Raw genomic sequence first — 110118 nt, 5'->3', positions numbered from 1 at the left:
CGCCAAATGAGCCTCAGGGCTTGGCTGCGACGTTGATCGTCGACACCCGCGGCCTTCCGCGCAGCAAGGCCAGCCCCGCCACCACCAGCAGCACGATTCCCGCCGTCGCCAGGCCATTGGGCACGTCGCCCCACACCAGGTAGCCGAGCACCAGCGCTGCCAGCAGGCCGGCATAGCGGAAAGGCGCGATCACGCTCATCTCGCCGCTGCGCATCGCCAGCGTGATCAGGTAGTAGCCCACGCTCAGCACCACTGAAGCGCCGGCCAGCAGCCCCAGTTGCTGCCCTGACACCGGCTGCCACGCCTGCGCGAGGAGGGCCCATCCCCCCGACATCGCCGTCACCGTCAACGCGGTGCTGAGCGTGATCACCAGCACCGGCACGCCGGTGGCGATGGTGCGCGTCACCACGTCGCGGCTCGCGTTGAGCCAGGCGGCGAACAGGCACAACAGCGCCCAGGCGTTGAAGGCATCGCTGCGTGGCTGCACCACCAGCAGCACGCCGATGAATCCGGCCACGATCGCGACCCAGCGGCCGGCCGCGACGCGCTCGCCGAAGAAGGCGATGGCATAGAGCGTCACGAACAGCGGCGCCGCCATGTTGATGGCCGTGGTGTTGGCCAGCGGCAGGTGGAACAGCGAGACCAGGTAGGCCAGCGTGGCGATGCCATCGAGGAAGGCGCGCAGCATCACGCGCCGGTCCAGCAGCCGCGGCAGGTGCCGCATCGCGCCGCTCGCCTGGATCAGCCCCAGCAGCAGCACGATGGAAAAGATGCCGCGCAGGAAGATCAGTTGCGGCGCCGGCAGCGACTGGCTGACGAACTTGACGAATGTGTCGTTGACGGCGAAGGCGGCCATGCCGGCCGCCATGGCGAGCACGCCGCGCCGGTTGGCGGCGTGCTGGGGGGAAGGGGAGTGCATCGGCACCGGATCATACGGTGCCGGTGCTGGCCGCCTTTCGCTTGGCATAGAGCGCGAGGCGCAGCGCCGCGACGCTGCCCGAAGCCGCCGCGGGCGCGGCGGCCTCCCAGGGCGCGAGCTCGTTCTTGCGATGGCAGGCCGCCATGTGGCCCGCTTCGGTGGGCTCCAGCACCGGCTCTTCCACCCGGCAGCGGTCGATGGCGAACGGGCAGCGCGGATGGAAGCGGCAACCGGCCGGCGCGCTGGCGGGGCTGGCCACTTCGCCCGCGGCCTGCGCCTGGTGCCGCGACGGTTCGCCCGGCTGCGGCCGCGGGATCGCGTCCAGCAGCATGCGCGTGTAGGGATGGCGCGGGTTGGCGAACAGCGAATGCTTGGGCGCGATCTCGACCAGCTGGCCCAGGTACATCACCGCCACGCGGTCGGCCATGTGCTTCACCACCGCCAGGTCGTGCGCGATGAACAGGTAGGTCAGGCGCAGCCGCGCCTGCAGGTCCTTCAGCAGGTTCACCACCTGCGCCTGGATCGACACGTCCAGCGCCGACACGGGCTCGTCGCACACCACCAGGTCCGGATGCAGCATCAGCGCGCGGGCGATGCCCACCCGCTGCCGCTGGCCGCCCGAGAACTCGTGCGTGTAGCGGTCCGCATGGTGCTGCGACAGGCCCACCAGGCCCAGCAACTCGTCGACGCGTGCGCGGCGCTCGGCGGCGTTGCCCATGCCGTGCACGATGAGCGGCTCTTCCAGCGTCTGGCGCACCTTCAGGCGCGGGTCCAGCGAGGCGAAGGGGTCCTGGAACACCATCTGCATGCGCTGGCGCAGCGGCCGCAAGGCGCGCTGCGACAGGTCCGTGATGTCCTGGCCGTCGAAGCGGATGCGGCCGGCGCTGGAATCGATCAGGCGCAGCACCAGGCGCGCGGTGGTCGACTTGCCGGAGCCGCTCTCGCCCACCAGGGCCAGCGTTTCGCCGCGCATGACGGCGAAGCTCACGCCGTCGACGGCGCGCACCGGCGCGCGGGCCGGCTTGAACAGGCCGCCGGCCGAACCGAAGTGGCGCACCAGGCCTTCCACTTCCAGCAGCGGCTTGCTGCGGCCATCCGCATCGAACATGGGGCGGGCACTCATTCGAAGCTCCCGGCGCTGGCAGGCATCGCGGCGAACTGTTCCACCGGCGCGTGGATGCAGGCAACACCGTGCGCCGGGCCCAGTGCCCGCAGCGGCGGGTCCTGCAAGGTGCATTCCGGCGTGCCGAACACGCAGCGGGGATGGAAGCGGCAGCCCTTGGGCGCCTGGCCCGGCGCGGGCAGGCTGCCCTCGATGACCAGCAGGCGCTCGCGCTCTTCCTCGATGCGCGGCATGCTTCCCAGCAGGCCCAGCGTGTAAGGGTGCTGTGGATCGTTGAAGATGTCCGCGACCGGGGCGCGCTCCACCACGCGGCCCGCGTACATCACCGCCACTTCGTCGGCCATGCCGGCGACGACGCCGAGGTCGTGCGTGATCAGGATGATGGCCATCTGCGTTTCGCGCTGGATCTCGCGCAGCAGGTCCAGCACCTGCGCCTGCACCGTCACGTCCAGCGCCGTGGTCGGCTCGTCGGCGATCAGCAGGTCGGGCGAGCAGGCCAGTGCCATGGCGATCATCACGCGCTGGCGCATGCCGCCGGAAAGCTGGTGCGGATAGTCGTCGAAGCGCTGCGCCGCCGCCGTGATGCGCACCCGCGCCAGCGCCGCGATGGCGCGGGCCTTCAGTTCGGGCAGCGGCGTATCCGGCTCGTGCGCCCGCATCGCCTCGACGATCTGGAAGCCGATGGTGTAGACCGGGTTCAGGCTGGTCATGGGCTCCTGGAACACCATGGCGATGCGCTTGCCGCGCAGCGTGCGCAGGCGCTCCGGGGCAGCGGCGGCCAGGTCCTCGCCGTCGAAGACGATGCGGCCGGCGGCGACGCGCCCCGGCGCCGGCACCAGGCCCATGATGGACAGCGACAGCATCGACTTGCCGCAGCCGCTTTCGCCGACGATGCCCAGGGTCTGGCCGCGCTGCACGGTGAGGTCGACGCCGTCGACGGCCGCGAACTCGCCCGCGTCCGTGCGGAACACGGTGCGCAGGCCTTCGATGGTCAGCAAAGCGGGGCTCATGCGCGTCCTCGCGATTTCGGGTCCAGCACCACCTGCAGGCCGTCCTGGAACAGGTTGAGGCCGAACACCAGCAGCAGGATGGCCACGCCCGGGAACAGCGCCATGTGCGGCGCGATCAGCAGCGCGGTGCGGCTGTTGGCCAGCATCGCGCCCCATTCGGGCAGCGGCGCCTGCGCGCCCAGGCCCAGGAAGCTGAGGCTGGCGCAGGTGAGGATGTTGATGCCCACCCGCAAGGTCGCCAGTGCCAGCACCGTCGCGGCGATGTTGGGCAGCACGTGGCGCGCCAGCAGGCGCAGGTTGCTCATGCCCATGGCGCGGCAGGCCTCGATGTAGGGCTCCTCCTTGACGGAGAGCGTCTGGCCGCGGGCGAAGCGGGCGAAGATGGGGATGGTGTAGATCGCCACCGCGAGGATGGCATTGGCCAGGCTCGGGCCCAGGATGCTGATGATGACGATGGCCAGCAGCACGCCCGGGAAGGCCAGCAGCACGTCGATCAGACGCATGATCACCGTGTCCACCTTGCCGCCCGCGTAGGCAGAGAGCATGCCGATCGGCACGCCGATGGCCGCCGCCAGCGCCGCCGACAGCACGCCTTCCACCAGCGAGATGCGGGCGCCGAACAGGATGCGCGACAGGATGTCGCGCCCCAGTTCGTCGGTGCCGAACCAGTGCTGCGCCGACGGCGTGGACATGACGTTGGCCAGGTCGCCCTGCAGCGGATCGTGCGGCGCGATCAGCGGGGCCAGCAGGCCGGCCAGCACGAAGGCGGCGAACAGCACCAGCCCGGGCAGGGCCAGGCGCGAGCGCTTGAACTGCTTCCACTTGCTCATGACGCGGAGATCCTAGGGTCCAGCAGCCCGTACAGCAGGTCGGTCACGATGTTCACCGCGATGAAGGTCACGGCCACCACCAGCACGGCGGCCTGCACCACGGGGAAGTCGCGCGCCAGGATGGACTGCACCAGCAGCCGGCCGAGGCCGGGCCAGGCGAACACGGTTTCGGTGACGACGGCGGAACCGAGCAGGTAGCCCAGTTGCAGGCCGGCCACCGTCACCACCGGGATGATCGCGTTGCGCACGCCGTGCCGCCAGATCACCAGGTGTTCGCGCAGGCCCTTGGCGCGCGCGGTGCGCACGTACTGGTTGTCCAGCACTTCCACCAGGCTGCTGCGCATGATGCGGCAGATGACGGCCATGCTGGCCGCCGACAGCGTGAGCGCCGGCATGATGATGGCCGGCCAGGAGTCGAAGCCCGTCATCGGCAGCAGGTTGACCCACACGGCGAAGGCCAGGATCAACAGCAGGCCTAGCGAGAACGCCGGCGTGGAGATGGCGAGGATGGACAGCACCAGTGCCAGGTTGTCGATCCAGGTGAAGCGCTTCACCGCCGACACGATGCCCGCCAGCCCACCGACCACCGCGGCGATCAACAGCGCGACGGCACCCAGCAGCAGCGTGTTGCCGTAGCGGCCCAGGATCTCCTCGCTGACCGGCCGGCCCGTGCGGAACGAGGTGCCGAAGTCGCCAGTGAGCGCGCGGCCGGCGAAGTGCAGGTACTGCTGCGCGAGCGGCTGGTCCAGGCCCAGCGCACGCCGCACGTTCTCCACGTCCTCGCGGGTGGCCATCTGGCCGGCCACGATCTCGGCCGGGTCCCCGGGGATCAGGTGGATCATCAGGAACACGGCGACCGACACGCCGACCAGCACGGGGACCGCCTGCAGCAGGCGCCGGATCAGGAAGCGAAGCACGGGTCCCTCAGGCCTTCCAGGCCTTGCTGAAGTCGATGAATTCGTTCACATACACCTTGACGTCGTGCACGTTCGAGCGCGTGGCGGACACCTGGTCCTCGTAGTAGAGGGTGACGTGCGGTTCCTGCTGGTAGACCTTGGCCTGCAGTTCGGCGAGCAGGCGGTGGCGCTCCTTGGGATCGACCGCCGTGCGCTGCTGCAGCACCAGCTTGTCCACCTCGGGGTCCTTGATGCCCCAGTAGTTCATCTTGCCGGCGCTGTGGCTCATCAGGGTCTGGGTGAAGTCCATGTCGCCGGTCGGGCTGCCCTTGCCGCTCATGAACATGGGCACCTTGCCCTTGTTCAGCGCCGCGAGGTAGGCGCCGAATTCGGGCGACTGGATGTTGGCCTTGATGCCCACCGCGGCGAGCTGGCCCTGGATGGCCTCGCCCACCTGCCGGTCCATGTTGTAGCGCCCGGTCGGCACCATGAAGTCGGTGCTGAAGCCGTTGGGGAAGCCGGCCTCGGCCAGCAGCTTCTTCGCCTTGACCGGGTCGTAGGGATAGGGCTGCAGCTCCTTGGCGGAGCCCTCGATCGAGGCGGCCTCCAGCGAGCCGCCCAGCGAGCCGATGCCGCTCAGCACGCCCTGCACCAGCGCGGGCTTGTTGATGGCGTAGCCGACCGCCTGGCGCACGCGCAGGTCGTTGAAGGGCGCCACGTTCATGTTCATGCCCAGGTAGATGGTGCGGTAGCCGGGCTTGCGCACCACGCGCACGGCGTCCAGCGCGCCCAGCTTCTTGACCATCACGTAGGGCAGCTCGGAGATCACGTCGGCCTGGCCGCTCAGGAGCAGCAGGGTGCGGGCCGAGTCCTCGGGCACGACGCTGAACACGACGGCGTCGAGCCTGGCCTTCTCGCCCCAGTACTTGTCGTTGCGCACCACCGTGAGCTTCTCGCCCGGCTGCCAGCTTTGCAGCTTGAAGGGACCGGTGCCCGACGCGGCCTTGCTGAAATTGGCGCCCTGCTTCTGCACGAAGGAGGGGCTCAGGATGTAGACGTTGTAGGCGCTCAGCTGCGACAGCAGCGGCGCGAACGGCTCCTTGGTCGTCAGGCGGAAGGTGAGGTCGTCCACCACCGCGGTGGACTCCACCATCTCCAGCGTGCTGCGGCGCGGCGAACCGGTGGCCGGGTTCAGCAGGCGGTCGTAGCTGAACTTGACGGCCTGCGCGTCGAAGGGTGAACCATCGTGGAATGTCACGCCCGGGCGCAGCTTGAAGGTCCAGGTGCGCTTGTCGGGCGACAGCGTCCACGAAAGCGCAAGGCCGGGGACGATCCGGCCTTCCTCGTCCTGCCGGGTCAGCGCCTCGTACATGCTGCCGACGGCGCGGAAGGTGGTGACGTCGGTGATGAACTGCGGGTCCAGCGTCTGCGTGGCGGAGCCGGCGGCGTAGACGAGGGTGCCGCCGTTGCGCGGCTTGGGCTGGGCGAGCACCGGGCCGCCCATGGCTGCCGCGGCGCCGGCGAGCATCGTGCGGTGGAAGGCTCTTCTGCTGGTCATGTCTGGTCTCCTTGTGCGTATTGTCGGCCGCAGGCGGCGGCGATCTTCCCGAGCAGGGCGTCGCAGTGCGGCTTGTCGGTCCAGCGCGTGACGGCCACGAGGTCCAGCGAAGGCGCGACCCACACCATGTGCTGGCCGCCGCCCAGCGCGAACACGCCGTCTTCCGGCACCGAGGGAAAGAGCTGGCGGCCGGTGTTGAGCCACCACATGAAGCCGTATTGCGCGTTGGCCGGCGCGGGCTGCGTCATCTCCGCCAGGTAGCGGCGCGAGATGAGTTGCCGGCCGCCCCAGTTGCCGCCGCGCGCCACCAGCAGCGCGACGCGCGCGTGGTCCTGGGCGGAGATGAACAGGCCGCCGCCCCAGTGGCCGCCGCCGGACACCGACTCCACCTCGCGGCCGTCGCAGGCGATGCGCGCGTTGTCGTAGCCGCGCCATTCCCAGCCGGACGAGGCGCCGATCGGGTCCATCACGCACTCGCGCAGCACGTCCGCCAGCGAGCGGCGGAACAGCTGCGTGAGGCACAGAGCCGTGCGGTTCACGCGCACGTCGTTGTATTCCCAGCGGCTGCCGGGCGGCTCCAGCTGGCGCAGCGTGCCCTTGTTGCTGTTGTCGGCGGCGTGCGAGCCGGCCTGGCGGTTGTGGTCCACGCTGTCCGGCTTGCCCCACACGCTGCCCTGCCACTCGCTGGTCTGCTGCAGCAGGTGGCGCCAGGTGATGGCGCTGTTGTGCGAGTCGTCGAAGGCGCCGTCCAGCCGGTAGTCGGCCACGCGGTCGTCCAGCGAGCGGATCAGGCCTTCGTCGAAGGCGATGCCGGCGGCCAGCGCCACGTAGCTCTTGGCGGCGGAGTAGGTGGTATCGGCGCGCGCTATATCGCCCCACTGCGCCACCATGCGGCCGCCGCGGATCACCACGCCGGCCGGGCCGCCGCGCGGCTTGACCACGCCGATCGGCTGGTCGTGCGGCGGCTTGTCGCCGACGTAGGCGGTGCCGATGTAGCGGCCGTCCGGCAGGTACAGGCTGTAGGGCCAGGTCGAATCGTGTTCCAGCGCGCAGCTGGCGGCGCCGTCGAGCGCCGCGGCCGACATGCCGGCTTCGGCGGGCGCCACCTGCGCCCACTCGCCGCGGGGCGGGAAGTACAGCTTCATCGCGCGCCGCCCCCGGCCAGCGCCGCCGTCACGCCCTGCAGCAGCACGTTGACCTTGTCCTTGGCCGTCTCCCAGCCGCGCGTATGGCCCATGCGCACGACCACGAGGTCCATCGAAGGCACGACCAGCACGTACTGGCCGCCGCCGCCGGCGAAATAGTAGGTGTCGGCAGGCAGCGCGATCTCGCCCATGCTGTTCAGCCAGATCTGCGCGCCGTATTCGCGGTTCTTCCAGGCCGGGGCCGGCGCCGTCGCGAACTGCACCCAGCCTTCGGGCAGGATGCGCCGGCCGTTCCACACGCCGTCGTTCAGGTACAGCAGGCCCAGGCGCGCCCAGTCGCGTGCGGTGCCGTAGTCGAAGCCACTGATGATGAAGTGGCCCCAGCGGTCCGTCTCCAGCACGAAGCCCTGCATGCCGATGCGGTCGAACAAGTGCGTCTGCGGCCAGGTGAGCGGGTCACCCCCGAGCTTCAGCACGGTTTCGCGGAAGATCTTCGCCAGGCTCAGGGGATCGCAGTTGCGGTAGCGGCCCACGGTGTCGGGCGCGTGTTCCAGCGGCCTTTCGATGGCCCACTCGGCGGCGTTGAGCGATTCCGCATAGGGCAGGAAGTGCTCCGGCAGGCCGTAGCGCCAGGTCTCGCGCGTGTCGTCCTGGCCGGTGCAGCGCAGGCCGCTGGACATGTTCAGCAGGTGGCGCAGCGTGATCTCGCGGCGCGGGTCGCCGGGGTGGTGCCATTCCGTGATCGGCGCGCGCTCGTCGAGGCGCAGCGCGCCCTGGCCGATGAGCATGCCGATCAGCGTGCCCATGGTGCTCTTGCCCATGGACCAGCTTTCCAGCGGGCTGTCGGGGCCGACGCCGGCCCGATAGCGCTCGCCGACGATCTGGCCCTTGTGCACCACCAGCACCGCCGCGTGGTAGGCGTCGGGGTCGGCGAAGGGCGCTTCCAGCGCCTGCGCCACCGCGGCGCGCACGGAAGCCGGAGCTTCACCCGGCACCGGCCAGCCGGCGCTGGAGGCGGGGCCGTGCGGCACGTTCTCGGGGTCGAAGTGCAGGCGCAGCTCGCCGTCGCGCGGCAGGATCAGGCTGCCCTGGCCGCCGGTGAACTGCGCGCTGCGCTTGACGCTGCGCAGGCCGACGAGGCGCGCCTTCTCCTTGGCCCAGTCGGCCTCGAAGCCCGAGTGGACCGCGCGATGCGCGGCCAGCAGGTCGTCGGCCACCGTGGGCGTGAGTTCGATGGCGATGTCGACGCGACGGGCATCGCGGTCCACGTGCCAGCGCGCGTGCTGCGCCAGCGCGTCCGGCAGCAGCTGCGCCTTCAGCGACCACAGGCAGCTGGCGCCGATCGCCTCCTGCGGGTCGCGGCCGGACACGAACACGGCGGAACAGAGGGTCTTGGCCACCGTGGCCAGCATCATCTCGATGGGCACGACGGCCTCGTGCAGCACGGGCAGCGTCTTTTCGTCTTGCTTGTTCATCTCGGGTGCTCCAGGATTCATTGGCCGGCTTGCAGCGCGCAGCGGCGCGCCAGCAGTTCGCGGATCTCCGCCTCGGTGAAGCCGAACTCCGCCAGCACCTCGCCGGTGTGCTGGCCCAGGCGCGGGGCGGGCGTCGTGGCCGGCGCATTGCGGCCGCTGAAGTGCATGGGCAGGCCGATCATGGGCCGGCTGCCGCCGTCGACGGTCTGGGCGTCGACCACGATGTCCATCGCGCGCGCCTGCGGATGCGACAGCGCTTCGGCCACCGACTGCACCGGCCCGGCCGGCACGCCGGCGGCGCTGAGCGTGGCTTCCCAGTGGGCGCGGGTCTGGCCGGCCAGCGCCGCGTCGATGCATTCCTTCAGCGCCTCGCGGTGGTCCAGGCGGTCCCTGCCCGAAGCGAAGCGCGGATCCGTGCGCCATTCGGGGTGGCCCAGCACTTCGCAAAGGCGCAGCCAGTTCGATTCGTTGGCGCCGCCGATGGCGATCTCGCCGTCGGCGCAGCGGAAGGTCTGGTAGGGCGCGGTCACCGGGTGGGCGGTGCCCAGGCGCTCCGGCACCGTGCCGCCGGAGAAGAACAGGGCCGCATACCAGTAAAGCTGCTGCATGGAGGCCTGCAGCAGCGAGGTCTCCACGTGCTGGCCCTGCCCGGTGCGCAGCACGTGCACGTAGGCGCCCAGCACGCCCATTGCGGCCAGGATGCCGGCGTTGACGTCGGCGATGGAGACGCCCGGCTTCACCGGCGGCCGGCCGGGCTCGCCGGTCACGCTGATCAGGCCGCAGAAGGCCTGCAGGATCAGGTCGAAGCCGCCGCGTTCGGCCAGCGGGCCGCGGCTGCCGTAGCCGCTGACGCTGCAGTAGATGAGGCGCGGATTGATCTCGAGCAGCTGCTTCACGCCCAGGCCCAGGCCTTCCAGCGTGCCGGGCCGGAAGTTCTCGGTCAGCACGTCGGCCTGCGCCACCATGCGGCGCAGCGACTCGCGGCCTTCGTCCGTCTTCAGGTTGATGGCGACGGAGCGCTTGCCGCGATTGAGGACCTCGAAGTTGGGCGGCATGTCGTGGGCGCCCTTGCTGTTGAAGCCGCGGGCGTCGTCGCCGCCGGGGAACTTCTCCACCTTCACCACGTCGGCGCCGAGGTCCGCGAGCATCAGGCCCGCCACCGGGCCCGCCATGATCTGCGCGAGTTCCAGCACCCGCACGCCCTTCAGGGGCTGCCAGCCCGGGACCGTCGCTTCGTTCGTCATCGCGCTGCATCGTAGTGAAGCCGAGCTGCCCGGGAAAATACGCGTTTGCTTTAGCCCTATCGCGGATTACGATAGCCACTGCTATCTGGTTCGGGGCTCATGGATTCGCGCCGCTTGAGGAATTTCGTGACGGTCGTCGAGACCGGCAGCATCGCGCGCGCCGCGGCGGTGCTGCACATCGCCCAACCGGCGTTGAGCGTGCAGGTCCGGCAGATGGAAGACCTGGTCGGCTGCCAGCTCCTGAGCCGCAGCTCGCGCGGCGTGGTGCCCACGGCCACCGGCCTGGAGTTCTGCCGGCGCGCCAAGGAAACCCTGAAGATGATGGACGCGCTGCGCGCCATCGGCCAGGAGGACCTGTCTTCGCCGTCGGGGCACGTGGTGCTCGGCACGGCTGCCAGCGCCGCCAACATGCTGGCCGTGCCGCTGGTGAACGCGGTGCGCGAGCGCTATCCCGGCATCACGCTGGAACTGCTGGAAAGCCCCGGCGCCCACCTGGGCGAGATGCTGCTGCGCGGCCGCGTGGACATCTGCGTGATGCTGGGCGAGTACGAGTCCTCCGGCATGCAGGTGCTGCCGGTGCTGGAGGAAGACCTGTTCGTCGTCGGCCTGCGCGGCGAGGCGGGCGGCGAAGTCGACCTGGATCGCCTGGATGGCGCGCGCATGGTGATGCCGGCGCGGCCCAACAGCCTGCGCACGCTGTTCGACCGCGAATGCGCCGCGCGCGGCGTCACGCCGCAGGTGGTGACGGAAGCGTCCTCGCCCTGGACGATGGTGCAGCTGGTGCGCGCGGGCATAGGCGCAACGGTGCTGCCCATGTCGATGCTCGGTGGCACGCAGCCGGCGGACCTGCCGGTGGCGCGGCTGGTGAATCCCGCGCTCTCGCGGCCGGTTTCGGTGGCCACCGCCATCGCCGCGCCGCAGTCGCCCCACCTGCTGGCCGTGAAGGCGCTGCTGCTGGAGACGCTGGAGCAGCAGGCGCACGGCAGCAGCTGGCAGGGCGTGCGGGCCTGGCCGGCGCCCGCGGCTATGCTCGCGGCATGACCGAAGCCATCCTCGTAGAGCGCAGCGGCCCCATCGCCACGGTGGTGCTCAATCGTCCCGACAAGCTGAACGCGATGAACAAGTCCATGTGGCAGGCGCTCGCCGCCGCCGTGGACACGCTCTCGGCCGACGACGGCGTGCGCTGCATCGTCGTGCGCGGCGCCGGCGAAAAGGCCTTCTGCCCCGGCGCCGACATCAGCGAGTTCGAGCGCGAGCGCTCCAACGCCGCGCAGGCCGCCGACTACGGCCGCCTGGTGCGCGCGGTGGTCGCGAGCATGGAGAACTGCCGGCATCCGCTGCTCGCGCAGATCCACGGCCTGTGCGTCGGCGGCGGGCTGCTGATCGCGTCGCTGTGCGACATCCGCATCTGCGGCGAGTCCGGCCGCTTCGGCGTGCCGGTGAAGAACCTGGGGCTGGTGGAAGCCTATGCCGAGATGGCGCCGCTGGTGCGCCTGGCCGGCGCCGACGCGGCGCTGGAGATCCTGCTGGAAGGCCGCGTGTTCGGCGCGGCGGAGGCGAAGGACAAGCGCCTGGTGACGCGCGTCGTGCCCGATGCCGAGGTCGCGGCGGAGGCGGCGGCCGCGGCGCAGCGCATCGCCGAAGGCGCGCCGCTGGTGGCGCGCTGGCACAAGAAGTTCGCGCGGCGCCTGGCCGACCCGCGGCCCATCAGCGAAGCCGAGGAGCGCGAGTGCTACGCCTGCTTCGACACCGAGGACTTCCGCATCGGCTGGGCGGCCTTCCTGGCGAAGCGCAAGCCCGACTTCGTGGGTCGCTGAACGAGCAAACCTTGACTTGCGTCAGCCGGCGCGGCGGCCCGCGCGCCAATACTTCTTGCGAAGGAGACTTCGCATGGCACAACCCCAACCCATCCCGGGCACGACCATCTTCGACGGCATCCAGGCCGCCAAAGGCTATGCCCTGAACAAGATGTGCTTCTCGTTCAACGACGCGGGCAACCGCGCGGCCTTCAAGGCGGACGAGGAGGGCTACATGGCGCGCTTCCAGCTCACCGCGCCGCAGGCCGAAGCCATCCGCAAGCGTGACGTGCTGGGCCTGCTGGCCGCGGGTGGCAACGTCTACTACCTCGCCAAGTTCGCCGGCATCCTGGGCCTGGACGTGCAGGACCTCGGCGCCGCGCAGACCGGCATGAGCAAGCAGGACTTCAAGGCGATGCTGGTGCGCGCCAACGAACAAGTGATCCACTGACAGGAGAAGAGACATGGCCCGAATCGTCGGTGGACTCACCACCTCCCACGTGCCCGCCATCGGCGGCGCCATCGCCAAGGGCTTGCAGGGCGAGCCCTATTGGAAGCCCTTCTTCGACGGCTTCCTGCCGGTGCGCGAGTGGCTCGCGGACGTGAAGCCGGATGTCGCGGTCGTCTTCTACAACGACCACGGCCTGAACTTTTTCCTCGACAAGATGCCCACTTTCGCCGTGGGCGCCGCACCGGAGTACCGCAACGCCGACGAGGGCTGGGGCATCCCCACGCTGCCCCCCTTCACCGGCCAGGTGGACCTGTCGTGGCACGTCATCGAACATCTCATCGCGCGCGAGTTCGACATCACCACCTGCCAGGAGATGCTGGTGGACCACGCCTTCACCTTGCCGCTGAAGCTGTTCTGGCCGGAAGCGTGCCCGGTGACGGTGGTGCCGGTGTGCATCAACACCGTGCAGTTCCCCTTGCCGAGCGCGCGCCGCTGCTATGCGCTAGGCCAGGCCGTGGGCGAGGCCATCGCTTCCTGGAACAGCGACAAGAAGGTTGTGGTGATCGGCACCGGCGGCCTGTCGCACCAGCTCGATGGCGAGCGGGCGGGCTTCATCAACAAGCCCTTCGACCTGAAGTTCATGGACAGCCTGGTGCACGACCCCGAATGGGCCACGCAGTTCAGCATCCATGAGCTGGTGGAGAAGACCGGCACCCAGGGCGTGGAACTGCTGATGTGGCTGGCCACGCGCGGCGCGGTGCCGGGCGCGGTGCGCAAGGTGCATACGAACTATCACATTCCCATCTCCAACACCGCGGCCGGCATGATGGCGCTGGAGTCGTTAGCGTAGGTAAAGCCGTCTTGAAGCAGGCCGGGGCCGGGCGCATACTGGTTCGCATGGAACCGGGTGACGACGAAGCCGGCCTGGCGGTCAGCATCTTCGAGAAATCCTGCCTCTACTGCGGCGCGCGCTTCCGCGTGCTGGCGCCGCACGGCCAGCAAGGCGACCACCGCGAGGAATACGCCTGCCCCGAATGCGGCAAGGAGTACCAGGTGGATGCGTCGGTGGAGCCGGAGGTGCAGCTGCTGCAGCCGCGGCGGGATGGCAAGAACGACAGGTACCAGGAGACGATGTTCTAGCTGCGCTTCACATCGGCCCGAGGCGCTGTCCGCTCTCCGCGTCGAACAGGTGCACGGCCTCCAGCCGGGGCCGCAGGTGGAGCGTGTCCCCGGGCTGCACGGCGAGCCGTTCGTGGAAGAGCGCCACCACGTCCGCGCCGGCCAGGCGCAGGTTGAGCTGCGTGTCCGAGCCGAGAGGCTCCACGCCTTGGACTTGCGCGGCCACGCCTTCACCCGGCGCGCAGCGCTCGAAATGCTCGGGACGGATGCCATAGCTGGCGGCCTGGCCGGGCAAGCCATCCATCACGGGCAGCGGCAGCAGCACGCCATCGGCCTCGAAGCCGTGCGCGGTGCAGCGGCCCTCGATGAAATTCATGGCGGGCGAGCCGATGAAGCCGGCGACGAAGCGGTTGGCCGGCCGGTCGAACAGTTCCAGCGGCGTGCCCACCTGCTCGATGCGGCCGCCATGCAGCACGACGATGCGGTCGGCCATGGTCATGGCCTCCACCTGGTCGTGCGTGACGTAGACCATCGTCGTGCCCAGCTTGCGGTGCAGCGCCTTGATCTCGCCGCGCATCACGATGCGCAGCTTGGCGTCCAGGTTGGACAGCGGCTCGTCGAACAGGAAGACCTGCGGGTTGCGCACGATGGCGCGCCCCATGGCCACGCGCTGGCGCTGCCCGCCCGAGAGCTGGCGCGGATAACGTTCCAGCAACGCGGACAGGCCGAGAATCTGCGCCGCCCAGCCCACGCGCTCGGCGATCTCCGCGCGTGGCCGGCCGCGGTGTTCCAGCGAGAAGGCCATGTTGGCCGCCACCGTCATGTGCGGATACAGCGCGTAGTTCTGGAACACCATCGCGATGTCGCGGTCCTTGGGGTCCAGCTCGGTGACGTCCCGCGCGCCGATGGCGATGCGCCCGCTGCTCACGGTTTCCAGGCCGGCCAGCAGGCGCAGCAGCGTCGACTTGCCGCAGCCCGAAGGGCCCACCAGCGCGATGAACTCGCCATCGCGGATGGCGAGGTCGATGCCGTGGATCACGGGGGTGCTGGCAAAACGCTTCTGGACCTGGGAGAAAACGACTGCGGCCATGGAGGATGAATCAGGAGATGGAGGTCAGCCCTTGAGCCCGGTATGGGCTAGGCCTTCGATGAACTGCTTCTGCGCGACCACGAACACCAGCAGCACCGGCAATGCCGTCAGCGTGGCGGCGGCCAGCTGGATGTTCCACATGGGGCCGCCATAAGCGTCGGTGAACTGCGTCAGCGCCTGCGGCAGCGTGAACAGCGTGGGCGTGGACAGGAACACGATCGGTTCCAGGTACAGGTTCCAGCTGTGCAGGAAAGTGAAGATCGCCACGGAGGCCAGCGCCGGGCGCGCCAGCGGCAAGGCGATGGTGCGGAAGATCTTGAAGCGGCCCAGGCCGTCCACCCGCGCCGCCTCTTCCAGTTCGGCCGGCAGCGTGATGTAGAACTGCCGCATGATGAAAGTGGCGAACACGCAGGGCGCGCCGAAGATCGGGATCAGCACCAGCGGCCAGTGCGTGTTGACGAGGCCGAGCGCGCGGAACATCTGGAACAGCGGCACGATGGTCACTTCCGAGGGGATCAGCAGCCCAGTCAGCACCACCACGAACAGCGCGTTGGCGCCCGGGAAGCGGATGCGCGCGAAGGCATAGCCCGCCATGGACGCGACGCCCAAGGTGCCCAGCGTCACCACCGCGGCGATCCAGGCCGAGTTCCAGTACTGGCGCGCGAAGGGCTGCAGCTTGAACACCTGCTGGTAGCTGCTGAAGTCCGCGTGCGCCGGCCACAGCTGCGGCGGGAAGGCGAAGATCTCGCTGATCGGCTTGACCGAGGACGTCACCATCCACCAGGTCGGGAACACGAAAGGCACCAGCAGCAGGCACATGAGCCCGTACAGGGCCGCCTGGGTGCGCGGGGAAAGGCGGCCTTGCATCAGGACTGCTCGTGGAAGACGAAGCGCTTGCGCAACTGCCACTGCGCCAGCGTGAGCAGCGCCACGATGGCGAACAGCACGATGGCCAAGGTGGAACCGTAGCCGAAGCGGTGGAACTGGAAGGTCTGCTGATAGAGGTAGTACACCAGCACCGTGGTCGAATGGCCGGGTCCGCCCTGCGTCAGCACCGCGATCTGCGCGAACACCTGCAGCGCGCCCACCACCGTGATGACCGAGGTGAGCAGGATGGTGGGGCTGATCATCGGCAAGGTGATGCGGCGGAACTGCCGCCACGCGCTGGCGCCGTCGATGCGCGCCGCCTCATAGAGTTCGCGCGGCACGCCTTGCAAGGCGGCCAGCAACAGGATCATGTTCAGGCCCACGTTCTTGAACACCTGCACCACGATCACCGAAGCCATCGCGGTGGCCGGCATGCGCAACCAGTTGGGCCCTTCGATGCCGGCCAGCTTCAGCACGCCGTTGATGCCGCCGTTGGCCTGCAGCAGGAAGCCCCAGACGATGGTCCACGCCACCAGTGAAACGACCACCGGCGAGAAGAAGAGGGTGCGGAAGGCGGTGATGCCCACCAGCTTCTGGTTCAACAGCACCGCCAGCAGCAGCGCCAGGCTCAGGTTGAAAACGACCAGGCCGGCGGCAAACACGGCCGAGGCCGCCAGCACCGGCGGCAAGGTCGCGTCCTGCAGCAGGTCCTGGTAGTTCTGCGCGCCGGTGAACTCGAAAGTGTTGGCCAGCACGTTCCACTCGTGCAGCGAATACCAGAACACCAGCGCCAGCGGCGCCAGCACGAAGACCAGCACGCCGGCGAGCTGCGGCGCCACGAACAGGCCGCCGGCCAGGGCCTCGCGCCGCGCCAGGGTCCAGAAAGGCCGGGCCTCCTGCATCGCTTACTTCGCCAGCAGCGGGCCGATCTGCGCGCAGATCGATTTCATCGCCGCCGGAATGTCCGCCTTGGGCTGCCAGACCGGGTCGAGGCCGGCGCGCACCATCTGCTGCAGGCGGGCGAAGTCGGTGTGCCCCGGCATCAGCTTGCCGGTGGAGATGCCGCTGACCACCACCTTGTCCAACTGCGCCGGCGACAGGCGCGCGTTGGTCTTGCCCAGCGTGTCGGCGTTGAGCAGCGAGCGGCGTGCCGAGGGGAAGAACTGCGCGAGCTTCGCCGAGTTCTCCGGGTTGGTCATGTAGGCCACGAACTTCGCCGCCATCTCGGCGTTCTTGCTTTGCTTCAACACGCCCACGCCGGCCTGGCCGACGATCGCGTAGTCGCCCATCGGGCCGCGCGGCAGCGGCACCAGGTCCCAGTCGAAGGATTTCTCCTTGGGCAGCAGCGAGGCGCGGCTGATCTGCGTGATGGTCATCGCGGCGTCGCCGGCGAAGAAGTCGACGTTCTGGCCGGGGCCGGGCATGGCCTTCTTGTCGAACACGGCGTCGTGCACGAAGTTCAGTGCGTCGACCATCGGCTTGTCGGCGAAGGTGCAGCGCTTGCCGTCCGCGCTCCACGGCGAGGCGCCCCAGCCGTAGTAGACGGAGGACAGGAACTGCCAGGCCTGGTAGTTGAAGTCGCGCACCACGATCCCGCCCTTGCCGCTCTTGGCGGCCACGGCCTGCGCGGTGGCGATGGCGTTGGGCCAGGTCCACTGGTTGGCGGCGATCAGCTCCGCCGGCGTCTTGGCGCCGGCCTGCTTGATCAGGTCGTTGTTGACGAAGACGCCGAAGGGCGAGGTGGAGAAAGGATAGGCGTAGAGCGTGCCGTCCTTGGTCCAGCGCTCGGTGGCGCTGGGCGCCACGTCGGCCAGCGCGTAGCCGGGCGTGGCCGCGAGCGTCTTGCCCACCGGGTAGAGCGCGCCAGAATTGACGAAGTCATGGGCCGAGGTCTCGAAGATCCAGGCCATGTCCGGCGCGTTGCCGCCGGCGATCTGCGTGGTCAGCGCGGTGGTGTAGTTGTCGAAGGGCAGCGGCTCGAAGGTGACGCTGACGTTCGGCTGCTGCGCCTTGAAGCCTTCCGCGATGCTGTTGAACAGCTTCAGGTGCGCTTCGTTGGCGCTCCAGATCGTCATGCGCAGCTTCACTTCCTGTGCTGCGGCCTGGCTTGCGAAGGCGAGGCAAAGGGCGAGGCTGCCCGCCAGGCCGAGGGCCTTGGGCAGGAGGCGGAGGGATCGTTGGCTCATGCTGGTCTCCTTCTTTGTTGGCGTGTGTCAGTAAGCGTGGATGGACGGCCAGCGCGTCTCCACGCCTTCGCGTGCGAGCAGCGCCTGGAATTCGGCCAGTTGCGCGTCGCCGCCCTGCACCTGGTGCGGCGTGCGGCCGGTGGCCAGGCAATGCGCGGCCAGCAGGCCGGCCACTTCGCCCACGTTCCACTCCACCGGGTGCAGCCGGTAGCAGCCGTTGGTGATGTGGGTGGTGGCCATGTTCTTGCCGCCGGCCAGCAGGTTGGTCATGCGCCGGGGCAGCAGCGCGCCCAGCGGGATCTGGAAGGGGCAGGACGGCACGTCGATGTAGTTGTCGCCGCCGGTGGACGGATGCAGGTCGATGCGGTACATGCCCACGCCCACGCTGTCGCGATAGTTGACCGCGCCCAGGTCGCCGCGCACGGCATACGACAGGTCCTGTTCCAGCACGCGCGTCACGCCCAGCAGGCGCCGGCCTTCGCGGATGTAGGGCGCCATGGCCAGGCCGTGGCTGGTGCCGGTGATGTCGCCGCGCAGGCGCAGGCCGCGGAAGCCCTGGCCGCCGTCGGCGCGCGGCGCCTCGGTCTGCAGCCAGTAGAACATCGAGTGCGAGAGTTCGGCTGCGGCCTGCAGGTGGCGCGCCTTCTCTTCCTCGCTGACGTCGAGGATGGAGCCCTCGAGGTAGTCGATCATCGGCCAGTTCACCAGGCAGATGTCCGAGGCATAGGCGCCGGGCACGAAGTTGCGCCGCGCGGCGATGCGCCGGAAGGTCCACAGGTTCATGTCGCCGCCACCCTTGCGCTGGTCGGCGTCCACCAGCAGCGGGTCGTCGTCGGGGTTGGGCGTGAAGCCGCGCTCCACGACCTCCAGCGTGCGCGGATGCGGCGCCTTGAAGCTCAGCATGGGCGCGCCCCAGAAGGCGGGCTGGTAGCGGCGCCAGGTGTCGTAGTTGCGCGGCTTGTCGCCGACCTGGTCGCCGTCCACGTGGTCCACCGCGAAGCAGATCGACAGCGCCTGCACGTTGTGCGGCTGCGCCTGCGCGGGCGCGCTGGGCTCGCCGGTGTCGCCCTGGCTCTCGAAGCCGACGGCGTATTCGGTGCCGGTGAGCGGCAGCAGCTCGCCGGTCTCGGTGGCATCGATCACGTAGGCGGCCTGCACCGTCACGGTCTCGCCGGTGTCACGCTGCTTCAGGGTGACGGCGCGTACGCGATCGCCTTCGGTTTCGGCGCCCACCGGCCGGTACGGTTGCAGGATCGTGAGGCGCCCGCCGCCGATGTAGGGGAGCAGCATGGCTTGCAGCACCGCCAGGCCCACGCGCGGCTCGGCGCAGAGGCGGCTGACCCAGCCGGCGCCCGGGTTCAGGTCGCCCCAGGCGCGGCTGGCCTCGGTGAGCGGGTAGTGGTCGCGATAGAACTGGCGGATGCCGGTGCGCAGCGCGCGGTAACGGCGCGTGACGCCGAACTGCTCGACCCAGGTGTGTTCGTCCGGCGGCACCGCCTGCGAAGTGAGCTGGCCGCCGATCCAGTCGTATTCCTCGCTCATCACCACCGAGCGGCCGCCGGCCAGCGCGCCCAATGCGGCAGCCACGCCGCCGAGGCCGCCGCCTACCACCAGGATGTCCGTCTTGAGTTCTTGCATGCGTATGTCGTGGGGTGAATTCAGGCGGGCGCGGGGCCCAGGGTCTCGCCGCGAACGGGCTGGCAGGGCAGCAGCAGTTGCCGCACCGGCGCGTCGCCGCCATGCTCGATGCGATGCACCAGGTTCGCCGTGGCCTGCCGCGCCATCTGCTCGCGCGGGATGACGAAGGAAGCGAAGCGGGTGGGATGCGCCTCGACGCGCACGTGCGAGCCGAGTGCCATCAGGGAGAAGTCCGCCGGCAGCGACAGGCCGCGCGCGTGGGCCGCGGCCTCCAGGCGCAGGGCGTCGACCAGTTCCACGCAGAAGACGGCGGTGGCGCCGCGTTCCAGCAGCGTGTCCAGCAGCTGGTTTTCCGGCGTGCCCATGTCCTGTTCGGCCATCACGAGCTGCAGGTCATCGCCGAGCGCGGATCGAAAGCCGGTCCAGCGGTCGGACGTGGATTCGGCCGGACCGGTGGCGCCGAGATAGGCGAGCTTGCGGTGGCCCAGCGCACGGGCCTGCCGCACCAGTTCGGCGGTGGCCGCCGCGTAATCCGCGCCCACGTAGGGCACGGGTCCGCCCGCATCGTCGCGCCGGCCGATGGCCACGAAGGGGAAGCTGCCGGCCACGAGCCGCGCGAGTTCGTCGTGGTCGAAACTCTTGCCCAGCACGATGCAGCCGTCGGCGAGGCGCAGCCGGTTCTCTTCCGAGAAGATCTTGCGCGCGCCCGGCGCGCCGGCGCCGCCCGTGAGCAGGAGCAGGTCGTAGTGGTGCGCCTGCGCCTCCTCCTCGATGCCGAACAGGAAGGGCAGGAAGAAGTCGGCATGCGCGCTGGGGAAGGCCGGCTCGTAGGTGAACACGCCCAGGATGCGGTTGCTGCCCTTGACCATGCGCCGGGCGATCGGGTCGGGCACGTAGCCGGTCTCGCGGATGATCTTCTGCACCCGCTCGCGCGTCTCCTGCGGGATGCGGGCCTGCGCCGCGGCATTGCCATTGAGGACCAGCGACACCGTGGCCTGGCTCACGCCGGCCAGGCGGGCGATGTGCTGCTGCGTGAGTCGGCTGGAAGCAGGCATGTCAGGCGGCACGCGCTTGGATGCGCTGCGCCAGCGCGCGGACGGCGGCGAGCGCGGGCGGATGCGCGCCAGCCGTCTGGCAGGCGGCGCTTCCGGCTGCGACGGCGAAGGCCAGGTGGACGGCGTCTTCGGCTTCCGGCTGCTGCATGCGGCTGGCCACCAGGCCGGCGATGCTGGCGTCGCCGGCGCCCACCGTGTCGACGACGGCGATGCGCGGCGCGTCTGCGCGCCAGCTCCCGCGCGGCGTGATGAGGGTCGCACCCGCGGCGCCTTCCGTGAACAGCAGCCACGCGCGCGGGTTCACAGCGCGGATGCCGGCCAGGGCGGACGCGGCGTCGAGTTCCGGCATCAGCCCGCGCAAATCCTCGTCGGACACCTTGATCGCAGCGGCGATGCGGCACATGCGCTCGAAGGTGGGCGCATAGCGGACGGGGTCCATGGTGCGGCGGAAGTTCGGGTCGTAGCTGACGTGCACGCCCGCGGCATGCAGGCTTTCGGCCAGTTGCACCAGGCGCGTGGCCAGCGGCTCGCGCGCCAGGCTGATGCCGCCGAAGTGCACCCAGGCCGCGGACTGCTGCCAGGCTGCGGGCAGGGCGGACGGATCGAAGTCCAGGTCCGCGCTGGCATCGCCGACGAAGAAGTACTGCGGTGGGGACGCTTGCGGCACGATGGCCAGCAGCGGCGAACGATCGACGCGTTGCAGGAAGCGCAGGTCCAGCCCCGCCGACTCGCTGGCGGACCACAGCGCATCGCCGAAGCAGCAGCGGCTGATGGCGCCGGCGAAGGCGCTGTGCAGCCCGAGGGCCGCGGCGGCGCGGGCGACGTTCCAGGTCGAGCCGCCGCACTTGGCGACCCATTGCTCGCCATCGACGCGGATCATGTCCGTCAGCGCCTCGCCGGCGGCGACGAATTCCGGCAGCGTGGCACTCATGGCTTCAGCGCGCGATGATTTCGTAGCACGCACCGGTCGTGTGGTAGTCCACCTTGCCGGCCGGGCTCTTCTCGTCGGTCGTGTTGACGTTCTCGCGCGTGAGCAGGCGGAACCAGGCGCCGTGTTCATGGTCGACCCAGTGGCGCCAGCAGTAGGCCCACAGGCGCTCTTCCCAGTCCCAGTACACCGTCTTGCCGGTGCGGCGGAACAGCACCACCGCCGTGGCCATGCTCTCGCACTGCACCCAGTGGTACTTGCGGTCGTCGCAGATGGTGAAGTCGGGCGCGAAGCCGTAGTAGAGGCCTTCGTACTCCGGATCCCAGGCCTTGGCGAACGCGCGTTCGAACAAGGCTTCGGCGCGCGGCAGCAGCCAGGGCTGCGGGCGATGGCGCTCGAGGATCAGCAACAGCTTCGCCCACTCGGTGAAGTGTCCCGGCTGGTAGCCCCAGGGCCGGAAGATGTTGCTCATGTCGTTCTTGTTGTAGTCCCAGTCGACCGACCAGTCGGGGCGGTAGTGTTCCCAGATCATCAGGCCGTCGGTCAGCGCGGTTTGCCGCACGCAGATGTTCTCGGCCACCAGCGCGGCGCGATCCAGGAAGCGCTCGTCGTTCGTCGCTTCGTAGGCGGCCAGGCAGGCTTCGACCGAATGCATGTTCGCGTTCTGGCCGCGGTAGTCCTTCAACTGCCAGTCGGGCGTCGCCTCGTCCGCGTACAGGCCGTGGTCGGCCTGCCAGAAGCGGCGCTCCATGAGATCGAAGGTCTCGTACAGCCAGTCGCGCGCTTCCGGGATGCCGGCCATCACGGCATGCGCGTAGGCGAGCAGTACGAAGGCCAGGCCGTAGCAGTGGTTGGTGCCATCGATCACCGTGGCGCGGCCCTGGTCCCAATGCAGTTGCCAGGCATAGCCGCCCGTGGCGGGGTTGCGGTGCACGTCGCGCAGAAAGGCGACGGCCCGCCGCGTGTTGTCCATATACGCCGGTGTGTCCGGGAAGTGCCGCGCCGCCATCGCCCAGACGAAGACATAGCGCGTGCTGCTCACCAGGTGGCGCGTGTGGGCGTCGAAGACGCTGCCGTCGTCCTTCAGGAAATGGAAGAAGCCGCCGCTCGGGTCGGTGGCCCGCGGGTGGTAGAAGGCCAGCGTGTGGCGTACATGGGCCAGGATGGCCTGGCGGTCATGGATGTCCGGCAGGGGTGGGAGGGCGGGGCTCGGCATGGTTGCTTATGCGTATGAGCGGAATGGTAATTCGTATAAGCAACTCTGCCAAGCCGACTCGACCTGGGGTTTTCCATGGGAAGCGGGCAAAAGAAAAGCGGCCCGCAGGCCGCTTTCGTGAATGCCCTGGGTCCCCGCCTGCGCGGGGATGACGAGGGAGTTACAGCGTGTCGATGAACGACCGCAGCTTGTCCGACCGGCTCGGATGCTTCAGCTTGCGCAGCGCCTTCGCCTCGATCTGGCGGATGCGCTCGCGGGTGACGTCGAACTGCTTGCCGACTTCTTCCAGCGTGTGGTCCGTGCTCATCTCGATGCCGAAGCGCATGCGCAGCACCTTGGCTTCGCGCGGGGTCAGCGAGTCGAGGATGTCCTTCACCACGTCGCGCAGGCCTGCCTGCATGGCGGCTTCGATCGGCGCGGTGTTGGTGCTGTCCTCGATGAAATCGCCCAGGTGGGAATCGTCGTCGTCCCCGATCGGCGTTTCCATGGAGATCGGCTCCTTGGCGATCTTCATGATCTTGCGGATCTTGTCTTCCGGGATCTCCATCTTGGCCGCCAGGATGCCGGCGTCCGGCTCGAAGCCGAATTCCTGCAGGTGCTGGCGCGAGATGCGGTTCATCTTGTTGATGGTCTCGATCATGTGCACCGGGATGCGGATCGTGCGGGCCTGGTCCGCGATCGAGCGCGTGATGGCCTGCCGGATCCACCAGGTGGCGTAGGTCGAGAACTTGTAGCCGCGGCGGTATTCGAACTTGTCCACCGCCTTCATCAGGCCGATGTTGCCTTCCTGGATCAGGTCCAGGAACTGCAGGCCGCGGTTGGTGTACTTCTTGGCGATCGAGATCACGAGGCGCAGGTTGGCCTCGATCATCTCCTTCTTCGCGTCGCGCGACGAAGACTCGCCTTCGTTCATGCGGCGGTTGATTTCCTTCAGCTCGCCCAGGGGCACCACCACCTTCGACTGCAGGTCGGCCAGCTTCTGCTGCAGTTCCTGGATGGCCGGGATGTTGCGCTGGATCACGACGCTCCAGGGCTTGCCGGCGGCGGCCTGCTTTTCCACCCACTGGCGGTTCAGCAGGTTGGGCGGGAATTCCTTGATGAAGGTTTCCTGCGGCATGCCGCACTTGTCGACGATGATGCGGCGCAGCTCGCGCTCCTTCTTGCGCACGTCGTCGACCTGGCCGCGCACCATGTCGCACAGCTTCTCGATGGTCTTCGCCGTGAAGCGGATGGTCATCAGCTCGTCGGACAGGGCGTGCTGGGCCTTCTGGTAGGCGGGCGAACCCCAGCCTTCCTTGTCGTAGACCTTGTGCACCTTCTCGAACAGGCCGGCGATGCGGTCGAAGCGCTCCAGCGCCTGCGCCTTCAGCTCTTCGAGCTTCTTGGTCAGCGCCTTGCTGCCGCCGGAGCCGTCGTCGTCGTCATCGGCGTCGAACTCGTCGAAGTCTTCCTCGGCCACGTAGTCGTCGGCTTCGTTCGGGTTGGAGAAGCCGTCGACGATGGTGGAGATGACGATCTTGCCTTCGCGGATGTCCGCGGCCATGCGCAGGATCTCGGCGATGGTGGCGGGCGAAGCGGAGATGGCCTCCATCATCGCCATCAGGCCGCCTTCGATGCGCTTGGCGATTTCGATTTCGCCTTCGCGCGTCAGCAGTTCCACGGTGCCCATTTCGCGCATGTACATGCGCACGGGGTCGGTGGTGCGGCCGAATTCGCTGTCCACGGTGGACAGGGCGGCTTCGGCTTCCTCTTCGGCTTCTTCTTCCGTCGCGGCGGTGGGGCCGGTGTTCGTCAGCAGCAGCGTCTCGGCATCGGGCGTCTGCTCGTACACGGCCACGCCCATGTCGTTCAGCATGGACACCACGACTTCCAGCGTCTCGGCGTCGACCAGCTTGTCCGGCAGGTGGTCGGAGATCTCGGCGTGCGTCAGGTAGCCGCGCGTCTTGCCCAGCTTGATCAGCATCTTCAAGCGCTGGCGGCGCTTGAGCATTTCCTCTTCGGTGAGGACGGTCTCGTCCAGGCCGAATTCCTTCATCAAGGCGCGTTCCTTCGCCTTGCTGATCTTCATGCGCAGGGGCTTGACCTTCTCGGCCACCGCCTCGACCACGGGTTCGCTGTCGGCGAATTCGGCCTCGATGTCACCCAGGTCCGCGTCGTCTTCCGGCTTGCCGGCTTCCGCGGTGGTGGCCGCCTTGGGCTTGCGGCCGCGCTTGGCGCCGCCCGTGGCCTTGGCCGTCGAGTCGGACTCGGCGGCCGCGTTCTTGGGCGGGCGGCCGGGTTTCTTCTTCACCACCTCTTCGGTGGCGGCAGCGGTCTTCGCGGTCTTCTTCGGTTCTTCCTTGGCGGCGGCCTTGTCGGCCTTGGCTATGGACTTGGTGGGCACGGGCTTCGTTACTTTCGTCGGGGCGGATACTTTGGGGGAAGCGGCGTCACTCTTCACGACCTTCAGCGACGCCTTGGCGGCAGGGGCTGTGGCTTTGACCGGTTTGCTGGCAACAGGTTTCGCGGCGGCGGCTTTCGCGGACTTCTGGGCGGGCATAGGACCTCGTAAAAACGGCAGGAACACAAAAGCGCCACGGACCCGGCGCGGGTAGTGAAGAGGCTCGTCACGAGGACGCGCCTTTTAGGGGCAAGATGGGTGGGCGATCATTTGGGGTGCAGCCCTTGCGGTAGTTTGGCCTGGCCCGCTATCTGGGGCGCCGCGCAGGGTGCGCGGCTGGCCGGTCCGGAGGTGCTGCTGTCGCTCTTGCCGCCAGCAAACCCTACATTATAGGATCAGCCGCCGATTTCAAGGCTTGGGGCCGGGTTTTTGCTGTTCCAGCAAGGCCTTGTAGCGGGCGAAAGCAGCCGGATCGGTGGTGGCGGCGGCCGCCAGGCGCTTCATTTCGTCCTCGCGGCGGCTCTGCTTTTCCTTGGCGAGGATGTCCGCCAGTTCGGCGGGGTCGCTGTCCACGCCGGCCGGCACCTTGGCGAGCTCTTGCCGGACGACCTGCTCGAAGCCGTGGCCCTGCAGGGCTTCCTGCAGCACTTCCCAGGGCTGGGGGCCGTGGTCGTGGTGCTGGCTGTCGAGCCAGGTGAAAAGCGGCCCGTGCGGCTCGGGCAGCTCGCACAGCAGGTGGTGCTCGTCGTTGCTGAGGCGGTCCCAGGCGGCCGGCTCCGCGAACAGGATCTGCAGCGCCCGGGTGGCGCGGTTGACGGGCACGCCGCGGCCCTGCATGCGCGGCGGCGGCGCTTCGTCCCGGCGGCCTTTCCAGCGGCGCTTGCCGCCACCGCCGCCTTGGCGGCGCTGCGGGCTGGGTTCGTGCCAGGAGCCGCCGCCGGCGTCGCTCTCGACGTGGTAGCTGGCGTCGGGCCAGTCGCCATCGCCGTAAGCGTCGTCGGACCGGTGGCTGCCGTCCGGGCGCGCGGACCGGCCCTTGCCGCTGCCGCGTTCCTGCCAGAGCTCGCCCAGTTCCGCGGCTGGAAGCTGGGCCAGTTCCGCGATCTCGGTCAGCAGCTGGCGCTTGAGCGCGCCATCGGGCAGCTGGGTCCACAGCGGCTTGGCATTGGCGGCCATGTGGGCCCGGCCTTCGGCGGTGGACAGGTCGCAGCCATCGCGCGAGGACTCCACCAGGAAGCGCGAGAGCGGTGTCGCGTCGCCCACGTAGCGGGCGAAGGCGTCGCCGCCGTGTTCGCGGATGAAGCTGTCCGGGTCGTGCTCGGACGGCAGGAACAGGAACTTCACGTTGCGCACGTCGGTGGCATAGGGCAGGGCGCCGTCCAGCGCCTTGCGGGCCGCGCGGCGGCCGGCGGCGTCGCCGTCGAAGCTGAACACCACGTTGTCGGTGAAGCGGAACAGCTTCTGGATGTGCTCGCCGGTGCAGGCGGTGCCCAGCGTGGCCACGGCCTGGGGGAAGCCCAGCTGCGCCAGCGCCACCACGTCCATGTAGCCCTCGGTCACCAGCACGTAGCCGGCGTCGCGGATGGCGTTGCGGGCTTCGAACAGGCCATAGAGCTCGCGGCCCTTGCTGAAGACCGGCGTCTCCGGCGAGTTCAGGTACTTGGGCTTGTCGTCGCCGAGCACGCGGCCGCCGAAGCCGATGCACTCGCCCTTGACGTTGCGGATGGGGAACATCACGCGGTCGCGGAAGCGGTCGTAGCGCTTGCCATCTTCCTCGTTGACGATCACCAGGCCGCTCTCGGCCAGCAGCGGGTCGTCGTAGGCCGGGAAGACGCTGGCCAGCGAGCGCCAGCCTTCCGGCGCGTAGCCGAGGCCGAAGGCCTTGGCGACCTCGCCGGATACGCCGCGCTTCTTGAAATAGGCGACGGCCTTGGGCGAGCTGCGCAGGTGCTTGCGATAGGCGGTGCCGGCCTTTTCGAGCACGTCGGTCAGCGTGGCCTGCTTCTTCTTCTGCTCCTGCTGGCGGACGCGCTCCGCCGGCGAGACGTCCTCGTCGGGCACCTGCATGCCGTACTGGCCGGCGAGGTCCTTCACCGCTTCCGGGAAGCCCATGCCGGCGTGTTCCATCAGGAAGCGGATGGCATTGCCGTTCTGGCCGCAGCCGAAGCAGTGATAGAACTGCTTGGTGGGGCTCACGGTGAAGGACGGCGACTTCTCCGCGTGGAACGGGCACAGGCCCTGGAAATTGGCCCCGGTCTTTTTCAGCTGGACGTAGCGGCCGACGATCTCGACGACGTCGGCGCGCGCGATGAGTTCATCGATGAAGGACTGGGGGATGGCCATGCTTGTGGTGTCTGCCCCGATTCTGCACCGGGCGGAATGCGGCTAACCTGCGCTTCCACCCCGGACCGGAGACCAGGCAATGGCCAGCATTTTCGACCAGGACCTCCCGCGCACCGAAGCGAACTTCACGCCGCTGTCGCCATTGTCCTTCCTGGAGCGGGCCGCCGAGGTTTACCCGCAACGTACCGCAGTGGTCCATGGGGCCATCCGGCGCAGCTGGCGAGAGACTTATTCCCGCTGCCGGCGGCTGGCCAGCGCCCTGCAGCGGGCTGGCCTGGCCAAGAACGACACCGTGGCCGTGATGCTGCCCAACGTACCGCCCATGGTGGAGGCGCACTTCGGCGTGCCGATGGCCGGCGCGGTGCTGAACGCGCTGAACACCCGGCTCGACCCGGAGGCCATCGCCTTCATGCTGGAACACGGCGAGGCGAAGGCGGTGATCGTCGATCCGGAGTTCGCGCCGGTGATGCAGAAGGCGATCGCGCTGCGCAAGGAGGCGAAGCCGCTGCTGGTGATCGACGCGGAGGACGCGCTTTTTCCCGGTCCGCGGATCGGCACGACGACCTACGAGGAATTCCTGGCCGGCGGCGATCCGGACTTCGCCTGGCAGCTGCCGGCCGACGAATGGGACGCCATCGCCCTGAACTACACCAGCGGCACCACCGGCAATCCCAAGGGCGTGGTCTACCACCACCGCGGCGCGGCCAGCAACGCCATCTCCAACATCCTCGAGTGGGACCTGCCCAAGCACGCGGTCTACCTGTGGACCTTGCCGATGTTCCATTGCAACGGCTGGTGCTTCCCGTGGACGGTGGCGGCGCGGGCCGGCGTCAACGTCTGCCTGCGCAAGGTGGAGGCGAGGGCGATGGCCGAGGCGATCCGCGAGCACGGCGTCACACACTACTGCGGCGCGCCCATCGTGCACGGCATGCTGGTGAACGCGCCCGAAGACGTGAAGCAGGGCCTGCCGCGCGGCGTCAAGGCCATGGTGGCGGGTGCGGCGCCGCCAGCCTCGCTGATCGAGGGCATGGAGAAGCTGGGCTTCGACCTCACGCACGTCTACGGCCTGACCGAGGTGTACGGCCCGGCCACCGCCTGCGCCAGGCACGAGGAATGGGACGGCCTGGACATCGGCGAGCGGGCGCGCCTGAACGCGCGCCAGGGCGTGCGCTACCACCTGCAGCGCAGCGCGCGCGTGCTGGACCCGCAGACGATGCGGCCCGTGCCCTGGGACGGCGAGACCATGGGCGAGATCATGTTCCAGGGCAACATCACCATGAAGGGCTACCTGAAGAACGCCAAGGCGACCGCGGAAGCTTTCGCTGGCGGCTGGTACCACACGGGCGACCTGGCGGTGCAGTACCCGGACGGCTACATCAAGATCAAGGACCGCAGCAAGGACATCATCATCTCCGGCGGCGAGAACATCTCCTCGATCGAGGTGGAGGACGTGCTGTACCGGCATCCGGCCGTGCTGGCTGCGGCCGTGGTCGCGCGCCCAGACCCCAAGTGGGGCGAGACGCCTTGCGCCTTCCTGGAACTGAAGGCCGGCGCGACGTTGACGGCCGAAGAGGTGGTGGCGCATTGCAGGAAGCACCTGGCCGGATTCAAGGTGCCGAAGGCCGTGGTGTTCGGCGAACTGCCCAAGACCTCCACCGGCAAGATCCAGAAATTCGAACTGCGCAAGAAGGCCGGTTCGGCCAGCGCCATCGACGTATGAGGAGACGATGCGCCGCACGCCGATGGCGTCCTTCGGCTACGGCGGCCCGAGCGCGCGGCGCGGCTGTGACCCGTACAGCCCCATGTCGCACCTGGGCTTTCGTTGCGTGAAGAGCGCATGACAACCTGAAACGCGCGGCCTTCGGCATACTCGCCGCCATGCGAATGCTGAGTCCGTCGGGGGCCTATGTGCTGGCCCATCCCGCCGAGTTCGTGCTCCGGGTGCTGAAAGGCTTCAAGAACAACCAGGGCCTGCTGCTGGCCGGCGCGGTAGCGTACTACGCGCTGCTGTCCGTGGTGCCGCTGCTGATCCTGACTGTCATCGTGCTGTCCAACTGGATGGACCAGGAGGAACTGCTGTCCACGCTGGGCCGCTACCTCGAATGGCTGGTGCCGGGCCAGTCCACCGCGGTAGTCAACGAGCTGGCGAACTTCGTGCACAACCAGAGCGTCGTCGGCTGGGTGCTGCTGGGCACGATGCTGTTCTTCAGCTCGCTGGCCTTTTCGGTGCTGGAGAAGGCGATGGCGGTGATCTTCCTGCACCGCTTCGCCGTGCGGCACCGCCGCTTCCTGGTCTCGGCGCTGCTGCCCTACTGCTACATCTTCGCGCTGGGCTTCGGCCTGATGATCGTGACCTTCGTGTCCGGCGGCATCCAGGCGATGGCGCAGGACTCCATCCATTTCCTCGGCTGGGAATGGTCGCTGAGCGGCGTATCGGGCGTGCTGCTGTACCTGCTGGGATTCGCCGGCGAGATCGTGCTGATCACCTCGATCTACATGGTGATGCCGGTGGGCCGCCTGTGGTGGCGCCATGCGCTGGTCGGCGGCGTGACGGCCGCGGTGCTGTGGGAGATCACGCGGCGGGTGCTGGTGTGGTACTTCAGCACCCTGTCGAAGGTGAGCGAGGTGTATGGCTCGCTCACCACCGCGATCGTCGTCCTGTTCAGCCTGGAGATCGGCGCCACCTTGCTGCTGTTCGGGGCGCAGGTGATCTCCGACTACGAGCAGGTCGGGCGCCTCACTTCGGAGCCATCCGGATCGCGCCGTCGAGACGGATCACTTCGCCATTGAGCATGTCGTTCTCGAAGATGTGCTTCGCGAGCTTGGCGTAGTCCTGCGGCGTGCCCAGCCGCGAAGGGAAGGGCACGCTGGCGGCCAGGGCGTCCTGCACTTCCTGCGGCATGCCGAACAGCATGGGCGTGCCGAAGATGCCGGGGGCGATGGTCATGTTGCGGATGCCGTTGCGCGCCAGGTCGCGCGCGATGGGCAGGGTCATGCCGACCACGCCGCCCTTGGACGCGCTGTACGCGGCCTGGCCGATCTGGCCGTCGTAGGCCGCGACCGAGGCGGTGGAGATCATGCAGCCGCGTTCGCCGGTGGATTCCGGCTCGTTCTTCGCCATCGCGTCGGAGGCCAGGCGGATCATGTTGAAGCTGCCCACCAGGTTGACCATGACCGTCTTCGAGAACACGCCCAGGTTGTGCGGGCCGTTCTTGCCGACGGTCTTTTCGGCCGGCGCGATGCCGGCGCAGTTGACCAGGCCCATCAGCTTGCCCAGGGACACGGCCTTGGCGACCACGGCCTTGCCGTCCTCTTCCTGGCTGACGTCGCACTTCACGAAGGCGCCGCCGATCTCCTTGGCGACCGCCTCGCCTTTCTCGACCTGCATGTCCGCGACCACGACCTTGCCGCCGGCGGCGGCGAGCATGCGCGCCGTGCCTTCGCCGAGGCCGGACGCGCCACCCGTCACAATGAACACCTTGCCCTGGATTTCCATTCGCGCTCCTGGTTGACGTTTACGTAAACGTCATTATCACGACCTTTCCCATGCTTTCCCGATTTCCCCTGCGCGGCCTGGGTGCCGCAGTTCTCCTGGCGTGCCTGGCCGCCTGTTCCACGCCGCCGCGCGTGCCCGAAACCCCCGCCGCCCCCACGCCCCCGGTCGCCGTGGCCAAGTTGCCGCCGAAGATCGGCCTGGCGCTGGGTGGCGGCGCCGCCCGCGGCTTTGCCCACGTCGGCGTGATCCAGGTGCTGGAAGAAAACGGCATCAAGCCCGACCTGGTGGTCGGCACCTCGGCCGGCAGCCTGGTCGCGGCCATGTACGCCAGCGGACGCAACGGCCAGCAGTTGCAGGTCGCGGCCATGCAGATGGACGAGGCGGCCTTCGCCGACTGGACGCTGCCGCTCTTCAATCGCGGGGTGTTGCGCGGCGAGGCGCTGGCACGTTACGTCGACAACCAGGTCGGCCACAAGCTGATGGAGAACATGGCCATGCCGCTGGGCGTGGTCGCCACCGACCTGGCCAGCGGGCAGGGCGTGCTGTTCCAGCGCGGCGACACCGGCACGGCGGTGCGCGCGTCCAGCGCGGTGCCGGCGGTGTTCCTGCCGGTGCGCATCGGCCAGCACGAGTACGTCGATGGCGGCCTGGTGTCGCCGGTGCCGGTGCGCTATGCGCGGCAGATGGGCGCGGAGGTGGTGATCGGCGTCGACATCTCCAGCGCGCCCGAAGGCAACCCCTCGGGCGACACGCTGCAGGTGCTGCTGCAGACCTTCGCCATCATGGGCAAGAGCATCAACGGCTGGGAGCTGAAGGACGCCGACGTCGTCGTGCGGCCGGCGCTGCGCGGCATGAGCAGCGCGGACTTCACCAGCAAGAAGCGCGCGATCGAGGCGGGCCGGGCGGCGATGCAAGCCGCGCTGCCGCAGCTGAAGGCGGCCCTCGAAGCGAAGGCCCATACCGCCGCGCCGTAAATCGCCCACGCAAGAAAAAAGCCTCCAACGTTGCCGCTGGAGGCCGGAATGGATCCCTGTACCCGAGGTATCGAAAGGACCCGAGGAGACAACCTTTCGGTCCCCACTCAGGTGGGGACTCGCATGTTCAGTTCAAGGCTCAGGCGGCGCGCTTGGCCTTGGTCGTGCCCGTCTTGGCGGCGTTCACGGCGGTGCTGGCCACGGCGTTGAAGTTGGCTTCAGCGACGTCGCTGGCCTGCTTCACGGCCTTCTGCACGGATTCCAGGGCGTTGTTGCCGGCGGCAACGGCGCTCTTGAACACGGCGACGGCGGTCTCGGAGCCGGCCGGGGCGTTCTTGGCGGCGTTGTCCACGACGGCCAGGAACTTCTTCTGGGCGTCGGCCAGCTGGCCTTCGAAGGTCTTGGTGAACTCGGCGCCGGTGGCGGTGGCGATGTCGTACAGGTGGCGGCTGTAGGCGGCGGTCTTCTCGGACAGCGGCTGGAACAGGGCGGCTTGCACGGCCAGCAGTTCCTGGGCGTCCTTGACGCTCAGCACGGTCTGGGCGGCTTCGGCGCCTTCGGTCAGGGCGGCGCGGGAGGCGGTGATGTTCAGCTCGACGAGCTTCTCGACGCCTTCGAAGGCCTTTTGGGTCAGGCCGAACAGGGTTTCGACGTTTGCCTTTTGGGCGGCCAGCAGTTGCTCAGCGGTCAGCATGGTTTTCTCCAGAGTGGAATCAGTTGAGGGGACTTCGTTGTCTGCCTGAACGCCATGTTGCAGTGCAGCATGGATAGAAGTATAGGGGCGCGGCAGCCCAACGCAAGCCTCTTTTGTTGCGGAGCAGCATATTTAGGTGGTCCTACCTAAATCCGCCGTCGGCCTATGCTCCCGGCCCATGCGTGTCTTTTACGCCGACCAGTTCGTCCTGCCCCTGCCGCCGGGGCACCGCTTCCCGATGGAAAAGTACCGCCTGCTGCGCGACCGGCTGGCCGCGGAAGTGCCCGACATCCAGCTCATGCGGGCCGAACCCGCCACGGACGGGGAACTGGCCCTGGTCCACAGGCCGGGCTACATCCAGGGCATCAGCGAGGGCACGGTGGATCCTTCCATCATGCGGGAAATCGGCTTCCCGTGGAGCCAGGCCATGGCGGACCGGGCCCGGCGCTCGGTCGGCGCGACCATCGCCGCCTGCCGGGCCGCTTTCCAGGACGGCATCGCGGCCAACATCGCCGGCGGCACCCACCACGCCTATGCCGAGAAGGGCGGCGGCTTCTGCGTCTTCAACGATGCGGCCGTCGCCATCCGGCTGATGCAGGCCGAGCACGGGCGGCACAGCCGGAGGCCGCTGAAGGTGGCGATCGTCGACCTCGACGTCCACCAGGGCAACGGCACGGCCCGGATCTTCCGCGACGACACGAGCGTGTTCACGCTGTCCTTGCATGGCGCGAAGAACTTCCCCTTCCGCAAGGAGCCGGGCGACCTCGATGTGGACCTGCCGGATGGCACGGGCGACGAGGCCTACCTGCACGCCCTGGAGCACGCGCTGGAGGAACTGGGGCAGCGCTTCGACCCGGCGCTGGTGATCTACCTGGCTGGCGCCGACCCGCACGAGGGCGACCGCCTCGGCCGCCTGAAACTCACCTGGGACGGCCTCGAAGCGCGCGACCGCCGGGTGTTCGACTGGGCCTGGCAGCGCGGGCTGCCGCTGGCCTTCGCGATGGCAGGTGGCTACGGACATCGCATCGAGGACACGGTGCAGGTGCAGGTGAACACCTTTGCCGCGGCCGCGAGCTATGCGCGGCGCTGGCACAATCGGCCGCGATGACCGACAAGCCGCAGCCCGAAGGGCGCGAAGGCTACCGCGCCTTCCGCGCCATCCCCACCCGCTGGATGGACAACGACGCCTACGGCCACGTCAACAACGTCGTCTACTACAGCTGGTTCGACACCGCCGTCAACGCGCACCTGATCGAGCAGGGCGCCCTGGACATCCACGGTGGCGAGACCATCGGCCTGGTCATCGAGACCCAGTGCAATTACTTCGCGCCTGTGGAGTTCCCGCAGGTCGTGGAGGCCGGCCTGCGGGTGGCGCGCCTGGGCACGTCCAGCGTGCGCTACGAAGTGGGCCTGTTCCTGCAAGGCGGCGCGAGCACGGTGGCCAAGGGCCACTTCATCCACGTCTATGTCGACAAGGCGACGCGCCGGCCGGTGCCGCTGCCCGCCAACCTGAAGAAAGTCCTGGAGGCCCTGACTTGATTCCCGCTACCCCCCAGGTCACCACCGTGGTGACCGATTCCGATAGCGTCGATGCCGCGATCGCCAGCCGCTTTTCCTGCCGCGCCTTCCACCGCGAGCAGGAGGTGCCGCGCTCCACGATCGAGGAGATCCTGGCGGTGGCCAGCCGCGCGCCCTCGGGTACCAACATCCAGCCCTGGAACGTCTATGTGCTGCAGGGCGCCAGCCGCGATGCTCTGGTGGCCAAGACCTGCGAGGCGCACGACGCCGTGTATCGCGACCCGGAGCTGGCGGCGCGCTACCGCAGCGACCTGGACTACTACCCGACGAAGTGGTCCTCGCCCTTCATCGAGCGCCGGCGCGAGAACGGCTGGGGCCTCTACGGCCTGCTGGGCATCGCCCGCGGCGAGAAGGACAAGATGCATGGGCAGCACCAGCGCAACTACCAGTTCTTCGACGCCCCGGTGGGCCTGATGTTCACCATCGACAAGGTGCTGGGGCGCGGCTCGCTGATGGACTGCGCGATGTTCATGCAGAACGTGATGGTGGCCGCGCGGGCGCGCGGGCTGCACACCTGCCCGCAGGCGGCCTGGCTGGAATATGCGGCGGTGGTGCTGCCGCACATCGGTGCCGGCGACAACGAGATGCTGGTGGCGGGGATGTCGCTGGGGTATGCGGACGTGGGGGCGACGGTGAATCGCTTTCACACACCGCGCGAGGCGGTGGGGAATTTCACGCGCTGGCTTTGAAGGGTCAGAGCTTCCCGAAGCGCCGCCGAACGTCCATCAGGCAATTGTCCCTGCCATCTCCCGGCAGCATCTCGCAGCGCTCGCGCGCCGCATTGAACTGCGCCTGTGCGATCTTCTGCTCGCGCTCGGTCCGCTCGCGCACGATGCCGTCGGACTTCATCTGCTGCGCGACCACTTCCTTCTGCAGCCTGGCATCGGCCTTGGCGTCGGCCAGCACCGACTTGGCGTCCTTGCGGCAGACCTCGCGGGCCGCGCCATCGAGCGGCCGGCAGCGCTGCAGCGACACGCCGTAGGCCGCTTCGGCCCGGGCGACGCGCACCTTTTCGTCGTTGTCCGCCGTGGGCTTGAACTGCATCGCCAGCTGTGCCTGCGCGATGTCGCGCTCGCCGCGCACCTGCTCCTGGCAGACGTCGCGCGCGTTGCCGTCCAGCCGCTTGCAGCGGCCCTTGGCCGCGGAGTATTCGGCCTCGATGCGCATGTCCTGCGCCTTGTAGGCTTCCTTGGTCATGGTCTGGGCCGAGGCGCCGACCATGCAGAGCAGGGCAGCGGCGGCCCATCCGGCGATGCGGTACTTCATGCGAACGCTCCTGCGCTTTACTGGCTGCGTTCGCGCCGCCGCTGCGGCGCGCCGTCCAGGCGGAATTCGGGGTTGCGGCCTTCCCAGTTCTTCACCTGGCGCTCGGCCTCGTCCTTGGCCAGCCCGTGGCGCTGCTGGATGCGCCCGAGCAACTGGTCGCGCCGGCCGGCGATGACGTCGAGGTCGTCGTCGGTCAGCTTGCCCCACTGTTCCCGCACCTTGCCTTTCAGCTGCTTCCAGCGGCCCTGGATGCGATCCTGGTTCATGCTTTCTCCCTGCGCCTTGCCGCGCATCGCCCCCGCATGCTGGCCGGCTGGCCTGGCTCAGCGGGTAGGAAGGCGGCCGCAGCCGCGGTAGGCAGCGGCCTACCGCGGTCGATTGGGTATGCTTCGCCTGAAGAGAACAATGCCCCGGAGTGCCGGGGACCGAGGAGACCCCCGAAGATGCGATTGATCCGGCCCGCCCGGCTGGCGGCCTTCCTGTTGCTGCTGCCGCAATTCGTTTCCGCCGCCGAAGTCGACGGCAGCCAGCTGTCCGCGGCCTGGGGCATCCCCTTCGCCGGCCTGCTGCTGTCGATCGCGCTGTGCCCGCTGCTCGCCACGAGGTTCTGGCACCACCACTATGGCAAGGCGACAGCGGCCTGGGCGCTGGCCTTCCTGCTGCCATTCGCGGCCCTGTTCGGGTTGCCGGCCGCCGGGACGGCGGTGGTGCATACGGTCGTCGGCGAGTACCTGCCATTCGTGATCCTGCTGGCCGCGCTGTTCGCGGTGTCCGGCGGCATCTACATCCGCGGCAACCTGCATGGCAGCCCGGCGCTGAACACGGGCATCCTGGCCATCGGCGCCGTGCTGGCCAGCTTCATGGGCACCACCGGCGCGTCGATGCTGCTGGTGCGCCCGCTGATCCGCGCCAACGACAACCGCCGGCACAGCGCGCACGTGTTCGTGTTCTTCATCTTCATCGTGTCCAATGCCGGCGGCTCGCTGACGCCGCTGGGCGACCCGCCTCTGTTCCTGGGCTTCCTGCAGGGCGTGGACTTCTTCTGGACCCTGCGCCACCTGCTTCCCATGACGGCCTTCCTGGTCGGGGCGCTGCTCGTGCTGTTCTACGCCCTGGACAGCTGGTACTACCGGCGGCGCGAGGAGGTCCGGCCGCGCGACCCGACGCCGGACACCCGCGGCATCGGCTTCGAGGGCGCGCGCAACTTCTGGCTGCTGGCCGCCATCGTGGCCCTGGTGCTGGCGAGCGGTGTGTGGAAGTCGCCGGTACGCTTCGACGTCTTCGGCGCCGAAATCGGCTTGCCGGACCTCGTGCGCGACCTGGGCCTGGTCCTGGTGGCCGTCGTGTCGATGGCGATCACGCCGCGCCAGGTGCACGAGGCCAACCAGTTCTCCTGGGGCCCGATGCTCGAAGTGGCCAAGTTGTTCGCGGGCATCTTCCTGACCATCATCCCGGTGATCGCGATGCTGCGCGCCGGCATGCACGGCGCCTTCGCGCCCGTCGTGGCCGCCGTCACGCGGCCGGACGGCACGCCCGACCCCGCCATGTATTTCTGGGCCAGCGGGGTGCTCAGCTCCTTCCTGGACAACGCGCCGACCTACCTGGTGTTCTTCAACACCGCGGGCGGCGACGCGCACCATCTCATGACGGAGCTGGCGCCGGTGCTGGCTGCCATCTCCGCCGGTTCGGTGTTCATGGGGGCCAACTCCTACATCGGCAACGCCCCCAACCTGATGGTCAAGGCGGTCGTGGAGGATCGAGGTGTCACAATGCCGGGTTTCTTCGGCTACATGGCGTGGTCGGTCGCCGTGCTGATCCCGCTGTTCCTGATCATCACCTTCGCGTGGTTCCGATGACCCAAGCCTCCATCCTCGTCGCCCGGGCCGTGTTCCCGGAGACCCTTGATTTCCTGCGGCGGCATTTCGAAGTCGAAAACAACCAGGCGGACGCCATCTGGTCCCCGGCCGAACTGCGGCAGAAGCTGCAAGGCAAGGCCGGCGTCCTCACCACCGGCAGCGAGCGCATCGACGCCGCGCTGCTGGACGCCTGCCCGCAGCTGAAGATCTGCGCCAACATGGCCGTGGGCTTCAACAACTTCGACGTCGCCGCCATGACGGCGCGCGGCGTGCTGGGCACCAACACGCCCGACGTGCTGACCGAGACCACCGCCGATTTCGGCTTCGCGCTGCTGATGGCGACCGCGCGCCGCATGACCGAGAGCGAGCATTTCCTGCGCGCCGGCCAGTGGAACAAGTGGGCGATCGACATGTTCGCCGGCGCCGACGTGCACGGCAGCACCCTCGGCATCCTGGGCATGGGCCGCATCGGCCAGGGCATCGCCAGGCGCGGCGCCCACGGCTTCGGCATGAACGTGATCTACCACAACCGCTCGCGGCTCTCGCCCGAGCTGGAAGCCGAGTGCAAGGCGCGCTACGTCTCCAAGGACGAACTGCTGCAAACCGCCGACCACCTGGTGCTGGTGCTGCCTTACGCGGCGGAATCGCACCATGCGATCGGCGCGGCCGAACTGGCGCAGATGAAGCCGACCGCCACGCTGGTCAACATCGCCCGCGGTGGCATCGTCGACGACGCCGCGCTGGCGCAGGCCCTGCGCGACAAGCGCATCGCGGCCGCCGGCCTGGACGTGTTCGAAGGCGAGCCGAAGGTCCACCCGGACCTGCTGGCGCTGTCCAACGTGGTGCTGACGCCCCACATCGCCAGCGCCACCATCCCCACGCGCCGCAAGATGGCGCAGCTCGCGGCCGACAACCTGGTGGGCTTCCTGGCCCAGGGCCAGCCCGTCACGCCGCTCAACCCCGAAGTGCTGAAGAAGAAGTCGTAGTGGAAATCTGGATCCTCATGGCGCTGGCGCTGGCCAGCGTCGTCCTGCTGGTGGCCTTGCTGCTGCGCAAGCCGCCCGTGCCCGAAACCGGCAAGGCCGAACTGCTGGCTGCCAGCGAACGCCTGGAGCGCGAGCTGCGGCGCGAGATCAGCGAATCGGGCCGCGGCCTGCGCGCCGAAGTCACGCAGACCCTGTCCACCTTCCAGCTGACGGTGACGCAGCAGGGCCAGGAGGCCAGCCGCACGCAGAACGCCCACGCGGACGCCTTCGCCCAGCAGCTGATGCAGACCCTGTCCGCCTTCCAGCAGACGCTGGTGCAGCAGGCGCAGGAAACCACCCGCACGCAGAACGCGCAGATCGACGCCTTCGCGCAGCAGCTGGCGCTGATGCAGAAGAGCCTGACCGACACGCTCAACACGCAGCTGCAGGGCCTGAGCGAAGCCAACGCGCGGCGCATCGCCGAAGTGCGGCAGACGCTGGAGACGCAGCTCAATGCGATGCAGCAGACCAACGCCGCCAAGCTCGACGAGATGCGCAAGACGGTGGACGAGAAGCTGCAGACCACGCTGGAAGCGCGCCTGGGCGAGAGCTTCAAGCAGGTGGCCGAACGCCTGGAGCAGGTGCACCACGGCCTGGGCCAGATGCAGTCCCTGGCGCAGGGCGTGGGCGACCTGCAGCGCGTGCTGACCAACGTCAAGACCCGCGGCATGTTCGGCGAAGTGCAGCTGGAAGCGCTGCTGGAGCAGGTGCTGACGCCGGAGCAGTACAGCCGCCAGGTGGAGACCAAGCCGCGCAGCAACCAGCGGGTGGACTTCGCCATCCGATTCCCGGGCCGCAGCACCGACGGCTCGCCGGTCTGGCTGCCGATCGACGCCAAGTTCCCGCGCGAGGACTACGAGCGCCTGCTCGATGCGCACGAGCATGCCGACGCCGCCGGCGTGGAAAGCGCCGGCCGCGCGCTGGAAGTGCGCATCCGCGAAGAGGCCAAGTCGATCTGCGAGTCCTACCTGAGCCCGCCGTACACGACCGACTTCGCCATCCTGTTCCTGCCGATCGAGAGCCTGTACGCCGAGGTGCTGCGCCGCCCGGGCCTGATGGACAAGATCCAGCGCGACTACCGCGTCACGCTGGCCGGCCCGACCACCTTGCTGGCCATGTTGAACAGCCTGCACATGGGCTTCCGCACGCTGGCGCTGGAGCAGCAGGCCTCGGAAGTGTGGAAGGTGCTGGGCGCGGTGAAGACCGAGTTCGAGCGCTATGGCGAATGGGTGGCCCGCATCAAGGAGCAGGTGCAGAAGGCGTCCGACACCCTGGAAAAGGCCGACACCCGCACCAAGCAGATGCGCCGCGCGCTGAAGGTGGTGGAGGCATTGCCCGAGGCCGACGCCCAGGCGCTGCTGCCGCAGGCCGACGAGAGCAGTGACGACGGCCAGTCCTGACAGCGCGGCCAGTCCGCGCGAGCTGTTCCGGCTGATCACCGGCCACGTCTTCCTGCACGCCACGATGGCCGGCATGCGCCTGGCCTCGCCGCTGCTGGCGCTGCGCCAGGGCTACAGCGAGCTGGCGGTGGGCGTGCTGCTGTCGCTTTACGCGCTGACGCAGGTCTTCCTGTCGCTGCCGGCCGGCCGCTATGCGGACAAGCACGGGCTGAAGCGGCCGTTCGCGCTGAGCGTCGTTGCCGCGGCCACCGGCGGCTTGCTGGCGGTGGCCTTTCCGATTTTTCCGGTGCTGTGCCTGGCCGCCTTGCTCACTGGTGGGGCGACCGGCACCGCCGTCATCGCGCTGCAGCGGCATGTGGGCCGCGCGGCCGGCGGCGGCATGGAGCTGAAGCGGGCCTTTTCCTGGCTTGCGATCGGTCCCGCCTTCTCCAACTTCCTGGGGCCCTTCGTCGCCGGCTTCGTGATCGACCACGCCGGTTTCCGCACCGCCTTCGCGGTGATGGGCCTGCTGCCGCTGGCGACCTGGTATTTCGTGCGCACGGCGCGCGAAAGCCCCGCGCCCGAAGCGCGCCGCAACCGGACCAGCGGCGGGGCCTGGGACCTGTGGCTGGACCCGATGTTCCGCCGGCTGATCCTGGTGAACTGGTTCCTGTCCTCGGCCTGGGACGTGCATACCTTCGTGGTGCCGGTGCTGGGCAACGCGCGCGGTTTGTCCGCTTCGGTCATCGGCACCATCCTCGGCCTGTTCGCCGCGGCGGCGGCGGTCGTGCGGGTGTTCCTGCCGCTGCTGGCCGCGCGCTTCCACGAGTGGGTGCTGATCGTGGCGGCGATGGTCGCCACCACGCTGATCTACGCGGTGTATCCCTTCATGCACGTCGCGCTGACCATGGGCGCCTGCTCGATCCTGCTGGGCGCGGCGCTGGGCATGGTGCAGCCGATGGTGATGAGCATGCTGCACCACATCACCCCGGAGCACCGGCACGGCGAGGCGGTGGGCATGCGCATGCTGGTGATCAACGCGTCCAGCGTCGCCATGCCATTGCTCTTCGGCACCGCGGGCGCGGCCATCGGCATCAGCGGCGTGTTCTGGACGGTCTCCGCGACGGTGGGCGCCGGGGTGAAGGTGGCGCTGGGCCTCAGAGCCGATAAAACGTCTTGATGATGTCCCAGGCCGCCTGGGGCTCGTCGGCGAACTGGAACAGGTCCAGGTCGGCCGCCGAGATCACGCCTTCGTCGACCAGCATCTCGAAGTTGATCAGCCGCTTCCAGTAGTCGGAGCCGAACAGCACGATCGGCACCTGGCGCGCCTTGTGCGTCTGCACCAGCGTGATCACCTCGAACAGCTCGTCGAGCGTGCCGAAGCCGCCGGGGAAGGCCACCAGCGCCTTCGCCCGCATCATGAAGTGCATCTTGCGCAGCGCGAAGTAGTGGAACTTGAAGCTCAGCGCCGGCGTCACGTAGGGGTTGGCGCCTTCTTCCATGGGCAGCGCGATCGACAGGCCGACGCTGATGCCGCCCGCCTCGTGCGCGCCGCGGTTGGCCGCTTCCATGATGCCGGGGCCGCCGCCCGTGCACACGAACAGCATGTCGCGCGGCTCCTTGTCCGCGCTGTACTCGGCCACCAGCCGGCCGAAGGCACGGGCCTGCTCGTAGTAGTGGGCGTTGCGGGCCAGCGCCCGGGCGCGGCGTGCGTCCATCCGGGCAGGGCCGGACTCGCCGCCCGCATCCGCGGCTTGCGGCTGGGGCGCGGCCTCGGCTTGCTTGACCAGGGCATCGGCGTCCGACTGGTCGCGAAAGCGCGCGCTGCCGAACACGACGATGGTGTTCTCGATGCCATGCTCCTGCTGCTCCAGGTCCGGTTTCAGCAGCTCCAGCTGGAAGCGGATGCCGCGGGTTTCGCGGCGCAGCAGGAACTCGGGGTCGACGAAGGCCAGCCGGCTGGCGTCGGGGTCCAGCGGCAGGCCGCGGTCGGAATGCGCCTTCAGGGTGGCCCAGGCGTCCGCCAGGCGCCGGTCGTGGATGTTGCGGGTGGAAGACATAGGACCCATTGTGGCCGCTTTCAAAGTCCGGTCCGGGCCGCCTTCCCGCTATCCTTGCGTCGGACGAGAGGGGAGCGAGTCTTGGAGAACCCGCTTTATCACGTGCTGCTGCAGGGCCGTCGGGTCGGCCCGTATGACCGCCGCACGATCGTCGGCATGCGCATCAAGAAAGCCCTGGCGAGCGCGGACGTGGTGGTGGCCGGCAACGGCCGCCAGCTGACCGTGGCCGACCTGGTCAAGATGCGGCCGGACGATCCATTCGAACCCAGCCGCAGCGGCAGCTATTCCGTGATCCAGGCCGTGTACACCGCGGCGCTGGCGGACAGCGCCGGGCCGGGGATGACCTTGCCCGTCTTCAAGGGCGAGATCGAGGTGCGCGTGCAGACGAAGGCGCTACGCCTGGCCGGGCGCTTCCGCGAGCGGCTGCGCTGGAAGGAAGACCGCGTCAAGATTGCGCTGGAGGAACTGGTGTACGCGCGCGTGCGCGGCAGCCTGGTCGATATCGGCATGCGCAGCCGCGCCGCGGGTCCCCTGCAGCGGGTCACCCTGGAGCTGTTCACGGCGGAGAGCGCCGCGGAATTCATCACGGCGCTGCCGCCATTGCCCAACGCGCCGGAGCTGGTGCAGTCGAAAGTCCGCCGCGGGCCGAATCCCATGGCCTGGATGGCCGTGGCCGGGTCGCTCGTGGCCGTGGGTGGCGTGTTGGTGTGGGTCCTGACGCGCTGAGTCACAGGCGCAGCGCGCGGCCGCTTCCAGGACTTCAGGCGCCCCGGCGGGCCAGCCAGGCCAGCAGGCGTTCGCGCGCCGGCGCCAGGCCCTTGTAGGCAAGCACGGCGTCGCTCATGGTCGACAGGGCCGCGTGCAGGCGCCGGGCCTGCGCGGGCGTCGCCACCGCCTCGGCCAGTGGCTGCAGCATCACGTGGATGGTGAACACGGCGTGGCCGGGCCTCAGCGGGAAGAAGGTCTGCCGCTCCGCCCGCAGGAAGCACTGCGCCGCGAAGGCCTCCGGGTCGGGCGTGTTCGGCCAGGGCGCGCGCGGGTGCCGGCGCGGGTGCTGGTCGTAGCGGCCGCTGGGGCTGAGGGTCCAGACGTGGCGCTCCCATTCGCCGCCGCCGGTGACCAGCTGCGTCAGCTGGCGCGCGCCGGCCATCAGCAGGGCGTTGTCGGCCACCGGGGCATGGACCGCGGTGAAAGGCAGGCCCAGCTTGTCTTCCGGCGCCCAGTGCGATGGCACGCAGACGCACAGCCAGGGCAGGGCGGTGCTGGCGCCGTCGAGCACCGCGAAATCCTGCTCGAAGGCGAGCTCGATGGGCTCGCTGGCTGCAATACCTTCGGCCCGCGCGCGGCGCAGGATCGCGTCGATCGCGGGGGCGGAGTCGTAGCCCGGCACGCACAGGCGGCTGGCGCCGGCAGCCAGCACCTGCTGCTTCTCCCGCCACAACGCGCTGCCTTCGGCGAGCGGCGTCAGGTGCGGCGCGCCGGCTTCCAGCCGCTGCAGGCCGGGCTGCATCCGGAAGGGGGCGGCGATGGCGAGCAGGTCCATGAAAAAAGGCTCCTTGCGGAGCCTTGATTCTGCTGGGGAGCGCTTAGACGCGACGGCGGTATTCGCCGGTGCGGGTGTCGATTTCGACCTTGTCGCCCTGGGCCACGAAGATCGGCACGCCGATTTCGAAGCCGGTGGCGATCTTGGCGGGCTTCAGCACCTTGCCGGAGGTGTCGCCCTTGACGGCGGGCTCGGTCCAGGTGATTTCGCGCTCGACGCTGGTGGGCAGTTCGACGGAGATGGCCTTGCCTTCGTAGAACACCACTTCGGCGGGCAGGCCGTCTTGCAGGTAGTTCAGCGCGTCGCCCATGTTGTCGGCTTCGACTTCGTACTGGTTGTAGTCGGCGTCCATCCAGACGTACATCGGGTCGGCGAAGTAGGAATAGGTGCAGTCCTTCTTGTCGAGGATGACCTGGTCCATCTTGTCGTCGGCCTTGAAGACGGTTTCCGTGCCCTGGTTGTTCAGCAGGGACTTGAGCTTCATGCGCACGGTGGCCGAGTTGCGGCCGCCGCGGGAGTATTCGGTCTTCAGCACGACCCACGGCTGGCCGTTCTGCATGATCACGTTGCCGGCGCGGATTTCTTGAGCGATTTTCATGACGGGTGTCTACGGTGAGAGCCGCGGCGCGCAAGACGGTTGGTTGCGGTGGGCGGCGGTAACGGGGCGCGCAAAGAGCGGCGGTGCCGGCTCGCGCAAAGCTCTATATTCTACCTCGCCCGGCCGCGAAGCGCTCCAGCTCGCTGGCCAGCTCCGGCAAGGCCTCGATCCGCGTCAAGGTTTCCGCGGCCGGCGCCTGCCAGCCGGCGAAATCCGGTGCCGGCAAGCCTTCTTCCAGCCCGTTCCATACCCGGAAGAAGCGGGCCAGGTCCGCCGGCGGCTGCAGCCAGCGCAGGAAGGCCTCCAGCTTGGCGTGGTGGGCAAAGTCGTCCTGCGGGTAGATGTGCCAGACGCAGGGCCTGCCGGCCAGCAGGCCGCGCACCAGCGAATCTTCGCCACGCACGAAGTTCAGGTCGCAGGACCACAGCAGCTGGTCGTACTCGCGCTGGCTCAGCAGGGGCAGCCAGTGCGGGCGCAGCAGGCCGCGGGCGTTCCAGCCGGCGTGTTCCGCTGCCAGCCGGGCCAGCGCCGCGTGCATGGCGGCCGTGGGTCGGCCGGCGGTGACCAGCAATTCGGTCGGTTCCTGTGCCAGGTGGCGCAGCAGTTCGGGCAGGGCTGGCGGCTCGTAGCAGAACAGGCTCACCACCCGCGCCGCGCCTGGCTGGACGCCATGGCCACGCAGCCAGGCCGCGCGGTCGAACTGCGCGTGCCGTTGCGGCAGGTCCTGTTCGCGCAGCAGCCCGCCGGTGCGCTCGCTGAAGCCCGGGTAGAAGAAGTGCTTGGCCAGCCCGGCGCCCGGGCCGGAATGGACCGGCGAGAGCAGGCCGTGGCTGCGCTCGACGTAGCTTTCAGCCGACAGGTATTCGAGATTGATCCAGGCCGGTGGCCGCGGCGCCGCGCGCATCCGGGCGACGAATTCCGGCGGCGGATCGCAGCCGAAGGCTTCGACGACGACGTCGCCCGGCGCGTGCGCCGGCACCTGCGCGGTCCAGTGCACCACCTCCACGCCGGGATGGCCCGGCGCCATCCAGGCCAGCGGGGCCGGGTCGTCCATCCACAGCCGCACCAGGGCGCCGCGGCGCGCGAGTTCGCTGGCCAGGCGCCAGCAGACGCCGGCGTCGCCGTGGTTGTCGATGACCTTGCAGAAAATGTCCCAGCGCATGCGGCTTGGATAATAGAGGGCCTATGGTGCAGGACCACTCCGAAGAATTGCTGGCGCAGGTCGCCGCGCTGCCCGCGCTGCCCGGCGTCTACCGCTACTACGACGCCGAGGGCGGCGTGCTGTACGTCGGCAAGGCGCGCAACCTGAAGAAGCGCGTCTCCAGCTACTTCACCAAGAACCACGGCGGCACGCGCATCGGCCACATGGTCGGCAAGATCGTGCGGCTGGAAACGACGGTGGTGCGCTCGGAAGCCGAGGCGCTGCTGCTCGAGAACAACCTGATCAAGACGCTGGCGCCGCGCTACAACATCCTGTTCCGCGACGACAAGAGCTACCCCTACCTCAAGATCACCGGCGTCGGTGTGCCCGCCAGCCAGCGTGGCAGCGCCGCGGCGGCCGTCGTGTTCCCGCGCGTGGCCTACTACCGTGGCGCAGTGGATCGCAAGCATCGCTACTTCGGCCCGTACCCCAGCGCCTGGGCGGTGAAGGAGTCGATCCAGCTGCTGCAGAAGGTGTTTCGGCTGCGCACCTGCGAGGACACGGTGTTCGCCAACCGCACCCGGCCTTGCCTGCTGTACCAGATCAAGCGCTGCACCGGCCCCTGCGTGGGCTTCGTGACGGCCGACGACTACCAGCGCGACGTGACCAACGCGGAGGCCTTCCTGCGCGGCGACACGCAGAAGGTGCTGAAGGGCCTGGAAGACCGCATGATGGAGCACGCGGAAAAGCTGGAGTTCGAGCAGGCGGCCGAACTGCGCAACCAGATGAGCGCGCTGTCCAAGGTGCTGCACCAGCAGTCGGTGGACACCGCTTCGGACAAGGACGTCGACATCCTGGCCGTGCAGGTGCAGGGCGGCAAGGCCTGTGTCAACCTGGCCATGGTGCGCGGCGGCCGCCACCTGGGCGACCGCGCCTACTTCCCCAGCCACGTGGAGGACGCGGCGGCGCTGCAGGACCTGGGCGACAGCGAGGACGCCGTCGCCGCGCAGCCGGTCGAAGTGCAGGTGCTGGAAGCCTTCATCGCGCAGCACTACCTGGGCGTGCCGGTGCCCTCGGCCCTGATCACCAGCCACCCGGTCGACCCGGAACTGATTGGCGCGCTGTCGCAGCAGGCCGGCGTGCGCATCGGCGCCGCGCACAACCCGCGCGGCCAGCGCCGGCTGTGGCTGGAGATGGCGGAGAAGAACGCGCAGCTGCAGCTGGCGCGGCTGCTGGCGGAAGAGGGCTCGCAGCAGGCCCGGACGCGGGCGCTGGTCGATTCGCTGGACCTGGCGCCGGACGAACTGGACACCTTCCGCGTCGAATGCTTCGACATCTCGCATACGGCGGGCGAGGCGACCCAGGCTTCCTGCGTGGTGTTCCACCACCATGCGATGCAGAACCGCGAGTACCGCCGCTACAACATCGATGGCATCACGCCTGGCGACGACTATGCGGCCATGCGCCAGGTGCTGGCGCGCCGCTATGCGCGCCTGGCCCAGGCTGGGCGCGACACGCCCGATGCGAATCCGCCGCCAGGCGAGGAAGAGGTCGCCTTCGATGCCGCCGAAGCGCAGGAAGCCGCGGTCGACGCGCAGGAGGCTGTGGCCCTCGTGCCGCTGGACGCGGTGCAGGAAGCGCCGGCCGGCGAGCTGCCCCCGGTGCAGGAAGCACCGGCGGCGGGGGAGTTGGCGGCCCCGGCGAAGAAGGTCAAGGTCGGCGGCGGCGGCAGCGCCCAGCGCCTGCCGGACCTGGTGCTGGTCGACGGCGGCCGCGGCCAGGTCAGCATGGCGCGCGAGGTCTTCGCCGAGCTCGGCCTCGATCTCTCCGTGATCGTCGGCGTGGAAAAAGGCGAGGGCCGCAAGGTCGGCCTGGAGGAACTGGTGTTCGCCGACGGCCGCGAAAAGGTCTACCTGGGCCGCGACTCGGCGGCGCTGATGCTGATCGCGCAGATCCGCGACGAGGCGCACCGCTTCGCCATCACCGGCATGCGGGCGCGCCGCGCGCGGGTGCGCGTGGGCGGCAGCCAGCTGGAGGAAATCCCCGGCGTGGGCGCCAAGAAGCGCGCCCGCCTGCTGCAGCGCTTCGGCGGCGTACGGGGCGTCGCGGCGGCCAGCGTGGAGGACATCGCCACGGTGGAAGGCATCTCGCGCGAGCTCGCGGAAGAGATCTACCGGGCGTTGCACTAGCGGGCCTGTCCGCTCAGGCACAATAGCGCTGCCCATGTTCTTCACGGTCCCGACGCTACTCACCTGGACGCGCATCGTAGCCATCCCGCTGCTGGTGGGGGTGTTCTATCTGGGACTGGAGCCGCACACCCAGAACCTGGTGGCCACGGTGATGTTCGTCGTGTTCGCCTTGACCGACTGGCTGGACGGCTACTTGGCGCGCAAGCTCGATCAGACGTCGTCCTTCGGCGCCTTCCTCGACCCGGTCGCCGACAAGTTCCTGGTCTGTGCCTCGCTGCTGGTGCTGGTGCACCTGAAACGGGCCGACGTCTTCGTGGCGCTGATCATCATCGGCCGCGAAATCGCGATCTCGGCCCTGCGCGAATGGATGGCGCAGATCGGCGCCTCCAAGAGCGTGGCCGTGCACATGCTGGGCAAGGTCAAGACCACCGTGCAGATGGTCGCCATCCCCTTCCTGCTTTACAACGGCCTGCTGTTCGGCGTGGTCGACACGCACCTGTGGGGTACCGGCTTGATCTGGATCGCCGCCATCCTGACCGTCTGGTCGATGATCTACTACCTGCAGAAGGCGCTGCCCGAGATCCGGCGCCGCGTGAAGCACTAGATGTCCGCCGTGCCGCAGGCCGCGCAGCCGGCCGGTCCGCTGGTGCGGGCCATGCCGGCCGTCTTCGTCCTGATCTGGTCCACCGGCTTCATCGTCGCGCGCTACGGCATGCCGCATGCGCCGCCGATGAAATTCCTGGCCTTCCGCTACCTGTTCTCGGTCGCCTGTTTCCTCGTGTGGGCGCTGGCCGTGCGCGCCAGCTGGCCGCGCGACCGCCGCCAGGCTGGCCACCTCGCGGTCACCGGCATCTTCATGCACGCGGGCTACCTGGGCGGCGTCTGGGCCGCGGTGAAGCTGGGCATGGGCGCGGGCCTCGCGGCCTTGCTGGTGGGCCTGCAGCCGGTGCTGACGGCGATCTGGGTGTCGATGCGCGGCGGCCAGGTGGCGCGCCGCCAATGGGGCGGCCTGGCGCTGGGCCTCGCCGGCCTGCTGCTGGTGGTCTGGCAGAAGCTGGGGCATGGCGAGGTCAACCCGCTGAACCTCACCTATGCGTTGATCGCGCTGGCTTCCATCACGGCCGGCACGCTGTACCAGAAGCGTTTCGTGCAGCCCTGCGACGTGCGCACGGCCAACCTGGTGCAACTGGCGGCCGCTTTCGTCGCGACCCTGCCGCTTGCGTTGATGGAAACCGAATCCATCCGCTGGACCCTGGCCGACAGCAGCCTCAACGGCCAGCTGGCCGGCGCGCTGGCCTGGTCGGTGCTGGGCCTGACCCTGGGCGGCAGCTCGCTGCTCTACCTGTTGATCCAGCGCGGCGCAGCCACCACCGTCAGCAGCCTCATGTACCTGGTGCCGCCCACCACGGCCATCATGGCCTGGCTTCTGTTCGGCGAGCCGATCACGGCGCTGATCGTGCTGGGCATGGCGCTCACCGCCGTGGGCGTGAGCCTGGTCGTGCGGCCGCCGAAGCGGGCTTGAGCTTCCACGGCTCGGCGCGGAAGCGCTCGGCCAGGAAATCCACCAGCAGCCGGATGCGCCGTGGCGTCGTCGGCGTGTGCGGCGCCAGCCAGTGGATGTCCGCGTCGACCATCGCGTAGCCGGGTAGCACGCGCACCAGTTCACCGCTGGCCAGCGGGGCGGCGATGTCCCACAGGCTGCGCAGCATGATTCCGTGCCCGGCCAGGCACCAGTCGCGCACGAGTTCCCCGGAGTTGCTGGAAAGCGGGCTGCCCACGCGCACCCGCATCTCCGTGCGGTCGCGTTCGCGCTGCAGCCGCCAGACTTCGAATTGCTCGTTCTCGCGCACGACCAGGCAGGCGTGCTGCGCCAGCTCCTCCACGCCCTGCGGCGTGCCGTGCCGGCGCAGGTAGTCGGGCGAAGCCACCAGCACGCGTTGATTGCGCGCGAGGCGGCGGCCGGTCCATTCGCTGGCGCGCTGGCCGCGCACCGACCACAGCCAGACGGCGCCGTCGTAGCCTTCCAACGCCAGGTCCGGCAACTGTTCCACCAGTTGCAACTGCAGCTCCAGCTGCGGATGCCGCGCCTGAAAATCGGCCAGCGCCGGCCCGAGCCACAGGCGGCCGAAGCCGAAAGTGGCGGCGAGGCGGATGCGGCCCACCGGCTCCTTCTGCCGCTCCTGCAGTTCCGCTTCCATCGCAGCGAAGCCTTCCAGCAGGGCTACGGCGCGCTGGCACAGCACTTCGCCTTCCGGCGTGGGCACCACGCGCCGCGTGGTGCGCTGGAACAGCTTGAGGCCCAGCCGGGCTTCGAGCGCGGCGAGCCGCTTGGTGATGACCGAGGGCACCACGCCGGCGGCGGTGGCGGCGCCGGCCAGGCTGCCTTGTTGCTTGATCGCGAGCAGCAGCTGGAGGTCGCCGCGGTCGAGGGGAGGGGAACTGGATTGCTGCACGAATGGAAAGAATCGCTTGCCGGATTATTGCTTGTGGGCCACGGGCTCCGGCCCGAGAATCGGCGCCATGTTCGAAAGCTTCGAATCGCTGCGCCTCGAACGCGAAGGCGTCGCGCTGCAGGTGCGCCGTGCGGGGCAGGGCGCGCCGCTGCTGCTGCTGCACGGTCATCCGCAGAGCCAGGCCATGTGGCACCGGGTTGCGCCGGAGCTCGCGCAGACCTTTCATGTCGTGATGCTGGACCTGCGCGGCTACGGCGACTCCGGCCGGCCGGCCGCGGGCGAGCGCAATGCCAGCTACAGCAAGCGCGAGATGGCGCGCGACGCGCTGCACGCGATGCGCACGCTGGGCCACGAGCGCTTCCAGGTGCTGGCCCACGACCGCGGCGCGCGCGTCGCGCATAGGCTGGCGCTGGATCATCCGCAGGCCGTGGAGCGCATGCTGCTGCTGGACATCGCGCCCACCTTGGCCATGTACCGCAATACGACGGAAGCATTCGCCCGCGCCTACTGGCACTGGTTCTTCCTGATCCAGCCGCCGCCGCTGCCGGAAGCGCTGATCGCCTCCGACCCGGTGCGCTACGTGCGCGCCGTCATGGGCGCGCGCCACGCCGGCCTGGCCGCGTTCGCGCCGGAGGCGCTGGCGGAATACGAGCGCTGCGCCGCCATCGCCGGCACGGCCGAAGCGGTGTGCGCCGACTACCGTGCCAGCGCCGGCATCGACCTGGAACATGACCAGGCGGACCAGGACGCCGGCCGCCGCCTCACGCAGCCGCTGCGCGTGCTGTGGGGCGAGCACGGCGCGGTGGGCCGCTGTTTCGACGTGCAGTCGCTGTGGCGCGCGGCGGCCGGCAGTTTCACCGGCCGCAGCCTGCCCTGCGGCCACTACATCGCGGAAGAAGCCCCGGCGCTGCTTCTGCAGGAATCCCTTTCGTTTTTCAGGAGCACACAGTGAGCAAGAAGCGCATCGCAGTCATCGCCGGCGACGGCATCGGCAAGGAAGTCATGCCCGAGGGCATGCGCGTGGTGGACGCCGCCGCCCGCAAGTACGGCGTCGACCTGCAGTTCGACGTGTTCGAGTGGGGCAACTGGGAATACTGCGAGAAGACCGGCAAGTACCTGCCGGAGAACTGGAAGGACCTGATCGGCGGCCACGACGCCATCTTCTACGGCGCGGTGGGCTGGCCCGAGAAGATCGCCGACCACGTGTCGCTGTGGCAGTCGCTGCTGCTGTTCCGCCGCGAGTTCGACCAGTACATCAACCTGCGCCCGGCCCGCCTGATGCCCGGCATCGTCGCCCCGGTGGTGCGCAAGGACGGCAGCAAGCGCGAGCCCGGCGAGATCGACATGTACATCGTGCGCGAGAACACCGAGGGCGAATACAGCTCCATCGGCGGCCGCATGTACCCCGGCACCGAGCGCGAGATCGTGATGCAGGAGACGGTGATGTCCCGCATCGGCGTGGACCGCGTGCTGAAGTTTGCCTTCGAGCTGGCCCAGTCGCGGCCCAAGAAGCACCTGACCAGCGCCACCAAGTCCAACGGCATCGCGATCACCATGCCCTATTGGGATGAGCGCGTGGCCGAAATGGCGAAGAAGTACCCCGGCGTGAAGACCGACAAGTTCCACATCGACATCCTGACCGCGCACTTCGTGCAGCGGCCGGACTTCTTCGACGTGGTGGTGGCCAGCAACCTGTTCGGCGACATCCTGTCCGACCTGGGCCCGGCCTGCACCGGCACCATCGGCATCGCGCCCAGCGCCAACCTGAACCCGGACCGCAAGTTCCCCTCGCTGTTCGAACCGGTGCACGGCTCGGCGCCGGACATCTACGGCAAGAACATCGCCAACCCGATCGGCCAGATCTGGTGCGGCGCGATGATGCTGGAGTTCCTGGGCCACAAGGACGCGCACGACGGCATCCTGAAGGCGATCGAGGGCGTGCTGGACCCGAAGTCGGGCGCGCCGCGCACGCCGGACATCGGCGGCAAGGCGAGCACCTCCGACCTTGGCAAGGCCATCGCCGCCGCGCTGTAACTGTTTGCTGGACGCGCCGCGGTGCAACATGGTGCGCCGCGGCGGAAAACTGATTTCCGCCTGGTGCAGCGCCACTACAATGCGCGTCCGCGTGTTGTATTGCCGCAGGCCGTATTGACACGGTTTGCGGTGCTGGCTCTAATCGACGCCAGTGGCCGCCATGCCGGCCGACACCGTCTCCCCTTCCTCGCATCGCCGTGCAGCGGCCAGCGCGGGAACGGGAGACGAATTTTTGACAAAAGACCGTCCAGAACCACATACCCGAGGGGCCCCCGTGAACAAGACCGAACTGATCGAGCACATCGCGAAGCATGCCGATATCTCCAAGGCCGCCGCCACGCGCGCGCTGGAGTCCATGATCGGCGCGGTGAAGACCACGCTGAAAAAAGGCGGCTCGGTTTCGCTCGTGGGTTTCGGCACTTTCGCGGTGGGTAAACGGGCCGCGCGCAGCGGCCGGAATCCCCGCACCGGCGCTCAGATTAAAATCAAGGCTGCCAAGGTACCCAAGTTCCGTCCCGGCAAGGCGCTCAAGGATGCGCTGAACTGATGGTCGGCTCCCGGTGGGGTGCTTAGCTCAGCTGGTAGAGCGGCGCCCTTACAAGGCGTAGGTCGGCGGTTCGATCCCGTCAGCACCCACCAACAACAAAGGCGAACCGAGGTCGGTTCGCCTTTTTGGTATTCCCCACGAGACTCCTGATCCCATGTTCGATTTCGTCCGCAAGCACAACAAGGTGATGCAGTGGCTGCTGTTCCTGCTCATCTTCCCCTCGTTCGTACTGTTCGGCCTGGAAGGCTACAACCGGTACCGCGAGCGGGGCGAGACGGTCGCCAAGGTCGACGGCCGCGACATCACGCAGCAGGACTGGGACAACGCGCACAAGCAGCAGGTGGATCGCATCCGCCAGCAGGCGCCCAACGTCGACCCCAAGCTGCTCGACTCGCCCGCCGCCAAGTATTCGACGCTGGAGCGCATGGTGCGCGACCAGGTGCTCGCTGCGGCGGTGGAACACAACAACCTGACCGTGGGTGACCAGCGGCTGGCGCGCGAGTTGCAGAAGAACGAGCTGATCGCCATGCTGCGCAAGCCCGATGGCAGCCTGGACGTGGAGCGCTATCGCCAGCTGCTGGCCGCGCAGGGCATGACCCCGGAGATGTTCGAGAACTCGATGCGCGGCGAACTCGCCACGCGCCAGGTCCTGGGCGGAGTCACCGACACCGCGCTGGCCGGCGCTGCGCAGGCAGGAGTCTCCCTGAACAGCTACTTCGAGCGCCGCGAAGTGCAGGTGGCGCGCTTCACCCCGGCCGATTTCCAGGCCAAGGTGCAGCCCACCGACGCGGAGCTGGAGGCCTTCTACCAGGCCAACCCGAAGCTGTTCCAGGCCCCGGAGCAGGCGAGCATCGAATGGGTGATGCTGGACCTGCCCGCCGTCGCCCGCGGCCTGGCGGTCAACGAGCAGGACCTGAAGAACTACTACGACCAGAACGCCATGCGCCTGGGCGGCCAGGAGGAGCGCCGCGCGAGCCACATCCTGGTCGCCGTGCCCAAGGGCGCGAGCGCCGACGACAAGGCCAAGGCCAGGGCGAAGGCCGAAGCGCTGCTGGCGCAGGTGAAGAAGAACCCGGAAAGCTTCGCCGAGGTGGCGAAGAAGAATTCGCAGGACCCGGGCTCGGCGGCCAACGGCGGCGACCTCGACTACTTCGGCCGCGGCGCGATGACCAAGCCTTTCGAGGACGCGGCCTTCGCGCTGAAGAAGGGCGAGATCAGCGGCCTGGTGGAATCCGACTTCGGCTTCCACATCATCAAGCTCACCGACATCCGCGGCGAAAAGCCGAAGTCCTTCGCGGAGTTGAAGCCCCAGCTGGAAGCCGAAGTGCAGAAGCAGCAGGCGCAGAAGAAGTTCGCCGAGGCCGCCGAGACCTTCAGCAACACGGTCTACGAGCAGTCCGACAGCCTGAAGCCGGTGGCCGACAAGCTGAAGCTGGAAATCCACAAGGCGGACAACGTCACGCGCCTGCCCGCGCCCGGCGCCACCGGCCCGCTGGCCAACCCGAAGTTCCTGCAGGCGCTGTTCGGCCCGGATGCGGTGGACAAGAAGCGCAACACCGAGGCGCTGGAGATCGGCGGCAACCAGATGGTGTCCGGCCGCATCGTGTCGCACCAGCCGGCGCGCACCAAGCCCTTCGCCGAGGTGAAGCAGCAGGTGCGCGACCTGGTCGTGCAGCAGCAGGCGGCCGAACTGGCCCGCAAGGACGGCCAGGAGAAGCTGGCGGCCTGGAAGGCCAAGCCCGATGCCGCCACGCTGCCCGCCGCGCAGACGGTCTCGCGCCAGGACGCCGGCAAGCTTCCGGGCAAGGTGATCGAAGCCGCCCTGCGCGCCGACGCCAGCGCGCTGCCCGCCTGGGTGGGCGTGGACCTGGGTCCCGAGGGTTTCGCCGTCGTCAAGGTGAACAAGGTGCTGCCGCGCGAGACGCCGGCCGAGGCGCAGGCCAAGGCCGAAATGCAGCAGTACACGCGCGCCTGGACGGCCGCCGAGGCGCAGGCCTACTACGACATGCTGAAGGCCCGCTTCAAGGTCCAGATCAACGTCGCCAAGCCGAAGGACGACGCGCAATAAGCGCTCGTTCGCGCCGCTCGCAAGCCGGGTTCCGCGTCCGCGGACCCCGGCTGTCTCCCCCTCCTATTGCCCCAAAGTCCCAGCGCCGCCACCGGCGCTGCGGCTTATGCTGCGCCGAACGCCGAAACCAAGGAGGGCGGTGCATGGGCTCCTTCGCGTTGTCGGACGCCGAACGGGCTGCCTGGCAGGCAGGCCTGCTCGATTCGGCCATGGACGCGATCGTCACGGTGGATGAAGGACAGCGCATCGTGCTGTTCAACCGCGCGGCCGAGCGCATCTTCGGCTGGACGGCGCCGCAGGCGCTGGGCCGGCACGTGGAGATGCTGCTGCCGCCCCGCCTGCGCAGCGAGACAGCCGGCGCGCGGCAGCTGGCCGCGGCCGGGCGTGGCCTGCGCGCCGCCGGCGAGGAGTTTCCGCTGGAGGCTTCGCTGTCGCGCGTGCAGACCCACGAAGGCGAGCTCGCCACGCTGGTGGTGCGGGACGTCAGCGATCGCGTGCAGGCGCAGCAGGAGCTGGCCGCCTTCGCCGCCGAGGCGAGCAGCGCGCGCGAGCAGGAAAAGGCGCGCATCGCCCGCGAACTGCACGACGAACTGGCGCAGATGCTCACGGCCCTGAAGATGGACGTGAACTGGCTGCGCGACCACCTGGAGGAGCACGGCGCCGGCGCCAAGCTGGCGCAGATGCTCGGGCTGCTCGATCAGGCGGTCGGGGCCACCCGGCGCATCGCCGCCGACCTGCGGCCGCTGGTGCTGGACGACCTGGGCCTGGTGCCCGCCATCGAGTGGCTGGCCGCCGGCTTCACGCAGCGGCATGGTGTCGCCTGCGAACTGCGGGTGGACGAAAGCCTGCAACTGCAGGAGCCGCACGCCACCGCCATCTTCCGCATCGTGCAGGAGTCGCTGGCCAACGTCGGCAAGCATGCGCACGCGCACCAGGTGGCGGTGTGCCTGGGGCGGGACGAAAGCGAGGTGCTGCTGCGCGTGCAGGACGACGGCGCCGGCTTCTGGCTGGCCGAACCGCGCAAGGCTTCGTCGCTCGGGCTCGCGGGCCTACGCGAACGCGCGCGGCTGCTGCGCGGCACCCTGGCCATCGCCACGGCGCCGGGGGAGGGCACCTGCATCGAGGTGCGCATCCCGCTGGAGCGGCAGGCCGGCGCCCGCGTTGCGGAGGCCCGGCCGCAGCGCTAAGCTGGGCTCGAAGGAGGGAGCCATGCAAACCTTGCAAAATCGCTGGCTGGCCCGCCTGCTCGCGCTCTGCATGCTGCTGGCCGCGCTGCCGGCGCTGGCGGCCCCGCTCGGCGCGGCAGGCCTCAAGGCCAGGTACGACAGCCTGGGCCCGCAGCTGGCCAGCAACCAGTTCGGCGGCCCGCTGGTGCTGCAGTCCGAAGAGGCGCAGCGCCGCATCGACGGCAGCGTCTACGCGGTGCTGGACCATCCGTTCGCGGTGGTGACCGGCGCGCTCGTCGATCCCGCGCAATGGTGCGACATCCTCATCCTGCATCTCAACACCAAGTACTGCCGGCGCACCGAGGCGAACGGCGAGACGGTGCTGGAGCTGCGCGTGGGGCGGAAAGTCGAGCAGGACGTGGATTCGGCTTCGCTGCTGCGCTTCGGCTGGCGGCCGCCGACGAAGACGGCGGACTATTTCGGCATCCAGATGACCGCGCCCGAAGGCCCTTACGGCACGCGCGACTACACGCTGCTGGTGGAGGCCGTGCCGCTGCCCGGCAACCGCACCTTCCTGCGCATGGGCTACGGCCTGGCCTACGGCACGGCCAGCTCGATAGCCTTGCAGCTCTACCTGGGCACCGCCGGCCGCGACAAGGTGGGCTTCACCCGCCAGGAGCCCGGGGCGCAGGGCGGCGAGGACGGCTTCGTCGGCGGCATGCGCGGCGTGGTCGAGCGCAACACGATGCGCTACTACCTCGCCATCGACTCCTACCTGCGTTCGCTGGCCGCGCCGCCGTCCGAGCGGCTGGAGAAGCGGCTGGCCTCGTGGTTCGACGGCACCGAGAAATTCCCGCGCCAGCTGCACGAGGTGGAACGCGACGAGTACCTGCAGATGAAGCGCAACGAGGTCCGGCGGCAGGCGGCCGCGCGCTGAGCTGCGCCTCTCCCCTCATTGGACGAAGGTGCCATATGGGCGCGGGCCGTCGCGGCCTTAAGCTGGCCGGCTGCAAGGAGGGCGCGTCATGCAGGTCTTGCGTCCCTGGCCGGCCTTGGGGCTGGCCCTGGTCCTGGTTCTCGCCGCCGGCCAGGCCGCGGCCTCCGGTGTGCTGGGGGCCGAAGGCCTGCGCGCGCAGCATGCGAGCCTCGCGCCGCAACTGGCGTCCAGCCCGCTGAAGGCGCCGCTGGTGATGAAGTCGGAAGAGGCCAGCCGCCGCATCGAAGGCGAGATGTACGCGGTGCTGGACCAGCCCTTCGCCACCGTCAGCAGCGCGCTGGCGGACCCGGCGCACTGGTGCGACATCCTGATCCTGCACCTCAATAACAAGCAGTGCCAGACCACCAGGGCCGGCGCCGACACCGTGCTGGAGCTGAAGGTGGGCAACACCTACAAGCAGCCGGCGGCGCAGGCGTCGACGCTGCGCTTCACCTGGAAAACACCGGAAGTCCAGCCCGATTACCTCGGCGTGCAGATGTCGGCGGCGCAGGGCCCGTACAGCACGCAGGACTACCAGCTGGTCGCCGAAGCGGTGCCGCTGGAGGGCGACCGCACCTTCCTGCACATGACCTACGCGTTCGGCTACGGCGCGGCCGGCTCGATCGCCTTCAACGTGTACTTCGGAACCGCGGGCAAGGACAAGGTGGGCTTCTCGCCGGCCAACGGCAACCCACCCTTCGTGGGCGGCGCGCGCGGGCTGATGGAGCGCAACACGATGCGCTACTTCCTCTGCATCCAGGCCTACCTCGATACGCTGGCCGCTGCGTCCGACGATCGCCTGGAGCGGCGCATGGAAGCCTGGTTCGACGGCACCGAGAAGTATCCGCGCCAGCTGCACGAGATGGAGCGGGCGGAGTACTTGAAGATGAAGCGGGTGGAGGCGCAGCGGTAGCGAGCAGGAAAGAAGAAAGGCCCCGAAGGGCCTTTGCGTTCAACGTTCGCTGGGGTGGCTGATGGGACTCGAACCCACGACAACAGGAATCACAATCCTGGACTCTACCAACTGAGCTACAGCCACCGCAAGAGCGAGATTATAGCCACAACTGCAGCCCTGTTCAGTTGACCATCACGAGCTTGCCTTTGACTTCGCGGGAACCCATGCGCGCATAGGCTGCCTTGAGCTCTGCCATCGGCATCGTGCGATCGATCACCGGCTTCACTTTTCCTTGCGCGTACCACTGCGCCAGTTCCGCCATCATGGCCGCATTGGCCTTGGGCTCGCGCCGCGAGAAGTCGCCCCAGAACACGCCGACGATGGACGCGCCCTTTAGCAGCGCCAGGTTCAGCGGCAGGCTGGGGATGGGGCCGGCGGCGAAGCCCACCACCAGGTAGCGGCCGCGCCAGGCGATCGAGCGGAAGGCCGGCTCGGCGAAATCGCCGCCCACCGGGTCGTAGATGACGTCCGGGCCCTTGCCGTCGGTGGCGGCCTTGATCGCTTCGCGCAGCGCATTCGGCGCGGGATGCTGGCTGTAGTCGATGGTCGCGTCGGCGCCGATCGATTTGCACAGCTCGCATTTCTCCGGCGAGGAGGCGGCCGCGATGACGCGTGCGCCCATCGCCTTCGCGATCTGGATCGCCGCCGTGCCGACGCCGCCCGCGGCGCCGAGCACCAGCACGGTCTCGCCGGCCTTGAGCTGGGCGCGATCGACCAGCGCGTGGTGCGAGGTCGCGTAGATCATGATGAAGGCCGCCGCGTCGACGAAGGGAAAGCCGGGCGGCAGCGGCATGCACAGCGCCGCCGGCGCGAGCGTGTGGGTCGCGAAGCCGCCGGTGCCGGACAGGCAGGCCACATGCTGGCCGACCTGCAGATGCTTCACGCCTTCACCCACCGCCTCGACGACGCCCGCATACTCCGAGCCCGGCACGAAGGGCAGCGGCGGCTTCATCTGGTACTTGTTCTGCACGATCAGCAGGTCGGGGAAGTTGAGGCTGGCCGCCTCGATGCGCACCAGCACCTCGCCGGCTTTCGGCTGGGGCGTGGGCAGTTCCTTCCATTGCAGCGCATCGACGCCGACGGGGTTTTCGCAAAGCCAGGCATGCATGGGAAAGCTCTCGATCTCGTGGTCGCCGCATCATAGGCAAACGGCTGGGCGAGTGCTTGTCCCGGCCGTGACGGGCGAACCCTACAATCGGCGCAGCCATGAAGATCCTCCTCTCGAACGACGACGGCTACCAGGCGCCCGGTATCGTGGCGCTGTACGAAGCGATCCGCGACCTCGGCGACGTGGAAGTGGTCGCGCCCGAGCACAACAACAGCGCCAAGTCGAATGCACTGACCCTGCACGCGCCCCTGTACGTGAACGAGGCCCCCAACGGCTTCCGCTACGTCAATGGGACGCCGGCGGACTGCGTGCACATCGCGCTGACCGGCCTGCTCGGATACAAGCCCGACCTGGTGGTGAGCGGCATCAACAACGGCGCCAACATGGGCGACGACACCATCTATTCCGGCACTGTGGGCGCCGCGATGGAGGGCTACCTGTTCGGCATCCCCGCGATCGCCTTCTCGCAGGTGGAGAAGGGCTGGGCCCACCTCGACGCCGCGGTGAAGCGCGCGCGTGAACTGGTGCAGTACCTTGTGGAGCACCACCGCGCCAGCGAAGCCATGTGGCTGCTGAACGTGAACATCCCCAACCTGCCTTACGAGCAGCTGAAGCCTTTCAAGGTCTGCCGCCTCGGCCGCCGCCACGCGGCGGAGAAGGTGATCTCGCAGACCAGCCCGCGCGGCGACACGATGTACTGGATCGGCGGCGCCGGCAAGGCCAAGGACGACGCCGAGGGCACGGACTTCCATGCCTCGCTGCAGGGCCATCCGACGATCACGCCGCTGAAGGTGGACCTCACGGACCACGACGCGTTGCGCTACTGGGGCCAGGCCGCGCAGCAGATGGCCCAGCGCAAGGAGGGCGGGTGAGCCGCCGCCCGAGTTTTCCGGCGCGCCTGCCCGAAGACGGCACGCGCCCGCCGCAGCCGCGCGGCAGCGCGAGTGTGCCCCTGCCGCCGCAGCGCGTCGCGCCGGCCGGCGTGGGCCTGGACTCGCAGGCCATTCGCACGCGCATGGTGCAGAAGCTCGCCGCGCAAGGCGTCGGCGATCCGCGCGTGCTGGGCGCGATGGGCGCGGTGGAACGCCACCGTTTCGTCGACAGCGCGCTGGTGAACCAGGCCTACGAAGACACCAGCCTGCCGATCGGCCTGGGCCAGACCATCTCCAAGCCCAGCGTGGTGGCGCGCATGATCGAGCTCCTGCTCGCCGGCCGCACCGATGCCCAGGGCCGCCTCGGGCGCGTGCTCGAAGTGGGCACCGGTTGCGGCTACCAGGCCGCGGTGCTGGGGCTCGTGGCCAGCGAGGTCTACAGCGTCGAGCGCCTGCGCGGCCTGCATGACAAGGCGCGCGACAATCTGCGGCCCTTCCGCCTGCCCAACGTGCACCTGCTGTTTGGCGATGGCATGGCGGGCTACGCCAAAGGCGCGCCGTACGCGGGCATCATTGCGGCTGCGGGTGGCGAAGCCATTCCGCAGACGTGGACCGATCAGCTTGCGGTGGGCGGCCGCATCGTCGCGCCGATGGTGCTCGCCACGGGGCAGCAGGCCCTCGTCGTCGTCGAGAAAACCGCTGGTCAACTCAAACAGACCGTGCTGGAATCGGTTCACTTTGTCCCCCTAAAATCTGGCGTTGCATGAGGAAGAAAACGATGTGGTCGGTGCACGGACGCACTTGGAAGTTTTTGTGCATCGGGGTGGCGTGCGCCTTGCTGGCAGCCTGCGCGTCGTCGCGGCACGCGCCTGCGCCGGTCGAAGACCGCACCACGGCGCGCCATGCGCCGGCTCCCGCGGCCATGGCCACGGCTGAAGCACCGAAGGTGCTGCCCGGCGCCGAGAACGCCGGCAAGCCCGGCTACTACACGGTGAAGCCCGGCGACACGCTGATCCGCATCGCGCTGGAGACCGGCCAGAACTGGCGCGACATCGCGCGCTGGAACGGGCTGGACAACCCGAACGTGATCGAGGTGGGCCAGGTGCTGCGCGTCGCGCAGCCCGGCACGCAGGTCGCTGCCGCGAACAACGAAGCGATGTCGTCGCGGCCGCTGCCGCCCGCGAGCGGCAGCTCGGCGCCGCAGCCTTCGGCGAGTGCAGCGCGGCCCGCAACCAGTGCGCCTGCCGCCGCGGCGGCGCAGCCGGCCGCGAGTGGCGAAGACGAAGTCGCCTGGGGCTGGCCCATCTCGGGCGCCGGCGCCGTGCTGGCCGGCTTCGACGAGCAGAAGAACAAGGGCCTGGACATCGGCGGGCGCGCGGGCGAGCCCGTGCTGGCCGCCGCCGATGGCCGCGTGGTCTATGCGGGCGCGGGCCTGCGCGGCTACGGCAACCTGATCATCCTGAAGCACAACAACACCTACCTCACCGCGTATGCGCACAACCAGTCGCTGCTGGTGAAGGAAGACCAGAGCGTGCGCAAGGGCCAGAAGATCGCCGAGATGGGCTCCACCGATACCGACCGCGTGAAGCTGCACTTCGAGATCCGCCGCCAGGGCAAGCCCGTCGATCCCAGCCGGTACCTGCCACCGAGATAGCCATGAAACGCCGCAACGGCCACGCTCCTGCGACACCCGAGGGTGCCCGGCAGGATGCGGACAAGGCCGGAGCGGATGAGTTGGAGGCGGCCGCGCCGGAGCCGGCCGCCACCGAAGCGCCGGCGCGCGAGGGCAACGGCGAGTTCTCCGGCGAATCGAGCGACACGCTCACGCTGTACCTGCGCGACGTGCGCCGCACCTCGCTGTTCACCGCCGAAGAAGAGTTCGACACGGCCAGCCGCGCGCGCGCCGGCGACTTCCTGGCGCGCCAGTCGATGATCGAGCACAACCTGCGGCTGGTGGTGAGCATCGCCAAGGGCTACCTCGGACGCGGTGTGCCGCTGTCGGACCTGATCGAGGAGGGCAACCTCGGCCTGATGCACGCCATCGACAAGTTCGAGCCGGAGCGCGGCTTCCGCTTCTCCACCTATGCCACGTGGTGGATCCGGCAGGCCGTGGAACGCGCCGTGATGAACCAGGGCCGCGTCATCCGCCTGCCGGTGCACGTGGTGCGCGAACTGCAGCAGGTGCTGCGCGCGCGCCGCACGCTGGAGAACGATCCCGCCTTCATCTCGACGCGCAACGGCGTCGAGGGCGACGGCGTGCGGGTGGAGGACGTCGCCGCGCTGCTGGGGCGCGATGTGCAGGAGGTCTCGCAGTTGCTGGCAATGGCGGAAGCGCCCAAGTCGCTGGACGCGGTGGTGGAGCGCTCGGACGACGAGCACACGCTGGGCGACTTCATGGCCGACGAACTGGCGGTCGATCCCACCGGCGTCACGCAGAACCGCGAGGTGGAGCGCCTGCTGGCCAGCTGGATCGACGCGCTGTCCTATCGGGAGAAGGAAGTGCTGGAAGGCCGTTTCGGCCTGCATGACCGCGAGCCGGAGACGCTGGAGGTGCTGAGCGACCGCCTGGGCCTCACGCGCGAGCGGGTGCGGCAGATCCAGAACGAGGCGCTGATGAAGCTGAAGCGCCACATGGTGCGCAGCGGGATCGACAAGGAAGCCCTGCTGTAATCCGGTACATTGCCGGGCATGGCCTGGCCCGTACTTGTCTTCGACATCGAATCCATTCCTGACGTCCAGGGGCTGCGCTTGCTGCGCGGTTCGCCCCCGGAGCTGACTGACGCGGAGGTCTACGAACAGTGGGCCAAGGAGCGCAAGGACAACGGCCAGAGCGACTTCATGCCGTTGCACCTGCAGCGCATCCTCGTCATCAGCTGCGTGTTCCGCAACGCCGAGGGCCTGCGGGTGCATTCCTTCGTGGACAAGGACGATGCCAGCGAAGGCCGCATCGTGCAGCAGTTCTTCCGCACCATCGAGCAGAAGACGCCGCAGCTGGTCAGCTGGAACGGCGGTGGCTTCGACCTGCCCGTGCTGCACTATCGCGGCCTGCGCCACGGCGTCACCGCCGGCAAGTATTGGGACCTCGGCGAGGACGACCGCGAGTTCAAGTGGAACAACTACATCAGCCGTTACCACATGCGGCACCTGGACCTGATGGACCTGCTGGCCATGTACCAGCCGCGCGCCAACGCGCCGCTGGACGCGATGGCCAAGCTGTGCGGCTTCCCCGGCAAGCTGGGCATGGATGGCTCGCAGGTCTTCAACGCCTACCGTGACGGCAAGCTGGACGAGATCCGCCGCTATTGCGAGACGGACGTCATGAACACCTACCTGCTGTATTGCCGCTTCCAGAAGATGCGCGGCGGCTTCACCGAAGCGGAATACGACCAGGAGATCGCCTTCGTCAAGGAGACGCTGGCCGGCCTGGCGCCCGCCGAGGCGCACTGGCAGGAGTACCTGGCCGCCTGGGTGTGATGTCCGGCGCAGCGTGCGCAAGCCCTCGGCCTGCGCACCAGCGACAATCGGGGGATGAGTGAACTGAAAGAGCCGGAGCCCCTGCCCGAGGGCTGGCTGGAGATCGAATCGCTGGACATCGAGGCCCAGGGCGTCGCCCGGCGCCCGGACGGCAAGGTGGTGTTCGTCGACGGCGCGCTGCCTGGCGAACGGGTGACGGTCAAGGTCAACCGCAGGAAGAACAACTGGGAGCAGGCCACCCTGGTCGCGCTGCACCGCGAGTCGGCGCAGCGGGTGCGCCCGGGCTGCCCGCATTTCGGCCTGCACGAGGGCGCCTGCGGCGGCTGCAAGATGCAGCACCTGCACCCCGCCGCCCAGGTCGCCATCAAGCAGCGGGTGCTGGAGGACAACCTCTGGCACCTGAGCAAGGTGAAGCCGGACAGCATGCTGCCCGCCATCGAAGGGCCGGCCTGGGGCTACCGCTGGCGCGCCCGCTTCAGTGTGCGGCACGTGCGGAAGAAGGAGACGGTGCTGGTCGGCTTCCACGAGCGCAAGAGCCGCTACGTGGCCGACATCAGGGAATGCCACGTGGTGCCGCAGCACGTCAGCGACCAGCTGCTGCCGCTGCGCGCGCTGATCGGCTCCATGGACGCCATCGAGACCTGCCCGCAGATCGAGCTGGCCTGTGGCGACAGCGTGACCGCGCTGGTGCTGCGGCACCTGGAGCCGCTGTCGGCGGGCGACCTGGCGAAGCTGCGCGCTTTCGCGCAGGAGCATCCCGGCGTGCAGTGGTGGCTGCAGCCCAAGGGGCCGGATACCGTGAAGCTGCTCGATGAGGGCGGCGAGGAACTGGCCTACGCGCTGCCGGAGTTCGGCATCACGATGCCGTTCCGGCCGACTGACTTCACCCAGGTCAACCCGCACATCAACCGCGTGCTGGTGGACCGCGCGCTGCGCCTGCTGCAGCCACAGCGCAAGGAGCGGGTCATCGACTGGTTCTGCGGCCTGGGCAATTTCACGCTGCCGCTGGCGACGCTGGCCGGCGAGGTGCTGGGCATCGAGGGCAGCGAAGCGCTGGTGGCGCGTTCGCGCGAAAACTTTGCGCGCAACCAGCAGGGCCGCGCCACGCCGCTGGCGACTACGCGCTTCGAAGCGCGCAACCTGTTCGAAATGACGCCGCAGCAGCTGGTGGCCGACGGCGCCGCCGACCGCTGGCTGGTGGACCCGCCGCGCGAAGGCGCCTTCGCGCTGGCCAAGGCGCTGGCCGACCTGCACCAGGACAAGTCGCTGCGGGCGGGCTGGCATCCGCCCAGGCGCATCGTCTACGTCAGCTGCAACCCGGCGACCCTGGCGCGCGACGCCGGCCTGCTGGTGCATCAGGCGGGCTACACCTGCTCGCTGGCGGGCGTGGTGAACATGTTCCCGCATACGGCGCACGTGGAGTCCATTGCGGTCTTCGACCTGCAATGAAAAACGGGGCCCGCGGGCCCCGTTTTTTTCGAGCGTGAAGGCTCAGTCGTCGCCGGCCGTCAACCCCAGGATCGCCAGCAGGCTCTGGAAGATGTTGAACAGGTCCAGGTACAGCGCCAGGGTGGCGTTGATGTAATTGGTCTCGCCGCCGTCGACGATCTGCTTCAGGTCGTACAGCATGTACAGGCTGAAGATGCCGATGGCCAGCGTGCTGATCATCATCATGCCGGCGGTGGAGCCGACGAACACGTTGACCGCCGCGCCGATCATCAGCACCAGCGCGCCGGCGAACAGCCACTTGGACATGCCGGAGAGGTCGCGCTTGATCACCGTGGCCAGGGTGGCCATCACCAGGAACACGCCCGCCGTGCCGCCGAAGGCGGTCATCACCAGCGCGGGGCCGTTCTTGAAATGCAGCACCGCGATGAGCATGCGCGAGAGCATCAGCCCCATGAAGAAGGTGAAGCCAAGCAGCACGGCGACGCCGGCCGCCGAATCCTTGGTCTTCTGGATGGCGTACATGAAGGCGAAGGCGCCGCCCAGGAACACCACCAGGCCGAGGCCGCCGTTCAGGCTGCGGGTGATGCCGGTGGCCACGCCCAGCCAGGCGCCGAGCACCGTGGGCACGAGGCTGAGGGCGAGCAGCCAGTAGGTGTTGCGCAGCACCTTGTTGCGCTGCTCCACCGAGGTCAGCGCGTCGCCGTAGCCGACGGACTGGAGGGTCTGGTAACGGTCGTTCATCGATTCTCTCCTGAGGCCTTGCACGGCATTAGATGCGAGCATTCTAGGTTGGTTCAAGCTGAGTAGACCAGGGGAACACTACTGCCTTCGCTATGCTCTCGTTTTTCCTGAATTACAGCCATGAAGACCAAATCCTTTCTCGAAGCCGCCGACGTCAAGGCGATCCTCGCCGCCGCCGAAGCCGAAGCCGTCGCCAACAAGTGGGCCGTGACCATAGCCGTCGTCGATGACGGCGGCCATCTCCTGGGCCTGCTGCGCCTGGATGGCGCCGCCGCGGTCTCGTCGCACATCGCGCCGGCCAAGGCCCATACCGCGGCCCTGGGACGCCGCGAAAGCCGCGTGTACGAGGAGATCATCAACGGTGGCCGCGTGTCCTTCCTGAGCGCTCCCGGGATCGAGGGCATGCTGGAAGGCGGCGTGCCGGTCGTGAAGGACGGCCAGTGCATCGGCGCCGTCGGCGTGAGCGGCGTGAAGTCGACCGAGGATGCGCAGGTTGCGCGCGCGGGGATTGCGGCGCTGGGGCTCTAAGACCGTGGCGCGGTGCGCGGCGGAGCTGCGCACCCTACATGCGGCCTCGTAGGGTGCGCAGCTCCGCTGCGCACCGCACGATTCACTTGGTGAGTATGAGCTTCCCAAGCCGCGTGGCCTGCAGCCGGTAGACCTCGCCGTTGTGGGCGATCTCCACCAGCCGCTGGCCGCGCAGCAGCACTTCGCTGGGCACGGGCGCCGGTCTCTGCGCCGGCGCCGCCGGCTGTTCCGCGACCGGGACGGGACGTTGCGGCGGCAGTCCGTTCATGGTTTCTGCGGGTCCGTGACGAAGCCGATCTTGTGCAGCCCGGCGCGCTGCGCCGCCGCCAGGGCCTGCGCCACCTTCTCGTAGCGCGCGTCCTTGTCGCCGCGCAGGTGCAGTTCCGGCTGCGGGTTCGCGGCGGCGGCCGCGGCGAGCCTGGGTTCCAGGTCGGCGTCGGCCAGCTGCTGCTCGTTCCAGAAGTAGTGCCCCTGCGGGTCCACCGACAGCCGGATCGTTTCCGGCTTCACCTCCACCGGCGTGCTCGTCGCATGCGGCAGGTTGATGTTGACGGCGTCCTTCATCACCGGCACGGTGATCATGAACACGATCAGCAGCACCAGCATGACGTCGACCAGCGGCGTCATGTTGATCTCGTTCATGACGTCGTCGGTGTCGTCCTGGGTCCCGAAGGCCATCTCAGGCTCCCTTCTTCATCGCCACCACCTTGGTCAGGTCGCCGTGGGCGGAGACGCGGGCGCCGGTGACGAAGTAGGCGTGCAGGTCGTGGGCGAAGCGGTTCAGCTTGGCCAGGATGGACTTGTTGCCGCGGACCAGGGCGTTGTAGCCCAGCACCGCGGGGATGGCGACCGCCAGGCCCAGCGCCGTCATCACCAGCGCCTCGCCGATCGGGCCCGCCACCTTGTCGATGGTGGCCTGGCCGACGGAGCTCATGGACAGCAGCGCGTGGTAGATGCCCCAGACGGTGCCGAACAGGCCGACGAAGGGCGCCGTGGAACCTACCGAGGCCAGGACCGCCAGACCAGCCTGCAGGCGCGCCGTGGCTTCGTCGATGGAGTTGCGCATGGAACGCGTGATCCACTCGCTGGCGCCCAGGGAGTCGTGCAGCTGCGGCTGCGCGTTGTGGTGGGCGGCTGCCTCGCGGCCTTCGAGCGCCAGGGCACGAAAAGGATTGGCGGGGTCGGTCCCGAGCTTGTCCAGGCCGTCGGCGAAATCGGCGGCATGCCAGAAGCTCTCGATGCGGCGCGACTGGCCGGCGTAGCGGCGCAGGTCCAGCGCCTTCACCACGATCACCATCCACGAGGCGAGGGACATCACCAGCAGCAACAGCGCCACCAGCTTGGTGACGAGGTCGCCCTGGTTCCACAGGTGCATCAGGCCGAATTCGGTGTTCATCGTTGTTCCTTGTTTCTTCAGTTCTTGCGCAGTTCCCAGTTCACCGGGACGTTGACCCACATCTGCTCGGGCACGCCGCCGCGCTTGCCGGGCACGTAGCGCCAGCTGCGGGCGGCCTTCACGGCGGCCTGGTCCAGGCGGTCGAAGCCGCTGGACTTCTGCACCTGCGCGTCCTGCGCGGTGCCGTCCGTGCCGATCAGCACCCGCACGACCACCAGGCCTTCCTCGCCGAGGCGGAAGCTCATGGGCGGATAAGGCGGCGGCGGGTTGTGCAGGTAGTCCGCGTCCTTGGTCGGCAGTTCGACCTTGGCGACCGGGGCGGGAGCGGGTGAGGGCGCCGCCGGCGCGGGAGCAGCTGCAACGGGCGCGGCCACTGGCGGCGCCGGGGGCTGCGGCTCGGTGGCGCCCGTGGGGGCCTGCGGCGCCGGCGTCGTGTCGCGGATCGCCAGCGGCTTGGGCGCGGGCGGCAGCGGAGCCGGCGTCGGCTTGTGCTGGACGACGGGGCGCACGGGCTCCGGCTTGGGCGGGATCACGGGCGCGGGCGGCGTCTCGACCTTCGGCGCGGGCGGCGTCAGCACCTCGCTGACCATGGCGATCGGGACGATGATTTCGACCGCGCGCTGCAGCAAGCCCTGTTGCAGGGCCCAGAGGGCGGCGATATGGAGGGTGACCACGCCGGCTGCGATGCCGGCGTGGCGGCGCAGGGGATGCGGGGCGGAGGGGTACGGCAAGGCCATGCTCATGATGCGGCCCGGGAATGCAGCGGCTGCGGGCGGGTGGACGCGAGGCGGATCAGGCGGCGGGGCCCGCCGGCCAGGCGCTGCTTTGCTGGATGGCCGGCGCGAGCTGCACGACCGCGGTTTCGCAGTGCAGGGCCGCCGTGGGATGGCTGGCCTGGCATTGCGCCACGACGTCGCGGGCACAGCCCTCGCAGTTGCCGCATTGCGTGGCCACGCCCAGCTCGAACTGGATGTCGTCGAAGCTCATGCCGGCCCGCGCATGGCGGGCGATTTCGCGGTCGGAGACGCGGCGGCAGACACAGACGATCATGATGGAATGAGCCTTCGAGGATTGCGGTGTGATGCGAAGTATAAATGCGAATTCTTCGCATTTGCAATGCCCTTTGGATTTAGAGGATTCCGGCTGCGGGCGCGTGGCCCAGCAGTTCGCGCCCGGCCTCGGCCGGACTGCGCAGGCCGCACTGGGCCAGCGCAATGGTGAGCTCGTCGCGCAGCAGGCGCAAGGCATGGGCCGCGCCGGCGGCGCCGGCGGTGGCCAGCGCATGCAGCAGCGGGCGGCCGACGAGCACGGCACGGGCGCCCAGCGCCAGCGCCTTCAGCACGTCGGTCCCGCGGTGGATGCCGCCATCGACCAGCAGCGGTAAAGCGTCGCCGACGGCGTCGGCGATGCGGGGCAGGGCGACGGCGGTGGGCGGCAGGCCGTCCAGCGTGCGGCCGCCATGGTTGGAGACCACCAGGCCGGCCAGCCCCAAGCGGGCCGCGTCGCGGGCATCCAGGGGGTTCAGCACGCCTTTCAGCAGCAGCGGCAGCTTCGTTTCGCCTTGCAGCCAGGCGACGTCGTCCCAGGTTGGCGCGCGGGCCAGCAGGTCCGGCAGGCTGGCTGGTGCCGGGCCGGGGTCGGCCGGGACCGCCTGGACGGCGGGATGCGGCGCGCGGACGCTCGCGTCGACGGTGAGGACCAGGGCCTCGAAGCCGGCCGCCTCGGCCCGCCGGACGCGTTCCAGCGTGGCCTGGCGGCTTTCCAGGAGGTACAGCTGGTACCACAGCGGTCCCCGGCCGGATTCGCTCACCACGGCCCGCGCCACGACTTCCATGGGCAGGCTGGACTGCATGCTCAGCACCAGGCCGGCGCCTTGCACGGCCGCGGCCAGGCCCAGCGCGAGTTCAGCGTCGGAATGCGCCAGCTGCTGCAGTGCCATGGGCGCGGCCAGCAGCGGCGTGGGCCAGCGCCGGCCCAGCAGTTCGATTTCGGTGGACAGCCCGGCCAGGGGTCGCAGTACCCGCGGCCAGAGCTGCAGGGCGTCCCAGGCGGCGCGGTTGGCGCGGGCGCTGAGGCCGTCGCCGGCCGCCGCCATGAAGTAGTCCCAGGCGGCAGGCGCGAGCTTCTCGCGCGCATGCGGCTCGTAATCCGCCAGGCAGCGGATGCCTTCGGGAATCGCCTGCAGAGGGGTCATTCGGAACCTCCGTGCCGCGCACTGCGGTATTCGCCCTTGGGGCGGCCCGGCGGGCTCATGTCTCAGCCCACATCCGCAGCAGGTTGTGATACGTGCCCGTCAGGGCGACCGCCGCCGGCGTCTCGCCGTGCTCGCTGCGCAGCTGCGTGATGGCGTCGTCCAGTTGCAGCAGCAGGGCGCGCTGCTCGTTGCTGCGCACCATGCTCTCGATCCAGAAGAAGGAAGCGAGGCGGGCTCCGCGCGTCACCGGCGTCACTTCGTGCACGCTGGTGCCGGGGTAGAGCAACGCCTCGCCGGCGCGCAGCTTCATGCGCTGCGGCAATGCGCCGCCGTGGATCACGAGCTCGCCGCCCTCGTATTCGTGCGGCTCGCTCAGGAAGACGGTGCAGGACAAGTCGGTGCGCACGCGTGTCGCGCCCTGGTCGGCGAAGCGGATCGCGTTGTCGACATGGGCGCCGTACAGATTGCTCTCGCCTGCATAGCGGTTGAACTGCGGCGGGAACAGCTTGCGCGGCAGCGCCGCCGCCAGGAAGCGCGGCGAGCGCTCCAGCGCGCGCGTGACGAGTGCCTGCAGCTCGCGCGCCGCTTCGCTGTCCGGCGCGAGCTGCTCGTTGCGCTTGGCCTGCGCGGCTTGCGGGCCGGCGGTGGCCCGGCCATCGGTCCACTCCGCCCTGGCCAGCCAGGCGCGAGCTTGGCGCAGCTGGTCGGCGTCGAGCAAGGGCAGGGTGAGGAGCATGGATCGGGCCTTTCCGGCGTCAGAGGAAGCGCGCCGTCAGCGTCAGCTGCACCAGCCGGCCGGCACCGGGCACATAGTGTCCCCGGTACAGCGAGTCGGCGTAGTACTTGTTGCCCACGTTGGTCACATTGCCGCGGATGCTGTAGCGGTCGTTGATGGTGTACTCCGCCAGCAGGTCCACCGTGCCGAAGCCCGGCGCATTCCATGCCGGCGGCGTGGTGTCGGCCGGCGACTGCTTGCTGCGGAAGTTGACGCCGCCGCCCACGCGCCACTGCGGCGTGAGCTGGTAGGTGGTCCACACCGTGCCGCTGTGGCGCGGGCTCAGGCCCGGGCGGTCGCCCACCCGGTTGCCCGCACTGGTGGCGGTGGAGGCGGCCTCGTCGACGACGGCGATCGGCATCCACATGTACGACAGGTACATCTCCCACTGGCGCGTGATGCGGCCGACGGCGTCGAGCTCGACGCCCGCCGTGTGGCGCTTGCCGGTCAGCAGCAGGCGCGTGGCGGCGGTGTCGGGGTCGGTGTTGCGCTCGTTCGTCTTGGTCGAGCGGAACAGGGCGAAGCGGGTCGAGAAGCGCTTGTCGGCGCTGTCGATGCGGCCGCCCAGCTCCAGGTTCTCGCTCTGCTCCGGCGGGGTGTTGGCGCTTTGCGCGTTGTACGAGTAGGTGTCGCCCGAGGTGTTGAAGGACGTGCCCCAGGAGAAGTGGAACGAGTGCTGCGCGGTCGGCTGGTACAGCACGCCGACGCGCTTGCTCCAGTCGGAGATCTTCTGCTGGTAGCTCTGCGCGGTGCCCGGCGTGGGGTAGTTGTCGTAGTCGCCGTCCATCCAGTCGTAGCGCAGGCCGCCCAGCACCTTCCAGTGCGGCGCCAGGGTCACCATGTCCTGGGCGTAGGCGCCCATGGACTTGTTCACGAACTGGTTGCCCACGCGCAGCGTGCGCAGGTCCTCGTTGACCCAGGCGCCGTCATCGGGCGTGCCGACCAGCGTGTTGGGCTTCACGGGGACGATGCCGCCCTGTGCCGCGGTGAGCGGCTGGAACACCGTCTTCTGCTCGCGCGCGAGGTCGATGCCGGTCAGCACCTGGTTCTCGTAGCCGGCGACCTTGAAGGCGCCGCTGAAGTCGCTTTGCAGGTAGGTGGTGTCGAGGTTCTGGATCTTGACGTTGAGGCCGCGCGTGAGCACGGTGTTCGGCCCGAGGTTTTCCAGCGAGGTCCCGGCCGTGTTGGCGAAGCGGATAGCGCTGGCGCGCTGGTCGCGCTCGAACCAGCCCTTGCGCACCTGCGTGCGCCACTCGCTGCCGCCGGCGAAGCGGTGCGTGTAGGCCAGGCCGGCCCACTTCGCCATGCCGTCGTTGCGGTCGCTGGCCATGCCGTAGTAGTTGGTCGGGTCGACGCCGCGCCAGATCGTGCTGTCCGCCTGGCTGGACGAGGGCGAGGGCTTGATCCACGGCAGGCCGTAGTTCACGCCGTTGTTGTTGTTCAGGTAGTAGAGCTGGGCCGCGAACTCGTTGCTGCTGTCGATGCCGGTGCGGTAGCCCAGCGCCAGGCCTTCCTTGTCGATGCTGCTGCCGCTGCCGTTGTTGTCGGCCTTGGTGCGCATCACGTTCAGCCGCAGGCCAGCTTCCTCACCGGTCTGGATGTTGAAGTCGCCGGTGATGCGGCCGTAGTCGTGGCTGCCGATCGTGGTGATCACTTCGTGCTGCGTGCTCGCCATCGGCAGCTTGCTGGCCTGGTTGACGACGCCGCCGGTGGAGCCGTGGCCGAACAGCATCGACGCGGAGCCGCGCAGCACTTCGATGCGGTCGAGGTTGAAGGTGTCGCGGTCGTAGAACGCCGGGTCGCGCATGCCGTCGAGGTAGATGTCACCCGTGGCGGCCAGCGAGAAGCCGCGCAGGCGGATGTCCTCCTCGCCGCCTTCGGCCGCCTGGAAGGTGACGCCGGCGGTGTTGCGCAGCACGTCCTTGACGGTGTCGAGGTTGCGGTCGTCGATCAGCTTTTCGGTGACCACCGTCAGCGACTGCGGGATGTCGCGCAGTTCCTGCTTGCCCTTGCCGATGTTCGTGGTGTCGGTCTTGAGCGTGTCCTTGCCCTGCGGCACCGTCTCGGTCACCGTCACGGTCTTCAGGGTGGGCGTGGGGTCGGCTGCCTGCGACCAGGCGCTGGCGGATGCAGCGAGCAGCATGGCGCCCAGCGGCAGCAGGGCAGGTTCGGAAGAGGAACGTCGTTCTTGTTGTGCCATAAGGCCTCCATCGGCCCGCGGCGGCGGGCGGTTGCGAAAGAGGCTGGCTGGACGTGGATCTTGCTGGCCGAATTTTTATTGCTGCGATTGTAACGCGCAAATGAGAATCTCTCGCATTTGCAATACAATGGGGGCAGAAACCAAGCACAACGCCAGGACCGCCATGAACACGCGAACGCTGCCGCCTACCGGTTTGTCCGTTTCTTCCGCCCCGTCCGGCCGCGAGCCGGCCGTGCAGCGGCTCGACCAGGCGCCCAAGGGCCATGTCTGCACCGTCCGCCACGTGCAGGCGGATCCGCAGGTGCCCGAACGCGCCCGCCAGCTCGAAGAGATCGGCTTCTACCCGGGCGAGCGCGTGACGGTGATGACCCGCGGTTTCCCGGGCGGCGATCCCATCGTGGTTCGCATCGGGCAGTCCACCTTCGCGCTGCGTGGCGCCGAAGCGGCCTGCGTGCACGTAGAGCCAGCCCTCCAGGCGCAGTGAACGAAGCAGTCATCCACCTCCATCCCGCCGGCCGCCTCGCGGCCCTGGTGGGGAATCCGAACGCCGGCAAGACGGCGCTGTTCAACCGCCTGACCGGCAGCAACCAGAAGGTCGCCAACTACGCCGGCGTCACCATCGAGCGCAAGGAAGGCCGGCTGAGCCTGGCCAACGGCAAGTCCGTGCGCGTGCTGGACCTGCCTGGCACCTACAGCCTGCATCCACGCTCGCCGGACGAGCGCGTCACGGTCGATGTCCTGCACGGCACTGCCAAGGGCGAGAAGCGCCCGGACCTGGTGGTGTGCGTCGTCGATGCCACCAACCTGCGGCGCAGCCTGCGGCTGGTGCTGGGCGTCAAGCGCATGGGCCTGCCTTGCGTGGTGGCCCTCAACATGGCGGACCTGGCGGCCAGCCGCGGCATCCGCCTCGACCCGGACGCGCTCGCGAGCGAGCTGGGCGTGCCGGTGGTGAGCACGGTGGCCGTGCAGGGCGAAGGTGATGCGGACCTGCGCGCGCTGCTGGAGCGCCAGGAGATCTGGCAGCCCACGACAACGCTGATGCCCGTGCCCACGCCGCCGGGCGACGAACTCCCCGACCACGAGCGCGTGCGCCAGATCCTCGAGCGGCTTGGCCTCGACGTCGTGGCGCCGCACCTGGTCAGCGACCGGATCGACCGCTTCGTGCTGCACCCGGTCATCGGACCGATCCTGCTGGCAGTGCTGCTGTTCCTGGTGTTCCAGGCGGTGTTCGCCTGGGCCGAAGCGCCCAAGGCCGCCATCGAGGCGGCGACCGAGTGGCTCAGCAAGCTGGTGGGCGGCTGGCTGCCGGACGGCTACCTGCGCAGCTTCGTCACCGACGGCCTGATCGCGGGGCTGGGCGGCGTCATCGTGTTCCTGCCGCAGATCCTGATCCTGTTCTTCTTCATCCTGGTGCTGGAGGAGTCGGGCTACCTGCCGCGGGCGGCCTTCCTGCTCGATCGCATCATGGGGGGCGTGGGCCTGTCGGGCCGCTCCTTCATCCCGCTGCTTTCCAGCTTCGCCTGCGCCATCCCCGGCATCATGGCGACGCGCACCATCGCCAACCCGCGCGACCGGCTGGTCACGATCATGATCGCGCCGATGATGACGTGCTCGGCGCGGCTGCCGGTGTACGCGCTGCTGATCGGCGCCTTCATCCCGCACCGCTCGATCGGTCTCGGCCTCGAACTGCAAGGCCTGGTGCTGTTCCTGCTGTATGTCGCCGGCATCCTCGGCTCGCTGCTGGTCGCGTGGATCCTCAAGCGCACCACCAGCCGCGGCCAGGTGCGGGCGCTGATGATGGAACTGCCCACCTACCACTGGCCGCACTGGCGAAGCGTGGCGCTGGGCCTGTGGCAGCGCACCGAGATCTTCATGCGGCGTGTCGGCACCATCATTCTCGTGCTGACCGTGGCGTTGTGGTTCCTGGCCAGCTTCCCCGGCGCGCCGGAAGGCGCGACGCGGCCGGCCATCGAGTACAGCATCGCCGGCATGCTGGGGCATTGGCTGTCGCTGGTGCTGGCGCCGATCGGCTTCAACTGGCAGATCAGCATTGCGCTGGTGCCGGGCCTGGCGGCGCGCGAGGTGGCGGTGAGTGCGCTCGGGACGGTGTATGCGCTGTCGGGCGAGGACACCGCTGGTGCCCTGGCGCCCATCATCGCCCAGAGCTGGAGCCTGGCGACGGCGCTGTCCCTGCTGGCTTGGTATGTGTTCGCGCCGCAATGCATGGCGACGCTGGCCACGGTGAAGCGCGAAACCGGCGGCTGGAAGTGGGCCATCGTGATGGCCCTCTACCTGTTCGCGCTGGCCTACCTGGCGTCGTTCGTCACCTACCGGGTGGCCGTCGCTTTGGGCTGGGGCTGAGCTACTCCGCCGATTCCATATGGGACTGCAGGTAGTTCTGCAGCCCTACCTTGGCGATCAGGTCGATCTGGGTCTCGAGGTAGTCGATGTGCTCCTCGGTGTCCTCGAGGATGCGGGCCAGGATGTCGCGCGAGATGTAGTCCTGCACGCTCTCGCAGTGCGCGATGCCGGCCTTGACGGTGGCCTGCGCGCCGCGCTCGCTGCGCAGGTCGCAGTCCAGGATCTCGGGCACGTCTTCGCCCACCATCAGCTTGCCCAGGTCCTGCAGGTTGGGCAGGGCGTCCAGGAACAGGATGCGCTCCATCAGCTTGTCGGCGTGCTTCATCTCGCCGATGGACTCTTCGTATTCCTTCTTGGCGAGCTTGCTGAAGCCCCAGTGCTTGAGGATGCGGTAGTGCAGGAAGTACTGGTTGGTGGCGGTCAGCTCGTTCTTCAGCTGGGCCTGGAGGTGCTGGATGACTTGGGGGTCGCCTTGCATGACGGGTGCTCTCCGCTTTGTGTTTATGCCGGCGATTGTGGCGCAGAAGAGGGGGCATTGCGCCCCCTCTGCCATTCCACTCGTCAGCTGCGGATCAGGTGGTCGAAGGCGCCCAGCGCGGCCTTCGCGCCATCGCCGGCGGCGATGATGATCTGCTTGAACGGGACCGTCGTCGCGTCACCGGCGGCGAACACGCCCGGCACCGAGGTCTGGCCCTTGGCGTCGACGACGATCTCGCCGTACTTGCTCAGGTCCACCGAGCCCTTCAGCCACTCGGTGTTGGGCACCAGGCCGATCTGCACGAAGACGCCTTCGAGCTCCACGTGGCGCGTGTCGCCGGTCGCGCGGTCCTGGTAGTCCAGGCCGTTGACCGTGTGGTCGCCGGTGATGGCCGTGGTCTGCGCGTTCAGGATCACGTTGACGTTGGGCAGGCTGCGCAGCTTGCGTTGCAGCACTTCGTCGGCACGCAGCTTGGAGTCGAACTCGACCAGGGTCACGTGCTTCACGATGCCCGCGAGGTCGATGGCCGCTTCCACGCCGGAGTTGCCGCCGCCGATGACCGCCACGCGCTTGCCCTTGAACAGCGGGCCGTCGCAGTGCGGGCAGTAGGCCACGCCCTTGTTCTTGAACTCCTTCTCGCCGGGCACGTTGATGTTGCGCCAGCGCGCGCCGGTGGAGATGACCACGGACTTCGCCTTCAGGGTGGCGCCGCTCTCCAGCTCCACCTCGATCAGGCCGGTGCCGCGCTTCAGCGCCTTGGCGCGCTGCAGGTTCATGATGTCCACGTCGTAGTTGCGCACGTGCTCCTCGAGCGCCAGCGCGAACTTCGGGCCTTCGGTTTCCTTCACCGAGATGAAGTTCTCGATCCCCAGCGTGTCCAGCACCTGGCCGCCGAAGCGCTCGCTGGCGATGCCGGTGCGGATGCCCTTGCGCGCCGCGTACACCGCGGCCGCGGCGCCGGCCGGGCCGCCACCGACGATCAGCACGTCGAACGGGTCCTTGGCGGCGATCTTCTTCGCCTCACGCTCGGCGCCCGAGGTGTCGATCTTGGCGACGATCTCTTCCAGGCTCATGCGGCCGTTGCCGAACATGGTGCCGTTCAGGAAGACCGTGGGCACGCCCATGATCTCGCGCTCCTTGATCTCGTCCTGGAACAGGCCGCCTTCGATCATGGTCGCCTTGATGCGCGGGTTCTGCACCGCCATCAGGTTCAGCGCCTGCACGACGTCCGGGCAGTTGTGGCAGGTCAGCGAGACGTAGACCTCGAACTCGAAATCGCCATCGAGCGCGCGCACCTGCTCCAGCAGCGCCTGTTCCACCTTGGGCGGATAGCCACCCACCTGCAGCAGCGCCAGCACCAGCGAGGTGAACTCGTGCCCCATGGGCAGGCCGGCGAAGCGCGGGCCGTGGTTCTCGCCCGGGCGGGTGATCTGGAAAGAGGGCGTGCGATGCGGACCGCCGCGCGTTTCCGTGACCGTGACGCGCGCAGATGCTTCCGCGATGTCCTTCAGCAGCGCCTGCATCTCGGCCGACGCGGGCGAGTCGTCGAGCGAGGCGACGATCTCCACCGGTTGCGTCATCCGCTCCAGGTAGGCGGCGAGCTGCGCTTTCATGTTGGTGTCGAGCATGGGCGGTTCCCTTTCGAGTTCTTGAATGAAAAAGGCCCGGTCGCGGACGCGCCGGGCCTTCTTGGGGCGAGGTGAAGCGCGTGGGCTTAGATCTTGCCGACCAGGTCCAGCGAGGGCTTCAGCGTCTCGGCGCCTTGCTCCCACTTGGCGGGGCAGACTTCACCGGGGTGCGCGGCGACGTACTGGGCAGCCTTCAGGCGGCGCAGGGTTTCCTTGGCGTCGCGGCCGATGCCGTTGTCGTGCACTTCGATGGTCTTGATGCGGCCTTCGGGATCGATCACGAAGGTGCCGCGCAGCGCCAGGCCGGCGTCCTCACCCTCGGTGATCAGCACCTGGAAGAACGTGGCCAGCTGGTGGTTGGGGTCGCCGACCAGCGGGTACTGCACCTTCTTGATGGTGTCGGAGGTGTCGTGCCAGGCCTTGTGCGTGAAGTGGGTGTCGGTGGACACGCCATACACTTCGGCGCCCAGCTTCTTGAACTCGGCGTAGTTGTCGGCCAGGTCGCCCAACTCCGTGGGGCAGACGAACGTGAAGTCGGCCGGGTAGAACACGACCACGGACCACTTGCCCTTGAAGCTCTGCTCCGTGACCGGCACGAACTTGCCGTTGTGATAAGCGGTGGCGGAGAAGGCGGGGATTTCGGTATTGATCAGGGACATTCTTTTCCTCTATGGCTCAGTAGACGTCGATGAATTGCGTCTATGGAGAATTATGGGGGAAGAAACCCTGCTTCCCCATTGAAAGGCGGCATCGGGCTCTTAGAAGCTGCCTATGGCGATGCTTCCTGTGGGCCCGCGCCTACTGCCCCTAGAAGCGATAGGTCGCACTGGCGATCACGTTGCGCTTGGCGCCGAACCAGCAGTCACCGCGGTTCAGGCAGGTGCTGACGTATTCGCGGTCCGTCGCATTGTTGATGTTCACGGCGTAGCGCCAGTTGCCGGTCTCGTAGGCCAGCATCAGGTCCAGCAAGGTCACCGAAGGCGTCTCCGGCGCCACGCCATCCTGGAACGCACTCATGTAGCGCACGCCGGCGCCCGCCGAAAAGCCGTTGATGCCGCCCAGCGCGAAGCGGTACTTGCCCCACACCGCTGCCTGGTGCTCGGGCAGTTGTTCCAGCGCCGCGTCGACGTTGGTGTAGTTGTAGTGCGCGGCGAGCTCGAAGGCGCTGGTGACGTTGCCCTTGAACTCCAGCTCCAGGCCGTCGGTTCTGGTCTGGCCCGCCTGCGTGAGGCTGGTGCCGGTGTTCACGACCTGGTTCTTCTCCTTCAGCTTGTACGCGGCCAGCGACGCGCTGTAGCGGCCGCCCGGCGGCTCGTACTTCAGGCCCGCCTCGATCTGTTCGCCGCGCAGCGGCGCCAGCGGGATCACCGTGCCGAAGGCGCTGGCCGGCGCCTGCGGCGTGAAGGACTCGCTGTAGCTGATGTACGGCGAGACGCCGCTGGGGAAGGCGTACAGCAGGCCGAGGCGCCTGGTCGTGGCGTTGGTCTTGCTGTCTTCCGAGCCTTCCAGCTGCGTGCTGGAGCGGTCGTAGCGCAGGCCGGCCACCACGATCCAGTTGTCGTAGCGCGCCTGGTCCTGCAGGTAGACGCCGGCCTGCCGCACGCCGGACCGCGGCTGCACGGCCAGCGGCCCCGCCAGCGTGTAGCCGGTGTAGGTGGGCGTGTAGACGTCGATGTTCGGCGAGGTGCCGCCCAGGTAGTCCGGGTAGTCGAAGAAGGACGACGTGTCCTTCGTGTAGCGCGCCAGGTCGAGGCCGGCGACCAGCTTGTGCTTGACGGCGCCGGTGGCAAGGTCGGCCTGCAGGTGCTGGTCGGCCTGCAGCATCTTGGCCTTCGTCACGCTGACGTCGACGAAGCGGCCCAGGACGCGCTGGTTGATCGGGTCGGCGGCCCAGCCCCCCGGCAGCGTGAACGAGTCGCCGTACAGCGAGAAGTAGTCGACGTCGTTGCGCGAATAGCGGAAGTTCTGCCGTACGACGTAGCGGTCGTCGAAGCGATGCTCGAACTGCCAGCCGATCGAGCGGCGCTCCGAGTCGTACTTGTCGAAGCCCGGCTCGCCGATGAAGTGGTTCAGCGGGATCTTGCCGTTAGGGTTGGGCAGCAGCACGCCTTGCCAGGGGAAGAACTGCGACGACGAGCCGCTCTTGTCCTTCTGCCACAGGCCCAGGATGGTCAGCGAGGTGGCGCCACTGGGCCGCCAGGTCAGGGTGGGGGCGATGCCGGCGCGGTCATCGGGCACGTAGTCGACCTGCGTATCGGAGTCGCGGCCCAGCGCGACCAGCCGGTACAGCCATTCGCCGTTCGCGGTCAGCGGGCCGGTGATGTCGGCCTGTAGCTGCTTGCGGCCGTAGTTGCCCAACTGCACGCCCACTTCGCCCTGGAAGCGGTCCTGCGGCAGCTTGCTGACGCTGTTGATCAGGCCGCCGGTGGAACTCTGGCCGAACAGCATGGACGACGGGCCGCGCAGCACTTCGATGCGCTCCAGCGTGTAGGGCTCGACCCGAGTGTTGCTGGTGTACCAGTCGAACATGCGGCGCAGGCCGTCCTGGTATTCGTCGGGGAAGGCGCCGCGGATGCGCGTGCCGTCGCTGCGCGTGTCCAGGCCGTAGGCATTGGAGCGCACGCCGGCCGCGTAATTGAGCGCGTCCTGCATGTTGGTGGCGCCCTGGTCGACCATCTGGTCGCGGGTGATCACCGTGACGGCCTGCGGCGTCTCCATCAGGGGCGTGTCGGTCTTGGTGCCGGTGATCGCGTTCTTCGCCTTGTAGCCGTTGACTGGCGAGGCCGCCGTCTCGCGCTCCGCTGGCGCGATCACGCGCACTTCCGGCAAGGTCTGCACCTGTGCCTGCGCGCCCATGGCCACGCAGGCCGCGGCAAAGGGGATGGCCAGCCGGCGGTTGTGGCTGGCGCGTACTCGTTCTCGTCCCATGGGGCTCTTCTCCTCGATGTGCAACTGGTCGACTGCTGGCTGCACCGGAGGCCCGGTGGGGCTTGCTGGGAATGCGGGGATGCCTAGGCGGCGCGGGTCACGGCGCTCCTTCCAGCGCGACGCCGGCTTCCTTGAGCAGGGGCTGCGGCGCACGCCGCCGCAACCACAAGTACAGGCCGCTGCCCAGGACCACGAGGGTCGCGAGGTCCAGCAGCGCCCACAGGATCTTCATCGGCAGGCCGGCGTAGTCGCCGAAGTGCAGCGGCTGCGAGACGAGCAGCGCCGTCAGGTACCAGGGCAGTTCGGGCGCGGCGGAAACCTGCGCCGTCCGCGCGTCCACGAGCACCGGGCGCGGCAGCTTCGAAGTGAGCGGCGTGTCGCCCTTCAGGAAGAAGGCCGTGTGGTGCGGGCTCGAATAGGCCGTGCCGGGAAAGGCCACGAAGGACAGCTTCGTGCCGGGCACGTGCGCGAGGGCGGCTTCGTAGGACTTCTGCACTGAGGCGCGCTGCGCCGCCGGCACGAGCGGCTGCCCCTTGTACGGTTCGAGCAGGTGGGTGAGCTGGTCGTGCTGCCAGTACTTGATCAGCAGGTCGGCCCAGGTGTTGATCATGCCGGTGGCGCCGACGACGAAGGCCCACGCCAGCGTCACGACACCGAGCAGGTTGTGCAGGTCCAGCCACTTCACGCGGGTGGAGCGGTCACGGCGGACCTCGCCGAAGGCCAGCCGGCGCATGAAGGGCGAATAGAGCACGACGCCGGAGACGATCGCCACCAGCAACAGCAGGCCCATGAAGCCCAGGAACAGCTTGCCCGCCAGGCCCGCGAACAGGTCGACGTGCAACTTGAACAAGATCCACATGAAGCCTTCGTCGAAGCGCGGGCTGGCCAGCACTTCGCCGGTGCGCGCGTCGACGGCCACCGAGCGGAAATCGTCCGTCGGCTCCGGCGTAGGCGTCAGGGTGATGAACCAGATGTCCGGGTTGTCCTCGTCCGGCGAGGCGAACTGCACCACGCGGTCGGGGAACCTGGACTTTGCGACGTCCAGGATGCGGTCGACGCTCACATGCGGCGTCCCGGCCGCCATTTCTGGGGCTTCGACTTCCGTGCCGGTCAGGTGCCCGATCTCGTGGTGGAAGATCAGCGGCAGGCCCGTCAGGCACAGCAGCAGCATGAAAACAGTGCAGACCAGGCTGCTCCACTTGTGCAGCCAGGCCCAGGTCCGGACAGTGCGCGCGCTCATCATGGCGCGCAACTCTATCAGGAAATGAGAGTGATTCGCATTTGTATGTGAAGCAGGCTCAGTATTCCAGGCGTTCGGGCCGGATTTCCTGCAGGATCGTCGTCGCGATTTCCTCGATCGACTTGGTGGTCGTCGAGAGCCAGCGGATGCCCTCGCGCCGCATCATCGCCTCGGCCTCCGCCACCTCGTGGCGGCAGCTTTCCAGCGCGGCGTATTTCGAATTGGGCCGGCGCTCGTTGCGGATCTCGCTCAGGCGTTCCGGCTGGATGGTCAGGCCGAAGATCTTCTTGCGGTGCGCCGTCAGCGCGGGCGGCAGCTGGCGGCGGTCGAAGTCCTCCGGGATCAACGGGTAGTTGGCCGCCTTCAGGCCATGCTGCATGGCCAGGTACAGCGAAGTCGGCGTCTTGCCGCTGCGGCTGACGCCGACCAGGATCACGTCCGCTTCCTCCAGGTCGCGGTTGGACTGGCCGTCGTCGTGCGCCAGGCTGAAGTTGATCGCCTCGATGCGGTCGTGGTACTCCTTGCTCTTGCTGACGTCGGCAAAGCGGCCCACCCGGTGGCTGGACTTCATGCCAAGCTCGATCTCCAGCGGCCGGACGAAGGTGCCGAACATGTCCAGCACCATGGCCTTGCAGCCTTCCTCGATGACTTGGAGCACCTCCACGTTGACCAGCGTGGTGAAGACCACCGGCCGCCGGCCTTCGACCTCCGCCGTGTGGTTCACCTGGCGGACGACCTGGTGCGCCTTGTCCACGGTGTCCACGAAGGGCAGGCGGACGTGGCGGGGCTTGAATTCGAACTGGGCCAGGATGGCATTGCCGAAGGTTTCGGCGGTGATGCCGGTCCCGTCGGAGACGAAGAAGACGGTGCGGGTGTGCATGCTGGGGTCGGGATGGAAGAGGACTGCCGGGCCGGCTCAGGCCGCCTACAATTCCCGCCAATTATCCGAATTCCCGCGCCATGCCTGCCCGCCGCCCCTTCGAACAACTACAAAGCCCAAGGGTGGGGCATGTCGCGTTGCGCTCGCGCGCAGACCCGGTTTCAACTTCTGGAGTATCCGTCCCATGTCTGCACGCTTCTCTCCGACCGCCCTGGTCGTACCGTTTGAGAACCTGAGGATGTCCGATGTCGAGGTCGTTGGCGGGAAGAACGCCAGCCTCGGCGAAATGATCTCGCAGCTGCCCAACGGCGTGCGCGTGCCCACGGGTTTCGCCACGACGGCGCACGCCTTCCGCGAGTTCCTGAAGCACGGCGGCCTGGCCGACCGCATCCGCCAGCGCCTGGAAACGCTGGACACCGAGGACGTGCGCGCACTGGCCGCGGCCGGCGCCGAAATCCGCGGCTGGGTCGAACAGCAGCCTTTTCCGCCGGAGCTTGAAACGGAAATCCGGTCCGCCTTCGAAAAGCTCAGCGGCGGCAACGCCCAGGCCAGCTTCGCCGTGCGCTCCTCCGCCACCGCCGAAGACCTGCCCGACGCTTCCTTCGCCGGCCAGCAGGAGACCTTCCTCAACGTGCAGGGCATCGCCGACGTCCTGCACAAGATGAAGGAGGTCTTTGCCTCCCTGTACAACGACCGCGCCATCAGCTACCGCGTGCACAAGGGCTTCGCGCATGAAGGCGTGGCGCTGTCGGCCGGCGTGCAGCGCATGGTGCGCTCCGACCTGGGCGCGGCCGGCGTGATGTTCACGATCGACACCGAGTCGGGCTTCCAGGAGGTGGTGTTCATCACCTCCAGCTACGGCCTGGGCGAGACGGTGGTGCAGGGCGCCGTCAACCCCGACGAGTTCTACGTCCACAAGCCGATGCTGAAGGCCGGCAAGCGCGCGGTGATCCGCCGCAACCTCGGCTCCAAGCTGATCCAGATGGTCTTTGCCTCCGAGCAGGAAAAGGCGAAACACGGGAAACTGGTGCAGACCACTGACGTGCCGCTGGAGCAGCGCAACCGCTATTCCCTGACCGACGACGACGTCGAGGATCTCGCCAGGTACGCGCTCATCATCGAGCAGCACTACGGCCGCCCGATGGACATCGAGTGGGGCAAGGACGGCACCGACGGCCACCTCTACATCCTGCAGGCGCGGCCGGAGACGGTGAAGAGCCAGCAGCAGGGCAAGAGCGAGACCCGCTACAAGTTGAAGGGCAAGGGCTCGGTGCTGGCCGAGGGCCGCGCCATCGGCCAGAAGGTCGGCACGGGCCCGGTGCGGCTGGTGCACAGCACCGCCGAAATGGACAAGGTGCAGGCCGGCGACGTGCTGGTCACCGACATGACCGACCCGAACTGGGAGCCGGTGATGAAGCGTGCCAGCGCCATCGTCACCAACCGCGGCGGCCGCACCTGCCACGCCGCCATCATCGCGCGCGAGCTGGGCATCCCCGCGGTGGTCGGTTGCGGCGACGCCACCGAGCTGCTGAAGGACGGCACGCTGGTGACGGTGAGCTGCGCCGAGGGCGACACCGGCTTCATCTACGACGGCCTGCTGGAAACCGAGATCACCGAGGTGCAGCGCGGCGAGATGCCCGAGATCGCCACCAAGATCATGATGAACGTGGGCAACCCGCAGCTCGCCTTCGACTTCGCCCAGCTGCCCAATGAAGGCGTGGGCCTGGCGCGGCTCGAGTTCATCATCAACAACAACATCGGCGTGCACCCCAAGGCGATCCTCGACTACCCGAACGTCGACCAGGACCTGAAGAAAGCCGTGGAATCGGTGGCCCGCGGCCACGCGTCGCCGCGCGCCTTCTACGTCGACAAGGTCGCCGAAGGCGTGGCGACCATCGCCGCCGCCTTCTGGCCCAAGCCGGTGATCGTGCGCCTGTCGGACTTCAAGTCCAACGAGTACCGCAAGCTCATTGGCGGCAGCCGCTACGAGCCGGAGGAAGAAAACCCGATGCTGGGCTTCCGCGGCGCGGCGCGCTACATCAGCGCCGACTTCCGCGAAGCCTTCGCGATGGAATGCGAAGCGCTGCTGCGGGTTCGACGTGACATGGGCCTGACCAACGTGCAGGTGATGGTGCCCTTCGTGCGCACGCTGGGCCAGGCCGAGCGCGTGACCAAGCTGCTGGCCGACCAGGGCCTGAAGCGCGGCCAGGACGACCTGAAGGTCATCATGATGTGCGAGATCCCCAGCAACGCCATCCTGGCCGAGGAGTTCCTGCAGTTCTTCGACGGCTTCTCGATCGGCTCCAACGACCTCACGCAGCTGACGCTGGGCCTGGACCGCGACTCCGGCCTCGAGCTGCTGGCGGCGGACTTCGACGAGCGCGACCCCGCCGTCAAGGCGATGCTGTCGCGCGCCATCCAGGCCTGCAAGAAGACCGGCAAGTACGTGGGCATCTGCGGCCAGGGGCCCAGCGACCACCCGGATTTCGCGCAGTGGCTGGCTGACGAGGGCATCGCGTCGATCTCGCTCAACCCGGACAGCGTCATCGCGACCTGGCAGCAGCTGGCGAAGTAGCTTCCGCTGGCGTGGTGGTCACGCCGATATGGCGGCGACCACTTCGCTGAGGAACTGCGCCGCCAGTTCCGGCCCCACCACGGCTCGCAGCACGGCTTCCGTGCGCCGCACGGCGGCGCGGAATTCCTGCGGCGAGGCGGCGGCCTCCAGCCGTACGCACAGGTCGTCGGCCTCCGGCCCCAACAGGTCCTTCAGCCTGGCCACGGCGGCACTCTTCGCCTGGTCCAGGGAGACGGCACGCGCAGCGGGAGTCACCAGTGCGCCGGGTGCCGAATCGAGCGGTGGCATGGAATCCAGGGGCACCGGCCCGGACTCGAGCGGCGCCGGGCCGGAGAGGTAGCCCCAGGTGGCGTCGAGCGCATCGGAATCGAACAAGGGCGCCGGCGCGGTGGGCGGGCCGGCGCGCGGCGAGCCGGCCTCGATGTAGCCCTCGGCGGCCAGCTGGGCCAGCAGTTGCTCGGGATCGCCCAGCACCCGCGCGAGGCGCGCCAGTTCGGCGTAGCTGCGCCGGCCGTCGACCAGGATCAGCATGGAGCGCTGCCTGGGCGTCAGCCCGCTTTGCTGGCGCGTGGCTATCGCCTCCGCGCCTTTCGCCGACTTGTGGTAGGTGGCACTCTTGTCCAGCATGGCACCCTTGCACCGTCTTGGTTGCCGGTTGTTACCGTTGGAGAGTATGCGACACGGCCTGCGGCCGCGTTGTCGCAAACACCTAGGCGCGAGCTCTGGAGGGGGTGCGATCATCGCCCGAATGGATGATGGGGGACCCACCGAACGGCACGACAAGCGCGTGCTGGCGCTGAAGGCCGGCCTGCTGGCTGCCTGGGCGCTGGTGGCCTTCGGCGTGCCCTGGTTCGCGCGCGACCTGCAGTTCAGCGTCCTCGGCTGGCCCTTCAGCTACTGGTTCGTGGCCCAGGGCGCGCTGCTGGCCTTCATCGCCATCGTCGTCGTCCATGCCTGGGCCATGGGGCGGCTGGCGCCGGAGGATGCGGTGGTCGATGACGGCGCCTGAAGACCGCGGCGCCATCCGGCGGCTGCATCGCTCGCTCGCCTGGTTCGTCGCCAGTTTCAATGCCTTCCTCCTGCTGCTCGCCTGGGCCGAGCAGCGCGGCCTATCGCGCTTCTGGCTGGGCCCGATCTTCCTGTTCTCCACGGTGATGATGTACGCGGTAATCGGCATCCGCAGCCGCACCACCGACCCCGACGAGTACTACGTCGCCGGCCGGCGCATTCCGCCCCTATACAACGGCATGGCGGCGGCGGCCGACTGGATGAGCGCCGCCTCCTTCATCAGCATGGCCGGCGGCCTGTACCTGCAGGGCTTCGGCGGCGCCGGCGGCCAGGCCGGCGGCCTGGCCTATGTGCTGGGATGGACGGGCGGCTTCGTGCTGGTGGCCCTGCTGATCGCGCCCTACCTGCGCCGGCTGAAGCTGTACACCGTGCCCGAATACTTCCAGGTGCGCTATGGCGGCCGGGCGCCGCGCATCATCGCGGCGCTGTCCGCGGTGCTGGTGTCCTTCGTGTACGTGGTGGCGCAAATCTACGGCATCGGCTTGATCGCTTCGCGGCTGACCGGCGTGCAGTTCGAGATCGGCATCCTGCTGGGGCTGGGCGGCGTGCTCCTGTGCTCCTTCCTCGGGGGCATGAAGGCGATCACCTGGACGCAGGTGGTGCAGTACACGGTGATGCTGCTGGCCTTCCTGATCCCCGTCTCCTGGCTCGCCTACAAGCAGCTGGGAAACCCGGCGGCGCCGCTGGTGTATGGCGCTCAGCTGCGCAAGATCAGCGAGCTGGAACAGCACATCGCCGCCGACCCGCGGGAGCGCGAGGTCGCGGCGATCTTCGCGCGCCGCGCCCACGAGTACGAGGCGCGCCTGCAGGACGTGCCCGCGGCGCTGCAGCGCGAGCGCGCGCTGGCGCAGGACCACATCCGCCTGCTGAAGTCCACCGGCGCCGACACCGCCGAAGTGGTGGCGGCGCACCGCGCGCTGGCCGCCTTGCCCAAGGACCCCGCCACCGCGCGCGAGTTGTGGACCCGCGCGATGAACGAGAACCTGGAGCGCTCGCGCGCGCTGGGCGGCATGCCGCCGCACGCGCAGCCTTTCGCCGGCGACCCGCAGGGCACGCCCGAGGAACGCGAGGCGTTCTCGCTGTCGCGCCGCAACTTCCTGGCGCTGATGTTCTGCCTGATGGTGGGCACGGCGGGCCTGCCGCACCTGCTCACGCGCTACTACACGGTGCCCAGCGTGGCCGCCGCGCGTTCCTCGGTGGCGTGGTCCCTGGTGTTCATCGTGCTGGTGTACGTGAGCGCGCCGGCGCTGGCCACGCTGGTGAAGTTCGAGGTGATGAACAACCTGGTGGGCAGCAGTTTCGACGCGCTGCCGTCCTGGATGGCGCAGTGGGGCAGGGTGGACAGCTCGCTGATCTCGGTGGCCGACGTCAATGGCGACCGCATCCTGCAGTGGGGCGAGATCCGCTTCGGCGCCGACTTGGTGATGCTGGCGACGCCGGAACTGGGCGGCCTGCCTTACGTGATCTCGGGCCTGGTGGCCGCGGGCGGCCTGGCGGCTGCGCTGTCCACCGCCGACGGCCTGCTGCTCACCATCAGCAATGCGCTGGTGCGCGACATCTTCTGCCACGAGCTCAAGCCCGACCTGCCGCCCGAGCAGCGCGTGATCCTGTCCAAGTTCGCGCTGATGGCGGTGGCCCTGGTGGCGGCGCTGGTGGCGACCACCAAGCCCGCGGAGATCCTGTCGCTGGTGACGGCCTGCTTCTCGATGGCCGCCTCGGCCTTCGTGCCGGCCATGCTGCTGGGAATCTTCTGGAAGGGCGCCACCCGCCGCGGGGCGGTGGCCGGCATGCTGGCCGGCCTCGGCATCACGCTGTTCTACATCCTGGCCAATGCACCGGCCGTGCGCGCCGCGCTGGGCTGGGCGCCCGGGCAGCAGCTGTGGTTCGGCATCCAGCCGCTCTCGGCCGGCGTGTTCGGCGTGCCCGTCGGTCTGCTGGCGGCCTGGTTGGTCAGCCTGGTGACGCGCCGCGCTGCCTTGCCTAGGGTAATCCCGGGTCAGGTGAGGCCTTAAGCGTCAGTAATTCGTCAGTAATGCCTTCAAGACTGCAGGCTCCCAAACGGAGGAGACAAGCATGCCTGCAGCATCCACTGCCGACGTCCTGGCCCGAGGCGCCGCCGCGCCGATGACGCTCGGGGAAAAGAAGGTCATCTTCGCGTCCTCGCTCGGCACCGTGTTCGAGTGGTACGACTTCTACCTCTATGGCGCGCTCGCGGGGATCATCGCGAAGCAGTTCTTCACCGGGCTCGATCCCACCTCGGGCTACATCTTCGCGCTGCTCGCCTTCGCCGCCGGCTTCCTGGTGCGTCCCTTCGGCGCGCTGGTGTTCGGCCGGCTCGGGGACATGATCGGGCGCAAGTACACCTTCCTCGTCACGATCCTGATCATGGGCGCGTCGACCTTCATCGTCGGCCTGCTGCCGTCCTATACGGCGATCGGCATGGCGGCGCCGGTGATCCTGATCGCCCTGCGCCTCCTGCAAGGCCTGGCCCTGGGCGGTGAGTACGGCGGCGCCGCGACCTACGTCGCCGAACATGCGCCACACGGCAAGCGCGGCGCCTACACCTCGTGGATCCAGACCACCGCGACCCTGGGCCTGTTCCTGTCGCTGCTGGTGATCCTGGGCGTGCGCAACTGGATGGGCGAGAAGGACTTCGGCGACTGGGGCTGGCGCATCCCCTTCCTGGTCTCCATCCTGCTGCTGGCCGTCTCGGTCTGGATCCGGCTGTCGCTGAGCGAATCGCCGGCCTTCCAGAAGATGAAGTCCGAGGGCAAGACCTCCAAGGCGCCGCTGAAGGAAAGCTTCGGCGAATGGCGCAACCTGAAGATCGTCATCCTGGCGCTGCTGGGCCTGACGGCGGGCCAGGCGGTGGTCTGGTACTGCGGGCAGTTCTATGCGCTGTTCTTCCTGTCCACCATCGCCAAGGTGGACGTGACCACGGCCAACCTGTTCATCGCCGCGGCGCTGGCGATCGGCACGCCCTTCTTCATCGTGTTCGGCTCGCTGTCGGACCGCATCGGCCGCAAGCCGATCATCATGGCCGGCTGCCTGGTTGCCGCGCTCACGTACTTCACGGTGTTCCCGATGCTGCTGCAGTACTCCAATCCGGCCCTGCTGGCCGCGCAGCAGGCCACCACGGTGACGATCACCGCCGACCCGCGCACCTGCTCCTTCCAGGGCAGCCCGATCGCGCGCGACATCGACTTCACCACCTCCTGCGACATCGCCAAGCGCACGCTGACGCAGTCCTACATCCCGTACGTCACCAAGGCCGGCCCGGCCAGCAGCGCGGCCACCGTGAGCGTCGGCGACAAGGTGGTCGCGGCCCCGAACGCCACGCTCAACGACCAGCGCAACGGTTTCTCCGCCGACAGCGGCAAGGCCATCGCCGAATTCCGCAAGCAGGTGGGCGACGTCACCAAGGCCGCCGGCCTGACGACGCCGGCCGACCCGGCCAAGATGAACAAGCCCATGGTGCTGCTGCTGCTGGTGTTCCTGGTGATCCTCGTGACGATGGTCTACGGGCCGATCGCCGCCATGTTGGTGGAACTGTTCCCCACGCGCATCCGCTACACCTCGATGAGCCTGCCGTACCACATCGGCAACGGCTGGTTCGGCGGCCTGCTGCCGACGACCGCCTTCGCCATGGTGGCCGCCACGGGCGACATCTACTTCGGGCTCTGGTACCCGGTGGTCGTGGCGGCCGGCACCTTCGTGATCGGCACGCTGTTCGTCCGCGAGACCAAGGACGTGGACATCTTCCAGCACGATTGAGGCCCGGCGGTTCCCGCCAAGGCCCGCTCCGGCGGGCTTTGTCGTTCCGGGCTATAATCGTTGGCTTTCCCCCTTGCTGCACCCCGTCTTGACGCCGGAGGCGGCATCACCCCCACAAGGAGATCGAATGCGTCACTATGAAATCGTCTTGCTGATCCACCCGGATCAGAGCGAGCAGGTTCCGGCCATGCTGGAGCGTTACAAGGGCATGATCACCGCCGGCAACGGCAAGGTGCATCGCGTGGAAGACTGGGGCCGCCGCCAGCTGGCTTACCAGATCAACAAGCTCGCCAAGGCGCACTTCCTGTGCATCAACATCGAGGCCGACCAGGCCGTGATGAGCGAGCTGGAGCACGCCTTCCGTTTCAACGACGCCGTCCTGCGCCACCTGACCGTGGTGAAGAAGAAGGCCGACACCGGCCCGTCGTCCATGATGAAGACGGTGGAGCGCGAGGAAGCGCGCAAGGCGCAGCAGGCCGAGTTCCAGGCCTGAGAGCCGGCTTGAGCCGGGAGTGAACCAGACGATCCTGAGCGCCCGTATCGCGGAGGCCAAGCCCCTGCGCTACACGCCGGCCGGATTGCCCGCCCTGGACCTGCGGCTCGAGCACGAGTCGGAGGCCGTCGAAGCGGGATTCAAGCGGCAGGTGAAGGTGGAAGTCAGGGCCGTCGCCTTCGGGGCCGATGCGGAAACGCTGGCCCGCCAGGCGATGGGCGCTTCGTTCCGGTTCACGGGCTTCCTCGCGGCATTCCGCAACGGCAAGCACCCGGTCCTGCACATCCAGTCATTCCAGCAAGATTAGTTTTCAAGAGGTTCCCACCATGGCCACCTTCAAGAAGTTCAACAAGGACAAGCGTCCGAAGCGCAACACCCAGTCGCTGCTGTTCAAGCGCAAGCGTTTCTGCCGCTTCACCGTCGCCGGCGTCGAAGAGATCGACTACAAGGACATCGACACCCTGCGCGACTTCATCTCCGAGAACGGCAAGATCATCCCGGCGCGCCTCACCGGCACCCGCGCGATCTACCAGCGCCAGCTGAACACCGCCATCAAGCGCGCGCGCTTCCTGGCGCTGCTGCCGTACTCCGACCAGCACCGCATCTGAGGTAAGGCACCATGCAAGTCATCCTGCTCGAGAAAGTCGTCAACCTGGGCAACCTGGGCGAGATCGTGAAGGTGCGTGACGGCTACGCCCGCAACTTCCTGATCCCGCAGGGCCACGCCCGCCGCGCGACCGAAGCCAACAAGGCCGAATTCGAAGCCAAGCGCGTCGAACTGGAAAAGCAAGCCGCCGCCAAGCTGGCCGAAGCGCAAGCCACCGGCGAGAAGCTGGCCGGCCAGACCGCCAAGCTGACGCAAAAGGCTGGCGTGGACGGCCGCCTGTTCGGCTCCGTCACCAACCACGACATCGCCGAGGAACTCACCAAGATGGGTTACCCGGTCGCGAAGGCCCAGGTGCGCATGCCCAACGGCCCGATCAAGATGGTGGGCGACAGCACGGTGTCCGTGCAGCTGCACACCGACGTGGTCGTCGAGATCAACGTCACCGTCTACGGCGAGACCGCGTAAGCGAGTCTTGTCCTCCAGAAGAGGCCGCCTCCGGGCGGCTTTTTCTTTGCGGCAGCCACTTATACCGGGCTGTCCAGGACCTATCCACAGCCTGTGCCCAGGCTTATCCCTGGACATTTTCACAGTGAGAGCGCATCCTTCCAGGCGAAGGGTTGAGCTCGCCTCGCAAACAGAAAACACGCATGTCCGCAGTCCTGAGCGCCGTTGACGACGAGTTGCCGCGCGACCGGCAGGTCGCCCAGTTGCGCATCCCCCCGCATTCGATCGAGGCCGAGTCCAGCGTGCTGGGCGGCCTGTTGCTGGACAACGGCGCCTGGGACCGGGTGGGCGACCTGCTCACCGAAGGCGACTTCTACCGCTACGAGCACAAGCTCGTCTTCACGGCGATCTCCGGGCTGATCAACAACTCGCGCCCGGCCGACGTGATCACCGTGTTCGAAGCCCTGCAGAGCCTGGGCAAGTCGGACGAGGTCGGCGGCCTGCCGTACCTGAACTCGCTGGCGCAGTACGTGCCCAGCGCAAGCAACATCCGCCGCTACGCGGAAATCGTGCGCGAGCGCGCCATCCTGCGCAAGCTGATCGCCGCCAGCGACGAGATCTCCACCAAGGCCTTCAATCCGCAGGGCCAGCCGGTCGAAAAGATCCTGGACGAGGCGGAACAGAAGATCTTCCACATCGGCGAGGAAGGCTCGCGCTCCAAGCAGGGCTTCATCGGCATGGACACCCTGGTGGTGGACTTGCTGGACCGGGTCCAGGAGATGGCCGACAACCCGGCCGACATCACGGGCGTGCCCACCGGCTTCTACGACTTCGACAAGATGACGTCGGGCCTGCAGGCGGGGGATCTGATCATCCTGGCGGCGCGTCCTTCGATGGGCAAGACTTCCCTCGCGATCAACATCGCCGAGCACGTCGCCCTCAACGAAGGCCTGCCGGTCGCCGTGTTCTCCATGGAAATGGGCGCGGCGCAGCTGGCCGTGCGTATCGTCGGTTCCATCGGCCGCATCGACCAGGGCCACCTGCGCACTGGCAAGCTCACCGACGACGAGTGGCCACGCCTGACCGAAGCCATCGAGAAGCTGCGCAACATCTCGCTGCACATCGACGAGACGCCCGGCCTCACCGTGAGCGAACTGCGTGCCAACGCCCGCCGCCTGGCGCGGCAGTGCGGCGGCAAGCTGGGCCTGATCGTGGTCGACTACCTGCAGCTGATGAGCGTGTCCGGCGGCATGAGCGACGAGAACCGCGCCACGGCCGTGGGCGAAATCTCGCGCGGCCTGAAGATGCTGTCCAAGGAACTGGGCTGCCCGCTGATCGCGCTGTCGCAGCTGTCGCGCGCGGTGGAGCAGCGCACGGACAAGCGCCCCATGATGTCGGACCTGCGCGAATCCGGCGCCATCGAGCAGGATGCGGACCTGATCATGTTCATCTACCGCGACGACTACTACAACAAGGACTCCAAGGAGCCGGGCGTCTCGGAAGTGATCATCGCCAAGCACCGCAATGGCCCCACGGGCGCGGTGAAGATGGCCTTCATCAAGAACCTGACCAAGTTCGAGAACCTGGCTTCGGGCGGCATGGACGACTACTGACGCTGCTTTCCTACTTCGCGCCTCGGCGATTCGGGCGAAGCTCGCCCGGTCACCAGGAGTCGAACATGGGAAAAGAAGAACTGGACCTGCTGCCCACCTTGGCCGAGGGCAGCCCGCCGATGCAGGCGGAACGGGTTCCGCCAGAGCTGGACGAAGACGCTTCCGCGCTGGGGAAGATCAAGGCCGCCGACGCGGCGCGCGAGGGCTTTCCGGGCGAGCACTGGGTGGCGCTTGGCCTGGGCATCCTCGCCTGGCAACTCACGCGCAAGGACCCGCGCTGGTACGTGCGCGCCGCCGGCGGTTTCGCTGCGACGACGCTGGTCGCGCGCGCCGCGGCTGGCCGGGAAGGGCTGTCGAAGGTGTTGCGGTGGACGCCGCTGGGCAAGGGGATTTCGAATTGCCCTCCTTGTGCGCCGGGCAGCCAGCGCTCGTAGCACTCGTCATTCCCGCGGAGGCGGGAACCCAGGGCTCCCAAAAGAAAAGCGGCCAACGGCCGCTTTCCTGAATGCTGCAAGGGGCTACAGCACTTCGCTCGCGAAATCCGCCAGCCGCGAACGTTCCCCGCGCGCCAGCGTGATGTGCCCGCTGTGGGGCCAGCCCTTGAACTTGTCGACCGCGAAGGTCAGGCCCGAGGAGCCTTCGGTCAGGTAGGGCGTGTCGATCTGAGCCAGGTTGCCCATGCAGATGATCTTGCTGCCCGGGCCCGCGCGCGTGATCAGCGTCTTCATCTGCTTGGGCGTCAGGTTCTGCGCCTCGTCGATGATCACGTACTTGCTCAGGAAGGTCCGCCCGCGCATGAAGTTCATGCTCTTGATCTTGATCTTCGAGCGGATCAGCTCGTTGGTGGCCGCGCGGCCCCACTCGCCGGCGGCGCCCTCGGTCTTGCCCAGCACTTCCAGGTTGTCGTCCAGCGCGCCCATCCACGGGCCCATCTTCTCCTCCTCGGTGCCGGGGAGGAAGCCGATGTCCTCGCCGACACTCACGGTGGCGCGGGTCATGATGATCTCGGTGTAGCGGCGGTCGTCCAGCACCTGGGTCAGGCCGGCGGCCAGCGCCATCAGCGTCTTGCCGGTGCCGGCGGTGCCGGTCAGCGTGACGAAGTCCACTTCCGGATCCATCAGCAGGTTCATCGCGAAGTTCTGCTCGCGGTTGCGCGTGGTCACGCCCCACACCGAGTTCTTCAGGTGGCCGTAGTCCTTCAGCGTCTTCAGCACCGCCGTCTTGCCGCGAATCTCGATGACGCGCGCATAGAGGCTGGGTTCGCCCGGCGCTTCGAAGTAGACGAACTGGTTGATGAACAGGCTGGGCACGATCGGCCCGCTGATCCGGTAGAAGGTGTGGTGGCCGGTCTGCCAGCTCTCCACCGTCTTGCCGTGCTTGACCCAGAAGTCCGGCGGCAGGGCCAGCGAACCCGAATACATCAGGTCCAGGTCGTCCAGCGTCTTGTCGTTCTGGTAGTCGTCGCAGTGCAGGCCCAGCGCGCGCGCCTTGACGCGCATGTTGATGTCCTTGGACACCAGCACCACTTCGCGCGGGGCATGCTTTTCCTGCAACGCCTGCACCACCGACAGGATCTGGTTGTCGGCCTTGCCCGGCGGCAGGCCCAGCGGCAGCCCGGTGGACGACAGCGGCATGGTCTGGAAGAACAGGCAGCCGGTCGCCTCGCGGTGGCCGGTGCGGTCCAGCTTGAGGCCGTGCGTGATGTCGGCGCCTTCGCTGCCGGCCAGCGCGTCCAGCGAGCGGCTGACCTGGCGGGCGTTGCGGGCGACTTCGGTCATGCCCTTCTTGTGGCCGTCCAGCTCCTCCAGCACGATCATCGGCAGGAAGATGTCGTGCTCCTCGAAGCGGAACAGGCTCATCGGGTCGTGCATCAGGACGTTGGTGTCCAGCACGAACATCTTGGACGGGCCGGTCGGTTTCTTCTTGCGCGGCTGGGCGGCGGGCAGCGCGACGTTCTTCTTGCGGGCCGGTTGCGGCTCGTCCAGGTAGGTCTCGATGTCGCCGGCGTAGGCGCCGGTGCTGGCGGCCACCTCGCCGCCGCCGGTGCGCGGGTCGAAGTCGTCCTGCGCCTGCGGCGCCTCAGCGAGCAGGCTGTCCTCGACCGGCGCTTCCGATTTTCGCGCCGCCTTGTGCGAGGACCGGGCCGGAGCGTCGAAGGCTTCGGGCGGGAGCATGGTGGCGCGCTTGGTCGGGGCAGGGGGCAGGGGCATGGGGGTTACAGCTCGCAGATGAGATGGTCTGGAAACAAAAAAGCCGCCAGGCGGGCCGGGCGGCTTCTTCGGGGCTGACGGTGATGACGCTTCGCGTCGCGATCAACGGCATGAATTCATTATGCACAAAGCCTGTGACGCAACAATGTCAGTACGGACGCTGTTGCGCAGGCGCGTCAAGCCCTGCAGCCGTAGGACAAAAAAGCCGTTCAGGCGGCCTTCTTCAGCAGCTTGACGGCCTTCAGGACGTCATCGACGTGGCCGGGCACCTTGAGGCCGCGCCATTCCTGCTTGAGGATGCCGTCGGCGCCCACCAGGAAGGTGCTGCGCTCGATGCCCTTCACCTTCTTGCCGTACATGATCTTGTTCTTGACCACGCCGAACATGTGGCACATCTTCTCCTCGGTGTCGGCGATCAGCTCGAAGGGCAGCTCCAACTTGGCCTTGAACTCGTCGTGGGACTTCATGTTGTCGCGCGACACGCCGAACACCACGGCGCCGGCCTTCACGAAATCCTTGTACTTGTCGCGGAACTGCATCGCCTCGGTCGTGCAACCGGGCGTGTTGTCCTTCGGGTAGAAGTACAGGACCACGATCTGACCCAGGTGGGAGGTGTTGGTGACCTTGATGCCGCCGGTGGCGTTCGCTTCAAATTCTGGAAGGGGTTTGTTGACAACGATCGCCATAAGAATGTGGTTCTGGGTGTGACAGGACTTGCGCGATGGCGGCAACGGGCTTCGCGCAGGCCCTTGCCGCAACACGCAATTTTACCAAAGAACCATCAACTCGGCCTCGTTCTTCAGGTGGGGGTTTCGAGAAGGAGGGCTACTGCCACCTCCCGGCCCTCCTGCGCCAGGATGTTGTAAGTACGGCACGCCGCCGCGCTGTCCATGGTTTCGACGCCGATCCGCCGGCGCGCCAGGCCCACGATCCAGGCCGGTTTGGGGAAGCGGATGCGCTTTCCGCTGCCGAAAATGACCACTTCCACCCCCAGATCCGCCAGCTGCTCGAAATGCTCGGGCCCGAGCTGCTCGAAGCTGCCCGCCCAGGGCAGCCGCTCGCCGCGGGAGGTGAGCACGACGTTGTGCGTGATTTTTTCCTGGCCTACGGCCACCCAGCCGGGGCCATGCCCGCTGATGGTCTGGGCGTCGGACTGATCGGGCTGGAGCTTCACGGGGGAGGGGGACTGCGTGGAATGGCCGCGCCAGGGAGGGCTGCGGGCGGTTTATGTTCAAATTATAGGTTTCACCTCGCGCGTTTGCCCGTCAGGAGGGGCTTTGAAAACAGTCCAGAAATCCGCCAAGCTGTCCAATGTCCTGTATGACATCCGCGGTCCCATCATGGACGCCGCCCGGCAGATGGAGGAAGAGGGCCACAAGATCATCAAGCTGAACATCGGCAACCTGGCCCCGTTCGGCTTCGACGCGCCCGAGGAAATCCAGCAGGACATGATCCGCAACCTGCCGAATTCGGCAGGCTACTCGGACAGCAAGGGCATCTTCGCCGCCCGCAAGGCGGTGATGCACTACACCCAGCAGCAGGGCATCAAGGGCGTCACGCTGGACGACATCTACCTGGGCAACGGCGCCAGCGAGCTGATCGCGCTGTCCACCAACGCGCTGCTGAACGAAGGCGACGAGCTGCTGCTGCCCGCCCCGGACTACCCGCTGTGGACCGCCTGCACGGCGCTGTCGGGCGGCACGCCGGTGCACTACATGTGTGACGAGGCCAACGGCTGGATGCCCGACATCGAGGACATCAAGCGCAAGATCACGCCGGCCACCAAGGGCATCGTCGTCATCAACCCGAACAACCCGACCGGCGCGCTCTACGCCGTGGAGCTGCTGAAGGAGATCGTGGCCCTGGCGCGCCAGCACGGCCTGGTGATCTTCGCCGACGAGGTCTACGACAAGGTGCTGTACGACGGCGCCCAGCACACCGCGCTGGCCAGCCTGTCGGAAGACGTGTTGACGCTGACCTTCAACTCGCTGTCCAAGAGCTACCGCAGCTGCGGCTACCGGGCCGGCTGGATGGTCGTGTCGGGCGACAAGCGCGCTGCCAGCGACTACATCGAGGGCCTGACCATGCTCTCGAACATGCGCCTGTGCGCCAACGTGCCGGGCCAGTGGGCCATCCAGACCGCCCTGGGCGGCTACCAGAGCATCGCCGACCTGGTGGCGCCCACCGGCCGCCTGGGCCGCCAGCGCGATGTCGCCTACGAGACCATCACCGCCATCCCGGGCGTCACCTGCAACAAGCCGCAGGCCGCGCTCTACATGTTCCCGCGGCTGGATCCCAAGCTGTACCCGATTGCCGACGACCGCCAGTTCTTCCTCGAAGTGCTGCAGGCCACGCGCGTGATGCTGGTGCAGGGCTCGGGCTTCAACTACCCGGACAACCAGCATTTCCGCATCGTCTTCCTGCCGCACGAGGAAGACCTGCGCGAGGCCGTCGGGCGCATCGCCCGCTTCCTCGAGCAGTACCGGCGCCGCCACAGTACCTGAAGCGAATGCGAACCATCGCGACGGCCGTCCGGACGCCGTCGCCCAAAGAGGAAATGAGAAAGTGAAAGCGATTCAAGTCGGCCTGCTGGGCATCGGCACCGTCGGTAGCGGCGTGTACAACGTCCTCAAGCGCAACCAGGCCGAGATCACGCGGCGGGCCGGCCGCGCCATCGAGATTTCCATGGTGGCGGACCTCGACACCGCCCGCGCCCAGGCCGTGGCCGGCAGCACCGCCAAGGTGGTGAAGGACGCCCGCGAGATCATCGCCAACCCGGACATCGACATCGTCGTCGAACTGATCGGCGGCTACGGCATCGCCCGCCAGCTGGTGATGGAAGCCATCGCGGCCGGCAAGCACGTGGTCACCGCCAACAAGGCGCTGCTGGCCGTGCACGGCACCGAGATCTTCGCCGCCGCCCACGCCAAGGGCGTGATGGTGGCCTTCGAAGCGGCGGTCGCCGGCGGCATCCCCATCATCAAGGCGCTGCGCGAAGGCCTCACGGCCAACAGCATCGAGTGGATCGCCGGCATCATCAACGGCACCACCAACTTCATCCTATCCGAAATGCGCGACAAGGGCCTGGACTTCGGCGTGGTGCTGAAGGAAGCCCAGCGCCTGGGCTACGCCGAAACGGACCCGACCTTCGACATCGAGGGCGTGGACGCGGCGCACAAGGCCACGATCATGAGCGCCATCGCCTTCGGCGTCCCGGTGCAGTTCAACAAGGCCTATGTCGAGGGCATCACCAAGCTCGAGGCGCAGGACATCGAATACGCCGAGCAGCTGGGCTACCGCATCAAGCTGCTGGGCATCACGCGCCGCCGCCCGCAGGGCATCGAGCTGCGCGTGCACCCGACGCTGGTGCCGGCCAAGCGCCTGATCGCCAACGTCGAAGGCGCGATGAACGCCGTGGTGGTGCAGGGCGATGCCGTCGGCACCACGCTGTACTACGGCAAGGGCGCCGGTAGCGAGCCCACCGCCAGTGCCGTCATCGCCGACCTGGTGGACGTGACGCGCCTGCATACCGTGGACGCGGCGCACCGCGTGCCGCACCTGGCCTTCCAGCCGGACCAGATGAGCGACCAGCCCATCCTGCCGATGGAAGAGGTCCTCACCAGCTACTACCTGCGCCTGCGCGTCGCCGACCAGGCCGGCGTGCTGGCCAAGGTGGCCAGCCTGCTGGCCAACGCCGGCATCAGCATCGACGCCATGCTGCAGCGCGCGGCCTCGGACGTCGGCGGCGCCGGCTCCACCCACACCGACCTGATCCTGCTGACGCACGAAGTGCGCGAAGGCGCCATGAACGCGGTGATCGCCCAGATGCAGGCGCTGCCGACCGTGCTGGCGCCGATCACGCGCATCCGCAAGGAAGAACTGGCCTGATGCTGTACCTGTCCACCCGCGGCCACCCGGACCGCAAGCACTTCTGCCAGATCCTGCTGGAAGGCCTGGCGCCGGACGGCGGCCTCTACCTGCCCGAAAGCTATCCGCAAGTCGATGCGGCGATGCTGGCGAAATGGCGCGGGCTGCCGTACGCCGATCTCGCCTTCGAGATCCTCTCGCTGTACATCGACGACATCCCGGACAGCGACCTGCTCGCGATCTGCCGCAAGACCTACACCGAGGAAGTGTTCGGCACCAAGGCGATCGTCCCGCTGAAGAAGCTGGAAGAAGGCGTCTACCTCGAAGCCCTGTCCAACGGCCCGACGCTGGCCTTCAAGGACATGGCCATGCAGCTGCTCGGCAACCTGTTCGAGTACGAACTGGGCCGCCGCGGCGAAGAACTGAACATCCTGGGCGCGACCTCGGGCGACACCGGCAGCGCCGCCGAATACGCGATGCGCGGCAAGCAGGGCGTGCGCGTGTTCATGACGTCGCCGAACGGCCGCATGAGCCCCTTCCAGCAGGCGCAGATGTTCAGCCTGCAGGACGCCAACATCCACAACCTCGCCGTCGAGGGCGTGTTCGACGATTGCCAGGACATCGTCAAGGCCGTGTCCAACGACCTCGAGTTCAAGCGCAAGTACCGCATCGGCACGGTCAACTCGATCAACTGGGCGCGCCTGGTGGCCCAGGTGGTCTACTACTTCGCCGGCTATTTCCAGGCGACGAGGGCCAACGACGAGAAGGTGTCCTTCGCGGTGCCGTCCGGCAACTTCGGCAACATCTGCGCCGGCCACGTGGCCCGCATGATGGGCCTGCCGGTCACGCAACTGGTGGCGGCGACCAACGAGAACGACGTGCTGGACGAGTTCTTCCGCACCGGCATCTACCGCGTGCGGGGCAGCGCCGACACCTACGAGACCTCCAGTCCCTCGATGGACATCTCCAAGGCGAGCAACTTCGAGCGCTTCGTGTTCGACCTGCTGGGCCGCGATGGCGCCCGGGTCCGCCAATTGTTCGGCGAGGAGCTGGGCACCAAGGGCCGCTTCGACCTGTCGGCCGACATCGAGCGCGCGCGCAGCCAGTTCGGCTTCGCCTCCGGCCGCAGCACGCATGCCGACCGCCTGGCCACGATCAAGGACACCTTCCAGCGCTTCGGCACGATGATCGACACCCACACGGCCGACGGCCTGAAGGTGGCGCGCGAACACCGCCGCGCGGGCGAGACCATGATCGTGCTGGAGACGGCGCTGCCGATCAAGTTCGCCGCCACCATCGTCGAGGCGCTGGGCCGCGAGCCGGACCGGCCGGCGAAGTTCGCCGGCATCGAGCAGCTGCCCAAGCGCGTCACCGTGCTGCCCGCCGACGTCGCGCGGGTCAAGCAGTTCATCGCGACGCACTGCGCATGAAAGCCGTCGGTTTCGCCGGCTTCAGCGGTTCCGGCAAGACCACCCTGGTCGAAAAGCTGATCCCGCTGCTGAAGCTGCGCGGACTGCGGGTTTCGGTGGTCAAGCACGCCCACCACAAGTTCGACATCGACCACCCCGGCAAGGACACCTTCCGGCACCGCGAGGCCGGCGCCTTCGAGGTCGTGGTCGCTTCCGACAAGCGCCTGGCGCTGATGCGCGAGTTCGAGCAGGCCGCCGAGCTTTCCGTCCATCACCTGATCGCCGAGCTCTGGCCCGGCGTCGACTGGGTGCTGGTGGAAGGCTTCAAGCAGAGCAACCTGCTGAAGGTGGAGGTCTGGCGCGGCGACGCCGGCAAACCGGCGCGCTACCCCGACGACGACTTCATCGTGGCCGTCGCCACCGACACGCCGGACCGCCTGCCGGAGCCGACCAGCCGGCCGGTGCTGGATCTCAACGACCCCGATGCGCTTGCGCAATGGCTGGTCGAGAATGAGGACCGGTTCGACTACGACCCGGAGAAATACGCGTGAACGCTCCCCAGCCCGCCAGGCGCCCGCTGCGCAGCCTGGACGAAGCCCTGGCGGCCCTGCTGGCGCAGGCGCAGCCGCTGGCGGACACCGAAGCCGTGTCGCCCTTCGATGCCGACGGCCGCGTGCTGGCCGAAGACCTGGTTTCGGCGCTGCAGGTGCCACCGCAGGACAACAGCTCCATGGACGGCTATGCCGTGCGGGCTGCCGAGATCAGCGAAGGCGTGGTCCTGCCGGTCAGCCAGCGCATTCCGGCCGGCGCCGCGGCGCAGCCGCTGCAGGCGGGCAGCGTGGCCCGCATCTTCACCGGCGCGCCGGTGCCCGCGGGCGCCGACGCCATCGTGATGCAGGAAGACACCGAGGCGCTCGAGGACGGCCGCGTGCGGATCGCGCGCGTGCCCGCGGCCGGCGAGTGGATCCGCCGCAGCGGCGAGGACATCACCCGCGGCAGCACGGTGCTGGCGCGCGGCCTGCGCATCGGGCCGGCGGCCCAGGGCCTGGCCGCCAGCATCGGCCGCGACCGCATCCGCGTCGCCCGGCGTCCGCGCGTGGCGCTGTTTTCCACCGGCGACGAACTGGTGATGCCGGGCGCGGTGGCCCCTGAGGCCATGAAGCCGGGCGCCATCTACAACTCCAACCGCTTCTTCCTGCGCAGCCTGCTGCTGCGCCTGGGCTGCGAGGTGCGCGACCTCGGCATCGTGCCGGACCAGCGCGCCGCCACCTTGCAGGCGCTGCAGGACGCGGCGCAGGACAACGACCTGATCCTCACCAGCGGCGGTGTCTCCGTCGGCGAGGAGGACCACATCAAGCCGGCGGTGCAGCAGCTGGGCACGCTGGACCTGTGGCAGATCGCGATGAAGCCGGGCAAGCCCTTTGCGTACGGGCGCATTGGCGATGCGCACTTCATCGGCCTGCCGGGCAACCCCGTTTCCAGCTTCGTCACCTTCGTGCTGCTGGTGCGGCCTTTCCTGCTGAAATTGCAGGGAGCGACGCAGCTGGAACCGACGACGATCCCGCTGCCCGCCCATTTCGACTGGCCGCGGCCGGACAAGCGCCGCGAGTTCCTGCGCGCGCGCCGCAACGCGCAGGGCGGCCTGGAGCTGTTCCCCAACCAGAGCTCCGGGGTGCTGACGTCCACCGTATGGGCCGACGGCCTGATCGACTACCCGGGCAGCCAGGCCATCGCGCGCGGCGAGTTGGTGCGCTTCCTGCCGCTGGCGGACCTGCTCGCATGAGCCCGCCGGGCCGCCCCAAGGGCGAACACCCGCAGGCGCAGCCGGAGGGTGCTCCTGTGAACGTGCGCATCAAGTACTTCGCTTCGATCCGCGAGGCCGTAGGGCAGGGCAGCGAGATGCTGCAGACCCGCGCCGAGACGCTGGGTGCGCTGCGCGACGAGCTGATCGCGCGCGGCGAGCCCTACGCCAGCGCGCTGGCGCGCGGCAAGGCCGTGCGCATGGCGCTGGACCAGGACATGAGCGAGGAGCCGGCGCCCCTGCGCGAGGGCGCCGAGGTGGCTTTCTTCCCGCCGGTCACCGGGGGGTAGGCCTTACTGGACGTCGCGCGCGAGCCGCAGGCCGATGCGGAAGTCGCGGTGGTCGGCCACGTAGCGGTTGCGGATGGCACAGCGCACGTAGTTCACCTTGCCGTTCCAGCTGCCGCCGCGGGTGACGTACTTGCTTTCCGCGATCTGGGCGCCGTAAGGCGAGACGAACAGGTCCGCCGTCCACTCCCACACGTTGCCGCTCATGTCGTGGATGCCCAGGCCGTTGGGCTTCTTGGTGCCCACCGGGTGGGTCATGTTGCCGGCCACGTCCTTGTTGAACCAGGCAACCTCGGCCAGGGCGCCGGCGTCGCTGGTGCCGGAATAGACCTCGTCCTTGCCGCCGCTGCGGCAGGCGTATTCCCATTCGGCCTCGGTCGGCAGGCGGTACTTCGGTCCGCCCGTGGAGTTCAGGCGCTGCACGAACTCCTGCGCCTCGAACCAGGACACGTTGTCGACCGGGTACTCGTCGCTGATCGGAAACCTGGACGGATTGCTCCCCATCACGGCCTTCCACTGGCCCTGCGTCACCTCGGTCCTGCCGATCTGGAAGTCCTTCAGGCAGACCTGGTGCACCGGGCGCTCGTGCTTCTCGCCGGTTTCCGAGCCCATGGCATAGCAGCCGCCGGGCACGCTCACCATGTCGATCGGGGCGGGAGTCTGGGCTTGCACGGCCGCTGCCAGGGCCAGCGGCAGCGCCGCCAGCATCATGTGTTTCTTGTTCATGTTCGGGTCCTCAACGCACGACTGTAGGAGAAAATGCGCGCATGCCATCCCCGGTCTCCATCCAGACGCAGGACTTCGACCTTTCGGCCGAAGTCGAAGCGTTGCGCCGCGCCGACAAAGGCGTGGGCGCGGTCTGCAGCTTCGTCGGCACGGTGCGGGACCGCAACGACGGCCTCCCGGTGTCCGCGATGGAACTGGAGCACTACCCCGGCATGACCGAGAAGGCCATCGAGGCGATGGTGGACGAGGCGTTCAAGCGCTTCGACCTCCGCGGCGTGCGCGTGATCCACCGCGTCGGCCCGCTGCAGGTGCAGGACCAGATCGTGCTGGTGGCGGTCACCTCGTCCCACCGCGGCCAGAGCTTCCAGGCCTGCGAATTCCTGATGGACTACCTGAAGACCCAGGCGCCGTTCTGGAAGAAGGAAACGACGCCGGAAGGGGAGCGCTGGGTGGATGCGCGGGTGGCTGACGATGCGGCGCTCGCGCGCTGGGGCATCGCCAGCAGCAACGGCTGATTATTTGGCCTGGAACCCGCTCGCCTTGATGATCTTGTCCCAGCTCTGGGTGTAGGTCTTCACGCGCTGCGCGAACACCGGCTGCGGCTGGAATGCCACCGTCAGGCCCATCTCGGTCAGGCGCTGGTGCACGTCGGGCATCGCGATCACCTTGGCCAGGGCCTGGTTGAAGCGGTCCAGCGTCGCCTGCGGCGTGCCGGCCGGCGCGAACAGGCCGTAGTAGGGCAGGTCTTCGAGGCCCGTGATGCCCAGCTCGGCGAACGTGGGCACGTCCGGCAGCACGGCCTGGCGCTTGTCGCCGATGACGGCCACCACGCGCAGCTTGCCGGCCTTGTGGTTCTCGATGAAGTCCGGGATCGACGCGATGCCGGCCTTGATCTGGTTGCCCAGCATGTCCTGCATCATCGGCGCGCTGCCGCGGTAGGGCGCGGGCTGCACGTCGATCTTGTACTTGCTGCCGATCATGCCCACCAGGAATTCGGGGATCGAGGCCGGCGCCGGAATGCCGATCGTGTCCTTGCCGCCGTGCGCCTGCACGTAGGCCGCGTATTCAGGCAGGCTCTTGGCCGGCGTGCCGGCGGAGATGGCGAGGGCGTTGGCGAAGGTGGCGATACCGGCCACCGGCACGAAGTCCGTCGCCGGGTCGAAGCCGGCGTTCTTCATCACCAGCGGCAGGATCGAGATCGTGTGGTCGTGGCTCAGGAAGAAGGTGTGACCATCGGGAGCCGCGGCCTTCAGCGCCTGGGCGGCGATCTGGCCGCCGGCGCCGGCGCGGTTGTCCACCACCACCGTCTGGCCCAGCTGGTCCTTCAGCTTGTCGGCCAGCACGCGGGCGATCGCATCGCTGCCGCCACCGGGCGGGAAGCCCACCAGCAGCCGCACGGGCTGGCTGACCTGGGCCTGGGCCAGGCCGGCAACAGCGGTGAAGAGGCCCGCCAGCAGAACGCGGCGGAACGGTCGGAAGGTGGAGGTGGTCGTGCGCATGGGCGCACAGCATAGCCCAGCCGTGCTTCAGCCGAACTGACGGGACGGTGACGCGGCCGGCGGCGGCACGAAGGCCGCGCGGGCCTCGTCCTCCAGTTCACCGGTGAGCAGCTGCAGGAGTTCCAGCAGCTGTTCCTGCTGGTCCTTGCCCAGGGGGGCCATCAGGCGCTTGTAGGCTTTCTCGGCGGGTTTCTGCGCCTGCTGCAGCACGTCATGTCCCGCGGGGGTGAGGTTCACCGAGATGTTGCGCCGGTTGTCCTCGGCCGGCAGGCGAGCGACCAGGCCGCGCGCCTGCAGCCCGCGCAGGATCCGCAGCACCGTCACTTTGTCGAAGCCGAGCGCTCGCGCCAGGCTGGACTGCCCGAGGCCGGGATGGGCCTGCAGCACCGTCAGCACGCCGAACTGGGCCGGGGTCAGGGCCAGCTCCTTGCAGGCGTCCTCGAACACCGCGGCCGAGATCTGGTGGGCTCGCCGCAGCAGGAAGCCGGGACGCGCGTAGAGGCGCGAGAGGGTGGCGGGAAGCTTGGTCGGCGCGGGCACGGGGTCCTTGCGGAACAGGGAATGGCTCATTGTGCCTTGCCCGGCCGGTGGACCTTGAGGGGATGCTGGCGCCCGGATGTCGCCGCCGCGTCAGTTCAGGTAGCGCGGCCGCGACGGGTCGGCGTCCCCGCTTTCCGACGGCTCCGGCGGCGTCGCCGGCACGAAGCTTTCGCGCCACTGCGACTGCAGCAAGGCCTGGTCCAGCAGGTGCATCAGCCCCTGCATCAGCTTGGGCTGCATTTCCATCTGGAAACTGCGCGGCTTGGTATCGCCGTGCGCGGGCCGCTCGTTGAAGTTCAGGCGCAGCGGCCCGCTGGCGAGCGGCGTGGCGTCGACGTCCGTCACCAGCAGCGGGTCTTCGCCCAGCGGCAGCCGCGGCTGGCCTTCCTTGTAGGGCGTGTCGAAGTCGGCATGCTGCAGGAATTCTTCCTTCCGGAAATCGGCCAGCATCTTCTTGAGCTCAGGGTTGGCCCCGCTCAGCGACGCGCCGGCCGACTCCAGTTTCAGCAGGTGTTCGGTCAGCAGCTTGGTCAGGAGCGGCCACAGTCCCACCATCAGCCGGCGGGTGAGCCACATGCGCATCTCTTCACCCTCGACGGTGTTGATGCGCATCAGGATGCGGTCCTGCTCGGGCAGGTAGGTGACCGACATCTGGTGGATTTGCATGGAATTGATTCTAGTCACCCCGGCAGCGGCCTTCGGGTCTAGATTCCAGGCTTGAAAAAGTACCGGAATGTCCTATCTGAACGGGAGCGAGGCATTCAATGCGACTAGACAAACTCACAACCAAGTTCCAGGAAGCCCTGGCCGACGCCCAGAGCCTGGCGCTGGCCAACGACCACGCCTACATCGAGCCGGCCCACCTGCTGGTGGCCATGCTCCGGCAGGAAGACGGCCCGCGGGCGCTGTTGCAGCGCGCCGGCGTCAACGTGCCCGGCCTGCTGGCTGCCGCCGAGGGCGCCATGCACAGGCTGACGCAGGTCCAGAGCCAGGAGCAGATCGGCGTCGGCCGCGACCTGGCCGCGCTGCTGCAGCAGGCCGAGAAGGAAGCGCTCAAGCGCAACGACCAGTACATCGCCAGCGAGCTGTTCCTGCTGGCCGTGGCCGACACCAAGCAGGACATCGGCCGCATCGCCCGCGAGAACGGGCTCACCCGCAAGTCCCTGGAAGCGGCCGTCGAAGCCGTGCGTGGAGGCCAGAACGTGAATTCCGCCGATGCCGAAGGCCAGCGCGAAGCGCTGAAGAAGTACACCCTCGACCTCACCGAGCGCGCCCGCATGGGCAAGCTGGACCCGGTGATCGGCCGCGACGAGGAAATCCGCCGCGCCATCCAGGTGCTGCAACGGCGCACCAAGAACAACCCGGTGCTGATCGGCGAGCCCGGCGTCGGCAAGACCGCCATCGTCGAAGGCCTGGCGCAGCGCATCGTGGCCGGCGAAGTGCCGGAGACGCTGAAGAACAAGCGCGTGCTGTCGCTGGACATGGCGGCGCTGCTGGCCGGCGCCAAGTATCGCGGCGAGTTCGAGGAGCGCCTGAAAAGCGTGCTGAACGAACTGGCCAAGGACGAAGGCCAGACCATCGTCTTCATCGACGAACTGCACACCATGGTGGGCGCCGGCAAGGCCGAAGGCGCCATGGATGCCGGCAACATGCTGAAGCCGGCGCTGGCGCGCGGCGAGCTGCATTGCGTGGGCGCGACGACGCTGGACGAATACCGCAAATACATCGAGAAGGACGCCGCGCTGGAGCGCCGCTTCCAGAAGATCCTGGTGGGCGAACCGAGCGTGGAGGCGACCATCGCCATCCTGCGCGGCCTGCAGGAGAAGTACGAGGTGCACCACGGCGTCGAGATCACCGACCCGGCGATCGTCGCCGCGGCCGAACTCTCGCACCGCTACATCACCGACCGCTTCCTGCCGGACAAGGCCATCGACCTGATCGACGAGGCCGCGTCCAAGATCAAGATCGAGATCGACTCCAAGCCCGAAGCCATCGACCGCCTGGACCGCCGCATGATCCAGCTGCAGATCGAGCGCGAGGCGGTGAAGAAGGAGAAGGACGAAGCCTCGCAGAAGCGCCTGGGCCTCATCGAGGAGGAAATCGCGCGCCTGCAGAAGGAGAGCGCGGACCTCGAGGAGATCTGGAAGGCCGAGAAGGCGCAGGCCCAAGGCAGCGCGCACGTGAAGGAAGAGATCGACAAGCTCCGCCGCGACATCGAAGAGTTCACCCGCAAGGGCGACTTCAACAAGGTCGCCGAGCTGCAATACGGCAAGCTGCCCACCCTGGAAAAGCAGCTGAAGGAAGCGCAGGACGCCGAGACCGCCAAGGGCAAGAGCGGCAAGCCGCAGCTGCTGCGCACGCAGGTCGGCGCCGAGGAAATCGCGGAAGTGGTGGCGCGTGCCACCGGCATCCCGGTGTCCAAGCTGATGCAGGGCGAACGCGAAAAGCTGCTGCTGATGGAAGCCCGCCTGCACGAGCGCGTGGTCGGACAGGACGAGGCGATCAGCGCGGTGGCCAACGCCATCCGCCGCTCGCGCTCGGGCCTCGCGGACCCGAACCGGCCGACTGGCAGCTTCCTGTTCCTCGGCCCCACCGGTGTCGGCAAGACCGAGCTGAGCAAGGCGCTGGCGATGTTCCTGTTCGACAGCGAGGAGCACCTGATCCGCATCGACATGAGCGAGTTCATGGAGAAGCACTCGGTGGCGCGGCTGATCGGCGCGCCGCCGGGCTACGTGGGCTACGAGGAGGGCGGTTACCTCACGGAAGCCGTGCGCCGCAAGCCTTACAGCGTGATCCTGCTCGACGAGGTCGAGAAGGCGCACCACGACGTCTTCAACGTGCTGCTGCAGGTGCTCGATGATGGCCGGCTGACCGACGGCCAGGGCCGGACCGTGGACTTCAAGAACACGGTGATCATCATGACGTCCAACATCGGCTCGCACCTGATCCAGGCGATGGTGGGCAAGCCCTACGAGGACGTGAAGGAAGTGGTGTGGGACGAGCTGAAGAGCCATTTCCGCCCCGAGTTCCTGAACCGCATCGACGAGACGGTGGTGTTCCACGGCCTCGACGCGAAGAACATCGCGCAGATCGCGAAGATCCAGCTGCGCGTGCTGGAGCAGCGCCTGGCCAAGATGGACCTGTACCTGCAGGTGTCGCCGGCCGCGCTGGAGGAACTGGCGAAGGTCGGTTTCGACCCGGTGTTCGGCGCCCGGCCGCTCAAGCGGGCGATCCAGCAGCGCATCGAGAACCCGCTGTCCAGGCTCATCCTGGAAGGCCGCTTCCCGCCCAAGAGCACGATCCGGGTGGAGGTGGACCCGGTGCGCGAGCCGGGCGTGTTCCACTTCGGCGAAGGCGCGGAGCCGCGCCAGGCCGAGGCCGCCTGAGCTCGCCGTTAGGGTGCGCAGCTCTGCTGCGCACCCGCCACCCCGCAGCAAAAGCCGGACTGACCCTCCGGCTTTTTCTCATTTTTCCTTAAGCTTCCGGCCCCACAATAGCTTCCATGCAAACCCTTTTCGGCATCCTCCTGCGCGTGGTGCTGTTCGCGGTCGGTCTCGTCCTGGCTGCGAGCTTTGCCGTGGCTTTCGTCCTGGTGCTGGCTGTGTGGGCCCTCCGCACGGCCTGGCTGTGCCTCACCGGCCGGCCCGCCGCGCCCTTCGTCATGCGCTTCCGCGCGGCGGACGGCTTCCGCCGCGCCTACCGCGGCAGCGCCCAGCCGGCGCGCCGCAGCCCCGAGGCCGACGTCACCGACGTCGAGGCCAAACGCATCATTCCGCGCTGATCTTCCGCTCGCGCACGATCGCGCCCCACTTCGCCGACTCCTTCTGCATGAACTCCGTCAGCTCGGCCCGCGTGGTCGGGTGCGGCGTGAGCCCGTGCCTGGACAGCGCGTCGCGGATCTCCGGATCCTTCAGCACCTTCACGATCTCCTGGTTCCAGCGATCCAGCAGCGGCGCCGGCATCTTCTCCGAGGCGACGAAGGCATACCAGTTCAATGCTTCGAAGCCGGGCAAGCCTGCTTCGGCCACGGTGGGGATGTTGGGCAGGTAGGCCGGACGCGTGAGGCCGGTGGTGGCCAGCGGGATCAGCTTGCCGCTTTCCACGTGCGGCAGCGCCGTCGGCGGCGCCGCGAGGTAGCCGGTGAAGCGGTTGGCCAGCAGGTCCTGCATCGCCGGTGCGCCGCCCTTGTAGGGCACGTGCGTCATCTCGGCGCCGATGCGCTGCGCGAACAGTTCGCCGGCGAGATGCGAAGCCGAGCCCGAACCGGTGGAGGCGAAGGTCACGCTGCCTGGCGACTTCTTCGCCGCCGCGATGAAGTCGGCCAGGTTCTGGATGCCCGACTCCTTGTTCACCACCAGCATGTTGGGGAAGTACACGCCGCCGGACAGCGGCGCCAGGTCCTTGAACGGGTCGTAGCCCACCTTCATCATGTGCGGCGCGATCGTCAGCGGCCCGATGGAGCCGAGCAGGATCAGGCTGCCATCGGCCGGCCCGTTGGCCACGAGCTGGTGCGCGATGTTGCCGCCGGCGCCCGCGCGGTTGTCGACGAGGACGGTCGCGCCGATGTTGTCGCCCAGCTTCTTCGCGATCAGGCGGGTCTTGTCGTGAAAGGCGCGACGAAGTTGCCACAAGCGCCGCCCGCCCACAATGCGGGCAGACCTCAGGCGGGCGGGCGCCGTTGCGTCCAGCCCGCAGCCTGCTCGTAGGCACGGGCCAGCGCCAGCACCGGCAAGTCCGCGCGTGCGGGCCCTGCGAACTGCATGCCCATGGGCAGGCCGCCGGGGCCGAAGCCCACCGGCACGTTGCACACGGGCAGGCCGGCCAGCGTGAAGGGCGTGACGATCTCCATCCAGCGGTGGTAGGTGTCCATCGCCACCCCGTTGATGCTCTCCGGCCAGCGCAGGTCGACGTCGAAGGGGAAGACCTGCGCGGTCGGCGCCACCACGACGTCGTAGCGCTCGAACAGGCGCCGGAAGGCCTGGTACACGGAGGAACGCGCCACGGTGGCCTGGTACAGCTGCGCCGCGGTGAGCGCGAAGCTCTGCTCCACTTCCCAGCGCGCTTCGGGCTTGAGCAGTTCGCGCAGCCGCTCCTGTGCATACAGCGGGCCCAGCTTGCCGCCCACCAGCATCTGCCGCAAGCGCAGCCAGGCGCTCCAGTTCTGCTCGCGCGCAACCTCGAGCGTGCAGGGCTCGACTTCGCAGCCCAGGCCTTCCAGCACCTGCAGCCCCTGCTCGCACAGTTCGCGGATGCCGGGTTCCAGCGGCAGGTCCGGCCAGAGGCTGCCCAGCCAGCCGATGCGCTTGCCGCGGGCGCAGGCGATCGGGTCCGCGGCATCGGCATCGGGCAAGGTCTCTGCCAGCGACAGCGGCGCGCGCGCGTCCCAGCCCGCCATCGTGCTTAGCAAGCGCGCCACGTCTTCCACCGTGCGCGCCATTGGGCCTTCGGTACCCAGTTGCTGGAAGAAGACATCGTCGGCGGGCGCGGCAGGCACCCGGCCGCGCGAAGGCCGGAAACCGATCACGTTGTTGAAGGCCGCCGGGTTGCGCAGCGAGCCACCCATGTCGCTCCCGTCCGCTACTGGCAGCAGGCCCAGCGCCAGCGCGACGGCCGCGCCTCCGCTGCTGCCGCCCGCCGTCTTCTCAGGGTTCCAGGCATTGCGGGTGGCACCGAACACGGGATTGAA

General features: G+C 68.4%; 109 protein-coding genes and 2 tRNA genes (2 of these 111 only partly in view). 56 read left to right on the top strand and 55 right to left on the bottom strand.

The genetic code is table 11. The features are described 5' to 3' along the window. Positions 1 to 10, top strand: the 3' portion of a protein-coding gene (locus HHL11_RS20400) for a hypothetical protein (RefSeq protein WP_169420403.1). Its footprint begins 164 nt before the window's first position; 10 of the gene's 174 nt are visible here — the last part of the coding sequence; its start codon lies off the left edge, out of view; it ends in the stop codon at positions 8 to 10. Positions 11 to 13: 3 nt separating this feature from the next. Here the strand turns inward: HHL11_RS20400 and HHL11_RS20395 are convergent, their stop codons facing one another. The 9 genes from HHL11_RS20395 to HHL11_RS20355 are packed head-to-tail and all read right to left on the bottom strand — an operon-like array spanning position 14 to position 10200. Further along, positions 14 to 919, bottom strand: coding sequence for a DMT family transporter (locus tag HHL11_RS20395; RefSeq protein ID WP_169420402.1), 906 nt, complete (start codon positions 917 to 919; stop codon positions 14 to 16). 10 nt (positions 920 to 929) lie between these two features. Next, a complete protein-coding gene (locus HHL11_RS20390) occupies positions 930 to 2042 on the bottom strand; it encodes an ABC transporter ATP-binding protein (protein WP_240980352.1) in 1113 nt (370 codons plus the stop codon). After that, positions 2039 to 3052 carry an ABC transporter ATP-binding protein gene (locus HHL11_RS20385; RefSeq protein WP_169420401.1) on the bottom strand — a complete coding sequence of 338 codons (1014 nt, stop codon included), beginning with the start codon at positions 3050 to 3052 and terminating at the stop codon, positions 2039 to 2041. The genes HHL11_RS20390 and HHL11_RS20385 overlap by 4 nt, the downstream gene beginning before the upstream one ends. Beyond that, a complete protein-coding gene (locus tag HHL11_RS20380) occupies positions 3049 to 3882 on the bottom strand; it encodes an ABC transporter permease (RefSeq protein WP_169420400.1) in 834 nt (277 codons plus the stop codon). Before HHL11_RS20380 ends, HHL11_RS20385 begins: the two co-directional genes overlap by 4 nt. Continuing rightward, the gene (locus tag HHL11_RS20375) at positions 3879 to 4799 is read right to left on the bottom strand and encodes an ABC transporter permease subunit (RefSeq protein WP_169420399.1); all 921 of its coding nucleotides are present in this window, start codon (positions 4797 to 4799) and stop codon (positions 3879 to 3881) included. Before HHL11_RS20375 ends, HHL11_RS20380 begins: the two co-directional genes overlap by 4 nt. 7 nt (positions 4800 to 4806) lie before the next feature. Then, on the bottom strand, positions 4807 to 6336 hold the full coding sequence (locus HHL11_RS20370) for an ABC transporter substrate-binding protein (RefSeq protein WP_169420398.1): 1530 nt from the start codon (positions 6334 to 6336) through the stop codon (positions 4807 to 4809). After that, positions 6333 to 7481, bottom strand: coding sequence for a serine hydrolase domain-containing protein (locus HHL11_RS20365; protein ID WP_169420397.1), 1149 nt, complete (start codon positions 7479 to 7481; stop codon positions 6333 to 6335). Before HHL11_RS20365 ends, HHL11_RS20370 begins: the two co-directional genes overlap by 4 nt. Next, the gene (locus HHL11_RS20360; RefSeq protein WP_169420396.1) at positions 7478 to 8956 is read right to left on the bottom strand and encodes a serine hydrolase domain-containing protein; all 1479 of its coding nucleotides are present in this window, start codon (positions 8954 to 8956) and stop codon (positions 7478 to 7480) included. Before HHL11_RS20360 ends, HHL11_RS20365 begins: the two co-directional genes overlap by 4 nt. 17 nt (positions 8957 to 8973) lie before the next feature. Then, positions 8974 to 10200 (bottom strand): CaiB/BaiF CoA transferase family protein, encoded by a 1227-nt coding sequence (locus HHL11_RS20355; RefSeq protein WP_169420395.1) that lies wholly within the window; start codon positions 10198 to 10200, stop codon positions 8974 to 8976. Between the two features lie 99 nt (positions 10201 to 10299). On the opposite strand from HHL11_RS20355, the gene HHL11_RS20350 reads away from it, so the two are divergent. The 5 genes from HHL11_RS20350 (at position 10300) to HHL11_RS20330 (ending at position 13587) form a co-directional block, all read left to right on the top strand. Next, on the top strand, positions 10300 to 11241 hold the full coding sequence (locus HHL11_RS20350) for a LysR substrate-binding domain-containing protein (RefSeq protein ID WP_240980351.1): 942 nt from the start codon (positions 10300 to 10302) through the stop codon (positions 11239 to 11241). Then, positions 11238 to 12017: an enoyl-CoA hydratase-related protein gene (locus tag HHL11_RS20345; RefSeq protein ID WP_169420393.1), complete on the top strand. Its 780-nt coding sequence runs from the start codon at positions 11238 to 11240 to the stop codon at positions 12015 to 12017. Before HHL11_RS20350 ends, HHL11_RS20345 begins: the two co-directional genes overlap by 4 nt. Positions 12018 to 12090: 73 nt before the next feature. Continuing rightward, positions 12091 to 12447: a protocatechuate 4,5-dioxygenase subunit alpha gene (locus HHL11_RS20340; RefSeq protein WP_169420392.1), complete on the top strand. Its 357-nt coding sequence runs from the start codon at positions 12091 to 12093 to the stop codon at positions 12445 to 12447. Positions 12448 to 12460: 13 nt separating this feature from the next. Then, positions 12461 to 13297 (top strand): class III extradiol dioxygenase family protein, encoded by an 837-nt coding sequence (locus HHL11_RS20335; RefSeq protein WP_169420391.1) that lies wholly within the window; start codon positions 12461 to 12463, stop codon positions 13295 to 13297. Positions 13298 to 13344: 47 nt separating this feature from the next. Next, a complete protein-coding gene (locus HHL11_RS20330; protein WP_169420390.1) occupies positions 13345 to 13587 on the top strand; it encodes a hypothetical protein in 243 nt (80 codons plus the stop codon). 7 nt (positions 13588 to 13594) lie between these two features. Here the strand turns inward: HHL11_RS20330 and HHL11_RS20325 are convergent, their stop codons facing one another. From HHL11_RS20325 to dnaG, 10 genes are all read right to left on the bottom strand, one after another. After that, a complete protein-coding gene (locus HHL11_RS20325; RefSeq protein WP_169420389.1) occupies positions 13595 to 14656 on the bottom strand; it encodes an ABC transporter ATP-binding protein in 1062 nt (353 codons plus the stop codon). A 24-nt stretch (positions 14657 to 14680) separates the two neighbouring features. Beyond that, on the bottom strand, positions 14681 to 15523 hold the full coding sequence (locus HHL11_RS20320) for a carbohydrate ABC transporter permease (protein ID WP_169420388.1): 843 nt from the start codon (positions 15521 to 15523) through the stop codon (positions 14681 to 14683). After that, positions 15523 to 16425 carry a carbohydrate ABC transporter permease gene (locus HHL11_RS20315; RefSeq protein WP_169420387.1) on the bottom strand — a complete coding sequence of 301 codons (903 nt, stop codon included), beginning with the start codon at positions 16423 to 16425 and terminating at the stop codon, positions 15523 to 15525. The genes HHL11_RS20320 and HHL11_RS20315 overlap by 1 nt, the downstream gene beginning before the upstream one ends. Positions 16426 to 16428: 3 nt before the next feature. Continuing rightward, positions 16429 to 17709, bottom strand: a complete 1281-nt coding sequence (locus HHL11_RS20310) for an ABC transporter substrate-binding protein (protein WP_169420386.1) — start codon at positions 17707 to 17709, stop codon at positions 16429 to 16431. Positions 17710 to 17736: 27 nt separating this feature from the next. Then, positions 17737 to 19347 carry an FAD-dependent oxidoreductase gene (locus HHL11_RS20305; protein ID WP_169420385.1) on the bottom strand — a complete coding sequence of 537 codons (1611 nt, stop codon included), beginning with the start codon at positions 19345 to 19347 and terminating at the stop codon, positions 17737 to 17739. A gap of 20 nt (positions 19348 to 19367) precedes the next feature. Beyond that, complete coding sequence (locus HHL11_RS20300) at positions 19368 to 20402, bottom strand: LacI family DNA-binding transcriptional regulator (protein ID WP_169420384.1); 1035 nt, start codon at positions 20400 to 20402, stop codon at positions 19368 to 19370. 1 nt (position 20403) lies between these two features. After that, positions 20404 to 21333, bottom strand: coding sequence for a carbohydrate kinase family protein (locus HHL11_RS20295; protein WP_169420383.1), 930 nt, complete (start codon positions 21331 to 21333; stop codon positions 20404 to 20406). 4 nt (positions 21334 to 21337) lie between these two features. Then, positions 21338 to 22546 (bottom strand): AGE family epimerase/isomerase, encoded by a 1209-nt coding sequence (locus tag HHL11_RS20290; RefSeq protein WP_169420382.1) that lies wholly within the window; start codon positions 22544 to 22546, stop codon positions 21338 to 21340. A gap of 160 nt (positions 22547 to 22706) precedes the next feature. Then, on the bottom strand, positions 22707 to 25085 hold the full coding sequence (rpoD, locus tag HHL11_RS20285) for an RNA polymerase sigma factor RpoD (protein ID WP_169420381.1): 2379 nt from the start codon (positions 25083 to 25085) through the stop codon (positions 22707 to 22709). A gap of 249 nt (positions 25086 to 25334) precedes the next feature. Then, positions 25335 to 27269 (bottom strand): DNA primase, encoded by a 1935-nt coding sequence (gene dnaG / locus HHL11_RS20280; protein WP_169420380.1) that lies wholly within the window; start codon positions 27267 to 27269, stop codon positions 25335 to 25337. Between the two features lie 79 nt (positions 27270 to 27348). On the opposite strand from dnaG, the gene HHL11_RS20275 reads away from it, so the two are divergent. Next, positions 27349 to 28989: an acyl-CoA synthetase gene (locus HHL11_RS20275; protein ID WP_169420379.1), complete on the top strand. Its 1641-nt coding sequence runs from the start codon at positions 27349 to 27351 to the stop codon at positions 28987 to 28989. Positions 28990 to 29147: 158 nt separating this feature from the next. Continuing rightward, positions 29148 to 30059 carry a YihY/virulence factor BrkB family protein gene (locus HHL11_RS20270; RefSeq protein ID WP_425355216.1) on the top strand — a complete coding sequence of 304 codons (912 nt, stop codon included), beginning with the start codon at positions 29148 to 29150 and terminating at the stop codon, positions 30057 to 30059. Here HHL11_RS20270 and HHL11_RS20265 read toward each other — a convergent pair. After that, positions 30007 to 30765, bottom strand: coding sequence for a 3-hydroxyacyl-CoA dehydrogenase (locus tag HHL11_RS20265; protein WP_169420378.1), 759 nt, complete (start codon positions 30763 to 30765; stop codon positions 30007 to 30009). The two genes, HHL11_RS20270 and HHL11_RS20265, sit on opposite strands and share 53 nt — an antisense overlap. A 50-nt stretch (positions 30766 to 30815) precedes the next feature. Here HHL11_RS20265 and HHL11_RS20260 point away from each other — a divergent pair, with 50 nt between their 5' ends. Then, positions 30816 to 31739: a patatin-like phospholipase family protein gene (locus tag HHL11_RS20260; protein ID WP_169420377.1), complete on the top strand. Its 924-nt coding sequence runs from the start codon at positions 30816 to 30818 to the stop codon at positions 31737 to 31739. A 139-nt stretch (positions 31740 to 31878) separates the two neighbouring features. Here HHL11_RS20260 and HHL11_RS20255 read toward each other — a convergent pair whose 3' ends face one another. Further along, entirely contained in the window at positions 31879 to 32433 is a 555-nt protein-coding gene (locus tag HHL11_RS20255; protein WP_169420376.1) for a phasin family protein, read from the bottom strand. A gap of 178 nt (positions 32434 to 32611) precedes the next feature. Here HHL11_RS20255 and HHL11_RS20250 point away from each other — a divergent pair, with 178 nt between their 5' ends. From HHL11_RS20250 to HHL11_RS20240, 3 genes are read left to right on the top strand one after another with little or no spacing between them, the layout of a single operon-like run. Beyond that, the gene (locus tag HHL11_RS20250) at positions 32612 to 33541 is read left to right on the top strand and encodes a histone deacetylase family protein (RefSeq protein WP_169420375.1); all 930 of its coding nucleotides are present in this window, start codon (positions 32612 to 32614) and stop codon (positions 33539 to 33541) included. Beyond that, entirely contained in the window at positions 33538 to 33972 is a 435-nt protein-coding gene (locus tag HHL11_RS20245) for an acyl-CoA thioesterase (RefSeq protein ID WP_169420374.1), read from the top strand. Before HHL11_RS20250 ends, HHL11_RS20245 begins: the two co-directional genes overlap by 4 nt. Beyond that, complete coding sequence (locus tag HHL11_RS20240) at positions 33969 to 34700, top strand: nitroreductase (protein ID WP_169420373.1); 732 nt, start codon at positions 33969 to 33971, stop codon at positions 34698 to 34700. Before HHL11_RS20245 ends, HHL11_RS20240 begins: the two co-directional genes overlap by 4 nt. A 4-nt stretch (positions 34701 to 34704) precedes the next feature. Here HHL11_RS20240 and HHL11_RS20235 read toward each other — a convergent pair whose 3' ends face one another. Both HHL11_RS20235 and HHL11_RS20230 read right to left on the bottom strand, forming a co-directional pair. Then, positions 34705 to 35277, bottom strand: coding sequence for a hypothetical protein (locus HHL11_RS20235; protein WP_169420372.1), 573 nt, complete (start codon positions 35275 to 35277; stop codon positions 34705 to 34707). A gap of 17 nt (positions 35278 to 35294) precedes the next feature. Next, positions 35295 to 35543 carry a CsbD family protein gene (locus HHL11_RS20230; protein WP_169420371.1) on the bottom strand — a complete coding sequence of 83 codons (249 nt, stop codon included), beginning with the start codon at positions 35541 to 35543 and terminating at the stop codon, positions 35295 to 35297. Positions 35544 to 35720: 177 nt separating this feature from the next. Here HHL11_RS20230 and HHL11_RS20225 point away from each other — a divergent pair, with 177 nt between their 5' ends. The 4 genes from HHL11_RS20225 (at position 35721) to HHL11_RS20210 (ending at position 40717) form a co-directional block, all read left to right on the top strand. Then, positions 35721 to 37133, top strand: a complete 1413-nt coding sequence (locus HHL11_RS20225; RefSeq protein ID WP_169420370.1) for a sodium:proton antiporter — start codon at positions 35721 to 35723, stop codon at positions 37131 to 37133. Next, positions 37130 to 38119, top strand: a complete 990-nt coding sequence (locus HHL11_RS20220) for a 2-hydroxyacid dehydrogenase (protein ID WP_169420369.1) — start codon at positions 37130 to 37132, stop codon at positions 38117 to 38119. Before HHL11_RS20225 ends, HHL11_RS20220 begins: the two co-directional genes overlap by 4 nt. Further along, the gene (locus HHL11_RS20215; RefSeq protein WP_342593251.1) at positions 38119 to 39558 is read left to right on the top strand and encodes a DNA recombination protein RmuC; all 1440 of its coding nucleotides are present in this window, start codon (positions 38119 to 38121) and stop codon (positions 39556 to 39558) included. Before HHL11_RS20220 ends, HHL11_RS20215 begins: the two co-directional genes overlap by 1 nt. Before the next feature lie 73 nt (positions 39559 to 39631). Then, positions 39632 to 40717 carry an MFS transporter gene (locus tag HHL11_RS20210; protein ID WP_240980390.1) on the top strand — a complete coding sequence of 362 codons (1086 nt, stop codon included), beginning with the start codon at positions 39632 to 39634 and terminating at the stop codon, positions 40715 to 40717. On the opposite strand, the gene HHL11_RS20205 is transcribed toward HHL11_RS20210, so the two are convergent. Continuing rightward, on the bottom strand, positions 40695 to 41597 hold the full coding sequence (locus HHL11_RS20205; RefSeq protein WP_169420368.1) for an LOG family protein: 903 nt from the start codon (positions 41595 to 41597) through the stop codon (positions 40695 to 40697). The genes HHL11_RS20210 and HHL11_RS20205 overlap by 23 nt on opposite strands. 81 nt (positions 41598 to 41678) lie before the next feature. Between HHL11_RS20205 and HHL11_RS20200 the strand changes: the two genes are divergently transcribed. Next, on the top strand, positions 41679 to 42323 hold the full coding sequence (locus tag HHL11_RS20200) for a hypothetical protein (RefSeq protein WP_169420367.1): 645 nt from the start codon (positions 41679 to 41681) through the stop codon (positions 42321 to 42323). A gap of 34 nt (positions 42324 to 42357) precedes the next feature. Here HHL11_RS20200 and HHL11_RS20195 read toward each other — a convergent pair whose 3' ends face one another. From HHL11_RS20195 to earP, 3 genes are all read right to left on the bottom strand, one after another. Then, a complete protein-coding gene (locus tag HHL11_RS20195; RefSeq protein ID WP_169420366.1) occupies positions 42358 to 43140 on the bottom strand; it encodes a heme-dependent oxidative N-demethylase subunit alpha family protein in 783 nt (260 codons plus the stop codon). A gap of 43 nt (positions 43141 to 43183) precedes the next feature. Beyond that, the gene (gene efp / locus HHL11_RS20190; protein ID WP_169420365.1) at positions 43184 to 43738 is read right to left on the bottom strand and encodes an elongation factor P; all 555 of its coding nucleotides are present in this window, start codon (positions 43736 to 43738) and stop codon (positions 43184 to 43186) included. Between the two features lie 103 nt (positions 43739 to 43841). Continuing rightward, positions 43842 to 44900: an elongation factor P maturation arginine rhamnosyltransferase EarP gene (gene earP, locus HHL11_RS20185; RefSeq protein WP_169420364.1), complete on the bottom strand. Its 1059-nt coding sequence runs from the start codon at positions 44898 to 44900 to the stop codon at positions 43842 to 43844. A gap of 23 nt (positions 44901 to 44923) precedes the next feature. Here earP and uvrC point away from each other — a divergent pair, with 23 nt between their 5' ends. The 3 genes from uvrC to HHL11_RS20170 are packed head-to-tail and all read left to right on the top strand — an operon-like array spanning position 44924 to position 48590. Next, a complete protein-coding gene (gene uvrC / locus HHL11_RS20180; RefSeq protein WP_169420363.1) occupies positions 44924 to 47068 on the top strand; it encodes an excinuclease ABC subunit UvrC in 2145 nt (714 codons plus the stop codon). 34 nt (positions 47069 to 47102) lie between these two features. After that, positions 47103 to 47672: a CDP-diacylglycerol--glycerol-3-phosphate 3-phosphatidyltransferase gene (gene pgsA, locus HHL11_RS20175; protein ID WP_169420362.1), complete on the top strand. Its 570-nt coding sequence runs from the start codon at positions 47103 to 47105 to the stop codon at positions 47670 to 47672. Continuing rightward, positions 47673 to 48590, top strand: a complete 918-nt coding sequence (locus HHL11_RS20170) for a DMT family transporter (RefSeq protein WP_240980350.1) — start codon at positions 47673 to 47675, stop codon at positions 48588 to 48590. Here the strand turns inward: HHL11_RS20170 and HHL11_RS20165 are convergent. Then, the gene (locus HHL11_RS20165) at positions 48541 to 49521 is read right to left on the bottom strand and encodes a LysR substrate-binding domain-containing protein (RefSeq protein ID WP_169420361.1); all 981 of its coding nucleotides are present in this window, start codon (positions 49519 to 49521) and stop codon (positions 48541 to 48543) included. The two genes, HHL11_RS20170 and HHL11_RS20165, sit on opposite strands and share 50 nt — an antisense overlap. Positions 49522 to 49588: 67 nt before the next feature. On the opposite strand from HHL11_RS20165, the gene HHL11_RS20160 reads away from it, so the two are divergent. The 8 genes from HHL11_RS20160 (at position 49589) to HHL11_RS20125 (ending at position 57225) form a co-directional block, all read left to right on the top strand. After that, positions 49589 to 50473 (top strand): alpha/beta fold hydrolase, encoded by an 885-nt coding sequence (locus HHL11_RS20160; RefSeq protein WP_169420360.1) that lies wholly within the window; start codon positions 49589 to 49591, stop codon positions 50471 to 50473. Next, positions 50470 to 51555 (top strand): tartrate dehydrogenase, encoded by a 1086-nt coding sequence (locus HHL11_RS20155; RefSeq protein WP_169420359.1) that lies wholly within the window; start codon positions 50470 to 50472, stop codon positions 51553 to 51555. The genes HHL11_RS20160 and HHL11_RS20155 overlap by 4 nt, the downstream gene beginning before the upstream one ends. Before the next feature lie 274 nt (positions 51556 to 51829). Further along, positions 51830 to 52102, top strand: coding sequence for an HU family DNA-binding protein (locus HHL11_RS20150; protein ID WP_013901776.1), 273 nt, complete (start codon positions 51830 to 51832; stop codon positions 52100 to 52102). Between the two features lie 16 nt (positions 52103 to 52118). Then, positions 52119 to 52194 (top strand) — tRNA-Val (locus HHL11_RS20145). A gap of 62 nt (positions 52195 to 52256) precedes the next feature. Further along, positions 52257 to 54170: a SurA N-terminal domain-containing protein gene (locus tag HHL11_RS20140; protein ID WP_169420358.1), complete on the top strand. Its 1914-nt coding sequence runs from the start codon at positions 52257 to 52259 to the stop codon at positions 54168 to 54170. 143 nt (positions 54171 to 54313) lie between these two features. Continuing rightward, positions 54314 to 55357: a PAS domain-containing sensor histidine kinase gene (locus HHL11_RS20135; protein ID WP_169420357.1), complete on the top strand. Its 1044-nt coding sequence runs from the start codon at positions 54314 to 54316 to the stop codon at positions 55355 to 55357. 22 nt (positions 55358 to 55379) lie between these two features. Next, positions 55380 to 56273 (top strand): hypothetical protein, encoded by an 894-nt coding sequence (locus HHL11_RS20130; RefSeq protein ID WP_240980349.1) that lies wholly within the window; start codon positions 55380 to 55382, stop codon positions 56271 to 56273. 88 nt (positions 56274 to 56361) lie between these two features. Next, positions 56362 to 57225: a hypothetical protein gene (locus tag HHL11_RS20125; protein WP_169420356.1), complete on the top strand. Its 864-nt coding sequence runs from the start codon at positions 56362 to 56364 to the stop codon at positions 57223 to 57225. A gap of 50 nt (positions 57226 to 57275) precedes the next feature. Here HHL11_RS20125 and HHL11_RS20120 read toward each other — a convergent pair. Further along, a tRNA-His gene (locus tag HHL11_RS20120) sits at positions 57276 to 57351 on the bottom strand. Positions 57352 to 57388: 37 nt separating this feature from the next. Further along, a complete protein-coding gene (locus tag HHL11_RS20115) occupies positions 57389 to 58375 on the bottom strand; it encodes an NADPH:quinone oxidoreductase family protein (RefSeq protein WP_169420355.1) in 987 nt (328 codons plus the stop codon). Positions 58376 to 58473: 98 nt separating this feature from the next. On the opposite strand from HHL11_RS20115, the gene surE reads away from it, so the two are divergent. From surE to rlmD, 6 genes are read left to right on the top strand one after another with little or no spacing between them, the layout of a single operon-like run. Beyond that, entirely contained in the window at positions 58474 to 59247 is a 774-nt protein-coding gene (gene surE, locus HHL11_RS20110; RefSeq protein ID WP_169420354.1) for a 5'/3'-nucleotidase SurE, read from the top strand. After that, positions 59244 to 60014 (top strand): protein-L-isoaspartate(D-aspartate) O-methyltransferase, encoded by a 771-nt coding sequence (locus tag HHL11_RS20105; protein ID WP_169420353.1) that lies wholly within the window; start codon positions 59244 to 59246, stop codon positions 60012 to 60014. The genes surE and HHL11_RS20105 overlap by 4 nt, the downstream gene beginning before the upstream one ends. After that, positions 60011 to 60901 (top strand): peptidoglycan DD-metalloendopeptidase family protein, encoded by an 891-nt coding sequence (locus HHL11_RS20100; RefSeq protein ID WP_240980348.1) that lies wholly within the window; start codon positions 60011 to 60013, stop codon positions 60899 to 60901. The genes HHL11_RS20105 and HHL11_RS20100 overlap by 4 nt, the downstream gene beginning before the upstream one ends. 2 nt (positions 60902 to 60903) lie before the next feature. After that, positions 60904 to 61917: an RNA polymerase sigma factor RpoS gene (rpoS, locus tag HHL11_RS20095; protein ID WP_169420352.1), complete on the top strand. Its 1014-nt coding sequence runs from the start codon at positions 60904 to 60906 to the stop codon at positions 61915 to 61917. An 18-nt stretch (positions 61918 to 61935) separates the two neighbouring features. Beyond that, complete coding sequence (locus HHL11_RS20090) at positions 61936 to 62721, top strand: 3'-5' exonuclease (RefSeq protein ID WP_169420351.1); 786 nt, start codon at positions 61936 to 61938, stop codon at positions 62719 to 62721. 54 nt (positions 62722 to 62775) lie between these two features. Next, positions 62776 to 64170, top strand: a complete 1395-nt coding sequence (gene rlmD / locus HHL11_RS20085) for a 23S rRNA (uracil(1939)-C(5))-methyltransferase RlmD (RefSeq protein WP_169420350.1) — start codon at positions 62776 to 62778, stop codon at positions 64168 to 64170. 42 nt (positions 64171 to 64212) lie between these two features. Here rlmD and HHL11_RS20080 read toward each other — a convergent pair whose 3' ends face one another. Continuing rightward, a complete protein-coding gene (locus tag HHL11_RS20080; RefSeq protein WP_169420349.1) occupies positions 64213 to 64911 on the bottom strand; it encodes a Bax inhibitor-1 family protein in 699 nt (232 codons plus the stop codon). Positions 64912 to 65031: 120 nt separating this feature from the next. Between HHL11_RS20080 and HHL11_RS20075 the strand changes: the two genes are divergently transcribed. Further along, positions 65032 to 65439, top strand: a complete 408-nt coding sequence (locus HHL11_RS20075; RefSeq protein ID WP_169420348.1) for a heme-binding protein — start codon at positions 65032 to 65034, stop codon at positions 65437 to 65439. An 82-nt stretch (positions 65440 to 65521) separates the two neighbouring features. On the opposite strand, the gene hemP is transcribed toward HHL11_RS20075, so the two are convergent. From hemP to HHL11_RS20035, 8 genes are all read right to left on the bottom strand, one after another. Next, the gene (gene hemP, locus HHL11_RS20070) at positions 65522 to 65707 is read right to left on the bottom strand and encodes a hemin uptake protein HemP (RefSeq protein ID WP_169420347.1); all 186 of its coding nucleotides are present in this window, start codon (positions 65705 to 65707) and stop codon (positions 65522 to 65524) included. Next, entirely contained in the window at positions 65704 to 66117 is a 414-nt protein-coding gene (locus HHL11_RS20065; RefSeq protein ID WP_169420346.1) for an ExbD/TolR family protein, read from the bottom strand. The genes hemP and HHL11_RS20065 overlap by 4 nt, the downstream gene beginning before the upstream one ends. Before the next feature lies 1 nt (position 66118). Then, positions 66119 to 66835: a MotA/TolQ/ExbB proton channel family protein gene (locus HHL11_RS20060; protein WP_169420345.1), complete on the bottom strand. Its 717-nt coding sequence runs from the start codon at positions 66833 to 66835 to the stop codon at positions 66119 to 66121. 17 nt (positions 66836 to 66852) lie between these two features. Next, a complete protein-coding gene (locus HHL11_RS20055) occupies positions 66853 to 67572 on the bottom strand; it encodes an energy transducer TonB (RefSeq protein ID WP_169420344.1) in 720 nt (239 codons plus the stop codon). A 55-nt stretch (positions 67573 to 67627) separates the two neighbouring features. Continuing rightward, positions 67628 to 67885: a (2Fe-2S)-binding protein gene (locus HHL11_RS20050; protein WP_169420343.1), complete on the bottom strand. Its 258-nt coding sequence runs from the start codon at positions 67883 to 67885 to the stop codon at positions 67628 to 67630. 79 nt (positions 67886 to 67964) lie between these two features. After that, entirely contained in the window at positions 67965 to 69029 is a 1065-nt protein-coding gene (locus HHL11_RS20045; RefSeq protein ID WP_169420342.1) for an alpha-hydroxy-acid oxidizing protein, read from the bottom strand. A gap of 55 nt (positions 69030 to 69084) precedes the next feature. Then, positions 69085 to 69765, bottom strand: coding sequence for a Fe2+-dependent dioxygenase (locus tag HHL11_RS20040; protein WP_169420341.1), 681 nt, complete (start codon positions 69763 to 69765; stop codon positions 69085 to 69087). Positions 69766 to 69784: 19 nt separating this feature from the next. Further along, positions 69785 to 72004, bottom strand: a complete 2220-nt coding sequence (locus tag HHL11_RS20035; RefSeq protein ID WP_169420340.1) for a TonB-dependent receptor — start codon at positions 72002 to 72004, stop codon at positions 69785 to 69787. A gap of 163 nt (positions 72005 to 72167) precedes the next feature. On the opposite strand from HHL11_RS20035, the gene HHL11_RS20030 reads away from it, so the two are divergent. Both HHL11_RS20030 and feoB read left to right on the top strand, forming a co-directional pair. Further along, positions 72168 to 72488 (top strand): FeoA family protein, encoded by a 321-nt coding sequence (locus HHL11_RS20030; protein ID WP_169420339.1) that lies wholly within the window; start codon positions 72168 to 72170, stop codon positions 72486 to 72488. After that, complete coding sequence (gene feoB, locus HHL11_RS20025; protein ID WP_169420338.1) at positions 72485 to 74365, top strand: FeoB small GTPase domain-containing protein; 1881 nt, start codon at positions 72485 to 72487, stop codon at positions 74363 to 74365. The genes HHL11_RS20030 and feoB overlap by 4 nt, the downstream gene beginning before the upstream one ends. A 1-nt stretch (position 74366) precedes the next feature. Here the strand turns inward: feoB and bfr are convergent, their stop codons facing one another. From bfr to ppsR, 6 genes are all read right to left on the bottom strand, one after another. Next, on the bottom strand, positions 74367 to 74843 hold the full coding sequence (bfr, locus tag HHL11_RS20020; protein WP_169420337.1) for a bacterioferritin: 477 nt from the start codon (positions 74841 to 74843) through the stop codon (positions 74367 to 74369). 83 nt (positions 74844 to 74926) lie between these two features. Continuing rightward, positions 74927 to 76471: an alkyl hydroperoxide reductase subunit F gene (gene ahpF / locus HHL11_RS20015; protein WP_169420336.1), complete on the bottom strand. Its 1545-nt coding sequence runs from the start codon at positions 76469 to 76471 to the stop codon at positions 74927 to 74929. Positions 76472 to 76557: 86 nt separating this feature from the next. Beyond that, positions 76558 to 77130: an alkyl hydroperoxide reductase subunit C gene (gene ahpC, locus HHL11_RS20010; RefSeq protein WP_169420335.1), complete on the bottom strand. Its 573-nt coding sequence runs from the start codon at positions 77128 to 77130 to the stop codon at positions 76558 to 76560. Positions 77131 to 77278: 148 nt separating this feature from the next. After that, complete coding sequence (locus tag HHL11_RS20005; RefSeq protein ID WP_169420334.1) at positions 77279 to 79399, bottom strand: TonB-dependent siderophore receptor; 2121 nt, start codon at positions 79397 to 79399, stop codon at positions 77279 to 77281. A gap of 97 nt (positions 79400 to 79496) precedes the next feature. Continuing rightward, positions 79497 to 80639, bottom strand: coding sequence for a PepSY-associated TM helix domain-containing protein (locus HHL11_RS20000; protein WP_169420333.1), 1143 nt, complete (start codon positions 80637 to 80639; stop codon positions 79497 to 79499). A gap of 58 nt (positions 80640 to 80697) precedes the next feature. Continuing rightward, positions 80698 to 81519 (bottom strand): posphoenolpyruvate synthetase regulatory kinase/phosphorylase PpsR, encoded by an 822-nt coding sequence (gene ppsR, locus HHL11_RS19995; protein ID WP_169420332.1) that lies wholly within the window; start codon positions 81517 to 81519, stop codon positions 80698 to 80700. A gap of 184 nt (positions 81520 to 81703) precedes the next feature. Here ppsR and ppsA point away from each other — a divergent pair, with 184 nt between their 5' ends. Beyond that, positions 81704 to 84094, top strand: a complete 2391-nt coding sequence (ppsA, locus tag HHL11_RS19990; protein WP_169420331.1) for a phosphoenolpyruvate synthase — start codon at positions 81704 to 81706, stop codon at positions 84092 to 84094. An 18-nt stretch (positions 84095 to 84112) separates the two neighbouring features. Here ppsA and HHL11_RS19985 read toward each other — a convergent pair whose 3' ends face one another. Next, entirely contained in the window at positions 84113 to 84721 is a 609-nt protein-coding gene (locus HHL11_RS19985) for a hypothetical protein (RefSeq protein ID WP_169420330.1), read from the bottom strand. A gap of 121 nt (positions 84722 to 84842) precedes the next feature. Here HHL11_RS19985 and HHL11_RS19980 point away from each other — a divergent pair, with 121 nt between their 5' ends. From HHL11_RS19980 to HHL11_RS19940, 9 genes are all read left to right on the top strand, one after another. Continuing rightward, entirely contained in the window at positions 84843 to 85103 is a 261-nt protein-coding gene (locus tag HHL11_RS19980; RefSeq protein WP_169420329.1) for a DUF4212 domain-containing protein, read from the top strand. Next, positions 85090 to 87174, top strand: a complete 2085-nt coding sequence (locus HHL11_RS19975; protein ID WP_240980347.1) for a VC_2705 family sodium/solute symporter — start codon at positions 85090 to 85092, stop codon at positions 87172 to 87174. Before HHL11_RS19980 ends, HHL11_RS19975 begins: the two co-directional genes overlap by 14 nt. Before the next feature lie 61 nt (positions 87175 to 87235). Next, positions 87236 to 88936 (top strand): MFS transporter, encoded by a 1701-nt coding sequence (locus HHL11_RS19970; protein WP_169420327.1) that lies wholly within the window; start codon positions 87236 to 87238, stop codon positions 88934 to 88936. A 127-nt stretch (positions 88937 to 89063) separates the two neighbouring features. Then, positions 89064 to 89429, top strand: a complete 366-nt coding sequence (gene rpsF / locus HHL11_RS19965; protein ID WP_169420326.1) for a 30S ribosomal protein S6 — start codon at positions 89064 to 89066, stop codon at positions 89427 to 89429. Positions 89430 to 89448: 19 nt separating this feature from the next. Then, positions 89449 to 89736, top strand: a complete 288-nt coding sequence (gene priB / locus HHL11_RS19960; protein WP_342593250.1) for a primosomal replication protein N — start codon at positions 89449 to 89451, stop codon at positions 89734 to 89736. A gap of 19 nt (positions 89737 to 89755) precedes the next feature. Beyond that, entirely contained in the window at positions 89756 to 90037 is a 282-nt protein-coding gene (rpsR, locus tag HHL11_RS19955) for a 30S ribosomal protein S18 (RefSeq protein ID WP_169420325.1), read from the top strand. A gap of 11 nt (positions 90038 to 90048) precedes the next feature. After that, on the top strand, positions 90049 to 90501 hold the full coding sequence (gene rplI / locus HHL11_RS19950; protein ID WP_169420324.1) for a 50S ribosomal protein L9: 453 nt from the start codon (positions 90049 to 90051) through the stop codon (positions 90499 to 90501). Between the two features lie 182 nt (positions 90502 to 90683). Then, on the top strand, positions 90684 to 92093 hold the full coding sequence (dnaB, locus tag HHL11_RS19945; protein ID WP_169420323.1) for a replicative DNA helicase: 1410 nt from the start codon (positions 90684 to 90686) through the stop codon (positions 92091 to 92093). Positions 92094 to 92158: 65 nt separating this feature from the next. Further along, the gene (locus HHL11_RS19940; protein ID WP_169420322.1) at positions 92159 to 92527 is read left to right on the top strand and encodes a hypothetical protein; all 369 of its coding nucleotides are present in this window, start codon (positions 92159 to 92161) and stop codon (positions 92525 to 92527) included. A gap of 84 nt (positions 92528 to 92611) precedes the next feature. Here HHL11_RS19940 and HHL11_RS19935 read toward each other — a convergent pair whose 3' ends face one another. From HHL11_RS19935 to HHL11_RS19925, 3 genes are all read right to left on the bottom strand, one after another. Beyond that, entirely contained in the window at positions 92612 to 94303 is a 1692-nt protein-coding gene (locus HHL11_RS19935; protein WP_169420321.1) for a PhoH family protein, read from the bottom strand. Between the two features lie 209 nt (positions 94304 to 94512). Then, positions 94513 to 94989 carry a peroxiredoxin gene (locus HHL11_RS19930; RefSeq protein WP_169420320.1) on the bottom strand — a complete coding sequence of 159 codons (477 nt, stop codon included), beginning with the start codon at positions 94987 to 94989 and terminating at the stop codon, positions 94513 to 94515. 113 nt (positions 94990 to 95102) lie between these two features. Beyond that, positions 95103 to 95477: an MTH938/NDUFAF3 family protein gene (locus HHL11_RS19925; protein ID WP_169420319.1), complete on the bottom strand. Its 375-nt coding sequence runs from the start codon at positions 95475 to 95477 to the stop codon at positions 95103 to 95105. A gap of 103 nt (positions 95478 to 95580) precedes the next feature. Here HHL11_RS19925 and HHL11_RS19920 point away from each other — a divergent pair, with 103 nt between their 5' ends. From HHL11_RS19920 to moaD, 6 genes are all read left to right on the top strand, one after another. Beyond that, positions 95581 to 96807 carry a pyridoxal phosphate-dependent aminotransferase gene (locus HHL11_RS19920; protein ID WP_169420318.1) on the top strand — a complete coding sequence of 409 codons (1227 nt, stop codon included), beginning with the start codon at positions 95581 to 95583 and terminating at the stop codon, positions 96805 to 96807. Between the two features lie 61 nt (positions 96808 to 96868). Then, a complete protein-coding gene (locus HHL11_RS19915; RefSeq protein ID WP_169420317.1) occupies positions 96869 to 98191 on the top strand; it encodes a homoserine dehydrogenase in 1323 nt (440 codons plus the stop codon). After that, positions 98191 to 99600 carry a threonine synthase gene (thrC, locus tag HHL11_RS19910; protein ID WP_169420316.1) on the top strand — a complete coding sequence of 470 codons (1410 nt, stop codon included), beginning with the start codon at positions 98191 to 98193 and terminating at the stop codon, positions 99598 to 99600. The genes HHL11_RS19915 and thrC overlap by 1 nt, the downstream gene beginning before the upstream one ends. Continuing rightward, complete coding sequence (gene mobB / locus HHL11_RS19905) at positions 99597 to 100130, top strand: molybdopterin-guanine dinucleotide biosynthesis protein B (RefSeq protein WP_169420315.1); 534 nt, start codon at positions 99597 to 99599, stop codon at positions 100128 to 100130. The genes thrC and mobB overlap by 4 nt, the downstream gene beginning before the upstream one ends. Further along, positions 100127 to 101362 carry a molybdopterin-binding protein gene (locus tag HHL11_RS19900; protein WP_169420314.1) on the top strand — a complete coding sequence of 412 codons (1236 nt, stop codon included), beginning with the start codon at positions 100127 to 100129 and terminating at the stop codon, positions 101360 to 101362. Before mobB ends, HHL11_RS19900 begins: the two co-directional genes overlap by 4 nt. After that, a complete protein-coding gene (moaD, locus tag HHL11_RS19895; protein ID WP_205964499.1) occupies positions 101359 to 101670 on the top strand; it encodes a molybdopterin converting factor subunit 1 in 312 nt (103 codons plus the stop codon). Before HHL11_RS19900 ends, moaD begins: the two co-directional genes overlap by 4 nt. Before the next feature lie 3 nt (positions 101671 to 101673). On the opposite strand, the gene HHL11_RS19890 is transcribed toward moaD, so the two are convergent. Continuing rightward, positions 101674 to 102393, bottom strand: a complete 720-nt coding sequence (locus HHL11_RS19890; RefSeq protein ID WP_169420313.1) for a formylglycine-generating enzyme family protein — start codon at positions 102391 to 102393, stop codon at positions 101674 to 101676. Positions 102394 to 102434: 41 nt separating this feature from the next. Here HHL11_RS19890 and moaE point away from each other — a divergent pair, with 41 nt between their 5' ends. Beyond that, complete coding sequence (gene moaE, locus HHL11_RS19885; RefSeq protein WP_169420312.1) at positions 102435 to 102908, top strand: molybdopterin synthase catalytic subunit MoaE; 474 nt, start codon at positions 102435 to 102437, stop codon at positions 102906 to 102908. On the opposite strand, the gene HHL11_RS19880 is transcribed toward moaE, so the two are convergent. Genes HHL11_RS19880 through HHL11_RS19870 form a run of 3 tightly spaced genes read right to left on the bottom strand, consistent with a single transcriptional unit; the run spans position 102909 to position 105098 of the window. Beyond that, positions 102909 to 103892, bottom strand: a complete 984-nt coding sequence (locus tag HHL11_RS19880; protein WP_169420311.1) for a Bug family tripartite tricarboxylate transporter substrate binding protein — start codon at positions 103890 to 103892, stop codon at positions 102909 to 102911. It lies immediately after the preceding gene. A gap of 27 nt (positions 103893 to 103919) precedes the next feature. Continuing rightward, positions 103920 to 104462 (bottom strand): MarR family winged helix-turn-helix transcriptional regulator, encoded by a 543-nt coding sequence (locus HHL11_RS19875; protein WP_169420310.1) that lies wholly within the window; start codon positions 104460 to 104462, stop codon positions 103920 to 103922. 60 nt (positions 104463 to 104522) lie between these two features. After that, the gene (locus HHL11_RS19870) at positions 104523 to 105098 is read right to left on the bottom strand and encodes a hypothetical protein (protein WP_169420309.1); all 576 of its coding nucleotides are present in this window, start codon (positions 105096 to 105098) and stop codon (positions 104523 to 104525) included. Between the two features lie 98 nt (positions 105099 to 105196). Between HHL11_RS19870 and clpB the strand changes: the two genes are divergently transcribed. Both clpB and HHL11_RS19860 read left to right on the top strand, forming a co-directional pair. Next, complete coding sequence (clpB, locus tag HHL11_RS19865; protein WP_169420308.1) at positions 105197 to 107818, top strand: ATP-dependent chaperone ClpB; 2622 nt, start codon at positions 105197 to 105199, stop codon at positions 107816 to 107818. Between the two features lie 116 nt (positions 107819 to 107934). After that, positions 107935 to 108213, top strand: coding sequence for a hypothetical protein (locus HHL11_RS19860; RefSeq protein WP_169420307.1), 279 nt, complete (start codon positions 107935 to 107937; stop codon positions 108211 to 108213). On the opposite strand, the gene HHL11_RS19855 is transcribed toward HHL11_RS19860, so the two are convergent. Together HHL11_RS19855 and HHL11_RS19850 are read right to left on the bottom strand one after the other, a co-directional pair. Further along, on the bottom strand, positions 108200 to 109063 hold the full coding sequence (locus tag HHL11_RS19855) for a Bug family tripartite tricarboxylate transporter substrate binding protein (protein ID WP_240980346.1): 864 nt from the start codon (positions 109061 to 109063) through the stop codon (positions 108200 to 108202). The two genes, HHL11_RS19860 and HHL11_RS19855, sit on opposite strands and share 14 nt — an antisense overlap. Positions 109064 to 109092: 29 nt before the next feature. Beyond that, positions 109093 to 110118 carry the 3' portion of an amidase gene (locus HHL11_RS19850; RefSeq protein ID WP_169420306.1) on the bottom strand. Its footprint extends 411 nt past the window's final position, so the window shows 1026 of its 1437 coding nt (coding positions 412–1437); its start codon lies off the right edge, out of view — the gene reads right to left on this strand; it ends in the stop codon at positions 109093 to 109095.

Origin of the sequence: Ramlibacter agri (genome assembly GCF_012927085.1) — a bacterium.
Classification (GTDB): domain Bacteria; phylum Pseudomonadota; class Gammaproteobacteria; order Burkholderiales; family Burkholderiaceae_C; genus Ramlibacter; species Ramlibacter agri.
The sequence above is the reverse complement of the archived record's forward strand: the minus strand, read 5'-3'. Positions and strand labels throughout refer to the sequence as shown.

Coding starts and splice junctions, on each gene's coding strand:
- HHL11_RS20395 (WP_169420402.1), bottom strand. CDS start 919: ATGCACTCCCCTTCCCCCCAGCACGCCGCCAACCGGCGCGGCGTGCTC.
- HHL11_RS20390 (WP_240980352.1), bottom strand. CDS start 2,042: ATGAGTGCCCGCCCCATGTTCGATGCGGATGGCCGCAGCAAGCCGCTG.
- HHL11_RS20385 (WP_169420401.1), bottom strand. CDS start 3,052: ATGAGCCCCGCTTTGCTGACCATCGAAGGCCTGCGCACCGTGTTCCGC.
- HHL11_RS20380 (WP_169420400.1), bottom strand. CDS start 3,882: ATGAGCAAGTGGAAGCAGTTCAAGCGCTCGCGCCTGGCCCTGCCCGGG.
- HHL11_RS20370 (WP_169420398.1), bottom strand. CDS start 6,336: ATGACCAGCAGAAGAGCCTTCCACCGCACGATGCTCGCCGGCGCCGCG.
- HHL11_RS20365 (WP_169420397.1), bottom strand. CDS start 7,481: ATGAAGCTGTACTTCCCGCCCCGCGGCGAGTGGGCGCAGGTGGCGCCC.
- HHL11_RS20360 (WP_169420396.1), bottom strand. CDS start 8,956: ATGAACAAGCAAGACGAAAAGACGCTGCCCGTGCTGCACGAGGCCGTC.
- HHL11_RS20355 (WP_169420395.1), bottom strand. CDS start 10,200: ATGACGAACGAAGCGACGGTCCCGGGCTGGCAGCCCCTGAAGGGCGTG.
- HHL11_RS20350 (WP_240980351.1), top strand. CDS start 10,300: ATGGATTCGCGCCGCTTGAGGAATTTCGTGACGGTCGTCGAGACCGGC.
- HHL11_RS20345 (WP_169420393.1), top strand. CDS start 11,238: ATGACCGAAGCCATCCTCGTAGAGCGCAGCGGCCCCATCGCCACGGTG.
- HHL11_RS20340 (WP_169420392.1), top strand. CDS start 12,091: ATGGCACAACCCCAACCCATCCCGGGCACGACCATCTTCGACGGCATC.
- HHL11_RS20335 (WP_169420391.1), top strand. CDS start 12,461: ATGGCCCGAATCGTCGGTGGACTCACCACCTCCCACGTGCCCGCCATC.
- HHL11_RS20330 (WP_169420390.1), top strand. CDS start 13,345: ATGGAACCGGGTGACGACGAAGCCGGCCTGGCGGTCAGCATCTTCGAG.
- HHL11_RS20325 (WP_169420389.1), bottom strand. CDS start 14,656: ATGGCCGCAGTCGTTTTCTCCCAGGTCCAGAAGCGTTTTGCCAGCACC.
- HHL11_RS20320 (WP_169420388.1), bottom strand. CDS start 15,523: ATGCAAGGCCGCCTTTCCCCGCGCACCCAGGCGGCCCTGTACGGGCTC.
- HHL11_RS20315 (WP_169420387.1), bottom strand. CDS start 16,425: ATGCAGGAGGCCCGGCCTTTCTGGACCCTGGCGCGGCGCGAGGCCCTG.
- HHL11_RS20310 (WP_169420386.1), bottom strand. CDS start 17,709: ATGAGCCAACGATCCCTCCGCCTCCTGCCCAAGGCCCTCGGCCTGGCG.
- HHL11_RS20305 (WP_169420385.1), bottom strand. CDS start 19,347: ATGCAAGAACTCAAGACGGACATCCTGGTGGTAGGCGGCGGCCTCGGC.
- HHL11_RS20300 (WP_169420384.1), bottom strand. CDS start 20,402: ATGCCTGCTTCCAGCCGACTCACGCAGCAGCACATCGCCCGCCTGGCC.
- HHL11_RS20295 (WP_169420383.1), bottom strand. CDS start 21,333: ATGAGTGCCACGCTGCCGGAATTCGTCGCCGCCGGCGAGGCGCTGACG.
- HHL11_RS20290 (WP_169420382.1), bottom strand. CDS start 22,546: ATGCCGAGCCCCGCCCTCCCACCCCTGCCGGACATCCATGACCGCCAG.
- rpoD (WP_169420381.1), bottom strand. CDS start 25,085: ATGCCCGCCCAGAAGTCCGCGAAAGCCGCCGCCGCGAAACCTGTTGCC.
- dnaG (WP_169420380.1), bottom strand. CDS start 27,269: ATGGCCATCCCCCAGTCCTTCATCGATGAACTCATCGCGCGCGCCGAC.
- HHL11_RS20275 (WP_169420379.1), top strand. CDS start 27,349: ATGGCCAGCATTTTCGACCAGGACCTCCCGCGCACCGAAGCGAACTTC.
- HHL11_RS20270 (WP_425355216.1), top strand. CDS start 29,148: ATGCGAATGCTGAGTCCGTCGGGGGCCTATGTGCTGGCCCATCCCGCC.
- HHL11_RS20265 (WP_169420378.1), bottom strand. CDS start 30,765: ATGGAAATCCAGGGCAAGGTGTTCATTGTGACGGGTGGCGCGTCCGGC.
- HHL11_RS20260 (WP_169420377.1), top strand. CDS start 30,816: ATGCTTTCCCGATTTCCCCTGCGCGGCCTGGGTGCCGCAGTTCTCCTG.
- HHL11_RS20255 (WP_169420376.1), bottom strand. CDS start 32,433: ATGCTGACCGCTGAGCAACTGCTGGCCGCCCAAAAGGCAAACGTCGAA.
- HHL11_RS20250 (WP_169420375.1), top strand. CDS start 32,612: ATGCGTGTCTTTTACGCCGACCAGTTCGTCCTGCCCCTGCCGCCGGGG.
- HHL11_RS20245 (WP_169420374.1), top strand. CDS start 33,538: ATGACCGACAAGCCGCAGCCCGAAGGGCGCGAAGGCTACCGCGCCTTC.
- HHL11_RS20235 (WP_169420372.1), bottom strand. CDS start 35,277: ATGAAGTACCGCATCGCCGGATGGGCCGCCGCTGCCCTGCTCTGCATG.
- HHL11_RS20230 (WP_169420371.1), bottom strand. CDS start 35,543: ATGAACCAGGATCGCATCCAGGGCCGCTGGAAGCAGCTGAAAGGCAAG.
- HHL11_RS20225 (WP_169420370.1), top strand. CDS start 35,721: ATGCGATTGATCCGGCCCGCCCGGCTGGCGGCCTTCCTGTTGCTGCTG.
- HHL11_RS20220 (WP_169420369.1), top strand. CDS start 37,130: ATGACCCAAGCCTCCATCCTCGTCGCCCGGGCCGTGTTCCCGGAGACC.
- HHL11_RS20210 (WP_240980390.1), top strand. CDS start 39,632: ATGCGCCTGGCCTCGCCGCTGCTGGCGCTGCGCCAGGGCTACAGCGAG.
- HHL11_RS20205 (WP_169420368.1), bottom strand. CDS start 41,597: ATGTCTTCCACCCGCAACATCCACGACCGGCGCCTGGCGGACGCCTGG.
- HHL11_RS20195 (WP_169420366.1), bottom strand. CDS start 43,140: ATGGACCTGCTCGCCATCGCCGCCCCCTTCCGGATGCAGCCCGGCCTG.
- efp (WP_169420365.1), bottom strand. CDS start 43,738: ATGAAAATCGCTCAAGAAATCCGCGCCGGCAACGTGATCATGCAGAAC.
- earP (WP_169420364.1), bottom strand. CDS start 44,900: ATGCGCTGGGACATTTTCTGCAAGGTCATCGACAACCACGGCGACGCC.
- uvrC (WP_169420363.1), top strand. CDS start 44,924: ATGGTGCAGGACCACTCCGAAGAATTGCTGGCGCAGGTCGCCGCGCTG.
- pgsA (WP_169420362.1), top strand. CDS start 47,103: ATGTTCTTCACGGTCCCGACGCTACTCACCTGGACGCGCATCGTAGCC.
- HHL11_RS20170 (WP_240980350.1), top strand. CDS start 47,673: ATGTCCGCCGTGCCGCAGGCCGCGCAGCCGGCCGGTCCGCTGGTGCGG.
- HHL11_RS20160 (WP_169420360.1), top strand. CDS start 49,589: ATGTTCGAAAGCTTCGAATCGCTGCGCCTCGAACGCGAAGGCGTCGCG.
- HHL11_RS20140 (WP_169420358.1), top strand. CDS start 52,257: ATGTTCGATTTCGTCCGCAAGCACAACAAGGTGATGCAGTGGCTGCTG.
- HHL11_RS20135 (WP_169420357.1), top strand. CDS start 54,314: ATGGGCTCCTTCGCGTTGTCGGACGCCGAACGGGCTGCCTGGCAGGCA.
- HHL11_RS20130 (WP_240980349.1), top strand. CDS start 55,380: ATGCAAACCTTGCAAAATCGCTGGCTGGCCCGCCTGCTCGCGCTCTGC.
- HHL11_RS20125 (WP_169420356.1), top strand. CDS start 56,362: ATGCAGGTCTTGCGTCCCTGGCCGGCCTTGGGGCTGGCCCTGGTCCTG.
- HHL11_RS20115 (WP_169420355.1), bottom strand. CDS start 58,375: ATGCATGCCTGGCTTTGCGAAAACCCCGTCGGCGTCGATGCGCTGCAA.
- surE (WP_169420354.1), top strand. CDS start 58,474: ATGAAGATCCTCCTCTCGAACGACGACGGCTACCAGGCGCCCGGTATC.
- HHL11_RS20100 (WP_240980348.1), top strand. CDS start 60,011: ATGAGGAAGAAAACGATGTGGTCGGTGCACGGACGCACTTGGAAGTTT.
- rpoS (WP_169420352.1), top strand. CDS start 60,904: ATGAAACGCCGCAACGGCCACGCTCCTGCGACACCCGAGGGTGCCCGG.
- HHL11_RS20090 (WP_169420351.1), top strand. CDS start 61,936: ATGGCCTGGCCCGTACTTGTCTTCGACATCGAATCCATTCCTGACGTC.
- rlmD (WP_169420350.1), top strand. CDS start 62,776: ATGAGTGAACTGAAAGAGCCGGAGCCCCTGCCCGAGGGCTGGCTGGAG.
- HHL11_RS20080 (WP_169420349.1), bottom strand. CDS start 64,911: ATGAACGACCGTTACCAGACCCTCCAGTCCGTCGGCTACGGCGACGCG.
- HHL11_RS20075 (WP_169420348.1), top strand. CDS start 65,032: ATGAAGACCAAATCCTTTCTCGAAGCCGCCGACGTCAAGGCGATCCTC.
- hemP (WP_169420347.1), bottom strand. CDS start 65,707: ATGAACGGACTGCCGCCGCAACGTCCCGTCCCGGTCGCGGAACAGCCG.
- HHL11_RS20065 (WP_169420346.1), bottom strand. CDS start 66,117: ATGGCCTTCGGGACCCAGGACGACACCGACGACGTCATGAACGAGATC.
- HHL11_RS20060 (WP_169420345.1), bottom strand. CDS start 66,835: ATGAACACCGAATTCGGCCTGATGCACCTGTGGAACCAGGGCGACCTC.
- HHL11_RS20055 (WP_169420344.1), bottom strand. CDS start 67,572: ATGGCCTTGCCGTACCCCTCCGCCCCGCATCCCCTGCGCCGCCACGCC.
- HHL11_RS20050 (WP_169420343.1), bottom strand. CDS start 67,885: ATGATCGTCTGTGTCTGCCGCCGCGTCTCCGACCGCGAAATCGCCCGC.
- HHL11_RS20045 (WP_169420342.1), bottom strand. CDS start 69,029: ATGACCCCTCTGCAGGCGATTCCCGAAGGCATCCGCTGCCTGGCGGAT.
- HHL11_RS20040 (WP_169420341.1), bottom strand. CDS start 69,765: ATGCTCCTCACCCTGCCCTTGCTCGACGCCGACCAGCTGCGCCAAGCT.
- HHL11_RS20035 (WP_169420340.1), bottom strand. CDS start 72,004: ATGGCACAACAAGAACGACGTTCCTCTTCCGAACCTGCCCTGCTGCCG.
- HHL11_RS20030 (WP_169420339.1), top strand. CDS start 72,168: ATGAACACGCGAACGCTGCCGCCTACCGGTTTGTCCGTTTCTTCCGCC.
- bfr (WP_169420337.1), bottom strand. CDS start 74,843: ATGCAAGGCGACCCCCAAGTCATCCAGCACCTCCAGGCCCAGCTGAAG.
- ahpF (WP_169420336.1), bottom strand. CDS start 76,471: ATGCTCGACACCAACATGAAAGCGCAGCTCGCCGCCTACCTGGAGCGG.
- ahpC (WP_169420335.1), bottom strand. CDS start 77,130: ATGTCCCTGATCAATACCGAAATCCCCGCCTTCTCCGCCACCGCTTAT.
- HHL11_RS20005 (WP_169420334.1), bottom strand. CDS start 79,399: ATGGGACGAGAACGAGTACGCGCCAGCCACAACCGCCGGCTGGCCATC.
- HHL11_RS20000 (WP_169420333.1), bottom strand. CDS start 80,639: ATGAGCGCGCGCACTGTCCGGACCTGGGCCTGGCTGCACAAGTGGAGC.
- ppsR (WP_169420332.1), bottom strand. CDS start 81,519: ATGCACACCCGCACCGTCTTCTTCGTCTCCGACGGGACCGGCATCACC.
- ppsA (WP_169420331.1), top strand. CDS start 81,704: ATGTCTGCACGCTTCTCTCCGACCGCCCTGGTCGTACCGTTTGAGAAC.
- HHL11_RS19985 (WP_169420330.1), bottom strand. CDS start 84,721: ATGCTGGACAAGAGTGCCACCTACCACAAGTCGGCGAAAGGCGCGGAG.
- HHL11_RS19980 (WP_169420329.1), top strand. CDS start 84,843: ATGGATGATGGGGGACCCACCGAACGGCACGACAAGCGCGTGCTGGCG.
- HHL11_RS19975 (WP_240980347.1), top strand. CDS start 85,090: ATGACGGCGCCTGAAGACCGCGGCGCCATCCGGCGGCTGCATCGCTCG.
- HHL11_RS19970 (WP_169420327.1), top strand. CDS start 87,236: ATGCCTGCAGCATCCACTGCCGACGTCCTGGCCCGAGGCGCCGCCGCG.
- rpsF (WP_169420326.1), top strand. CDS start 89,064: ATGCGTCACTATGAAATCGTCTTGCTGATCCACCCGGATCAGAGCGAG.
- rpsR (WP_169420325.1), top strand. CDS start 89,756: ATGGCCACCTTCAAGAAGTTCAACAAGGACAAGCGTCCGAAGCGCAAC.
- rplI (WP_169420324.1), top strand. CDS start 90,049: ATGCAAGTCATCCTGCTCGAGAAAGTCGTCAACCTGGGCAACCTGGGC.
- dnaB (WP_169420323.1), top strand. CDS start 90,684: ATGTCCGCAGTCCTGAGCGCCGTTGACGACGAGTTGCCGCGCGACCGG.
- HHL11_RS19940 (WP_169420322.1), top strand. CDS start 92,159: ATGGGAAAAGAAGAACTGGACCTGCTGCCCACCTTGGCCGAGGGCAGC.
- HHL11_RS19935 (WP_169420321.1), bottom strand. CDS start 94,303: ATGCCCCTGCCCCCTGCCCCGACCAAGCGCGCCACCATGCTCCCGCCC.
- HHL11_RS19930 (WP_169420320.1), bottom strand. CDS start 94,989: ATGGCGATCGTTGTCAACAAACCCCTTCCAGAATTTGAAGCGAACGCC.
- thrC (WP_169420316.1), top strand. CDS start 98,191: ATGCTGTACCTGTCCACCCGCGGCCACCCGGACCGCAAGCACTTCTGC.
- mobB (WP_169420315.1), top strand. CDS start 99,597: ATGAAAGCCGTCGGTTTCGCCGGCTTCAGCGGTTCCGGCAAGACCACC.
- moaD (WP_205964499.1), top strand. CDS start 101,359: ATGAGCCCGCCGGGCCGCCCCAAGGGCGAACACCCGCAGGCGCAGCCG.
- HHL11_RS19890 (WP_169420313.1), bottom strand. CDS start 102,393: ATGAACAAGAAACACATGATGCTGGCGGCGCTGCCGCTGGCCCTGGCA.
- moaE (WP_169420312.1), top strand. CDS start 102,435: ATGCCATCCCCGGTCTCCATCCAGACGCAGGACTTCGACCTTTCGGCC.
- HHL11_RS19880 (WP_169420311.1), bottom strand. CDS start 103,892: ATGCGCACGACCACCTCCACCTTCCGACCGTTCCGCCGCGTTCTGCTG.
- HHL11_RS19875 (WP_169420310.1), bottom strand. CDS start 104,462: ATGAGCCATTCCCTGTTCCGCAAGGACCCCGTGCCCGCGCCGACCAAG.
- HHL11_RS19870 (WP_169420309.1), bottom strand. CDS start 105,098: ATGCAAATCCACCAGATGTCGGTCACCTACCTGCCCGAGCAGGACCGC.
- clpB (WP_169420308.1), top strand. CDS start 105,197: ATGCGACTAGACAAACTCACAACCAAGTTCCAGGAAGCCCTGGCCGAC.
- HHL11_RS19860 (WP_169420307.1), top strand. CDS start 107,935: ATGCAAACCCTTTTCGGCATCCTCCTGCGCGTGGTGCTGTTCGCGGTC.